105 protein-coding genes, 7 tRNA genes and 1 pseudogene (2 of these 113 only partly in view) are annotated in these 115343 nt (G+C 70.1%); 31 read left to right on the top strand and 82 right to left on the bottom strand.

The features are described from left to right. The 12 genes from efp to OG266_RS37200 form a co-directional block, all read right to left on the bottom strand. Positions 1-316: the 5' portion of an elongation factor P gene (gene efp, locus OG266_RS37255; protein ID WP_266467608.1), read on the bottom strand. Its footprint begins 251 nt before the window's first position; only the first 316 of its 567 coding nucleotides appear in the window; it begins with the start codon at positions 314-316; its stop codon lies off the left edge, out of view. Between the two features lie 59 nt (positions 317-375). Then, positions 376-1482, bottom strand: coding sequence for an aminopeptidase P family protein (locus OG266_RS37250; protein WP_266467605.1), 1107 nt, complete (start codon positions 1480-1482; stop codon positions 376-378). A 72-nt stretch (positions 1483-1554) separates the two neighbouring features. After that, the gene (locus tag OG266_RS37245; protein WP_266467603.1) at positions 1555-2421 is read right to left on the bottom strand and encodes a Pro-rich N-terminal domain-containing protein; all 867 of its coding nucleotides are present in this window, start codon (positions 2419-2421) and stop codon (positions 1555-1557) included. Between the two features lie 253 nt (positions 2422-2674). After that, complete coding sequence (aroB, locus tag OG266_RS37240; protein WP_266467600.1) at positions 2675-3766, bottom strand: 3-dehydroquinate synthase; 1092 nt, start codon at positions 3764-3766, stop codon at positions 2675-2677. Then, complete coding sequence (locus OG266_RS37235) at positions 3763-4245, bottom strand: shikimate kinase (protein ID WP_266470890.1); 483 nt, start codon at positions 4243-4245, stop codon at positions 3763-3765. The genes aroB and OG266_RS37235 overlap by 4 nt, the downstream gene beginning before the upstream one ends. 29 nt (positions 4246-4274) lie before the next feature. Then, positions 4275-5459 (bottom strand): chorismate synthase, encoded by a 1185-nt coding sequence (aroC, locus tag OG266_RS37230; RefSeq protein WP_266467596.1) that lies wholly within the window; start codon positions 5457-5459, stop codon positions 4275-4277. Between the two features lie 174 nt (positions 5460-5633). Then, positions 5634-6470 carry a shikimate dehydrogenase gene (locus tag OG266_RS37225; protein ID WP_371551106.1) on the bottom strand — a complete coding sequence of 279 codons (837 nt, stop codon included), beginning with the start codon at positions 6468-6470 and terminating at the stop codon, positions 5634-5636. Beyond that, the gene (mltG, locus tag OG266_RS37220; RefSeq protein ID WP_371551104.1) at positions 6467-8332 is read right to left on the bottom strand and encodes an endolytic transglycosylase MltG; all 1866 of its coding nucleotides are present in this window, start codon (positions 8330-8332) and stop codon (positions 6467-6469) included. Before mltG ends, OG266_RS37225 begins: the two co-directional genes overlap by 4 nt. A 125-nt stretch (positions 8333-8457) precedes the next feature. Beyond that, positions 8458-8922 carry a Holliday junction resolvase RuvX gene (gene ruvX, locus OG266_RS37215; protein ID WP_266467585.1) on the bottom strand — a complete coding sequence of 155 codons (465 nt, stop codon included), beginning with the start codon at positions 8920-8922 and terminating at the stop codon, positions 8458-8460. 11 nt (positions 8923-8933) lie between these two features. Beyond that, entirely contained in the window at positions 8934-11606 is a 2673-nt protein-coding gene (alaS, locus tag OG266_RS37210; protein ID WP_371551102.1) for an alanine--tRNA ligase, read from the bottom strand. Next, positions 11606-11944, bottom strand: coding sequence for a DUF6167 family protein (locus tag OG266_RS37205; RefSeq protein WP_371551100.1), 339 nt, complete (start codon positions 11942-11944; stop codon positions 11606-11608). Before OG266_RS37205 ends, alaS begins: the two co-directional genes overlap by 1 nt. A 7-nt stretch (positions 11945-11951) precedes the next feature. Next, positions 11952-12395 (bottom strand): DUF948 domain-containing protein, encoded by a 444-nt coding sequence (locus tag OG266_RS37200; RefSeq protein WP_266467576.1) that lies wholly within the window; start codon positions 12393-12395, stop codon positions 11952-11954. A gap of 161 nt (positions 12396-12556) precedes the next feature. On the opposite strand from OG266_RS37200, the gene OG266_RS37195 reads away from it, so the two are divergent. Continuing rightward, positions 12557-14716, top strand: coding sequence for an AAA family ATPase (locus tag OG266_RS37195; RefSeq protein ID WP_371551097.1), 2160 nt, complete (start codon positions 12557-12559; stop codon positions 14714-14716). Positions 14717-14749: 33 nt separating this feature from the next. Here the strand turns inward: OG266_RS37195 and rpsD are convergent, their stop codons facing one another. The 3 genes from rpsD to OG266_RS37180 form a co-directional block, all read right to left on the bottom strand. Continuing rightward, complete coding sequence (gene rpsD / locus OG266_RS37190; protein ID WP_043683972.1) at positions 14750-15364, bottom strand: 30S ribosomal protein S4; 615 nt, start codon at positions 15362-15364, stop codon at positions 14750-14752. Between the two features lie 313 nt (positions 15365-15677). Then, positions 15678-17033: a replication-associated recombination protein A gene (locus OG266_RS37185; RefSeq protein ID WP_266467561.1), complete on the bottom strand. Its 1356-nt coding sequence runs from the start codon at positions 17031-17033 to the stop codon at positions 15678-15680. Between the two features lie 44 nt (positions 17034-17077). Continuing rightward, positions 17078-17719 carry a vitamin K epoxide reductase family protein gene (locus tag OG266_RS37180; RefSeq protein ID WP_266467558.1) on the bottom strand — a complete coding sequence of 214 codons (642 nt, stop codon included), beginning with the start codon at positions 17717-17719 and terminating at the stop codon, positions 17078-17080. A 139-nt stretch (positions 17720-17858) separates the two neighbouring features. Here OG266_RS37180 and OG266_RS37175 point away from each other — a divergent pair, with 139 nt between their 5' ends. From OG266_RS37175 to OG266_RS37160, 4 genes are read left to right on the top strand one after another with little or no spacing between them, the layout of a single operon-like run. After that, positions 17859-18725, top strand: a complete 867-nt coding sequence (locus OG266_RS37175) for an ABC transporter ATP-binding protein (protein ID WP_371551094.1) — start codon at positions 17859-17861, stop codon at positions 18723-18725. Next, positions 18722-19567: an ABC transporter permease gene (locus OG266_RS37170; RefSeq protein ID WP_266467551.1), complete on the top strand. Its 846-nt coding sequence runs from the start codon at positions 18722-18724 to the stop codon at positions 19565-19567. Before OG266_RS37175 ends, OG266_RS37170 begins: the two co-directional genes overlap by 4 nt. Beyond that, positions 19564-20850, top strand: coding sequence for a sensor histidine kinase (locus OG266_RS37165; RefSeq protein ID WP_371551092.1), 1287 nt, complete (start codon positions 19564-19566; stop codon positions 20848-20850). Before OG266_RS37170 ends, OG266_RS37165 begins: the two co-directional genes overlap by 4 nt. Further along, positions 20847-21470 (top strand): response regulator transcription factor, encoded by a 624-nt coding sequence (locus OG266_RS37160; RefSeq protein ID WP_266467545.1) that lies wholly within the window; start codon positions 20847-20849, stop codon positions 21468-21470. Before OG266_RS37165 ends, OG266_RS37160 begins: the two co-directional genes overlap by 4 nt. A 148-nt stretch (positions 21471-21618) precedes the next feature. Here the strand turns inward: OG266_RS37160 and hisS are convergent, their stop codons facing one another. Both hisS and OG266_RS37150 read right to left on the bottom strand, forming a co-directional pair. Further along, on the bottom strand, positions 21619-22881 hold the full coding sequence (gene hisS / locus OG266_RS37155; RefSeq protein WP_266467543.1) for a histidine--tRNA ligase: 1263 nt from the start codon (positions 22879-22881) through the stop codon (positions 21619-21621). Positions 22882-22894: 13 nt separating this feature from the next. Next, positions 22895-23602: an MBL fold metallo-hydrolase gene (locus OG266_RS37150; RefSeq protein WP_266467540.1), complete on the bottom strand. Its 708-nt coding sequence runs from the start codon at positions 23600-23602 to the stop codon at positions 22895-22897. A 187-nt stretch (positions 23603-23789) separates the two neighbouring features. On the opposite strand from OG266_RS37150, the gene OG266_RS37145 reads away from it, so the two are divergent. Beyond that, entirely contained in the window at positions 23790-24629 is an 840-nt protein-coding gene (locus tag OG266_RS37145) for a peptidylprolyl isomerase (RefSeq protein WP_329548753.1), read from the top strand. Positions 24630-24764: 135 nt separating this feature from the next. After that, the gene (locus tag OG266_RS37140; protein WP_266467535.1) at positions 24765-25994 is read left to right on the top strand and encodes a DUF349 domain-containing protein; all 1230 of its coding nucleotides are present in this window, start codon (positions 24765-24767) and stop codon (positions 25992-25994) included. Positions 25995-26094: 100 nt separating this feature from the next. On the opposite strand, the gene OG266_RS37135 is transcribed toward OG266_RS37140, so the two are convergent. The 15 genes from OG266_RS37135 to pgsA form a co-directional block, all read right to left on the bottom strand. Beyond that, the gene (locus OG266_RS37135) at positions 26095-28626 is read right to left on the bottom strand and encodes a bifunctional (p)ppGpp synthetase/guanosine-3',5'-bis(diphosphate) 3'-pyrophosphohydrolase (RefSeq protein WP_266467532.1); all 2532 of its coding nucleotides are present in this window, start codon (positions 28624-28626) and stop codon (positions 26095-26097) included. Positions 28627-28846: 220 nt separating this feature from the next. Then, on the bottom strand, positions 28847-29386 hold the full coding sequence (locus tag OG266_RS37130; protein ID WP_266467529.1) for an adenine phosphoribosyltransferase: 540 nt from the start codon (positions 29384-29386) through the stop codon (positions 28847-28849). Continuing rightward, positions 29383-30498, bottom strand: coding sequence for a protein translocase subunit SecF (gene secF, locus OG266_RS37125; protein WP_266467525.1), 1116 nt, complete (start codon positions 30496-30498; stop codon positions 29383-29385). The genes OG266_RS37130 and secF overlap by 4 nt, the downstream gene beginning before the upstream one ends. Position 30499: 1 nt before the next feature. After that, positions 30500-32266, bottom strand: a complete 1767-nt coding sequence (gene secD, locus OG266_RS37120) for a protein translocase subunit SecD (RefSeq protein WP_266467522.1) — start codon at positions 32264-32266, stop codon at positions 30500-30502. 141 nt (positions 32267-32407) lie between these two features. Then, positions 32408-32932, bottom strand: a complete 525-nt coding sequence (yajC, locus tag OG266_RS37115) for a preprotein translocase subunit YajC (RefSeq protein WP_329548750.1) — start codon at positions 32930-32932, stop codon at positions 32408-32410. A gap of 163 nt (positions 32933-33095) precedes the next feature. Continuing rightward, positions 33096-34166: a Holliday junction branch migration DNA helicase RuvB gene (ruvB, locus tag OG266_RS37110; protein ID WP_266467513.1), complete on the bottom strand. Its 1071-nt coding sequence runs from the start codon at positions 34164-34166 to the stop codon at positions 33096-33098. Between the two features lie 40 nt (positions 34167-34206). Continuing rightward, positions 34207-34815, bottom strand: coding sequence for a Holliday junction branch migration protein RuvA (ruvA, locus tag OG266_RS37105; protein ID WP_266467510.1), 609 nt, complete (start codon positions 34813-34815; stop codon positions 34207-34209). Next, a complete protein-coding gene (gene ruvC / locus OG266_RS37100; RefSeq protein WP_371551085.1) occupies positions 34812-35429 on the bottom strand; it encodes a crossover junction endodeoxyribonuclease RuvC in 618 nt (205 codons plus the stop codon). Before ruvC ends, ruvA begins: the two co-directional genes overlap by 4 nt. 195 nt (positions 35430-35624) lie before the next feature. Continuing rightward, on the bottom strand, positions 35625-36377 hold the full coding sequence (locus OG266_RS37095) for a YebC/PmpR family DNA-binding transcriptional regulator (RefSeq protein ID WP_266467504.1): 753 nt from the start codon (positions 36375-36377) through the stop codon (positions 35625-35627). A 48-nt stretch (positions 36378-36425) separates the two neighbouring features. Then, positions 36426-37031 carry a pyridoxal 5'-phosphate synthase glutaminase subunit PdxT gene (pdxT, locus tag OG266_RS37090; RefSeq protein WP_266467502.1) on the bottom strand — a complete coding sequence of 202 codons (606 nt, stop codon included), beginning with the start codon at positions 37029-37031 and terminating at the stop codon, positions 36426-36428. Between the two features lie 6 nt (positions 37032-37037). Continuing rightward, positions 37038-37952 carry a pyridoxal 5'-phosphate synthase lyase subunit PdxS gene (gene pdxS, locus OG266_RS37085; protein ID WP_266467500.1) on the bottom strand — a complete coding sequence of 305 codons (915 nt, stop codon included), beginning with the start codon at positions 37950-37952 and terminating at the stop codon, positions 37038-37040. Between the two features lie 142 nt (positions 37953-38094). Then, positions 38095-38640, bottom strand: coding sequence for a hypothetical protein (locus OG266_RS37080; RefSeq protein WP_266467497.1), 546 nt, complete (start codon positions 38638-38640; stop codon positions 38095-38097). 148 nt (positions 38641-38788) lie between these two features. Continuing rightward, positions 38789-39949, bottom strand: coding sequence for a glycosyltransferase family 4 protein (locus tag OG266_RS37075; RefSeq protein ID WP_266467493.1), 1161 nt, complete (start codon positions 39947-39949; stop codon positions 38789-38791). Next, entirely contained in the window at positions 39946-40905 is a 960-nt protein-coding gene (locus OG266_RS37070) for a phosphatidylinositol mannoside acyltransferase (RefSeq protein ID WP_371551080.1), read from the bottom strand. The genes OG266_RS37075 and OG266_RS37070 overlap by 4 nt, the downstream gene beginning before the upstream one ends. Continuing rightward, positions 40902-41636, bottom strand: coding sequence for a phosphatidylinositol phosphate synthase (gene pgsA / locus OG266_RS37065; protein WP_329550302.1), 735 nt, complete (start codon positions 41634-41636; stop codon positions 40902-40904). Before pgsA ends, OG266_RS37070 begins: the two co-directional genes overlap by 4 nt. Positions 41637-41881: 245 nt before the next feature. On the opposite strand from pgsA, the gene OG266_RS37060 reads away from it, so the two are divergent. Both OG266_RS37060 and OG266_RS37055 read left to right on the top strand, forming a co-directional pair. After that, complete coding sequence (locus OG266_RS37060; protein WP_371553091.1) at positions 41882-44080, top strand: elongation factor G-like protein EF-G2; 2199 nt, start codon at positions 41882-41884, stop codon at positions 44078-44080. Between the two features lie 189 nt (positions 44081-44269). Next, positions 44270-45925, top strand: coding sequence for a hypothetical protein (locus OG266_RS37055; protein ID WP_266467487.1), 1656 nt, complete (start codon positions 44270-44272; stop codon positions 45923-45925). A 171-nt stretch (positions 45926-46096) separates the two neighbouring features. On the opposite strand, the gene OG266_RS37050 is transcribed toward OG266_RS37055, so the two are convergent. Next, entirely contained in the window at positions 46097-46660 is a 564-nt protein-coding gene (locus tag OG266_RS37050) for an HIT domain-containing protein (RefSeq protein WP_371551077.1), read from the bottom strand. A 67-nt stretch (positions 46661-46727) separates the two neighbouring features. Here OG266_RS37050 and OG266_RS37045 point away from each other — a divergent pair, with 67 nt between their 5' ends. Next, positions 46728-47390 (top strand): potassium channel family protein, encoded by a 663-nt coding sequence (locus OG266_RS37045; protein ID WP_371551076.1) that lies wholly within the window; start codon positions 46728-46730, stop codon positions 47388-47390. 27 nt (positions 47391-47417) lie between these two features. Here OG266_RS37045 and thrS read toward each other — a convergent pair whose 3' ends face one another. The 3 genes from thrS to OG266_RS37030 form a co-directional block, all read right to left on the bottom strand. Continuing rightward, entirely contained in the window at positions 47418-49397 is a 1980-nt protein-coding gene (gene thrS, locus OG266_RS37040) for a threonine--tRNA ligase (RefSeq protein WP_266467477.1), read from the bottom strand. A 101-nt stretch (positions 49398-49498) separates the two neighbouring features. Further along, a complete protein-coding gene (locus OG266_RS37035; RefSeq protein WP_371551074.1) occupies positions 49499-50716 on the bottom strand; it encodes a hypothetical protein in 1218 nt (405 codons plus the stop codon). Beyond that, entirely contained in the window at positions 50713-51279 is a 567-nt protein-coding gene (locus OG266_RS37030) for a DUF4365 domain-containing protein (protein ID WP_326724330.1), read from the bottom strand. Before OG266_RS37030 ends, OG266_RS37035 begins: the two co-directional genes overlap by 4 nt. Positions 51280-51449: 170 nt before the next feature. Here OG266_RS37030 and OG266_RS37025 point away from each other — a divergent pair, with 170 nt between their 5' ends. After that, positions 51450-52175, top strand: a complete 726-nt coding sequence (locus OG266_RS37025; protein ID WP_266467469.1) for a 3'-5' exonuclease — start codon at positions 51450-51452, stop codon at positions 52173-52175. Between the two features lie 63 nt (positions 52176-52238). Here OG266_RS37025 and OG266_RS37020 read toward each other — a convergent pair. Beyond that, positions 52239-52310: transfer RNA gene (locus OG266_RS37020), tRNA-Val, on the bottom strand. Positions 52311-52349: 39 nt separating this feature from the next. Then, entirely contained in the window at positions 52350-52796 is a 447-nt protein-coding gene (locus OG266_RS37015; RefSeq protein WP_371551072.1) for an SRPBCC family protein, read from the bottom strand. 51 nt (positions 52797-52847) lie between these two features. Between OG266_RS37015 and OG266_RS37010 the strand changes: the two genes are divergently transcribed. Beyond that, positions 52848-55292, top strand: a complete 2445-nt coding sequence (locus OG266_RS37010) for an SCO7613 C-terminal domain-containing membrane protein (protein WP_371551070.1) — start codon at positions 52848-52850, stop codon at positions 55290-55292. Positions 55293-55340: 48 nt separating this feature from the next. On the opposite strand, the gene OG266_RS37005 is transcribed toward OG266_RS37010, so the two are convergent. From OG266_RS37005 to OG266_RS36975, 7 genes are all read right to left on the bottom strand, one after another. Continuing rightward, on the bottom strand, positions 55341-58076 hold the full coding sequence (locus OG266_RS37005; protein WP_371551069.1) for a Tat pathway signal sequence domain protein: 2736 nt from the start codon (positions 58074-58076) through the stop codon (positions 55341-55343). A gap of 79 nt (positions 58077-58155) precedes the next feature. Further along, a complete protein-coding gene (locus tag OG266_RS37000) occupies positions 58156-58761 on the bottom strand; it encodes a hypothetical protein (RefSeq protein ID WP_371551067.1) in 606 nt (201 codons plus the stop codon). Next, the gene (locus OG266_RS36995; RefSeq protein ID WP_266467454.1) at positions 58761-59660 is read right to left on the bottom strand and encodes a carbohydrate ABC transporter permease; all 900 of its coding nucleotides are present in this window, start codon (positions 59658-59660) and stop codon (positions 58761-58763) included. Before OG266_RS36995 ends, OG266_RS37000 begins: the two co-directional genes overlap by 1 nt. Further along, positions 59657-60625, bottom strand: coding sequence for a carbohydrate ABC transporter permease (locus tag OG266_RS36990; protein WP_371551064.1), 969 nt, complete (start codon positions 60623-60625; stop codon positions 59657-59659). The genes OG266_RS36995 and OG266_RS36990 overlap by 4 nt, the downstream gene beginning before the upstream one ends. Continuing rightward, the gene (locus OG266_RS36985) at positions 60625-61950 is read right to left on the bottom strand and encodes an ABC transporter substrate-binding protein (protein ID WP_371551062.1); all 1326 of its coding nucleotides are present in this window, start codon (positions 61948-61950) and stop codon (positions 60625-60627) included. The genes OG266_RS36990 and OG266_RS36985 overlap by 1 nt, the downstream gene beginning before the upstream one ends. Positions 61951-62620: 670 nt before the next feature. Continuing rightward, positions 62621-62695 (bottom strand) — tRNA-Val (locus OG266_RS36980). An 81-nt stretch (positions 62696-62776) separates the two neighbouring features. Beyond that, the gene (locus tag OG266_RS36975) at positions 62777-63211 is read right to left on the bottom strand and encodes a TIGR02611 family protein (protein WP_329548734.1); all 435 of its coding nucleotides are present in this window, start codon (positions 63209-63211) and stop codon (positions 62777-62779) included. Positions 63212-63402: 191 nt separating this feature from the next. On the opposite strand from OG266_RS36975, the gene OG266_RS36970 reads away from it, so the two are divergent. Beyond that, positions 63403-63816 (top strand): SsgA family sporulation/cell division regulator, encoded by a 414-nt coding sequence (locus OG266_RS36970; RefSeq protein WP_003959770.1) that lies wholly within the window; start codon positions 63403-63405, stop codon positions 63814-63816. A gap of 272 nt (positions 63817-64088) precedes the next feature. Beyond that, complete coding sequence (locus tag OG266_RS36965; RefSeq protein ID WP_371551061.1) at positions 64089-64649, top strand: CGNR zinc finger domain-containing protein; 561 nt, start codon at positions 64089-64091, stop codon at positions 64647-64649. A 136-nt stretch (positions 64650-64785) separates the two neighbouring features. Here the strand turns inward: OG266_RS36965 and OG266_RS36960 are convergent, their stop codons facing one another. Together OG266_RS36960 and OG266_RS36955 are read right to left on the bottom strand one after the other, a co-directional pair. Then, complete coding sequence (locus OG266_RS36960; protein ID WP_266467439.1) at positions 64786-64938, bottom strand: hypothetical protein; 153 nt, start codon at positions 64936-64938, stop codon at positions 64786-64788. Between the two features lie 156 nt (positions 64939-65094). Next, positions 65095-65538, bottom strand: coding sequence for a hypothetical protein (locus OG266_RS36955; RefSeq protein WP_371551059.1), 444 nt, complete (start codon positions 65536-65538; stop codon positions 65095-65097). Between the two features lie 208 nt (positions 65539-65746). Between OG266_RS36955 and OG266_RS36950 the strand changes: the two genes are divergently transcribed. Then, positions 65747-66259 carry a DsbA family protein gene (locus OG266_RS36950; RefSeq protein WP_371551057.1) on the top strand — a complete coding sequence of 171 codons (513 nt, stop codon included), beginning with the start codon at positions 65747-65749 and terminating at the stop codon, positions 66257-66259. A 49-nt stretch (positions 66260-66308) separates the two neighbouring features. Here OG266_RS36950 and OG266_RS36945 read toward each other — a convergent pair whose 3' ends face one another. From OG266_RS36945 to OG266_RS36935, 3 genes are all read right to left on the bottom strand, one after another. Beyond that, positions 66309-67130, bottom strand: coding sequence for a GNAT family N-acetyltransferase (locus OG266_RS36945; protein ID WP_371551056.1), 822 nt, complete (start codon positions 67128-67130; stop codon positions 66309-66311). Between the two features lie 61 nt (positions 67131-67191). After that, entirely contained in the window at positions 67192-68013 is an 822-nt protein-coding gene (locus tag OG266_RS36940) for an aminotransferase class IV (protein ID WP_371551054.1), read from the bottom strand. 118 nt (positions 68014-68131) lie between these two features. Next, positions 68132-69169 carry a chorismate-binding protein gene (locus tag OG266_RS36935; RefSeq protein WP_371551052.1) on the bottom strand — a complete coding sequence of 346 codons (1038 nt, stop codon included), beginning with the start codon at positions 69167-69169 and terminating at the stop codon, positions 68132-68134. A 157-nt stretch (positions 69170-69326) separates the two neighbouring features. On the opposite strand from OG266_RS36935, the gene OG266_RS36930 reads away from it, so the two are divergent. The 5 genes from OG266_RS36930 (at position 69327) to OG266_RS36910 (ending at position 69806) form a co-directional block, all read left to right on the top strand. Next, positions 69327-69399 (top strand) — tRNA-Gly (locus OG266_RS36930). A 39-nt stretch (positions 69400-69438) separates the two neighbouring features. Next, positions 69439-69512: transfer RNA gene (locus OG266_RS36925), tRNA-Cys, on the top strand. 1 nt (position 69513) lies between these two features. Beyond that, positions 69514-69585 (top strand) — tRNA-Val (locus tag OG266_RS36920). A gap of 34 nt (positions 69586-69619) precedes the next feature. Further along, positions 69620-69691, top strand: a tRNA-Val gene (locus OG266_RS36915). 40 nt (positions 69692-69731) lie between these two features. Further along, positions 69732-69806, top strand: a tRNA-Val gene (locus OG266_RS36910). Positions 69807-69894: 88 nt separating this feature from the next. Here OG266_RS36910 and OG266_RS36905 read toward each other — a convergent pair. The 4 genes from OG266_RS36905 to OG266_RS36890 form a co-directional block, all read right to left on the bottom strand. Continuing rightward, positions 69895-70188 carry a zf-TFIIB domain-containing protein gene (locus OG266_RS36905; RefSeq protein ID WP_266467420.1) on the bottom strand — a complete coding sequence of 98 codons (294 nt, stop codon included), beginning with the start codon at positions 70186-70188 and terminating at the stop codon, positions 69895-69897. A 73-nt stretch (positions 70189-70261) separates the two neighbouring features. Beyond that, complete coding sequence (locus OG266_RS36900) at positions 70262-71197, bottom strand: phosphotransferase family protein (RefSeq protein ID WP_371551050.1); 936 nt, start codon at positions 71195-71197, stop codon at positions 70262-70264. Between the two features lie 271 nt (positions 71198-71468). After that, positions 71469-71678: a hypothetical protein gene (locus tag OG266_RS36895; RefSeq protein ID WP_266467415.1), complete on the bottom strand. Its 210-nt coding sequence runs from the start codon at positions 71676-71678 to the stop codon at positions 71469-71471. 244 nt (positions 71679-71922) lie between these two features. Next, the gene (locus OG266_RS36890) at positions 71923-72162 is read right to left on the bottom strand and encodes a hypothetical protein (RefSeq protein WP_266824867.1); all 240 of its coding nucleotides are present in this window, start codon (positions 72160-72162) and stop codon (positions 71923-71925) included. A 196-nt stretch (positions 72163-72358) separates the two neighbouring features. On the opposite strand from OG266_RS36890, the gene OG266_RS36885 reads away from it, so the two are divergent. Continuing rightward, entirely contained in the window at positions 72359-73669 is a 1311-nt protein-coding gene (locus OG266_RS36885; RefSeq protein WP_371553089.1) for a protein kinase, read from the top strand. A gap of 76 nt (positions 73670-73745) precedes the next feature. On the opposite strand, the gene OG266_RS36880 is transcribed toward OG266_RS36885, so the two are convergent. The 11 genes and pseudogenes from OG266_RS36880 to OG266_RS36830 all read right to left on the bottom strand — a co-directional run bounded on the left by OG266_RS36880 (position 73746) and on the right by OG266_RS36830 (position 88115). Continuing rightward, on the bottom strand, positions 73746-74516 hold the full coding sequence (locus tag OG266_RS36880) for a transposase (protein ID WP_371543176.1): 771 nt from the start codon (positions 74514-74516) through the stop codon (positions 73746-73748). A gap of 204 nt (positions 74517-74720) precedes the next feature. Beyond that, positions 74721-75551, bottom strand: a complete 831-nt coding sequence (locus OG266_RS36875; protein ID WP_371551048.1) for a TrmH family RNA methyltransferase — start codon at positions 75549-75551, stop codon at positions 74721-74723. Between the two features lie 64 nt (positions 75552-75615). Continuing rightward, complete coding sequence (gene cobA, locus OG266_RS36870) at positions 75616-76851, bottom strand: uroporphyrinogen-III C-methyltransferase (protein ID WP_371551047.1); 1236 nt, start codon at positions 76849-76851, stop codon at positions 75616-75618. A gap of 268 nt (positions 76852-77119) precedes the next feature. Next, complete coding sequence (gene cobT / locus OG266_RS36865; protein ID WP_371551046.1) at positions 77120-81043, bottom strand: nicotinate-nucleotide--dimethylbenzimidazole phosphoribosyltransferase; 3924 nt, start codon at positions 81041-81043, stop codon at positions 77120-77122. Positions 81044-81388: 345 nt separating this feature from the next. Next, complete coding sequence (gene cbiE, locus OG266_RS36860) at positions 81389-82600, bottom strand: precorrin-6y C5,15-methyltransferase (decarboxylating) subunit CbiE (RefSeq protein ID WP_266467400.1); 1212 nt, start codon at positions 82598-82600, stop codon at positions 81389-81391. 139 nt (positions 82601-82739) lie between these two features. Next, the gene (locus OG266_RS36855; RefSeq protein WP_266467397.1) at positions 82740-83375 is read right to left on the bottom strand and encodes a GNAT family N-acetyltransferase; all 636 of its coding nucleotides are present in this window, start codon (positions 83373-83375) and stop codon (positions 82740-82742) included. Positions 83376-83522: 147 nt separating this feature from the next. Then, positions 83523-84350 carry a MetQ/NlpA family ABC transporter substrate-binding protein gene (locus tag OG266_RS36850; RefSeq protein ID WP_371551043.1) on the bottom strand — a complete coding sequence of 276 codons (828 nt, stop codon included), beginning with the start codon at positions 84348-84350 and terminating at the stop codon, positions 83523-83525. A 31-nt stretch (positions 84351-84381) separates the two neighbouring features. Next, positions 84382-85209, bottom strand: coding sequence for a MetQ/NlpA family ABC transporter substrate-binding protein (locus OG266_RS36845; protein WP_329548725.1), 828 nt, complete (start codon positions 85207-85209; stop codon positions 84382-84384). A gap of 78 nt (positions 85210-85287) precedes the next feature. Then, complete coding sequence (locus OG266_RS36840) at positions 85288-86025, bottom strand: methionine ABC transporter permease (RefSeq protein ID WP_266467385.1); 738 nt, start codon at positions 86023-86025, stop codon at positions 85288-85290. Further along, positions 86022-87056, bottom strand: coding sequence for a methionine ABC transporter ATP-binding protein (locus OG266_RS36835; RefSeq protein ID WP_266467382.1), 1035 nt, complete (start codon positions 87054-87056; stop codon positions 86022-86024). The genes OG266_RS36840 and OG266_RS36835 overlap by 4 nt, the downstream gene beginning before the upstream one ends. A gap of 371 nt (positions 87057-87427) precedes the next feature. Further along, a pseudogene (locus OG266_RS36830) lies at positions 87428-88115 on the bottom strand (HAD family hydrolase). A gap of 69 nt (positions 88116-88184) precedes the next feature. On the opposite strand from OG266_RS36830, the gene OG266_RS36825 reads away from it, so the two are divergent. Both OG266_RS36825 and OG266_RS36820 read left to right on the top strand, forming a co-directional pair. Continuing rightward, complete coding sequence (locus OG266_RS36825; RefSeq protein WP_266467374.1) at positions 88185-88544, top strand: hypothetical protein; 360 nt, start codon at positions 88185-88187, stop codon at positions 88542-88544. A 1-nt stretch (position 88545) separates the two neighbouring features. Further along, positions 88546-88989, top strand: a complete 444-nt coding sequence (locus OG266_RS36820; protein ID WP_266467372.1) for a hypothetical protein — start codon at positions 88546-88548, stop codon at positions 88987-88989. A 127-nt stretch (positions 88990-89116) separates the two neighbouring features. Here the strand turns inward: OG266_RS36820 and OG266_RS36815 are convergent, their stop codons facing one another. The 3 genes from OG266_RS36815 to OG266_RS36805 form a co-directional block, all read right to left on the bottom strand. After that, positions 89117-89620, bottom strand: coding sequence for a GNAT family N-acetyltransferase (locus OG266_RS36815; protein ID WP_371551040.1), 504 nt, complete (start codon positions 89618-89620; stop codon positions 89117-89119). A 46-nt stretch (positions 89621-89666) separates the two neighbouring features. Next, positions 89667-90173, bottom strand: a complete 507-nt coding sequence (locus OG266_RS36810) for a sigma-70 family RNA polymerase sigma factor (RefSeq protein WP_266824896.1) — start codon at positions 90171-90173, stop codon at positions 89667-89669. Positions 90174-90247: 74 nt separating this feature from the next. Continuing rightward, the gene (locus OG266_RS36805; protein WP_371551038.1) at positions 90248-91411 is read right to left on the bottom strand and encodes a glycerophosphodiester phosphodiesterase; all 1164 of its coding nucleotides are present in this window, start codon (positions 91409-91411) and stop codon (positions 90248-90250) included. Positions 91412-91799: 388 nt separating this feature from the next. On the opposite strand from OG266_RS36805, the gene OG266_RS36800 reads away from it, so the two are divergent. Continuing rightward, positions 91800-92471, top strand: a complete 672-nt coding sequence (locus OG266_RS36800) for a 1-acyl-sn-glycerol-3-phosphate acyltransferase (protein ID WP_266467359.1) — start codon at positions 91800-91802, stop codon at positions 92469-92471. A 112-nt stretch (positions 92472-92583) separates the two neighbouring features. On the opposite strand, the gene OG266_RS36795 is transcribed toward OG266_RS36800, so the two are convergent. The 12 genes from OG266_RS36795 to OG266_RS36740 all read right to left on the bottom strand — a co-directional run bounded on the left by OG266_RS36795 (position 92584) and on the right by OG266_RS36740 (position 105042). After that, the gene (locus OG266_RS36795) at positions 92584-93792 is read right to left on the bottom strand and encodes a sensor histidine kinase (RefSeq protein WP_371551036.1); all 1209 of its coding nucleotides are present in this window, start codon (positions 93790-93792) and stop codon (positions 92584-92586) included. A 68-nt stretch (positions 93793-93860) separates the two neighbouring features. Then, the gene (locus OG266_RS36790) at positions 93861-94529 is read right to left on the bottom strand and encodes a response regulator transcription factor (protein ID WP_266467353.1); all 669 of its coding nucleotides are present in this window, start codon (positions 94527-94529) and stop codon (positions 93861-93863) included. Between the two features lie 44 nt (positions 94530-94573). Further along, positions 94574-95368, bottom strand: coding sequence for a S1C family serine protease (locus OG266_RS36785; RefSeq protein ID WP_371551034.1), 795 nt, complete (start codon positions 95366-95368; stop codon positions 94574-94576). A gap of 308 nt (positions 95369-95676) precedes the next feature. Continuing rightward, positions 95677-96627, bottom strand: a complete 951-nt coding sequence (locus OG266_RS36780; RefSeq protein ID WP_371551032.1) for a VWA domain-containing protein — start codon at positions 96625-96627, stop codon at positions 95677-95679. Positions 96628-96655: 28 nt separating this feature from the next. Then, positions 96656-97606, bottom strand: a complete 951-nt coding sequence (locus tag OG266_RS36775; protein ID WP_371551031.1) for a DUF58 domain-containing protein — start codon at positions 97604-97606, stop codon at positions 96656-96658. Next, positions 97603-98604: a MoxR family ATPase gene (locus OG266_RS36770; protein ID WP_326724297.1), complete on the bottom strand. Its 1002-nt coding sequence runs from the start codon at positions 98602-98604 to the stop codon at positions 97603-97605. The genes OG266_RS36775 and OG266_RS36770 overlap by 4 nt, the downstream gene beginning before the upstream one ends. After that, entirely contained in the window at positions 98601-98831 is a 231-nt protein-coding gene (locus tag OG266_RS36765; protein ID WP_371551029.1) for a hypothetical protein, read from the bottom strand. Before OG266_RS36765 ends, OG266_RS36770 begins: the two co-directional genes overlap by 4 nt. A gap of 166 nt (positions 98832-98997) precedes the next feature. Continuing rightward, positions 98998-100530: an MFS transporter gene (locus tag OG266_RS36760; protein ID WP_371551027.1), complete on the bottom strand. Its 1533-nt coding sequence runs from the start codon at positions 100528-100530 to the stop codon at positions 98998-99000. Continuing rightward, positions 100527-101078 carry a TetR/AcrR family transcriptional regulator gene (locus OG266_RS36755; protein ID WP_266467332.1) on the bottom strand — a complete coding sequence of 184 codons (552 nt, stop codon included), beginning with the start codon at positions 101076-101078 and terminating at the stop codon, positions 100527-100529. The genes OG266_RS36760 and OG266_RS36755 overlap by 4 nt, the downstream gene beginning before the upstream one ends. 80 nt (positions 101079-101158) lie before the next feature. Further along, positions 101159-102130, bottom strand: a complete 972-nt coding sequence (locus tag OG266_RS36750) for an aldo/keto reductase (protein ID WP_371551024.1) — start codon at positions 102128-102130, stop codon at positions 101159-101161. 173 nt (positions 102131-102303) lie between these two features. Further along, on the bottom strand, positions 102304-103737 hold the full coding sequence (argH, locus tag OG266_RS36745) for an argininosuccinate lyase (RefSeq protein WP_371551022.1): 1434 nt from the start codon (positions 103735-103737) through the stop codon (positions 102304-102306). Between the two features lie 111 nt (positions 103738-103848). Next, positions 103849-105042, bottom strand: a complete 1194-nt coding sequence (locus tag OG266_RS36740; RefSeq protein WP_326724291.1) for an argininosuccinate synthase — start codon at positions 105040-105042, stop codon at positions 103849-103851. Positions 105043-105319: 277 nt separating this feature from the next. Here OG266_RS36740 and OG266_RS36735 point away from each other — a divergent pair, with 277 nt between their 5' ends. From OG266_RS36735 to OG266_RS36720, 4 genes are all read left to right on the top strand, one after another. Next, entirely contained in the window at positions 105320-106159 is an 840-nt protein-coding gene (locus OG266_RS36735) for a hypothetical protein (RefSeq protein ID WP_371551020.1), read from the top strand. A gap of 101 nt (positions 106160-106260) precedes the next feature. Further along, a complete protein-coding gene (locus OG266_RS36730) occupies positions 106261-106848 on the top strand; it encodes a pyridoxamine 5'-phosphate oxidase family protein (RefSeq protein WP_266467317.1) in 588 nt (195 codons plus the stop codon). A gap of 189 nt (positions 106849-107037) precedes the next feature. Continuing rightward, positions 107038-108819, top strand: coding sequence for a heme peroxidase family protein (locus OG266_RS36725; protein WP_371551017.1), 1782 nt, complete (start codon positions 107038-107040; stop codon positions 108817-108819). 146 nt (positions 108820-108965) lie between these two features. Then, positions 108966-109667, top strand: a complete 702-nt coding sequence (locus OG266_RS36720) for a L,D-transpeptidase (protein ID WP_371551015.1) — start codon at positions 108966-108968, stop codon at positions 109665-109667. Positions 109668-109736: 69 nt separating this feature from the next. On the opposite strand, the gene OG266_RS36715 is transcribed toward OG266_RS36720, so the two are convergent. Together OG266_RS36715 and OG266_RS36710 are read right to left on the bottom strand one after the other, a co-directional pair. Further along, the gene (locus OG266_RS36715) at positions 109737-111200 is read right to left on the bottom strand and encodes an ATP-binding protein (protein ID WP_371551013.1); all 1464 of its coding nucleotides are present in this window, start codon (positions 111198-111200) and stop codon (positions 109737-109739) included. 92 nt (positions 111201-111292) lie between these two features. Then, positions 111293-112036: a response regulator transcription factor gene (locus OG266_RS36710; RefSeq protein WP_371551011.1), complete on the bottom strand. Its 744-nt coding sequence runs from the start codon at positions 112034-112036 to the stop codon at positions 111293-111295. A gap of 191 nt (positions 112037-112227) precedes the next feature. Here OG266_RS36710 and OG266_RS36705 point away from each other — a divergent pair, with 191 nt between their 5' ends. The 3 genes from OG266_RS36705 to OG266_RS36695 form a co-directional block, all read left to right on the top strand. After that, positions 112228-113580: a ferric reductase-like transmembrane domain-containing protein gene (locus OG266_RS36705; RefSeq protein WP_371551009.1), complete on the top strand. Its 1353-nt coding sequence runs from the start codon at positions 112228-112230 to the stop codon at positions 113578-113580. A 43-nt stretch (positions 113581-113623) separates the two neighbouring features. Beyond that, positions 113624-114079, top strand: coding sequence for an FMN-binding protein (locus OG266_RS36700; protein WP_371551007.1), 456 nt, complete (start codon positions 113624-113626; stop codon positions 114077-114079). Between the two features lie 113 nt (positions 114080-114192). After that, positions 114193-115343: the 5' portion of a ferredoxin reductase family protein gene (locus OG266_RS36695; protein WP_266470864.1), read on the top strand. 187 nt of this gene lie beyond the right edge of the window; the window shows 1151 of its 1338 coding nt (coding positions 1-1151); the start codon lies at positions 114193-114195; its stop codon lies beyond the right edge, outside the window.

The raw sequence follows: 115343 nt of genomic DNA, 5'->3' as shown, positions 1-115343 counted from the left end.
GGAAGTTGGCGGCATCGCCGACGGACTTGCGGTCGACCATCAGCTGGTCGTACGTGTCCATGTCCATGAAGACGAAGTACTCGCCGTCCATGTACGAGAACTGCATGTCACGCTTGTCGATCGTGGCCGTCTCGACCTTGACGCCGGCGTTGAACGTCTTGTCGACGACCTTGCCGGAGAGCACGTTCTTCAGCTTGGTGCGCACGAAGGCCGGGCCCTTGCCGGGCTTGACGTGCTGGAACTCGACGACGGACCAGAGCTGGCCTCCGTCGAGCTTGAGCACCAGGCCGTTCTTGAGGTCGTTCGTGGAAGCCACGGTTGCGGAATCTCCTGGACTGACGTGGACGACCCCGGGGCTCGCGCGCAGCTCACAGGCTAGAGCGCGAGCAGTTCCTTGGTCGTAATGGTGAGTAGCTCGGGTCCGCCGTCCGCCTCGGGGCGTACGACGAGCGTGTCATCGATCCGGACACCGCCCCGGCCCGGGAGGTGGACCCCCGGTTCGACGGTGACCGGCACGCAAGCGTCCAGTTTACCCATGGCCGCGGGGGCCAGCTGCGGGTCCTCGTCGATTTCGAGCCCCACGCCGTGCCCGGTCAGCGGAGGAAGGCCTTCCGTGTACCCCGCGGAGTCGAGTACCTGGCGGGCCGCGCGGTCCACGTCACGGTAGGCGGCGCCGGGTGCCAGCGCCTCCCGTCCGGCGCGCTGGGCGGCGAAGACGAGGTCGTACAGCTCGATCTGCCAGTCGGCCGGAGAGGTCCCGATGACGAACGTACGGCCGATCTCACAGCGGTAGCCACGGTAGGTCGCGCCGAGGCAGACGGAAAGGAAATCTCCTTCTTCGACCCGCCGGTCGGTGGGCCGGTGGCCACGGCGTCCCGAGTTCGGCCCGGTGCCGACCGAGGTCGCGAAGGCCGGGCCGTCCGCGCCGTGGTCGACGAGGCGCCGCTCCAGCTCGAGCGCGAGATGGCGCTCGGTACGGCCGACGAGGATCGATTCGAGGAGTTCGCCCAGCGCCTGGTCGGCGATCTCGGCGCCGATCCGCAGACAGGAGATCTCCTCCTCGTCCTTGATCACCCGCAGCTGCTCCACCGCACCGCCCAGGTCGGCGAGGCGCAGCCGCGGCGCCACCGAACGGATCGCACGGTGCCGGGTCACGGTCAGGTGGTGTTCCTCGACCGCGAGGGACTCGGCGCCCTGGGCGAAGGCCACATCGGCCGCGGCGACGGCCGGATCACCGCCGGGGCCGGGCAGGGCCTGCAACCGCAGCGCCTCGTCCGGACGCCCCTCATCGGCCTCGCCGCTCGGCGGGCCGCCGCAGAGCAGCAGATCCTCACCCCTGCCGAGCAGGAGGACGGCGCCGCGCGGGGCCGCGCCGGCGAGATACCTCACGTTGGCGGGGCGGGTGACGAGCGCTGTCGCGCTGCCGCCGGCCGTACAACGCTCCCGGAGCCGCTCTCGGCGGGCCGCGTACACCTCTGACATGAATCGAGCGTACGAGCGGTGGCCGGATGGCGCCGGTTCAGCGGGGCTGGACGGGCGTCGGGCCGGTCCGGACTACCACTGGGGCGGGCTGGCGATCGACCGCGCGAGTACGTCGTCCAGGACGCGGGCCGTGGTCGGTACGTCGAGCTGCGAGTTGTCGATGATGGGGAGCCCCGAGCCGTACCAGCCGGCCATCCGGCCGTGGATACGGGCGACTTCCTCGTCGGTGAGGCGGCGGTTTCCGGAGCGCTCGGCGTTGCGCTCCAGGACTATCTCCAGGCCGGGCAGCAGGACGACGGGCAGCAGCCCCGGCCCGACGTGCCGCTTCCAGCCGCCAAGGCCGACGACCGGCCGGTCGGGGAACACGGCGTCGTCGAGGATGCAGGAGATGCCGTTGGCCAGGAAGTTCCGCGCGGCGAATCCGCAGGTGCGGCGGGCCAGGCGGTACTGCGCCTCCGAATGGTCGTTCCACCCCGACTGCGGGTCGGCGAAGCCCGAGCGCACCCATTCGCGTACGTCGTCGAGGCTGATGTGAGCGGTGGGTACCCGGCGGTGGTCCGCCCAGTACTTGGCGACGCTGGTCTTCCCGGCGCCCGCGGGGCCGATGAGCAGCACGGCGAGCGTGGTGGACGTGGGGTCGGCCTGGCCCGCGGCGGGCGGCGCGCTCGGCCTGGCCACGGGTCCGCCCGGGGGCAGCTGCACATGGCCGGTGGTGTCCGGCGTGGGCGGCACGGGGGCGTGCTGCGGGTGCGCGTGCTGCGGTACGTGCGAGTGGGGCGTCGCGTGTCCCGGAGGGGGTCCCGCGAAACCGGGGGCGGGCGGGGGCGGTGGTAGGGGACCCGGGTGCCCGGGCTGCGGTCCGGCCGGCGACCAGCCGGCGCCCGGTCCCTGCCCCGGCTGGTGGGGCGGCGGCAGCGGAGCCCCCACTGCGTGCTGCATCCGGTGCCACTCCGTCTCGTGTCTCTTGGCTCGTCGGCCTCCGGGACGCGAACGGGGCCTCGGTCCCGCTCTCTCCCACAGCCTTAAGGGCGTGGGAGGTGCCCCCAACCGAACGGTACCTTCCCCGGCCGCCGTTGTGTGAACGGCCGGGGAGGGTGTGAAGTGCCCGTCGGCCGGGGGCAAATCGGGCCAAGTGCGGGCCCGTTGGACGTTACGTTCTTAAGTCACGTCGCCGTGGGCCGCAGATCCGCGTCTACTCCCCGACTTCGCCGTACGCGGCGAGGAGGACGGCCGGGTCGGGCCCCTCCAGGACGGTCGGCTTGGCGAGCCCGTCGAGGACGATGAAGCGCAGCAGGTTGCCGCGGGACTTCTTGTCGACCTTCATGTTCTCCAGGAGCTTGGGCCACTGGTCGTAGCGGTAGCTCAGCGGGAGGCCGACGGATTCCAGGATCGTGCGGTGACGGTCGGCGGTCTCGTCGTCCAGCCGGCCCGCGAGACGGCCGAGTTCGGCGGCGAAGTGCATGCCGACGGCGACGGCCGCGCCGTGCCGCCACTTGTAGCGCTCGTTCTTCTCGATCGCGTGCGCGAGGGTGTGCCCGTAGTTGAGGATCTCCCGCAGCCCGGACTCCTTGAGGTCGCCGGAGACGACCTCGGCCTTGACCTTGATGGACCGCTCGATCAGCTCGGCGGTGTGCGGTCCAGCGGGCGTACGGGCCGCCTCGGGGTCCTCCTCGATGAGTTCGAGGATCACCGGGTCGGCGATGAAACCGGCCTTGATGATCTCCGCGAGCCCGGACACGAAGTCGTTGACCGGCAGCGAGTCGAGGGCGGCCAGGTCGCAGAGCACACCGGCCGGCGGGTGGAAGGAGCCGACGAGGTTCTTGCCCTCCGCGGTGTTGATGCCGGTCTTGCCGCCGACCGCCGCGTCCACCATCGCAAGGACGGTGGTGGGGACGACGATCCAGCGCACCCCGCGCAGCCAGGTCGCCGCGACGAACCCGGCCAGGTCGGTGGTGGCGCCGCCGCCGACGCCCACGATGACGTCGCTGCGGGTGAAACCGGACTGGCCGAGCGCCTTCCAGCAGTACGCGGCGACCTCGGCCGTCTTGGCCTCCTCGGCGTTCGGCACCTGGATGGCGACGGCCTCGTAACCCTGCCCGCCGAGGTCGGCGCAGAGCGCCTCACCGGTGTCGGCGAGCGCCTCGGGGTGGATGACCGCGACGCGCTGCGCCTTGTCACCGATCAACCCGCCGAGCTCACCGAGGAGTTGACGGCCGACCAGCACCTCGTAGGGGTCGGTGCCCGCGGTGCCGCCGACCTGGATACGGGTCACTGCCTCGCTCATGCTTCCTTCAACTCCAGTGCGTCGAGGACCGCTTGGGCGACCTCTTCGGGGGTGCGGTCGTCGGTGGCCACGACCGCCCGGGCGACTTCGGTGTAGAGGTGGCGGCGCGCTTCCATCAGGTCGCGCCACTGCCGGCGCGGGTTGACGGCCAGCAGCGGCCTCGCCGCGTTCAGGCCGGTGCGCTTGACCGCCTCCTCGACGTCCATCGAGAGGTACACGACCTCGTGTCCGGCGAGCAGGGCGCGCGTCTCCTCGTCGAGGATCGCGCCACCGCCGAGCGCCAGGACACCGTCGTGCTCGGCCAGCGCCCGATGCACCGCCCGCTTCTCGATCGCGCGGAAGACCGGCTCACCCTCGTCGACGAAGATGTCGGCGATGGTGCGGCCCTCGGCGCCCACGATGTCCTCGTCGGTGTCCCGGTAGGCGCAGCCGAGCCGCTCGGCGACCAGCGCGCCCACCGTGGACTTGCCGACACCCATCGGGCCGACAAGAACGATCCGCGGAGGGGTCACCGCACGACCAGGTTCTCGAGGTAGCCCCGCACATTGCGGCGGGTCTCGGGGACGCTGTCGCCGGCGAACTTCTCCGCCACCGCGTCCGCCAGGACCAGCGCCACCATCGCCTCGGCGACGATCCCGGCCGCCGGGACCGCGCACACGTCGGAACGCTGGTGATGCGCCTTGGCGGCCTCGCCGGTCGCCACATCGATGGTCGCCAGCGCGCGGGGCACGGTCGCGATCGGCTTCATCGCGGCGCGTACGCGCAGCAGTTCACCGGTGGTCAGACCGCCCTCGGTACCGCCGGAGCGACCGGAGGTGCGCCGGATGCCGTCCTCGGTGTGGACGATCTCGTCGTGCGCCTGCGAGCCCGGCACCCGGGCCAGCTCGAAGCCGTCGCCGACCTCGACGCCCTTGATGGCCTGGATGCCCATGAGCGCGGCCGCCAGCCGGGCGTCGAGGCGCCGGTCCCAGTGCACGTGCGAGCCGAGCCCCACGGGCACGCCGTACGCCAGCACCTCGACCACGCCACCGAGCGTGTCGCCGTCCTTGTGGGCCTGGTCGATCTCCGCGACCATCGCCTTCGACGCGTCGGCGTCCAGGCAGCGCACCGGGTCGGCGTCGAGCTTCTCGACGTCCGAGGGCTTGGGGTAGAGGCCGTACGGAGCCTTCGCCGCGGCCAGCTCGACGACGTGCGAGACGATCTCGATCCCGGCCGTCTCCTTCAGGTAGGAGCGGGCCACCGCGCCCAGCGCCACACGCGCCGCGGTTTCGCGGGCGGAGGCACGCTCCAGGATCGGCCGGGCCTCGTCGAAGCCGTACTTCTGCATGCCCGCGAGGTCCGCGTGGCCGGGCCGGGGCCGGGTCAGCGGCGCGTTGCGGGCCACATCGGCGAGGATCGCCGGGTCGACCGGGTCGGCGGCCATGACCTGCTCCCACTTGGGCCACTCGGTGTTGCCGACCATGATCGCGATGGGTGAACCGAGGGTGAGCCCGTGGCGTACGCCGCCCAGGAATGTGACCTCGTCGCGCTCGAATTTCATCCGGGCACCGCGTCCATAGCCGAGCCGCCGCCGGGCCAGGTGGTCCGCCACCATGTCCGTGGTGATCGGCACGCCGGCGGGAAGTCCCTCCAGCGTCGCGACAAGTGCGGGTCCGTGGGACTCCCCCGCGGTCAGCCAGCGCAACCTGCTCAACGGTGCTCCTCATGCTCGCGCCCTGGTACTGCTGCTGCGTACGCGCGTCCTCGCGTACGGCGACGGCGCGACCGGGTGCGCGGCCCTGGCCCGCCACCTCCGATCCTCCCACGTCCACGTATGAGAACCGGCCACAGGTCCATCAGGCGGACGGACTCAGCCGGGTCAGACGCGTCAGTGGGCGGCGAGGGCGTGTTCGCCGGCCTTCCGCATGGCGTCGAGCGGCGCGGGTGTGCGGCCGGTCATCTGTTCGACCTGGAGCACCGCCTGGTGCACCAGCAGGTCGAGCCCGCTGACCACGGACCCGGCGTAGGCGGACCAGCGTGCCGCGAGCTCGGTCGGCCACGGGTCGTACAGCACGTCGAACAGGGTGGCGGGCCGCTCGGGAATGGCCGTGGCCAGCGCGTCCGTCGTGCCCGCCGGGGTCGTGGCGATCACGAGCGGCGCGCGCAGCGCCTGCGCGGCGTCCGCCCAGTCCTGAATCCGCACCTCCACGTCGAGCCGCTCGCCCCACTCCCGCATCTCGGCGGCACGCTCCGCGCTCCGGACGTACGCGACGACCTCGCCGGTGCAGATCCGTGCGAGCGCGGCCAGCGCGGACGACGCCGTGGCGCCGGCCCCGAGGATCGCGGCGGAGTCGACCTGCTCGATGCCCCGTTCGCGCAGGGCGGCGACCATCCCGGGGATGTCGGTGTTGTCGCCGACGCGCCGCCCGTCCGCGGTGAACACGACCGTGTTGACCGCCTCGACGGAGGCCGCCGTCTCGCTGACCTCGTCGAGCAGCGGAATGACAGCCCGCTTGAGCGGCATGGTCAGCGACAGCCCCGCCCACTCCGGTCCCAGTTGCCCGAAGAACCCGGGCAACGCCTCTTCGTCCACGTCGAAACGGTCGTACGACCAGTCGCCGAGGCCGAGTTCCTCATACGCGGCGCGGTGCAGCACCGGGGAGAGGGAGTGGGCGATCGGGGAACCGAGAACGGCGGCTCGGCGCTGGCTGTCGGTACCGCTCATTGATCCTTCAGTTCCTCGAGATACTTCTCACGGTTCGCGTTCTGCTCTTCGTTCGTCTCGGCGAAGAGCGTCTTGTCCGCACTGACCGACACGAAGTAGTACCAGTTTCCCTTGGCGGGCTTGAGCGCGGCCTCGATCGCCTCTGCACCGGGATTACTGATGGGCCCGGGAGGCAGGCCCTTGATCTTGTACGTGTTGTACGGGTCGTCGATCGTCCGCAGTTCGTCGACCGAACCGGTGGCCAGCTTGGATTCGCCCTTGAGGTAATTGACCGTCGAGTCGAAGTCGAGCAGGCCGTAGGTCTCGGTGTTGTTCGGCTTCAGTCGGTTGTAGACGACCGTCGCGACCTTTTCGAAGTCGTGCTTGTACTTGCCTTCCTTCTGGACGAGGCTCGCCACCGTGAGGAGCTGCAGCGGGTTTTCCAGGTCCAGCGCCTTGGCCTTCGACTGGAGGCCGAAGTCGGTGTACTTCTCGTTGGCGAGGTCGACCATCTGCTTCAGGACGTCCTTGGGCTTCATGCCCTTGGAGACCGCGTAGCTGGAGGGGTAGAGGAATCCTTCCAGCGGGTCCTTGATGTCCTTGTCCGTGTTCGCCCAGTCCGGAAGACCGAGGGTCTCCCATTCCTTGTCGGCGACTCCCTCGGTCGTGCCCGACTTGATTTCGAGGCGTTTGTCGATCATCGCGTAGATCTCGGCGTTGCGCTTGCCTTCGGCAATGATCAGGTTGTCGCGGCTGCTGGGGCTGAGCATCATCGCGACAGCGCTTTCCCCGGACATTTCCTTCTTGAGCGTGTAGACACCCGCCTGGATGGAATTCCCCTTGGGATTCTGCGACTGCGCGGCGACAAAAGCGTCGACGCTCTTGACGACACCGGCATTCTTCAATGCCTGCCCGATCGCATACCCGCCGGAGCCCTTGGGAATGGTGACGTTCACGGTCGTGCTGGTGCCGTCCCCGGCATAGTCGGGCGCCGCGCCGAAACGATTCTGATAGAACTGGTACCCGAAATAGCCGACTCCGCCGAGTCCGCCTCCGAAGACCAGCACGACCACCAGACAGGCACACCCGCTGCGGCGTTTCTTGCCGCCCTTGCCGCCGCGCCCCTTCTTGTCACCGCGTCCGCCGCGGCCCTTCGGATCGTCGTCGTCCGAGTCGTCGTCATCGTCGCCGCCCCCGGCGAAGAAGGCGTGCTCGCCCTGGTCGGGTCCGGGATCCCAGTCGGTCTTCGGCTCGGGCTCGGCACGACGGCGGGCCGGCGGCTCGGGGGGCGGATAGGCGTCGGGGGTCCCGTACTGGTCGGGCTGCTCGCCGCCGTACGCCACGGGCTGGCCCCCATAGGGGTCGGCCGGGTCGGCGGCATAGGGGACCTGCTGGTTCGCCCCGTTGCCCCAGCCGCTGTTGTCGTACTGCTGCTGGCCCTGCCCGCCGTACTGCTGCTGCCCCTGGTCGACATAGGGCTGCTGCCCTTGACCCGTGTAGTGCTGCTGACCCTGGCCGCCATACTGCTGCTGGCCTTGAGCGTTGTACTGCTGCTGGCCCTGACCGCCGTACTGCTGCTGACCTTGGCCGTTGTACTGCTGCTGCGCCTGGTCGCCGTAGGGCTGCTGGCTCTGGCCAGGGAACTGCTGGTGACCCTGGCCTTGATACTGCTGCTGCTCCTGACCGTACGCACCCTGCTGACCGGTGGCCCAGTCGCCGTACTGCTGGTGCTGCTGTTGTTGCGGCTGCTGCGGATAGTGCTGCGGCTGGCCGCCGTAGGGGGACTGGCCGTCGTCGGCCTGTCCTCCCCATCCGTCGTCCCCGAACAACGGGTCCTCCGGATGCCACGGTTCGGAGCCTGGGCCCCGGCCATACTCAGTCATTGATCCCCTAGAGCCGCGAGGCGGCGGCCACACGGCGCTTGTGGCACCGCCTCCGTTCCGCCTCTTCTGCTGTGCGGCGGCTGTTCGAACACCGCCGCATCGCGCGGAACGTTACCGTATCGCGATCAGATGACCACTTCGACGCCCTCGCCCGGAGATTTACCCGACACCCGTTCGGACTCCAGGGCCTGCTGAAGGATAATCACAGCGGCCGCCTGATCGATGACGGACCGGCCCTTCTTGGACTTCACACCCGAGGCGCGCAGGCCCTGACTGGCCGTCACCGTGGTCATCCGCTCGTCCACCAGCCGCACCTCGATGGGAGCGATCCCCTGGGCGAGGTCCTGGGCGAAGGCGCGGACCTTGACCGCGGCCGGGCCCTCGCCCCCCTTGAGGGAGCGAGGGAGCCCGACGATCACCTCGATGGGTTCGTACTCCTCGACGAGTTGCTTCAACCGGCGCTGTGCGGCGGGGACATCGCGCCCCGGGACCGTCTCGACCGGAGTCGCGAGGATCCCGTCGGGGTCGCACGAGGCGACCCCGATACGGGCGTCCCCGACGTCGATCGCGAGACGACGTCCTCTGCGCATGTCCACAGGCCCTACTTGGCCGTCTCGGCGACGAGCCGCTCGACCGCGTCTACGGCCTCACCGATGGCGGCCGGGTTCTGGCCGCCGCCCTGGGCGACGTCCGGCTTGCCGCCACCGCCGCCGCCGAGGGTCTTGGCGGCCGTACGGACCAGATCGCCGGCCTTGAGTCCGCGCTCGCGAGCGGCCTCGTTGGTGGCGATGACCGTGAGCGGCTTGCCGTTGGCGGTTGTGAAGAGGGCGACCACGGCGGCCCGTCCGCCCTGGATGCGGCCGCGCACGTCGAGGACCAGCTTGCGCAGGTCGTCGGCGCTGGTGCCGTCCGGGACCTGGCCGGTGACGAGGGCGACACCATGCACGTCCTTGGCGGAGTCGACGAGACCGCCGGCGGCCTGGAGGACCTTCTCCGCGCGGAACTTCTCGATCTCCTTCTCGGCGTCCTTCAGCTTGCCGAGCATGGCGGAGATCTTCTCCGGAAGCTCCTCGGGACGGCCCTTGACCAGCTCCTGGAGCTGGGCGACGACCGTGTGCTCGCGGGCGAGGAAGTTGTACGCGTCCACGCCGACCAGGGCTTCGATGCGGCGTACGCCGGAGCCGATGGACGACTCACCGAGCAGCTTGACCAGGCCGAGCTGGGCGGTGTTGTGGACGTGCGTGCCGCCGCACAGCTCCTTGGAGAAGTCGCCGATGGTGACGACGCGGACGCGCTCGCCGTACTTCTCGCCGAACTCGGCGATGGCGCCCTGCTTCTTGGCTTCGTCGAGGCTCAGGATCTCGGCGTGCACGTCCAGGTCGCGGGCGAGCACCTCGTTGATCTGCTGCTCGACGTCGGTCATCACCGTGTGCGGTACGGCGGCCGGGGAGCCGAAGTCGAAGCGGAAGCGGCCGGGCTGGTTCTCGGAACCGGCCTGGGCGGCCGTCGGGCCGAGGGCGTCGCGCAGGGCCTGGTGCGTGAGGTGCGTGGCCGAGTGGGCGCGGGCGATGGACTTGCGGCGGTGGGCGTCGATGGAGGCCTGGGCCTTGGCTCCGACGGTGACCTCGCCGACCTGGACGACGCCCTTGTGGACGTAGACCCCCGGGACCGGCTTCTGGCAGTCGCGGATCTCGATGACGGCACCGGTGTCGAGCCTGATGCGCCCGGTGTCGCCGATCTGGCCGCCGCCCTCGGCGTAGAACGGGGTGCGGTCGAGGACGATCTCGACCTCGTCGCCCTCGGTGGCGGCGGGCGAGGAGGCACCGTCGACCAGGATGCCGACGATCGTCGACTCGCCCTCGGTCCGGTCGTACCCGATGAAGTCGGTCTCACCGGCGGCGTCGGCGATCTGACGGTAGGCGCCGAGGTCGGCGTGGCCGGTCTTCTTGGCGCGGGCGTCGGCCTTGGCCTTGTCCCGCTGCTCCTTCATCAAACGGCGGAACCCGTCCTCGTCCACGGAAAGGCCCTGTTCGGCGGCCATTTCGAGGGTTAGGTCGATCGGGAAGCCCCAGGTGTCGTGGAGCAGGAAGGCCTTGTCGCCGGGCAGCACCTGGCCACCGGCGGCCTTGGTCTCCGTGACGGCGGTGTCGAGGATGTTCGTGCCGGCCTTCAGCGTCTTGACGAAGGCGGCCTCCTCGGCGAGGGCCACGGTCTCGATGCGCTGCCGGTCGGAGACGAGCTCCGGGTACTGCTGGCCCATCATCGCGATCACGACGTCGATGAGGTCCTGCACGACCGGGCCGGTGGCTCCCAGCAGCCGCATGTTGCGGATGGCGCGGCGCATGATGCGGCGCAGCACATAGCCGCGGCCCTCGTTGCCGGGCGAGACACCGTCGCCGATGAGCATCACCGACGTACGCATGTGGTCGGTGACCACGCGCAGCGAGACGTCCGAGTCGTGGGCGGCGCCGTACTCGACGCCGGTCAGCTCGGTGGCCTTGTTGATGACGGCCATGGAGGTGTCGATCTCGTACATGTTCTGCACGCCCTGCAGAATCATGGCGAGGCGTTCCATGCCGAGGCCGGTGTCGATGTTCTTGCTGGGCAGGTCGCCGAGGATCTCGAAGTCGTCCTTCGAAGTGCCCTCGCCGCGCTCGTACTGCATGAAGACCAGGTTCCAGATCTCCACGTACCGCTCGTCGTTGACGGCCGGGCCGCCCTCGACACCGAACTCGGGGCCGCGGTCGTAGTTGATCTCGGAACACGGGCCGCAGGGGCCGGGAACACCCATGGACCAGTAGTTGTCCTTCTTGCCGAGGCGCTGGATGCGCTCGGCCGGGACGCCGATCTTGTCGCGCCAGATGGACTCGGCCTCGTCGTCGTCGAGGTAGACCGTGATCCAGAGGCGCTCGGGGTCGAGCCCGTAACCACCCTTGTCCTGGGGCGAGGTGAGCAGCTCCCAGGCGTAGGTGATGGCACCTTCCTTGAAGTAGTCGCCGAAGGAGAAGTTGCCGCACATCTGGAAGAACGTGCCGTGCCGGGTGGTCTTGCCGACCTCTTCGATGTCGGGCGTGCGCACGCACTTCTGCACGCTGGTGGCGCGCGACCACGGCGGCTTGACCTCACCGAGGAAGTACGGCTTGAAGGGGACCATGCCCGCGGGGACCAGGAGCAGAGTCGGGTCGTCCGCGATGAGCGACGCCGAGGGGACGACGGTGTGACCGCGCTCCTCGTAGAAGCTCAACCAGCGGCGGCGAATCTCGGCCGACTCCATCAGTGGTCCTCATTCCGGTTGTACGAGTACGTCGACCTCTCGACGTACTTCGGGTTGTTGCGGTTCTCGATCGCGGCGTGGCGTCGCTGGCCCGGGAGTTCGTGGTCGACGGGTGCGTTCAGGCCGAGCACCTCGTCGAGTTCGGCCTCCCGCTGGACCATTCCGTCGCGGACGTCGAGCGCGAAGTCCTTGAGCCGGCGGCCCGCGTCGATCGCCTTGTTCGCGGCCTGCGCCGCGAGGCTTTCGGGGGTCAGCTGCTTGAGCTTGCGATTGACTTTGGTGGTGGCCCACACACCGGCGGCTGCGCCCGCGGTGAACCAGAACGTACGGCGGAACATCGCTGCGTCAGTCCTTCTTCCGCTTTCCCCGTCGTGCGGACGGGACGGTGCGGCCCACGATCACGGTACGTCGGGACGCCTTGGGGGGCTCGTTCTCACGGCGGCCTCCGATGGCCCGGCGCACGCCGTAGCCGAACGCCGCGACCTTGACCAGGGGGCCGCCGAAGGTCGAGGCGACCGTGGTGGACAGCGCCGACGCGTTCGACGTGACCTCCTGGACGTCCGAGGCGATGGCGTCGACACGGTCGATCTGGGTCTGTGCGGAGCGCACCGCCGAGGAGGCGTCGGCCAGCAGCGGGACGGCCTGATCGGTCACGTCCGCCACGAGCTTGGTGGTCGCCCTGAGCGTCTGGGCCAGCCTCGCCAGCGCGACGGCGAGAAAGGAGACCAGGATCGCCCAGAAGACGGCCACCAGGATCCCGGCCACCTCTCCACCGGACACTGTGTGCACCCGCTCCCTGATACGTGCATTGAACATCGGAAACCAAAAATTCAGTTTCCCGAGCCTATCGCGCCGGGGCCGCCGGTCCGTACCGCATTACCGCCGCCCGGCGCCAGAGTTGTGCGAAGCGATTGTACGGACCGCTTACGGGTCAGTACGCTCCGTGTTCCATGCGAGGCTCTCAGCGCTCCGACCGTTCACCGCTCGGCAATCTGCCCCTGGAACTCAACGCGTTCGTGGGCCGCTCGACCGAACTGGCGCAGCTCGCAGAGGCCCTGGAGACGGCCCGCCTGGTGACCGTGACGGGCATGGGAGGCGTCGGCAAGTCACGGTTCGCGGCGCGTGCCGCGGCGCGCACCGACGTACGCGACGGGGCTTGGCGCGTGGAACTCTCCGCGGTGCGTGAGCCGGAACTCGTCGAGCACGCGGTGGTCGAGGCCCTCAGCCTGACGGATCACACGTCGAAACCGCCACGCCAGGTCCTTGCCGACCATCTCGCCGAGCGCCAACTCCTGCTGGTCCTCGACGGGTTCGAGCACCTGGTGGACGTGTGCGCCTCGCTGGTGGCCGAGCTGCTGAGGTGTGCGCCGGGGCTGCGGGTGCTGGCCGTGGGGCGCAGGCCGCTGGACGTCGAGGGCGAGTTGCTGTTCCCACTGGCGCCGCTGGCCGAGCCGGAGGCGGCGGAGCTGTTCGAGAACCGGGCGGCGGCGCGGGTGCCCGGGTTCGCGCTGGACGACGGCAACCGGTCCGACGTACGGGAGCTGTGCCGGCGCCTCGACGGGATCCCGCTCGCCGTCGAGCTGGCGGCGGGGCGGCTGAGCGCCCTCTCCCCCGCGCAGTTGCTGTCCCGCCTGGAGGACCGCTTCCGGTTGCTGACGGGCGGCGGGCGCGACGCGCTGCCGCGGCATCAGACCCTGCGTACGGCGATCGGCTGGAGCCATGAACTGTGCACGCGCGAGGAACGGCTGCTGTGGTCGCGCCTGTCGGTCTTCGCGGGGCAGTTCGACCTGGAGGCCGTCGAGTACGTGTGCAGCGGCGAAGGGCTGCACACCGACGACGTACTCGACGTGCTGGGCGAGCTGCTCGCCCAGTCCGTGCTGTCCCGCGAGGAGACGGCGGCGGGCGTGCGCTACCGGATGCTGGACACGGTCCGGGCGTACGGCGCCGACTGGCTGGAGGCCACGGGCGACGCGCCACGACTGCGGCGTCGCCACCGCGACTGGTACATGGGCCTGGCCACCTGGTGCGAGCTGGACTGGTTCTCGCCGCGGCAGGGCGAGGTCGCCGCACGCGTCGAGACGGAGCTGCCGAATCTGCGGGGCGCGCTCGAGCACTGCCTGACCGAGCCGGGTGAGGCTCATCTGGGCCAGTACCTCGCGGGCACCCTCTGGTTCTACTGGGTGGGCTGCGGCCGGCTCTCGGAGGGGCGGCACTGGCTGGAGCGCGGCGTCGAACTCGACAGCGACCGTGATCAGTCGCGGCTCAAGGCGTTGTGGGTGCTGGGCTATGTGGCGGTTCTGCAGGGCGACATGGTGCCCGCCCTGACCGCGCTCCAGGAGTGCCGCGAGGAGGCGGACCGTACCGGCAACCCCACGGCTGTGGCGTACGCCGAGCACCGCACCGGCTGCCTTGCCCTGGTCACGGACGACATGCCGCGCGCCGAAACCCTGCTGCGCTCGGCGCTCGACCGCTACCACCGGATCGGCGAGCTCAACAGCAATGTGCTGATGGGCCAGGTCGAGCTGGCGATGGCCCTGGCGTTCCAGGGGGATCTGCCGGGTGCGGTGAAGCTGTGCGAGGACGTCCGCCGGGTGTGTGAGGACCATGGGGAGCGCTGGGCGCTGGCGTACGCCTTGTACGTCCTGGCGTACGGGGCCCAGGCCGGCGGCGACCAGGTGCGGGCCCGGCATCTCCTGGAGGAGGGCATCGGCATCGGCCATGCCTTCAACGATCTGCTCGGCACGGTCCTCGCGATCGAGCTGCTCGCGCTCATCACCGCGAAGGAGGGCGATCCGGCGGAGGCCGCGCTGCTGCAGGGGGCGGCGTCCCGGATGTGGCCGTCGGTGGGTCTGCCGCTGTTCGGCTCGGCGTACTACAACGCCCCGCACGAGCGGTGCGAGGCGAGTGCCCGGGAGCAGCTGGGTGACGAGCGGTACGAGGAGTGCGTACGGGAAGGGGCGGGCCTCGGGCAGGAGGCGACGGTGGCGCGGGCACTGGGGCGGGCCGGGGCCCGGCCGCTCGGTGCGGTGCCGGCGCCGCGCGGGCTGCCCCCGAACATGCGGAAGCCCGCCGTCTCGCCCACCTCGAAGGGCGGGGAGACGACGGGCTGACGCGCAGGTGGTGCTACGTCCGCTGGAGAAAGATCAGCGGGCGTAGTACTCGACGACGAGCTGCTCGTCGCAGATCACCGGGATCTCCTTGCGGTTCGGCTCGCGGTCCAGGCGGAACGCCAGGGCGCCGAGGTTCACCTGGAGGTAGCGCGGGGTCTCGCCGTCGGGGGCGAACCCACCGGCGCGGGAGACCTCGAACAGCGTCTTGCTGCGGCTGCGCTCGCGGACCATGACGACGTCGTCGGGCTTGACGCGGAACGACGGCTTGTCGACCTTGCCACCGTTGACCTCGATGTGGCCGTGGACGACCATCTGGCGGGCCTGGTAGATCGTGCGGGCGATGCCCGAACGCAGGACCAGCGCGTCGAGACGGCGCTCGAGCTCGATGATCAGGGCCTCACCGGTCTTGCCCTGGACCTTGGAGGCACGCTCGTAGGCGCGGACGAGCTGGCGCTCGGACACGTCGTACTGCGCGCGCAGACGCTGCTTCTCGAGCAGACGGACCTTGTAGTCCGAGTTCTGCTTACGGCCACGGCCGTGCTCGCCCGGCGGGTAGGGGCGGGCCTCGAAGTACTTGACGGCCTTCGGGGTCAGCGCGATGCCGAGGGCACGCGACTTCTTGACCTTGGGGCGGGACTGATTCGCCACTTCTTCTCTTTCCTGGGTTTCGGCTCACCAGAGTTAAGGGAGGTCGCATCCGCAGCCTGGGAAACCCTGCGGGCCCTTTTGGACCTGCTGGGCAGCCGCTCCCTGGACTGGGCACATACGTGCAGCACGCGAGTGGCCCACCGACCGTTTCCCGATAACGGGAGGGTGGTGGGCTGCCCGCGACACCTTCGACGGTGCGCGACGCTCCTGGAATCCCCCCGTGGAGGCGGGGGCTCCGGCTGGATGTCCCGTTCTGGTGGTGCCGACCGGAGCCGGACACGGGACGCAGCGCTTCGAGGATTCTACAGGGTGGTCAGGCCCGCCCTCGACCCAGGTGCTTCCTGGTCCATTCCACCGCGTCCGCGTAGCGCGCCTCGGCGCCGTGGCGGGTCGGCGTGTAGTACTCCCGGTCCTTGAGCTCCTCCGGGGCGTACTGCTGGGAGGCGATGCCCTCGGGCAGGTCGTGCGGATACACGTACCCCTGCGCGTGCCCGAGCTTGGCGGCGCCCTTGTAGTGCCCGTCGCGCAGATGCATCGGTACGGGGCCGGCGTGGCCCTTGCGTACGTCCTCCATGGCGGCGCCGATGGCCATGGTCGCGGCGTTGGACTTCGGGGCCAGGGCGAGGGCGATGGTGGCGTGGCTGAGGGTGAGGGCGGCCTCGGGGAAGCCGATCATGGCGACGGCCTGGGCGGCCGCGACGGCTATGGGCAGTGCGTTCGGATCGGCCAGGCCGATGTCCTCGCTGGCGGAGATCATCAGGCGGCGGGCGATGAAGCGGGGGTCCTCACCGGCCTCGATCATCCGGGCCAGGTAGTGCAGGGCGGCGTCCACGTCCGAGCCGCGGATGGACTTGATGAGCGCGCTCGCCACGTCGTAGTGCTGGTCGCCGTCGCGGTCGTACTTCACGGCGGCCCGGTCGACCGTCTCCTCCAGGGTCTGGAGGGTGATCTCCGGCTCGCCCTTGTCGAGCGCGGCCCCGGCGGCGGCTTCCAGGGCGGTGAGCGCGCGGCGGGCGTCACCGCCGGCGATCCGCAGCAGGTGTTCCGCGGCGTCCTCGGGGAGGGTGACGGCGTCCTTGAGACCGCGTTCGTCGGAGAGCGCGCGCTTGAGGAGGCCGCGCAGGTCGTCGTCGCTGAGCGGTTCGAGGGTGAGGAGGAGGGAGCGGGAGAGCAAGGGCGAGATGATCGAGAAGTACGGGTTCTCGGTCGTCGCGGCGATCAGCGTCACCCAGCGGTTCTCGACGGCCGGGAGGAGGGAGTCCTGCTGGGCCTTGCTGAAACGGTGGATCTCGTCGAGGAAGAGGACGGTCTCCTTGCCGAAGCCACCGGTGGCACGGCGCGCGCTTTCGATGACGGCGCGCACTTCCTTGACGCCCGCGGTGATCGCGGAGAGTTCGACGAAGCGCTTGTTCGTGGCCTTGGAGACCACATAGGCCAAGGTCGTCTTGCCGGTGCCAGGAGGACCCCAGAGGATCACCGACGAGGGTCCGGCCGGGCCTTTGCCGCTCTCTTCGACCAGTCTGCGCAGGGGTGAGCCCGGCTTCAGCAGATGCTGCTGGCCCACGACCTCGTCGAGGACGCGCGGGCGCATCCGGACCGCCAGCGGACTGCTGGACGGGTCCCTCTCCTGGCGCTCTTCCGCCGCGGCGGTGAATAGGTCGGGCTCCACGTGCAAAACCCTATGTCACGCCACTGACATTCCCCTCGGCGATGTCAGCTCATCCAGAAGTCCCACCAGCGCGTCAGGATCAGCATCCCGATGATCCCGATGTGCAGCACCGGCAGGACCCAGGTGAACTCGCCGAAGAAGCTCTTCAGCCAGCTGGGCGCGGGCAGGAAGCCGTTGCGGATGTTGGACGAGGTCACGTACCAGAACATGATGATCGTCGCGACCCATGCCAGGCAGCACCACAGGCAGAGCGAGTTGATGCGGTACAGCGACTGGAACTGCAGCCAGGTGCAGAATCCGACGCCGAAGAGCGTGCCGAAGTTGAAGGTCAGCCAGTACCAGCGCGGGAAGGTCGCGCGGGCGAGCAGGCTCATACCGACGCCGATCACGATGGCGTACGTCGCGAGACCGAGCATCGGGTTGGGGAACCCGAAGGCCGAGGCCTGGTCGCTCTTCATGATGTTGCCGCAGGAGACGACCGGGTTCAGGCTGCACCCGGGCACGAAGTTCGGGTTCTCGAGCAGCTTGAACTTGTCGATCGTGATGACCCACGCGGCAAGAAGGCCGGCCGCACCGGTGATCACCAGCAGCAGGGCGAGCGCACGACTGCCGCCGACCGTCCGCGGAGCGGCGGCGGTGCGGTCTTCCCGGTCGGAGGAGACGTCCTTGACTGTCGTCTTGCTCATCACGCCGTTTCCGTAGCTTCGAAGGGGCCTGCGGGCACGGACATTGTGCCGCACGCGCCCGCGTGTCCACCGTTCGATGGACATAAGGAAGTACGCACGGTCGTCCCGGAGGGCCCGGTTCGGCGGGAGGCTCGTCGGCATGACGACTCACACGGACCAACTCGCGGTGGACGTACGGGGCCTGCGCAAGCGGTACGGCGACGTGACCGCCGTCGACGGCATCGATCTCGGCATCCGGCAGGGCGAGGTGTTCGGCCTGCTCGGACCCAACGGGGCCGGCAAGAGCACGACCGTGGAGATCCTCCAGGGCAACCGCGGCCGGGACGCGGGCGAGGTCTCCGTACTCGGCACGGACCCGGCGAAGCCCACGCGCGCGTGGCGCTCGCGCGTCGGCATCGTGTGGCAGGACGAATCCGCGCCCGCCGAGTTGACGGTGCGCGAGACCGTGCGGCATTTCGCCCGCTATTACCCCAAGCCCCGCGATCCCGGGGAAGTCATCGGTCTGGTCGGTCTGGAGGAGAAGGCCGGCAGCCGCATCAAGGCGCTCTCGGGCGGCCAGCGCAGGCGGCTCGACGTGGCGCTCGGCGTGATCGGGGGCCCCGACCTGCTGCTCCTGGACGAGCCGACCACCGGCTTCGACCCGGCGGCCCGGCGGCAGTTCTGGGAGCTGATCCGGAAGCTGGCCGCCGAGGGCACGACGATCCTGTTGACCACGCACTACCTGGAGGAGGCGGAGGCGCTCGCGCACCGGCTCGCGGTGATAGCCAAGGGTCAGGTCGTCGCCGAGGGCGAGCCCGCCGCGCTGCGGGAGCGCTACGGCACCGGGGCCACCGTGGAGTGGACGGAGTCCGACGGCACGCCGCGCACCGAGCACACGGACACACCGACCCGTACGGTCGCGGAGCTGACCCGCCGCTTCGACGGTGAGATTCCGGGGCTGCGCGTGCTCCGTCCCACCTTGGAGGACGTCTATCTGCGACTGACCGGACAGGAGGACGGACGATGACCACGACCGCCGTACGCACACGTGGTGAGGCCGTTGCCGGGCGGCTTCCCGGGGCCTGGGGGCTCGGGCTCCACCAAGGCGCCCTGGAACTCAAGCAGTTCTTCCGCCAGCGCGAGCAGGTGGTGTTCACCTTCGCCTTCCCGGTCGTCTTCCTCTTCCTCTTCGCGTCGATCTTCAGCGACGACGTGGCGGGCGCCGGCATCACGGCCTCGCAGCTGTACGTCCCCGCGATGATGGCCGCGGGGATCATGTCCACCAGCTTCCAGTCCCTCGGCATCTCGATCGCGATCGAACGGGACGAGAAAGTGCTGCGGCGGCTGCGCGGCACGCCGATGCCACCGGCCGCGTACTTCCTCGGCAAGATCTGGCTGGTTCTCGTGACCGGCGTGCTGGAGACGGCGGTGCTGCTCCTGGTCGGCACCACGCTGTACGACGTCGATCTGCCCTCCGACATCGGCAAGTGGTTCGACTTCGCCTGGGTCTTCGTCCTGGGGCTCACGGCGTGCGCCCTGCTCGGCATCGCGATCAGCTCGGTCCCGAAGTCCGGCAGGAGCGCCACCTCCGTGGTCGTACTGCCTTTCCTGGTACTGCAGTTCATCTCCGGGGTGTACATCGCGATCGACACGATCCCGGACTGGATGCTGAACATCGGCGCGCTGTTCCCGCTGAAGTGGATGTGCCAGGGGCTGCGCGGTGTGTTCCTGCCGGAGTCGGCGAGCGTCCTTGAACAGGCGGGCAGTTGGGAGTTCGGGCGGATCGCCCTGGTGCTCGGGGCATGGTGCGTCGGAGGATTGCTGCTGTGTCTGCTGACCTTCCGGTGGAAGAACCGGCGCGACGGATGAGTACCGGTGTCCCGGGCGGGCCTCTCGACGCTCCGGGGTCGACGCCGGACGAGCCGCTGGAACCGGCGGTGCCGCGGGAAACGAACGGGCAGCGGGAGTCGAGCGGGCCGCGGGAGTCGGACACCTGGGACCGCTCGTTCCTGCTGTGGGACTCGTACTTCGCGATCGTGTGGGTGGCCACCCTGGTGTTCGTGCTCGGCACGAACTATCCGGGGTGGCACGTCCGCGTCGCCGCCGCGGGACTGCTTCTGCTACTGATTCCCTGGTACGTGGCGGTCGGGCGCCCCATCCTCACCTCCGAGCTCCCGGACGAGAGGCACGCCCTCGGCTACATCGCGGGCGCGATCGTGCTCCTCCTCCCGCCCGGCGTACTGGTCGGCGAGACCCGCCTGATGACATTCGCGCTGGTGCCCCAGTGCTTCATGGCGCTGCGCCTGCGCTGGGCCCTCACCGCCGTGACGGTCATCAACATCGCGCCGGTAGTGGGCTGGGCACTGCTGTGGTGGCCCAGCGACCATGCCGTCTTCTTCAACTCCGTCTTCGCCGTGGTCACCCTCGTCTTCTCGGCGACCCTGGGCAGCTGGATCATCCGCATCATCGACCAGAGCCGCGAACGGGCCTCGCTGATCGCCGAGTTGGACGCCGGCCGTCATGAGATCTCCCGGCTCTCCGCCGCGCACGGCGCGCTCGCGGAGCGCGAGCGGTTCTCCCGGGAGATCCACGACACCCTCGCGCAGGGCTTCACCAGCCTGCTGATGCTCGTCCAGGCCGTCGAGGCAGAGCTCGACCGCGATCTGCCGCAGGCCCGCCGCCACTTGGCCCTGATGGCCGAGACCGCCCGGCAGAACCTCGCCGAGGCGCGGGCCCTGGTTGCCGGAGGCACACCGGCCGACCTCGACGGCGCCTCGCTGCCCGACGCGCTGCGCCGCCTCGCCGCCCGCCAGGACGCGACCGTCGAGGTGACCGGTCCCGTGCGCGCGGTCCCCGCCGCGGCCGAGGTGGTCGTCCTGCGCTCCTGCCAGGAGGCGCTGACCAACGCCCGTAAGCACGCGGGCGGTTCGGCTGCCGTCAGTATCGCCCTGGCGTACGCCGCCGGGGCCCTCACTGTGTCCGTGCGCGACGACGGCCCCGGTTTCGACCCCGCCGCGCCGGTCGGCGGCTACGGTCTGGCGGGCCTGCGCTCCCGGGCCGCCGAGGTGGGCGGCACCGCGCAGGTGCGCAGTTCGCCCGGCGCCGGTACCACCGTCACCGTCCGCCTGCCCGTCCCAAGGAGTGGCTCGTGATCCGGATCGTCCTCGCCGACGACCATCCCGTCGTACGCGAAGGGCTGCGCGCGATGCTCAGCGCCGAGCCCGACCTCGAGGTGATCGCCGACGCGTCCAGCGGGCCTCAGGCGGAGGCGCTGGCCGCCGAACTCCGGCCCGACATCGTGCTCATGGACCTGCGTATGCCGGGTGGCGGGGGTGTCGACTCGATCGTCCGGATGACCGCGGCCGGATTGCCGTGCCGGGTCGTCGTGCTGACGACGTACGAGACGGACCGGGACATCCTGCGGGCCGTGGAGGCCGGGGCGGCGGGGTATCTGCTCAAGGATCTGCCGCGCGGTGAGCTCGCGGACGCGGTTCGGGCGGCGGCTCGTGGGGAGACGGTGCTCGCGCCGTCCGTGGCCGCGCGGCTCGTCGACCAGCTCCGTACGAAGCCGGAGCGGCCTCGGCTGTCCGAGCGCGAGGCGGCTGTCCTTCGGCTGGTCGCCGAAGGGTGCACCAACGCGGAGATCGGGCGGCGGCTGTTCATCGGGGAGTCCACGGTGAAGACCCATCTGCTGCGGGTCTTCGGGAAGTTGGGGGTGGATGACCGGACGGCGGCGGTGACGAGTGCGATGCGGTTCGGGTTGCTGGAGTGAGGTTTTCGCCCCCTCCGCCCCTACCCGTCCCTTACTTCTGGGGGCTGCCGCCCCCAGACCCCCTCTTCGGCCTGAACGGCCTCGTCCTCAAACGCCGGACGGGCTAAAAGATCTTTAGCTCCTCCGGCGTTTGAGGGCGAGAAACCCCTCAGCCCAGCCTCGACCCCAGCTCCGCCACGAGCTCGCCGACCGCCACCGCGACCTGCTCCCCCGACTCCATGTCCTTCAACTGCACAACGCCTTCGGCGAGATCCCGTTCACCGGCGACGATCGTGTACCGCGCCCCCGACCGGTTCGCGTTCTTCATCGCGCCCTTGAGCCCCTTCGCCCCGTAGGAGAAGTCCGCCGCGACCCCCGCCCTGCGCAGCTCGGTGACCACGCCGAAGAGCACCCGCCGGGCCTCCTCCCCCAGCGGCACCGCGAACACACTGGTGGAAGCGGGGAGTTCGAGGGACACACCCTCGGCCTCCAGGGCGAGGACCGTACGGTCGACGCCGAGGGCCCACCCCACGGACGGCAGCGCGGGCCCGCCGATCATCTCGGAGAGGCCGTCGTACCGGCCGCCGCCGCCGACCGCGGACTGGGAACCGAGACCGTCGTGGACGAACTCGAAGGTGGTCCGGGTGTAGTAGTCCAGCCCGCGCACGAGCCTCGGGTCGTCCTCGAAGGAGACGCCCGCGGCCGTGATCAGCTCGCGCACCTCCTCGTGGTACGCCTTGCACGCGTCACACAGGTAGTCACGCAGCAGCGGCGCACCCACCAGCTGCTTCTGGACGTCGTCGCGCTTGTCGTCGAGGACCCGCAGCGGGTTGATCTCGGCACGGCGGAGCGTCTCCTCGTCCAGGTTGAGCCCGCGCAGGAAGTCCTGAAGGGCGGCCCGGTAGACGGGACGGCACTCCTTGTCCCCGAGGGAGTTCAGCAGGATTCGGAAGTCGCGCAGCCCGAGCGAGCGGTACGCCTGGTCGGCCAGGATGATCAGCTCGGCGTCGAGCGCCGGGTCCTCCGCGCCGATCGCCTCGGCGCCCACCTGCGAGAAGTGCCTGTAGCGGCCCTTCTGGGGGCGCTCGTAGCGGTAGTAGGAGCCCGAGTACCAGAGCTTGACGGGAAGGTTGCCCGCCTTGTGCAGGTTGGCCTCGAGCGCGGCGCGCAGCACGGACGCGGTGCCCTCCGGGCGCAGCGCCAGCTGGTCACCGCCCTTGGTCTCGAAGGCGTACATCTCTTTGGTCACGATGTCGGTGGACTCGCCGACCCCGCGCGCAAACAGCTCGACGTTCTCGAAGCCGGGCGTCTCGATGTAGCCGTAGCCGGAGTTCCGGAGGGGCGCCGCGATCGCCTCGCGGACCGCGAGGTACTTCGCGCTCTCCGGCGGGATCAGGTCGTACGTGCCCTTGGGGGCCTTGAAGGTGCTCACGGGAAGTCTCTCGTCACAATCCTCGTCGGGGAGCGTCCGTGCTCCCGAGGCCGGCGGCCACTTCCCGCAGATACGGGTTGGTGGCGCGCTCCTGGCCGATGGTCGTCTGGGGGCCATGGCCGGACAGCACTACGGTCGAGTCGTCGAGCGGCAGGCACACGCGGGCCAGCGAGTCGAGCATCTCGGCGTGCGAGCCGCCGGGCATGTCGGTACGTCCGATGGAGCCGGCGAAGAGCAGATCCCCGGAGAAGAAAACGGAAGGAATCTCCGTGTTCTCGGGCATCTGGAAGGCCACCGACCCCTTGGTATGGCCGGGCGCGTGCGCGACGGACAGCTCCAGGCCGGCCAGTTCCAGCCGCGCGCCGTCGGTCAGCTCACGGACGTCGTCCGGCTCCCCCACGGTCAGCTCGCCCATCAGCGGCATTCCGATGGAACGGCCGAGCGCCTTCTCCGGGTCGCTCATCATGTACCGGTCCTCGGGGTGGATCCAGGCCGGTACGTCATGCGCTCCGCACACCGGGACGACCGAGGCGACATGGTCGATGTGGCCGTGGGTGAGGATGACCGCGACGGGCTTGAGCCGATGCTTCCTGATCGCGTCCTCGACTCCCTGGGTGGCCTGATGGCCGGGGTCGATGATCACGCACTCCTCACCCGCGCCGGGGGCGACCAGATAACAGTTGGTCCCCCAGGCCCCTGCGGGGAACCCGGCAATGAGCACGATCGTCCTTCGTTTGTGGCGTACGAGGTCATACGGCGTCGTACGGGGCGGGCGGCTGTGGATCAGAGCCTACCGGCGCTGCCGATTCCTCAGCGAACCCATATACGGTACGGGGCACACGCAGGCGGTCGGCTCACAAGACGCACGCGTCCCACTTGACGTACGAGACGCATGAGGAGAAAACCCGGTGGTCACCCAGGAGCAGCGGCGGCGTCAGCTCGCCCGGGAGAAGTTCTTGCGACAGCAGCAGCGGCGAACGGCCGCACGGCGTAAGACACGTGCACGGAACGCCATCATCGCCTCGGTTCTCGGGGTCATCGTGGTGGGCAGCGTCGTGTCGTACGCGACCGGGGTGTTCAAGAACGACGACAGCAAGGCCAACGCGAGCGCTGACGTGACCCCGAGCGCCTCGCCGACGAGCGCGGCGCCTGACCCGTGCGAGAAGGCGGCCGCGGGCGAGGTGAAGACGCTGACCTGGAAGAAGGAGCCGGCGATCACCATCGACAAGTCCGCGGACTACACGATGAAGATGGCGACGACCTGCGGCGAGATAGACATCGCGCTGAAGACGGCCGCGGCGCCGCACACCGTGAACTCGTTCAACTTCCTCGCGGCCAAGGGCTTCTTCGACCACACGAAGTGCCACCGGCTCACCACGAACGGCATCTACGTGCTGCAGTGCGGTGACCCGACGGGCACCGGCTCCGGCACCCCCGGCTACACGATCCCGGACGAGAACCTGAAGGACAAAACCCTGACGGGAGGCGTGTACCCGGCGGGCACGGTGGCGATGGCCAACACGTACGACGCCACGACGGACAAGGGCCGTGACACCGGCGGCAGCCAGTTCTTCCTCGTGTATCAGGACAGTCAGCTGCCGGCCAACTACACACCGTTCGGAACTATTTCCAAGTCCGGAATGACGGTCCTGGAGAAGATCGCCAAAGCCGGCGAGAACACCGGCGCGGGCGACGGAGCACCCAACGCGACCGTCGTGATCAACAAGATGACCGTGACGAAATCCTGACCGCCAGCTGCGAAATTTCGGTCGCGCGGGATGCGGACAGCCGCCCCGCCGGTCGCCTATGTTGGCCGTGACGAAACTGTGGACGATGCCCGGGGGCGCTGACGCCTCTCGCAGGCATCATGTGGAGGAGGCGCTGTGAGCAGCGACCCGTGGGGCCGCGTCGACGAGACGGGGACCGTGTACGTGCGTACGGCCGACGGCGAGCAGGTTGTCGGTTCCTGGCAGGCCGGCTCTCCTGATGAGGCGCTGGCCTACTTCGAGCGCAAGTACGAAGGCCTGGTTGTCGAGATCGGCCTCCTCGAGAAGCGCGTGAAGACCACCGACCTGTCGGCGAAGGACGCGCAGACCGCCGTCGATCACCTGCGCGAGCAGGTGGACGCACACCACGCGGTCGGTGACCTGCACGCGCTGCGGCAGCGGCTGGACAAGCTCGTCGAGACGGTCGACGCGCGCCGTGAGGAGCGCAAGGCCCAGCGGGCGAAGCAGTCCGACGAGTCGCGGCATGCCAAGGAGGCGCTGGTCGTCGAGGCCGAGGAGCTGGCGCAGAGCGACCAGTGGCGAGCCGCCGGTGAACGGCTGCGCGCCCTTGTGGACACCTGGAAGGGGCTGCCGCGGCTCGACCGCAAGTCGGACGACGAGCTGTGGCACCGCTTCTCCCACGCGCGCTCGGCGTTCTCCAAGCGTCGCAAGGCGCACTTCGCCTCCTTGGACGCGCAGCGCGAGGACGCCCGCAAGGCCAAGGAAAAGCTGGTCACGGAGGCCGAGGCGCTGTCGGCCTCGACGGACTGGGGTCCGACGGCGGCGCGCTACCGCGAGCTGATGGCGGACTGGAAGGCCGCGGGCCGTGCCCAGCGCGAGCACGAGGACGATCTGTGGAACCGCTTCCGCGGCGCCCAGGACGTCTTCTTCGCCGCCCGCAGCTCGGTCTTCGCCGAGCGGGACGCCGAGCAGACGGAGAACCTGAAGCTCAAGGAGGAGCTGGCCGAGGAGGCCGAGAAGCTCGTCCCGGTGCAGGACCTGAAGGCGGCCCGCGCCGCCTTCCGCTCCATCAACGAGCGCTGGGAGGCCATCGGCCACGTGCCGCGCGACGCCCGCCCCAAGGTCGAGGGCCGGATGCACGCGGTGGAGCGGGCACTCCAGGAGTCCGAGGAGACCGAGTGGCGCCGGACGAACCCGGAGGCACGGGCTCGTGCCGAGGGTCTGACCGGTCAGCTTCAGGCAGCCGTGGACAAGTTGCAGGCCCAGATCGAGGCAGCTCGCTCGACCGGCAACACGTCCAAGGCGGACAAGCTCCAGAAGGAGCTGGACGGCCGTCAGGCGCTGCTCGACCAGGCTCTGAAGGGTCTGCAGGAGTTCGGCGGCTGAGGCAGGTCCGGGGCGGCTGGTTTTCCGCTTCTACGTAGAGGGGCTCCCGTACGTTGCGTACGGGAGCCCCTCTACGTAGTGCCCGATGTGTGGTGCCCGGTTACGGCCTGCGGGCCGAGGTGACGCGGTACACGTCGTACACGCCCTCCACGCCCCTGACCGCCTTCAGGACGTGGCCCAGGTGCTTGGGGTCGCCCATCTCGAAGGTGAAGCGGGACGTGGCGACCCGGTCGCGGGACGTCTGGACGGCCGCCGACAGGATGTTGACGTGCTGGTCCGACAGGACGCGCGTGACGTCCGAGAGGAGCCGGGAGCGGTCCAGGGCCTCGACCTGGATGGCGACCAGGAAGACCGAGGACTGGGTGGGCGCCCACTCGACCTCGAGGATGCGCTCGGGTTCGCGGGACAGCGACTCGATGTTGACGCAGTCGTTGCGGTGCACCGATACGCCGCTGCCGCGGGTGACGAAGCCGATGATGGGGTCACCCGGTACCGGAGTACAACAGCGGGCGAGCTTGACCCACACGTCCTCGACGCCCTTGACGACCACACCGGGGTCGGCGTTGGAGCGGCGTTTGCGGCCGCGACCGTGCGGGGACGGAACGCTCTCGTCGATCTCCTCGGTGGCCGCCTCCTCGCCGCCGAGAGCCTGCACCAGCTTCTGGACGACGCTCTGGGCGGCGACATGGCCCTCGCCGATCGCCGCGTACAGGGACGAGATGTCGGGGTAGCGCATCTCGTGCGCGAGCGTGACCAGAGAGTCGCCGGTGAGGATGCGCTGGATGGGCAGGTTCTGCTTGCGCATCGCGCGGGCGATGGCGTCCTTGCCCTGCTCGATCGCCTCGTCGCGGCGCTCCTTGGAGAACCAGGCGCGGATCTTGTTGCGGGCGCGCGGCGACTTCACGAAACCCAGCCAGTCGCGGGACGGGCCCGCACCGGCCGCCTTCGAGGTGAAGACCTCCACCAAGTCGCCGTTGTCCAGGGTGGATTCGAGCGGGACCAGGCGTCCGTTGACCCGTGCGCCTATGGTCCGGTGGCCGACCTCCGTGTGGACCGCGTACGCGAAGTCCACCGGGGTCGCACCCGCCGGAAGCGCTATCACGTCGCCCTTCGGCGTGAAGACGAAGACCTCGTTGCGGGACAGGTCGAAGCGCAGGGACTCGAGGAACTCGCTGGGGTCCTCGGTCTCCTTCTGCCAGTCGAGCAACTGGCGCAGCCACGCCATGTCGTTGACGCCGTCCTTGTCCTTGGCGTTGGACCTGGGCGCGTCCGTGCGCACCTTGGAGGCGCCGGCGGAGGGCTCCTGCTTGTACTTCCAGTGCGCGGCGATGCCGTACTCGGCACGACGGTGCATGTCGAACGTACGGATCTGCAGCTCAACTGGCTTGCCGTTGGGGCCGATCACCGTCGTGTGCAGCGACTGGTACATGTTGAACTTGGGCATCGCGATGTAGTCCTTGAACCGGCCGGGGACCGGGTTCCATCGCGCGTGCACCGTGCCGAGGGCGGCATAGCAGTCGCGAACCGTGTCGACCAGTACGCGGATACCCACCAGGTCGTAGATCTCCGCGAAGTCACGGCCGCGGACGATCATCTTCTGGTAGACGCTGTAGTAGTGCTTCGGGCGGCCGGTGACCGTCGCCTTGATGCGGGCCGCGCGCAGGTCGGACTGGACCTCGTCGGTCACTATGGCGAGGTACTCGTCGCGCTTGGGGGCGCGCTCGGCGACCAGGCGCACGATCTCGTCGTACATCTTGGGGTAGAGGATCGCGAAGGCGAGGTCCTCCAGTTCCCACTTGATGGTGTTCATGCCCAGCCGGTGGGCGAGCGGCGCGTAGATCTCGAGGGTCTCGCGCGCCTTCTTCTCCTGCTTCTCGCGCTTGAGATAGCGCATGGTGCGCATGTTGTGCAGGCGGTCGGCGAGCTTGATGACCAGGACGCGGGGGTCCTTGGCCATGGCGACGACCATCTTGCGCACGGTCTCGGCCTGCGCGGCCTCGCCGAACTTGACCTTGTCGAGCTTGGTGACGCCGTCGACGAGGAGGGCGACCTGGTCGCCGAAGTCCCGCTTGAGGGTGTCCAGGCCGTACTCGGTGTCCTCGACGGTGTCGTGCAGCAGGCCCGCCATCAACGTGGCCGGGTCCATGCCGAGTTCGGCGAGGATCGTGGTCACGGCGAGCGGGTGCGTGATGTACGGGTCGCCGCTCTTGCGCTTCTGGCCGCGGTGCCAGCGCTCCGCGACCTGGTACGCCTTCTCGACCTGGCGGAGGGTAGCCGTCTCGATCTTCGGGTCGTTGCTGCGCACTATCCGCAGCAGCGGCTCCAGGACCGGGTTGTACGGGTTGGACCGCTGCACGCCGAGCCGCGCGAGGCGGGCGCGTACGCGGTTGGAGGAGCCGCCGCCGGTGCGGGCGGGCTGGCCCGCGGCCGCCGCACGGACCACCGGGGTGCTCACGGGGCGCTCGGGCTCGGGAGGAGCCGGCTTGGGGCGTGGCTGCTCTGCCGCCTTGTCGTCCGGCGCGGACTGGGCGTGCTCGACCGGCCCGCCGGGGGCGTCCTTGGCGGGCGTGGCCACGGGGCCCGAGTTCGATTCGGGCTTGGCGGCGATGAGTGGCTGGGCCTCGTCTGGCAAGAGGGCTCCTCGTGCGCGTTCCGGGTCCCCCGGTCAGGCTCCGGAGACCCCATGGTAGCGATCCTGGGCTTCGGACTCTCTTTCGGCCGGTGAGACCGCTTCGTACAGAAGAAACACAAGAGGCGGGCGCCGGATTCCTCCGGGCCCGCCTCCGCGGTGTCCTACGGGTGTCTCAGGCCTTTCCTGAGGCCATCCTGAGCCTTTCCCCGTGGGGTGGGGCTCAGACCTGGAGAAGCGCCTCCAGGGGAGCGCCCGCCAGGGACGGCTCCAGACGGCTACGGCCGCCCAGGAAGCCCAGCTCCATCAGGACGGCGACGCCCGCGACCTCGGCGCCCGCCCTGCGGATGAGCTGGAGCGAGGCCTCGGCGGTGCCGCCGGTGGCGAGGACGTCGTCGACGACCAGGACGCGGTCGCCCGCGGACAGGTCCTCGGCGTGCACCTCGATCTCGGCGGAGCCGTACTCCAGGTCGTACGTCTGGCTCAGGGTCGCTCCGGGGAGCTTGCCCGCCTTGCGTACGGGGATGAAGCCGAGCCCGGCGCGGACGGCGACGGGAGCGCCGAGGATGAAGCCGCGGGCCTCAAGGCCGACGATCTTCGTGGCCCCGGTGCGGACCGCGATGTCGGCCAGCGCGTCGGTGAGCGCCGTGAACGCCGCCGGGTCCGCCAGGAGCGGGGTGATGTCCTTGAACATCACGCCCGGCTCCGGGTAGTCGGGAACGTCCCGGATACGGCTGAGCAGCAGCTCCTCGATGCCCGTCATCGGCGCTTCCCCGAAGGACGGCCACGGCCCCGGTTGCGGGACGCGGGCTGGTTGCGCGGGCCGACGACCGCCGGGGTGGCGTCCTCGTCGTCGTCCTCGAACTGCTCCTCGACGACCGGCTCCTCCACGGACTCGCCCTTCGCCGCGGCCTGGGCCCGCTTGGCGAGTACGCGCTTCCTGAGGGCCTTCATCTGCGGCTCGCGCTCCTTGAGGTCGGCGACGAGCGGCGTGGCGATGAAGATCGAGGAGTACGCACCGGCCGCGAGGCCGACGAACAGCGACAGCGAGATGTCGTTGAGCATGCCCGCGCCGAGAACGCCGCCGCCGATGAACAGCAGGGCCGCGACCGGCAGAAGGGCGACCACCGTGGTGTTGATGGAGCGGACCAGCGTGCCGTTGATCGAGCGGTCGGCGACATCGCTGTAGGTCCAGCGGGTCTGCTTGGTGATGTCCTTCGTCTGCTCCTTGAGGCTGTCGAAGACGACGACCGTGTCGTAGAGCGAGTAACCGAGGATCGTGAGTAGACCGATCACGGTGCCCGAGGTGACCTCGAAGCCGACCAGCGCGTAGATGCCGACCGTGATGGTGATGTCGTGGATCAGGGCGACGAGCGCGGCCACGGCCATACGCCACTCGAAGGCGATCGCCAGATAGATCACGACGAGGATCATGAAGATCACCAGGCCCTGCCAGGCCTTATTGGCGATGTCCTCACCCCAGCTGGGGCCGACCAGATCGGCGGCGATCTTCTCCGAGTCGACGTTCAGGTCCTTGGCGAGAACGGTCTTGATCTCGTCGGACTTGCCGGTGTCGATGCCGGCGATCTGGATGCGCAGACCGCCGTTGCCGAGCTTCTGGACGACCGCGTCGTGACCGGAGGCCTCTTCCGCGTACGTCTCGGCCTGGCTGACCGAGACGCTGGTCTTCTCGGTGGTGAAGACGGCTCCGCCCCGGAACTCGATACCCATGTTCAGGCCGCCGACCGTCAGGCCGAGGATGGCCGTGATGGTGATCAGGATCGAGATGCTGTACCAGATGAAGCGCTTGCCGACGAAGTCGTAGCCGATCTCGCCGCGGTGGAGCCGGGCGCCAAGGGTGCCGAGCTTCGACATCTCACGCCTCCTTCGTGTCGACGGGGGCGGAGGGACGACGGGTGCGGCGCAGTGGCGGCTTGGCGCCCAGTCGCTTCGGGTCGAGGCCGGACCAGGTGTGGCCGCTCGCGAAGAACTGCTTGCGGGCGAGGATCGTCATCAGCGGCTTGGTGAAGAAGAAGACGACGACCACGTCGAGCAGCGTGGTCAGGCCGAGCGTGAACGCGAAGCCCTGGACCTTGCCGACCGTGACGATGAAGAGCACCGCGGCGGCGAGGAACGACACGAAGTCGGAGACCAGGATGGTGCGCCGGGCACGTGGCCAGGCACGCTCGACGGCCGGACGCAGCGAGCGCCCTTCGCGGATCTCGTCCCGGATGCGTTCGAAGAACACGATGAACGAGTCCGCCGTGATGCCGATCGCGACGATCGCACCACAGACCGCCGGCAGGTTCAGGGCGAACCCGATGGCGGGACCGAGCAGCGACATGATCACGTACGTGAGGACGGCGGAGACCAGCAGCGAGGCGATGGCGATGAGCGACAGGCCCCGGTAGTAGACCACCAGGTAGATGACGACCAGGGCCAGGCCGATCGCGCCCGCGATCAGACCGGCGTGCAGCTGCTCGCCACCGAGTGCGGCGGTCACCGTGGTGACGCTCGACTCGGTGAAGGTGAGCGGCAGGGCGCCGTACTTCAGCATGTTGGCCAGGTCCTGCGCCTCGGTCTGGTCGAAGCTGCCGGAGATCTCCGCGCTGCCGCCGGTGAGCGCCTGGCTGACGTACGGGTCGGAGACGACCTCGCCGTCCAGGACGATGGCGAACTGGTTCTGCGGGGTGGTGTTCTGCGCGAGCGTGCCCGTGATCTCGGCGAACTTCTTGGAGCCACCGGACGTGAAGTCCATGGTGACCTTCCAGCCCGAGGCATCCTGCGTGCTGAAGACCGCCGCGGCCGACTTGATGTCCGTGCCGGACACCGCGGCCGGGCCGAGCACGTACTTCTGCCACTGGCCGGAGGCGTTCTGACCGCAGGCCACGGTGGAGTCGGTGGGCTTGGCACCGTCGCCTGCCGTGGCACGGGCCGCCTTGTCGGTGCAGTCGAGCGCGGTGTACTCGGCCTGGAGCTTGGCGGTCGCGGCGTCGACGCTGGCGCTCGCGGACGGCGAGGCGCTGGCTTCGGCCGAGGCGCTGGCCGAGCTGGTCGCCGACGGCGTGGTGTCCGCCTTCAGGGCGTCGGTGACAGCACGGCCCTGGGAGGTGGCGGTGGCCGACGGAGTGGCGGAGGTCGCCTTGTCGGTGGCTTCCTCGGAGGCGCTGCTGGAAGGACTGCTCGAAGCGCTGCTGGAGGTGCTCGGCGACGGGCTGGCCGACGCGTCGGTGCCGGAGACCTCGGTGGCCAGGACCGGACGGAAGTAGAGCTTGGCGGTGGTGCCGACCTGCTCCCGGGCCTGCTCGGAGTTCGTACCCTTGGGGATGTTGACGATGATGTTCTTGTCGCCCTGGGTCTGGACCTCTGCCTCGGAGACGCCAAGACCGTTGACACGACGGTTCATGATGTCGACCGCGGTGTCCATGTTGGTCTTGTTGATCGCGTTGGGCTGGCCCGGTTCGTTCTTCGCCGTGAGCGTGATGCTCGTGCCGCCGGCGAGGTCGATACCGAGACGCGGAGTGGTGTGCCCGGAGAGGAACATCCCCCCGGTGAGCGCCACGATGGCGATCAGGATGAGGGCCAGCGAGCGCCCCGGCCTGCTCTGGGCGCTCGCGCTCCGGCCCTTCTTCGGTGCTGCCACCTTCTCGTACTCCCTCTCGGGCCGCCTCACGCCGGGTGAGCGCGCGTGCGGCCATGACATGGTGTCGCGATTCCGTGCGAGAACCACACATCCCCTCGGCCGCGAGGCGCGAGCGGGTCGCGCCGCGGCCTGGGGGTGTGCCTACTTCGCGTCGGACTCGCCGTCGGTCTTCTTCGGCTCTGCTTCGTCGGCTTCGTCGGCCTTGGCCTCGGCGGGCTCGTCGGCCTTCGCGTCGGCGGGCTCGTCCGCGGCGTCCTTCTTGCCGAGGTCGATGGGCTTGTCGTCGGAAGCGTCGGAAGAGGCGTCGGCGGCGGGCTCGTCGGTCTCGGTGAGGGAGGAAGCGTCGTCCGGGACGACGGTGCCGTCGGACTTCAGGTCGTGCTCGATGCCGTGGACGATGCGGTTGTACTCGTCGTCGGACAGGACGGCGCCGATCGAGTTCTTGGCGAAGACGAGGTCGACGCCCGGGGCCGCGTCAAGGAGGACCGTCTCCTCGTTGACCTCCTTCACCGTTGCGTACAAGCCCCCGATCGTGCGGACGCCGGTGCCGGGCTGCATGTCATTGCGCATCTGCGCGGCCGCGTTCTGCTTGCGCTTGGCCGAGCGGGTCATCAGGAACATCGCCCCGATGAGCACGATGAACGGGAGGAGGGTCACGAGACTCACGGGTCGGAACTTCCTTCAGTCGACCGCGATGGTGAGCGGCCTGTTGGATGGGGGTATGTGCACCGCCGACAAGGGCGGCATCGGCGGAGTCTAAGCGAGTCCGCACTCAAGGAACAACGCTCAGCATGGCACCGGGGTTCCTGCCGGGGCAGTACCGGCGCCGTCACGCCCCGAACAGGTCCCCTTGTCCCTTTCCGCCGGTTGACTGGCGGGGCGGGGTGAGGCCGAGATGCGCCCATGCGGCCGGTGTCGCCACCCGGCCACGGGGAGTACGGGCGAGCAGGCCCTCCCGTACGAGGAAGGGCTCGGCGACCTCCTCCACGGTCTCACGCTCCTCCCCCACCGCGACCGCGAGCGTGGAGAGGCCGACGGGACCGCCGCCGAAGAGCTTGAGCAGGGCTTCGAGCACACCGCGGTCCAGGCGGTCGAGGCCGCGCGCGTCCACCTCGTACACGGCGAGGGCCGCCGAGGCGATGTCCTTCGTGATGAAGCCGTCGGCCTTGACCTGCGCGTAGTCGCGTACGCGACGCAGCAGGCGGTTGGCGATACGGGGGGTGCCCCTGGAGCGGCCCGCGATCTCGGCGGCCCCTACGGTGTCGATCTCGACGTCGAGCAGGTTCGCCGAACGGTGGATGACCCGCTCCAGCTCGGCGGGCTCGTAGAACTCCATGTGCGCGGTGAAGCCGAAGCGGTCGCGCAGCGGGGGCGGCAGCAGGCCCGCGCGCGTGGTGGCGCCGACCAGGGTGAACGGCGGCAGTTCGAGCGGGATGGCGGTGGCACCGGGGCCCTTGCCGACGATGACGTCGACGCGGAAGTCCTCCATCGCCATGTAGAGCATCTCTTCGGCGGGCCGGGACATGCGGTGGATCTCGTCGAGGAACAGCACCTCGCCCTCCTGGAGCGAGGAGAGGATCGCGGCGAGGTCTCCGGCGTGCTGGATGGCGGGGCCGCTGGTGATGCGGATGGGCGCTTCCATCTCGGCCGCGATGATCATCGAGAGGGTGGTCTTGCCGAGTCCTGGGGCGCCCGAGAGGAGCACATGGTCGGCGGTGGCGCCACGCGCGCGCGCGGCACGGAGGACGAGGTCGAGCTGCTCGCGGACCTTCTCCTGACCGATGAACTCGTCCAGGTCCTTGGGGCGCAGCGCGGCCTCGACGGCCTGGTCCTCGCGGTCGGCGACAGAGCCCACCAGCCGCTCGGCGGCGGTCTCGTCGGTCGTGTCGTCCCAGTTCATTGCGTGTGCCTCGCGGTGTGGTGGTGGGGCCGCCGGTGGTTCAGCGGGCGCGGTTCAGGGTCTGCAGGGCGGCCTTCAGCAGCGGGCCCACCTGGGGTGTGCCCTCGGCGGCCTCGGCCTGCGGAGCGACCGCGGAGACCGCCTCTTCGGCCTCGCGCGTCGCGTACCCGAGGCCGATCAGCGCGGCGTGCAGCTGGTCGCGCCAGCCGGTGCTGACCGGGGCGCCGATTCCGGTGCCGGTGCCGAGGGGCGCGCCGAGCCGGTCCTTGAACTCCAGAAGAAGCTTCTGGGCGCCCTTCTTGCCGATGCCTGGGACGGCCATCAGCGCCTTCTCGTCACCGGAGGCCACCGCGCGGCGCAGGGCGTCCGGCGTATGCACGGCGAGCATCGCCTGGGCGAGCCGGGGGCCGACGCCGCTCGCGGTCTGGAGGAGCTCGAAGGTCCCCCGCTCGTCGTCGTCGACGAAGCCGTACAGGGTCAGTGAGTCCTCGCGTACGACGAGGGAGGTGGCGAGCTTGGCCCGCTGCCCCATGCGGAGCCCGGAGAGCGTGTTGGGCGTGCACTGGACGGCGATGCCGATGCCGCCGACCTCGACCACCGCGGAGTCGGGGGCGAGGGCGGCGACCGGGCCGCTGACGAAGGCGATCATGCGGTACGGCCTTTCGATGCGGGGTGCGATGCGGAGCGTGGCGCCGGTTTCGACGCCTGCGTCGACGCTTGTTTCGACGCGTGCAGGGCGGCGGCCTGCTGGAGCCGGTTCTGCTCAACGGCCTGTTGGAGCCGGTTCTGGGCGGGCGCGCGCCAGATGTGGCAGATGGCGAGGGCCAGGGCGTCCGCCGCGTCGGCGGGTTTGGGGGGCGCGTCGAGGCGGAGCAGGCGGGTGACCATCGCCCCGACCTGGGCCTTGTCCGCGCGGCCCTGGCCGGTGACGGCGGCCTTGACCTCGCTCGGGGTGTGCAGGGCGACGGGGATGCCGCGCCGGGCCGCACAGAGCATGGCGACCGCGCTGGCCTGAGCCGTGCCCATCACCGTGCTGACGTTGTGCTGGCTGAACACCCGCTCCACGGCGACGAATTCGGGCTTGTACTCGTCGAGCCACTGCTCGATGCCCTGCTCGATGGCGACGAGACGCAGGCCCAACTCGGCGTCCGCCGGGGTGCGTACGACTCCGACGCCGCGCATGGTGAGGGGCCGGCCCGCGACGCCTTCGACCACACCGACACCGCACCGGGTCAACCCGGGGTCAACGCCCAGTACCCGCACCCAGCCCCCCTTTTGCGGCTAAACCGCCGCCGCTCTCGCGGAGGTGGCTGATCACCGTCGTGGTTGCTCAATTGATGGTTGCGGTCCGTGGACGGCGATCATCATCTGTCGTCGCCAGGCTATCCGCTGCCACCGACAACGACAGCGGGCCGGTAGGACGTGTCCCACCAGCCCGCCAAAAGGAAACCTCGCGGCTCAGACGTCGACCTTCGCCATGACGTCATCGCTCACGTCGAAGTTGGCGAAGACGTTCTGCACGTCGTCGCTGTCCTCAAGGGCGTCGATCAGCTTGAAGATCTTCCGGGCGCCCTCTTCGTCGAGCTCGACCTGCATGGTCGGGACGAAGTTGGCCTCGGCCGAGTCGTAGTCGATGCCGGCCTCCTGGAGCGCGGTGCGCACCGCGACCATGTCGGTGGCCTCGGAGATGACCTCGAAGGAGTCACCGAGGTCGTTGACCTCCTCGGCGCCCGCGTCGAGCACGGCGCCCAGGACGTCGTCCTCGGCCAGCTCGCCCTTGGGGACGATCACGACGCCCTTGCGGTTGAAGAGGTACGAGACGGAGCCCGGGTCGGCCATGTTGCCACCGTTGCGCGTCATGGCGACGCGGACGTCCGAGGCGGCACGGTTGCGGTTGTCGGTGAGGCACTCGATGAGCACCGCGACACCGCTCGGGCCGTAACCCTCGTACATGATCGTCTCGTAGTCGGCGCCACCGGCTTCGAGACCGGCACCGCGCTTGACCGCGGAGTCGATGTTCTTGTTCGGGACCGAGCTCTTCTTGGCCTTCTGGATGGCGTCGAACAGCGTCGGGTTACCGGACACATCGGCGCCGCCCGTGCGGGCCGCGACCTCGATGTTCTTGATCATCTTCGCGAAGAGCTTGCCGCGTTTGGCGTCGATCACGGCCTTCTTGTGCTTCGTCGTAGCCCATTTAGAGTGGCCGGACATCTGCCTGTCTCCTTCGCGTAACCCAACTCTTTAGGAACGCCAGAGATCCTACAAGGACTCCGGTGTCCGGTTCGCGCGCACCATGTCGACGAACAGGCCGTGCACCCGGTGGTCGCCGGTCAGTTCCGGGTGGAACGACGTGGCGAGCGCGTTGCCCTGACGTACGGCGACGATGTGGCCCTCGTGCTCGGCCAGCACCTCGGTCTCGGCGCCCACGGACTCGACCCAGGGGGCACGGATGAAGACGCCCTCTACAGGATCGCCCTCTACGCCCTGGACGTCGACCGCCGCCTCGAAGGACTCGTTCTGACGTCCGAACGCGTTGCGGCGCACGATCATGTCGATGCCGCCGACGGTCTCCTGGCCCGAGCGCGGGTCGAGGATCTTGTCGGCGAGCATGATCATGCCGGCGCAGGTGCCGTAGACGGGCATGCCGTCCCGCACGCGCGCGCGCAGGGGTTCCATCAGGCCGAACAGGACGGCCAGCTTGGAGATGGTGGTGGACTCACCGCCGGGGATGACAAGACCCTCGACCTCGGCGAGCTCCTCGGGACGCCTCACCGGCCTGGCCACGGCGTCGGCCGCGGCCAGGGCGATCAGGTGCTCCCGTACGTCGCCCTGGAGAGCCAGGACGCCTATGACAGGAGTGCTCATGGGTGACTACCAGCCACGGTTCGCGTAGCGCTCGGCCTCGGGGAGGGTGTCGCAGTTGATGCCGACCATGGCCTCGCCCAGGTTGCGGGAAGCGTCCGCGATGATCTTCGGGTCGTCGTAGAAGGTGGTGGCCTTCACGATGGCGGCGGCGCGCTTGGCCGGGTCGCCGGACTTGAAGATGCCGGAGCCGACGAAGACGCCCTCGGCGCCGAGCTGGCGCATCAGCGCGGCGTCGGCGGGGGTCGCGACACCACCGGCGGAGAACAGCACGACCGGCAGCTTGCCGAGCTCGGCGACCTCGCGCACGATCTCGTACGGGGCGCGCAGCTCCTTGGCGGCGGCGTACAGCTCGTTGTTGTCGAAGCCGCGCAGCTTGGCGATCTCGTTCTTGATCTGGCGCAGGTGGCGGACGGCCTCGACGACGTTGCCGGTGCCGGCCTCGCCCTTGGAGCGGATCATGGCCGCGCCCTCGGCTATGCGGCGCAGCGCCTCGCCCAGGTTGGTGGCGCCACAGACGAAGGGGGTCGTGAACGCCCACTTGTCGGAGTGGTTGACCTCGTCGGCCGGGGTGAGGACCTCGGACTCGTCGATGTAGTCGACGCCGAGGGACTGGAGCACCTGGGCCTCGACGAAGTGGCCGATACGGGACTTGGCCATGACCGGGATCGAGACCGCCTCGATGATCTCCTCGATCATCGTCGGGTCCGACATGCGCGCCACACCGCCGTCCTTGCGGATGTCGGCGGGGACGCGCTCCAGGGCCATGACGGCCACGGCGCCCGCGTCCTCGGCGATCTTCGCCTGCTCGGCGTTGACCACATCCATGATCACGCCCCCCTTGAGCTGCTCGGCCATACCGCGCTTCACGCGCGCGGTGCCGGTCTCGGGGTTCTGTGCGGAGTTGGAGAGCGTGCTGGACACGGGTTGACCTCACTCGGTGAAAGAGGGCTTCTGCATCACCGAGGAAACGCGAGTGGACCAGGCCACAGCAAGGGCCAATGGGGAGGCGGTGGCTCATTTTCCTTCGCCCGCGCTGGGCAAAAGCCGGTGCGAAGCAGGGAAATCAGCTGGTCGGACGGTCCGCCAGCGCCACCGGCGGCTCGTCGTCCATCTCGAAGGCCAGCGGGAACGGCGCGTGCCCGGCCAGCCGGAACCAGCGGACCGCACGGTGCTCACGGAGCGCCCGGGCGGCCCGTACGGCGTCGTTGTGGAAGCGCCGGGCCATCGGCACCCGCCGCACCGCCTGAGCCAGCTCCCCGGCGGCCTCCTCGCCCCCGGGTGCGGCCCGCACCGCCTCGACCTGCTGCACCTCTCCGAACACGGCCCGCAGCGCCTGGCTCAGGTCGCTCTCGGCCACCTCACGCTGCTCCTCCTCGGCCTGCCGGGCCGCGTGCGCCGCCTCGTACAGCACGATCGACGCGGCCGGATCGAGCACCCCGGACGTGGCCAGCTCCTGGGCGACCGAGGCACGGCGCAGCAGTTGGGCGTCGAGGGCGGCCCGGGCGGCGTCGATCCGGGCGTGCAGCCGGTCGAGCCGCCCCGCGGTCCAGCTCAGGTAGAGGCCGATCGCGGCAAGGCCGACGAGGATCCAGATGAGGGTTGGGGTCACGGGCGGCAAGGCTACCCGTGCGAGACCACCGCTCTTCGAGGTCCCGTGCCCGGCGGAGTGCGCCGCGTCCGGTCGAGCGGTGGCCCTCCCCGCCTGGAACCGACCTCACCGTCAGGGCCGCCGGTTGCAGAGGTGGACTGACTTGTCCTCAGTCCCGCGCCATCCCGAACCGCGCCCGCAGTCCCGTCCGTTCATCGGTGGCCACCGCCGCCGCCCCGTCCGTCACCGTCTCGTACACGGACAGGATGTCCGCCCCGACGGTCGACCAGTCGAACCGCCGTACATGCGCGCTCCCCCGCTCGCGCAGCTCCGCGCGACGCCCGGGGTCACCGAGGAGCCGTACGGCGGAGGCGGCCAGCGCGTCGGCGTCCTCGTTGGCGAACAGCTCACCGGCCGCGCCGTGGTCCAGCACCTGCGCGAACGCGTCGAGATCGGAGGCGAGCACCGGCGCGCCCGCCGACAGGGCCTCCACCAGGATGATCCCGAAGCTCTCGCCGCCGGTGTTGGGTGCCACGTACACGTCGACACTGCGCAGGAAGCGTGCCTTGTCCTCGTCGCTGACCATGCCGAGGAACTCGACGCGCGAGCGCATCTCCTCCGGCAGGTCCTCGACGGCCTCCTTCTCGTCGCCGCGCCCCGCCACCAGGAGCCGGGTCCGCGGGCGCTCCGCCAGGATCTTCGGCAGGGCCTTCATGAGGACCGGCAGGCCCTTGCGGGGCTCGTCGATACGGCCGATGAAGCCGAGGGTCTCGCCCTGCCACTCGGACTTGGGCTTGGCGCGGGCGAAGAAGTCGACATCGACGCCGTTGGGGATGACGACGGCGTCGCCGCCCAGGTGCTCGACGAGGGTGCGGCGCGCGTACTCGCTCACCGCGATCCGCGCGCGGATCTTCTCCAGGGCGGGCTGGAGGATCGGGTACGCGGCGATCATCGCCCGGGAGCGCGGGTTCGAGGTGTGGAAGGTGGCGACGATCGGGCCCTGCGCGGCCCAGCACGCCAGCAGACCCAGCGACGGCGAGGCCGGTTCGTGGATGTGGATCACGTCGAAGGTGCCGTCGTGCAGCCAGCGCCGCACCCGGGCCGCCGACAGGAAGCCGAAGTTCAGGCGGGCCACCGAGCCGTTGTACGGCACCGGAACCGCGCGGCCGGCCGAGACGACGTACGGCGGCAGGGGTGTCTCGTCGTCCGCGGGAGCGAGGACGGACACCTCGTGTCCGAGGCGGATGAGGTGTTCGGCCAGGTCACGGATGTGGAACTGGACGCCGCCTGGCACGTCCCAGGAGTACGGGCAGACGATGCCGATCCTCACGGGGTCCTCTTCTCGGGATCCTTCGGGGGACCCTGGTCGGGACCCTGCTGGGGATCCCTCTCAGGATCGAGGTCCTTGAGCCACAAGCGCTGAAGCATGTGCCAGTCCTCCGGGTGTTCGGCGATCCCCGTGGCGAAGGCGTCGGCCAGCGCCTGTGTCATGGCAGACGTCTTTTCGGCCCGGGTGCCTGTCCCGGGTACCTCGACGGGAGGATGGATGCGGCCCTGCATCACGGGCGAATCGTCGTACCAGAGTGTCACCGGAAGGAGCAGGGCGCCGGTCTGCTGGGCCAGCAGCGCCGGTCCGGCCGGCATCCGGGTCGCCTCGCCGAAGAACTCGACCTCGACGCCGGACGCGGACAGATCCCGCTCGGCGACCAGGCAGACCAGGCCGCCGTCCCGCAGCCGCCGGGCCAGCATGCCGAACGCGGTGCCGCCGCTGTGCGGCAGGACCTCCATGCCGAGGCCCTCGCGGTAGGCGACGAAACGGTCGTACAGCGACTCGGGCTTGAGCCGCTCGGCGACCGTCGTGAAGGGGGTCTCGAGCTTGGTGGTGACCCAGGCGCCCGCGAGATCCCAGTTGCCCATGTGCGGCAGCGCGAGGATCACGCCCTTGTCGGAGGCGATCCCGTCGGTGAGGTAGTGCTCGTCCTTCACCTCGAAGCCGGTCTTCACGCGCTCCTTGCTCCACGCCGGAAGCCGGAAGGACTCCATCCAGTAGCGCAGATACGAGCGCATGCCCGCCCTGGAGAGCTCGGCGAGCCGCTCCGGGGTCGCGTCGGGCACCACGCGCGCGTAGTTGCTCTCGAGACGCCGTACGCCCTTGCCGCGCTTCTTCCAGGCGATGTCGGCGATGGTCCGGCCCAGCCGGACGGCGACCGGCTCGGGGAGCTTCTTGACGGTGCTCCAGCCGAGCGCGTACGCCCCGTCCGTCAGCCGGTCCTTGAGACTGCTCACTTCGTGGTCCCGCTGCTCTGGGCCGACGCCTCGGCCTCCGCCGCGGCGTCCGCCTCCGCGGACTCCCTGCGCACCGTCACGACCCGCTGGATCAGCGTGACGAGGCTGCCGACGGCGACGATCCACAGCGCGATGGGCAGCAGTACGTCGATGCCGGGAATCCCGAACTTGTGCATGCCGGCGAGGCCCGCCGCCACCAGGGAGATCACCAGACGCTCGGCACGCTCGATCAGTCCGTTGACCGCGACCGGCAGACCGATCGACTCGCCGCGGGCCTTCGTGTACGAGACCACCTGGCCGCTGGCCAGGCAGAAGATCGAGACGGCGCACAGGACGTTGTTGTCGCCGCTGCCCGCGTACCAGAGCGCGAAGCCGCCGAAGACCGCGCTGTCGGCGACCCGGTCGAGCGTCGAGTCCAGGAAGGCGCCCCAGCGGCTGGTGCGGCCGAGCTGGCGCGCCATGTTGCCGTCGACGAGATCCGAGAACACGAAGAGCGTGATGACGATCGTGCCCCAGAAGAACTCTCCCCGGGGGTAGAAGACCAGCGCGCCCGCCACCACTCCGGCCGTACCCAGGAGGGTGACGGTGTCGGGGCTTACCCCCCGGCGGATGAGAAACGCGGCGAACGGCGTGAGGACACGCGTGAAGAATGCACGCGCGTACTTGTTCAGCATGGCCTTCCCGATGGTCGGTGTGGCCGCGCGGCCCCTGTTGGCCACCGGCTGGCCCATCGTAGCCACGCGCGCGCTTGTGCGACGGTCGGGCACCCGCGCCCCCGTGTCCCGGCGCGATCACACCGGTGTCATGGCGCGATCGCGTCCGCTGTATGGACGCACCGTGACGCGAGTGGAAAGCTCGAAGGCACCGCGGGCGTCACCGGAGCCGCCACCGCTGGGGGTGCCCCCGGACGGAGTCTGGGGGAGGCTTCCGCATGTCCGCGCCCACAGTGACCTCACCGTGTACGGGAGGCAAGGCCATGGGCGACAAGGCGAACGCACACCCCGGAGCCGCCGGCAGGGCTACGGCGGCCGACCACCCCGCGTCCGTACGGAATGTGGTGCTGGTCGGCCACAGCGGATCGGGCAAGACGACTCTGGTGGAGGCTCTCGCGCTGACGGCGGGAGCGGTGAACCGGGCGGGCCGCGTGGAGGACGGCGGCACCGTCTCCGACTACGACGAGATCGAGCACCGGCAGCAGCGCTCGGTGCAGCTCTCCCTGGTACCCGTCGACTGGGACGGATACAAGATCAATATTCTGGACACTCCCGGATACGCCGACTTCGTCGGGGAACTGAGGGCCGGTCTGCGAGCGGCGGACGCGGCCCTTTTCGTCGTCTCGGCCTCGGACGGAGTGGACGGCTCGACCCGGATGGTGTGGGAGGAGTGCGCGGCCGTCGGCATGCCGAGGGCCATCGTGATCACCCATCTCGAATCCGCGCGGGCCGACTTCGACGAGATGACACGCATCTGCGCGGAGGCCTTCGGCGCCGACGACCCCGACGCCGTACTGCCCCTGTACCTGCCGCTCCACGGCGAGCAGGGACCGGACGGGCACGCGCCCGTCACCGGGCTGATCGGGCTGCTCTCGCAGCGCCTGTTCGACTACTCCTCCGGGGAGCGCAAGGAGGCCGAGCCGGGACCCGAGCAACTGCCGCTCATCGAGGAGGCGCGCAACCGGCTGATCGAGGGGATCATCGCCGAGAGCGAGGACGAGACCCTCATGGACCGCTATCTCGGCGGCGAGGAGATCGACCTCAAGACGCTTGTGCAGGACCTGGAGCGGGCCGTGGCACGCGGGACCTTCTTCCCGGTGCTCGCCGCCGCTCCCGCCGCCGACGGCGCCCGTCAGGGCCTCGGCACGGTCGAACTCCTCGAACTCGTCACGGGCGGTTTTCCCACCCCGCTGGAGCGCGAGGCACCCACGGTCACCACTCCGGACGGCAGAGCGCGCCAGGTGAGCGCCTGCGACCCGGACGGGCCGCTGGTCGCGGAGGTCGTGAAGACCGCGTCCGACCCCTACGTGGGCCGTGTCTCGCTCGTCCGGGTCTTCTCGGGCACCCTGCGACCCGACGAGACGGTGCACGTCTCCGGGCACGGGCTCACCGACCGGGGTCACGAGGACCATGACGTCGACGAACGCGTCGGCGCCCTGTCCGCGCCGTTCGGCAAGCAGCAGCGGGCCCTCACGCACTGCATCGCGGGCGACCTGGCGTGCGTGGCGAAGCTGAGCCGGGCCGAGACCGGCGACACCCTCTCCGCCAAGGACGATCCGCTGCTGATGGAGCCCTGGCAGATGCCCGACCCGCTGCTGCCGCTCGCCATCCAGGCACACAGCAAGGCCGACGAGGACAAACTCTCCCAAGGCCTGGGACGGCTGGTGGCCGAGGACCCCACCATGCGCCTGGAGCAGAACCCGAACACCCACCAGGTCGTCCTGTGGTGCCTGGGCGAGGCCCACGCGGACGTCGCCCTTGAGCGGCTGCGCAGCCGCTACGGCGTCCAGGTCGACGTGATCCCGTACAAGGTCTCCCTGCGCGAGACGTTCGCCGACAAGGCCGCGGGCCGCGGCCGCCATGTGAAGCAGTCCGGCGGGCACGGCCAGTACGCGATCTGCGAGATCGAGGTCGAACCGCTGCCGAACGGCTCGGGCATCGAGTTCGTGGACAAGGTCGTCGGCGGTGCCGTGCCACGGCAGTTCATCCCCTCCGTCGAGAAGGGCGTACGCGCACAGGCCGCCAGGGGTGTGGCCGCCGGCCATCCCCTCAACGACATCCGGATCACCCTGCTCGACGGCAAGGCGCACTCCGTGGACTCCTCCGATGCCGCGTTCCAGACCGCGGGCGCGCTCGCCCTGCGCGAGGCCGCCGCCGACGCCAGGATCCATCTCCTGGAACCGGTGGCCGAGGTGACCGTGATGGTCGGCGACGACTATGTGGGCGCCGTGATGAGCGACCTGTCGGGGCGGCGCGGGCGGGTCGTCGGGACCGAGCAGGCGAGGGGCGGGCGGACGCTCGTACGGGCCGAGGTGCCGGAGATCGAGATCGGGCGGTACGCCGTCGATCTGCGTTCCCTTTCGCACGGCACCGCGCGCTTCAGCCGCAGTTACGCGCGGCACGAGCCGATGCCGCCTCAGATCGCCGAGAGGATCCGTGAACAGGCACGGGACGCCTCGTAGTTGGGGCTCTCCCAGGAGTGGTCCCGTTTCCCTTCGCGTCGGCGGACGGCTTCGGTCGTCCGCCGACGAATGTCGGTCCCGGCCGATACTCTGAGAACCTGATCAAGACGATGACCTGATCAACAGGTGTGCGGAGCACGGAAGTCGGGAAAGGCCGCAGCAGCGGAACAGCGGCAATGGGGGGCGGAAGTGGCGTTCGACGGATTCGATTTCACTCCTGGGGCGCAGGTGCCGCTCTCGGGGTCCGAGGGACAGACGGCCGCGACGTACGCTCTCGCCTCGGCGTCGTACCGGGACAGCCCGGTCGAGGAGATCCTCAAGGCCGACAACGAATGGCACAAGTCCACCGTCAAGCCCCCACGGATCAAGCTGTTCTCGCCGAACCTGGGCGAGGCCTTCGCGCGCGCGGTGCAGGACCGCATGCTGGGCGTCGGCCGCAAGCCGCTCATCCAGTCCTTCGGCACCGAACCGCAGGTCGTCGTGGAGCACTGCCTCGCGGCGAACCGCATCCGCAGGGAGCGCGACAACTGGCTGTCGGCCGTGATGGTGCTGTGCGGTGTGCTCTTCCTGCCCGGGCTGCTGATATGGCTGCTGGTCTTCCAGATCCGGTCCACCATCGCCAAGCGTGATGACAAGCGGGCCTCCGCCCTCGCCACCACGCTCCTGGTCGCGGTCGGGGCCCTCGCCGTGCTCTTCCTGCTCAAGATGCCGTTCACCGGCTTCTGGGCCTGGTACGCGCGTGCGTCGATCGTCCTCCCGGTCGTCGGCTGGCTCTGGGCCAAGCAGATCTGCGAGCGCACCGCCAAGGACCTGCGTGAGCGCTGGGGCAGCCTGCTGTCCGGCGGCGCCATCGGTGCCAAGATCCCCGAGGCGGTGCCCGGCAGCCCCGGTGAGTCCGCGGCCGAGCGGCTGCGTCAGGAGCTGGCCCGGCTCAGCGCCGAGCAGCAGTCCAACTCCGTGTTCTACGCCGGGCCCAAGGGCATTCTCGGTATGGGCACCCGCTGGGGCAGCTGGCAGCTCGCCGAGGAACTGGTGGCGCGCGACGCGACCAAGGAGATCCACCCGTTCCGCAGCTGGGACGTCATCCGGTCCATCCACGACCAGCTCCGCATGCTGGAGCGCGGGCCGCTCAACACCGGTGGCTTCACCAAGCCGACGATCAAGCACTGGATCGTCACGCCGATCGGCGAGAACGCCAAGGCGGTGTCCCGGCCGGGCGGTACGGATGTGGACGCGTACACGATCAAGACCCACGCCATACAGGACATCTGCAACAAGCAGCAGTTCGGCAGCGGTGACCGGCACTATCTCGGGGTCCAATGGACGCTCTGGGACGGCCAGTTGGTCATCACCATGCTGATCACCGTGACCGTGCTGCACGAGACGCTGCGTATCGAGGTCACCGGGCACGCGTTGGGGCCGGTGAACCCGCTGTTCACCAGCAAGCCGGAGGCGCCGACGAAAGAGGTCGCGAAGGCCGTCAAGTTCTGGGAGACCCGCAAGGTGAAGCTGCCACTGGTCACCACCGACGAGGTCGTGCGGCTTGCCGCCCGTGCCCCCTTCACCTGGTATCCGCCGCTGCTCAACTGGCTCGGCGGCACGCTGGAGCTTCCGGAGCCGTTCGGGCTGCGGCACTCCTGGGCCGATCAGCCGTGGCGGCATCGCTTCATGGCCGACGATGCGTTGCGGGCGGCGGCGCCTGTGCTTCGGGTGGTGCACTCCGCTGCGATGAAGGTGCTTGAGGAGAACGGTGTCGACACGGAGCAGTTCGGGAACCGGTCGTCGTTCCTGAGTACTGCGGTGCAGGATCCGATGCCTCGGAAAGCTGACGTGTACGACGCGTAGGGCGCCTGCGGTTCGTCGGGGGTCGGGGCCGTGCCGGAGCATCCGTCCTCGGTCTGGCGCGGAATCGGTTGCTCACCAACGTGCCGGTGTTGACGCGCCAGCCGCTGCGGGCGGACGTTCCGGCACGTCCCCTTGCGCCGTCTTGCGGGCTCCCAGGCTCCTCGTCGTACGTCAGGCAGGGGTCGGCCAGGCGTCCGCCAGCATCGTGCGGGTGTCTGCCAAGAGCTGGGGGAGGACCTTGGTGTGGGCCACCACCGGCATGAAGTTCGTGTCGCCGCCCCAGCGGGGGACGATGTGCTGGTGGAGGTGGGCGGCGATGCCTGCGCCTGCCACTGTGCCCTGGTTCATGCCGATGTTGAAGCCGTGTGCGCCTGAGGCCGTACGGAGGGCGGTCATCGCCTGCTTGGTCAGCTCGCCCAGTTCGGCGGTCTCCGGGTCGGTCAGGTCGGTGTAGTCCGCTACATGGCGGTAGGGCACGACCATGAGGTGGCCGCCGTTGTACGGGTAGAGGTTGAGCACCGCGTACACCTGCTCGCCGCGCCTGACGATGAGCCCGTCCTCGTCGGACTTGGCGGGGATGGAGCAGAAGGGACAGCCGTCGTCGGCCCCCGGGCCGGTGGGCTTGTTCTCACCCTGGATGTAAGCCATCCGATGGGGCGTCCACAGGCGCTGGAACGCGTCCTGGGTTCCCACTCCGATCTGCTGCTCCGGCTCACTCGTCATGAGGTGCAGCATATTGCTTCGCCCGTTCGCGGCGTGTCGGCGGGTGCCGAACAAAAGGGTCCGCGGCCAAGCTGGGGCGATGGACGACGACAGCCGAAAGGCCCACTGGGACCGGCGCACCGAGATCCCACTCGCGCTGGCCTCGCTGCTGTTCCTGGCCGCGTACGCGGTCCGTGTCCTGGGTCACGGGCTGCCCACGGCATGGCTGGACACCTGCCTCGCGGTGCTGTTCGCCGCCTGGGCGGTGTTCGCCGTCGACTATGCCGTGCGCTGGCGGCTGAGCCGACAGGGACCCCGCTTCGTACGCACGCACTGGCTGGACACGCTGGTGCTGATCCTGCCCCTGCTGCGCCCGCTGCGTGTGGTCAGGGTGTACGAGGCTGTGCAGCGGAGGCGCGGGCAACCTCGTCTCGCCCTTTACGCGCGCGTGATCGTGTACGCGGGTCTGTCCGCGCTGCTGCTCGGTTTCGCGGGCTCCCTTGCCATCTATCAGCAGGAGCACGCGGCACCGGACGCGACGATCCGTACCTTCGGGGACGCCGTGTGGTGGACCTGCGCCACGCTCGCGACGGTCGGGTACGGGGACGTGGTACCGGTGACGCCGATGGGGCGGACGATCGCGGCCGGGATCATGGCGGGCGGTCTCGCGCTTCTCGGGGCGGTGACGGGGTCGTTCTCGTCCTGGCTGCTGCAGGTGTTCTCGCGGGAGGGCGAGGACAGCGAAAAGCCCCCGGGAAGCTGAGCTCCTCGGGGGCCTTTCATGCGCGCATCAGACCTGTGCGCGCTCCTCCACGACCTTCACGATCTTGGCGATCGCTTCGTCGACCGGGATGCCGTTCTCCTGCGAGCCGTCGCGGTAGCGGAAGGAGACGGCGCCGGCCGTCATGTCCTCGTCGCCCGCGATGACCATGAAGGGCACCTTCTGCTTCTGCGCGTTGCGGATCTTCTTCTGCATGCGGTCCGAGGAGCCGTCGACCTCGACGCGGAGTCCGGCCGCCTTGGCCTTCTTGGCGAAGTCCGCAAGGTACGGCACGTGCGCGTCGCCGATCGGGATGCCGATCGCCTGGACGGGCGCCAGCCAGGCCGGGAACGCGCCCGCGTAGTGCTCCAGGAGCACCGCGAAGAAGCGCTCGATCGAGCCGAACAGCGCGCGGTGGATCATGACCGGCTGCTGCTTGGAGCCGTCCGCCGCCGTGTACTCCAGGTTGAACCGCTTGGGCTGCTGGAAGTCGACCTGGATGGTGGACATCTGCCAGGAGCGGCCGATGGCGTCCTTGGCCTGTACGGAGATCTTCGGGCCGTAGTACGCGGCGCCGCCCGGGTCGGGAACCAGCGGGAGGCCCTGCTTCTCGGCCGCCTCGCGCAGCGCGTTGGTGGCCTCCTCCCACTCCGCTTCCTCACCGATGAACTTCGGGGAGTCGTCGCGGGTGGAGAGCTCCAGCTCGAAGTCGTTCAGGCCGTAGTCGCGCAGCAGGTCGAGGACGAAGGTGAGCAGGGAGTCCAGCTCGCTCGCCATCTGCTCCTTGGTGCAGTAGATGTGCGAGTCGTCCTGGGTGAAGCCGCGGGCGCGGGTCAGGCCGTGCACGACGCCCGACTTCTCGTAGCGGTACACCGTGCCGAACTCGAAGAGCCGCAGCGGCAGTTCGCGGTAGGAGCGGCCGCGCGCCTTGAAGATCAGGTTGTGCATGGGGCAGTTCATCGCCTTGAGGCGGTAGTTCTGCCCGTCGAACTCCAGCGGCGGGAACATCGCGTCCGCGTAGTTCGGCAGGTGCCCCGAGGTCACGAAGAGCTGTTCCTTCGAGATGTGCGGGGTGTTGACGAACTCGTACTCCGCGTCCTCGTGGCGCTTGCGCGAGTAGGTCTCCATCTCCCGGCGGACGATGCCGCCCTTGGGGTGGAAGACCGCAAGGCCGGAGCCCAGCTCCTCCGGGATGGAGAAGAGGTCCAGCTCGGCGCCGAGCTTGCGGTGGTCGCGCTTCTCGGCCTCGACGAGGAAGTCGAGGTACGCCTTCAGCTCTTCCTTCGACGGCCAGGCGGTGCCGTAGATGCGCTGGAGCTGCGGGTTCTTCTCGCTGCCCCGCCAGTACGCGGCGGCCGAGCGCATCAGCTTGAACGCCGGGATGTTCCGGGTGGTGGGCAGGTGGGGACCGCGGCAGAGGTCCTTCCAGCACAGCTCGCCGGTCTTGGCGTCGAGGTTGTCGTAGATCGTCAGCTCGCCGCCGCCGACCTCCGCGTCGGCGCCCTCGGCGGCCTGCGCGGCGTTGCCCTTGAGGCCGATGAGCTCCAGCTTGTACGGCTCGTCGGCCAGCTCCTCGCGGGCGGCGTCGTCGGTGGTGATCCGGCGCGAGAACTTCTGCCCGCGCTTCTGGATCTCCTGCATCTTCTTCTCGACGCGCTTGACGTCCTCCGGCGTGAACGGCTCGGCGACATCGAAGTCGTAGTAGAAGCCGTCCTTGACCGGCGGGCCGATGCCCAGCTTGGCCTCGGGGAAGAGCTCCTGCACGGCCTGCGCCATGACGTGCGCGGTGGAGTGGCGCAGGATGTTGAGACCGTCCTCGGAGGAGATCTCTACGGGCTCGACCTCCTCGCCGTCCTGCACCGCGTACGCGAGGTCCTTGAGCTCGCCGCCGACGCGGGCCGCGACGATGGTGCGCTGGCCGTCGAAGAGGTCGGCGGCCGTAGTGCCCGTCGTCACCACTCGCTCTTCCCGCTCGGAATCGCGTTGGATGATCACACGGACGTCTGACACCGGTCTCTCCTACCTGAAGGGCACGCGCGCATCTTCTATTGCGTACGTAATACGAGAGCGATCGTACCGAGACGTGGGGCCCCTACGCGAAACGGTTCCGGTCAGTCCCCGCTGCACGCTTCCTCGAAGAAGTCCAGGTTCTCCTGGAGCGACTTCATCAGGCGGTCCCGCTCGGCCTCGTCGACCTGTACGGGTGCGACCCCGGAGGCGTCCGTGAGCCGGCGGAAACCGCCCCGGCTCTCCAGCCGCCCGTGCACCCGCACCGGCAGCCCGACCAGATGGGCGTGGCCCGCGATCCGGTACGACTCCTCGTCGAGCGTCATCCGGACGTGCGGGACCTCCGCTCCGGCGATGACCCGTAGTCGTACGGTGCCCTCGCCGCGCGGCCCCGACCTGCGCATGCGCACGACGGCGCCGGTGAGGCGCACCGGCACGGACGGCTCCTCTCGCAGGAAGCGGGCGCCGGCCTCGCGCAGGACGGGCAGGTCTCCGGGCGAGAACTCGACGGGCTCGGGGGGCGCCGCGCAGCCCTCGGGTACACCGGCGGCGGGCGCCCACTCCACGGCGATCCGTGCGCCCTCGGTGCCGCGGACGAGGGCCACCAGGGCTTCCAGGAGTTCGTGGCTGACGCCGGCCTCGACGGCGGCGTCGAAGGCTTCCATGCCGCCGGTGGCCCGCTGGTAGTCGATGGCCTCGCGGGCGGCGTACAGCGCCTGGTGCAGGCGTACGGCGAGGGGGCGCCCGGTGGCGACGGGCACGAAGGCGGTGAGCTGGCGTCCGCCGGGCTCGGCGCCGACGAGCACGCTCTCCAGGGAGGCGACGGCGGGCCTGCGGTGGCGGGCTCCGTAGTAGCCCGCACGCGCGCGCGTGGCCAGTGCCCCGGCCAGCAGCATCTGGCGGGCGGCGGCGCGCAGTTGTTCCTCGACGGTCCAGGGCGCGGCGCCCACGGGTCCGGTCGGGACGTCGCGCCACCAGCGGATCTCGTCGCTGGGCACGGCGAGCGCGACCAGAACGTCGCGCGCGGAAGGCGAGGCGCTGCGGGAGAGCGCGACGAGTGCCTCGCCGAGCAGGTCGTCGCTGTCGGGGAAGGCCCGGCTTTCCGGTACGAGCAGGCTCGTACCGCCGCCGCCGGGCCCGGGTGGGGTCCACCGGCCGTACCGTCCCGGTGCTCCGCCGCGTCGCTGCCAGCCGTGCCGGTGGAGCAGCGCGCTGAGCACGACGGGGTCGACCTGGCCGGGCTCGGGCGGCTCGTTCCAGAGGGCCTCGACCGGGTGCGGCCTGACCGGCCGCAGTACTTCGTCGATGGGGCGGTGCGTCACGGTTTTCCTCCCGTCCCGACCCGCGTCATGATCTCGCAGAGCGCACGGTCGTCGAAGATGCGCGCGGTCGGTATCCGGACGGTTGTCCTGCGCCGGCCGGTGACGGCCTGGCCGGCGAGGTTGATCCAGTAGCAGCAGTGCCGCAGGTCGAGGCGGTCGTGGCTGGCGCGCAGCCACTCGTCCTGCGATCTGGGCACGAGCATCACGACCAGTATTTTGTGCACCGAGACCGGGGTGCGGGCCAGCTTCTCCAGGTGGGGGTTGTCGAGCGTGAAGGAGAAGGCGGGGCCCGGCGGGTTCGGCGGGATCTGGTACGTGCACTTGAGCTGCACCTTGATGGTGACTTCGTCGTCGACCGTGTGCCCGGGGGCGCTGTGGCTGACGTGCCAGTCGATGCCGTTGTCGGGAAAGGGCTGGGACAGCGAGCAGCCCGCCGCCGCCGCGACGGCGTGCAAGTAGCCCACCTGCAGTGTCTCCATGCAGGCGGTGGTAGCGAGTGAGCCTCTATGGGGTGCTGTGCGCTGGGGCAGCAGCCCGCCCCGTTCGGGCTGCGCGAGTGCCATGAGTCCAACAGCCTTCCAAACCAGGTGTATCCCCGCGACGGGCCGCTGAACTGCGAAGACCCGTACCTCTGTTGTCTCCTTCCGGCGTACGGCGCAAACAGCCCGGGTATCACCAAACTGGCAGAAGACGGCGCGTCAGCTGCCGTGGGTGAACGAGGAGTTGTGTACGTATGACGTGCTGGTACGAGGGCCCCTTGGCCGCGTTCGACACGGAGACCACGGGCGTGGACGTCGAGACCGACCGGATAGTGTCGGCCGCTGTCGTCGTCCAGGACGCCCCGGGCAGCCGCCCGCGGGTGACCCGGTGGCTGGTGAACCCGGGAGTGCCGGTGCCCGAGGGGGCGACGGCGATTCACGGACTGACGGATGAGCATCTGCAGCGCAACGGCCGCTGGCCGTCGCCTGTGATGGACGAGATAGCCAGGGAACTGGCCGAACAGGCCACGGCGGGCCGCCCGCTCGTGGTGATGAACGCTCCCTTCGATCTGACCCTTCTGGACCGGGAGTTGCGCCGCCATCGCGCTTCGACGCTCGACCACTGGTTCGAGACGAAGCCGCTGCGCGTGCTCGATCCCCGGGTCCTCGACAAGCACCTGGACCGCTATCGCAAGGGCCGCCGCACGCTCACCGACCTCTGCGCGCACTACGGCGTGGTGCTGGAGGGCGCGCACGACGCGGCGGCCGACGCGCTGGCCTCGATGGATGTCGTACGGGCGGTAGGGCGCCGTTTCCCGGCCCGCCTGGAGCGGCTCTCCCCGGCCGAACTGCACACGCTGCAGGCCGTGTGGCACGCGGCACAGGCGCGTGGACTGCAGGCGTGGTTCGCGCGCAGCGGCTCGGAGGAGGCGGTGGATCCGGCGTGGCCGCTGCGTCCGGACCTTCAGGCGGCCGCCTGAGCACGCACAGGGAGAAGAACACAGAAAAACCGGTCCGTCTGCGACGGACCGGCCTTCTCCGGGTGGGCGATACTGGGTTCGAACCAGTGACCTCTTCGGTGTGAACGAAGCGCTCTCCCACTGAGCTAATCGCCCGGGAACGCACCGAACAATACAGGTCTCGGCGGGTGTCGTTCAAACCGCTTCCAGGTACGCCCTGAGTCCGCGCCGCCCCGCCCGCATCATCAGCGCGTGATTGGCGCGGAAGACGGGCCGCCCCGGCACCGCGAACCGCCGCAGCAGGCGCTTGTTCAGCACGGCCTCCTGGTCGTACTGGGCCCGGGTGCCCCGCCCGTCGGCGGTCAGCGTCCAGCGGGCCCAGCCGTCGATGTCGCCGGACATCGAGATCTCCAGGACGCCGCCCGCCGGGTCGCGGAGCACCTCACGCCCGGTGAAGGTCATGTCGTACGGCAGGGCCGAGCGGATCCGGATGACGCCGCTGCGCTCGTCGACGCGGGTCACCTCGCGCACCTGTGGCCACCAGCGCGGGTACTCCTCGGCCTGCTCGAGGACGACGTACACGTCGGTGGGCGGCGCGGGGAGGTCCCACACGCTGCGGAAACGGTAATGGCTCCAGTCCATGCACGGAGTGTGCCCGCAAGGGAGTTGAGTACCGCCTGAGTACGCGCACTCATGCCGGAGAACGTGACCGGGACCACACTCCTCAGCATGACCCACATCCCGCCACCGGCCGAGGAGTTGCGGTTCCTCGACACCGAGCTGCGGCAACTCGACGCACGCCGGGCCCAGTTGCTGGCCCGCCGCGCGTGGCTGCTCCACGCGCTGTACCCGGTACCCGCACCCCGGCCCGCCGTTCGCCGACCCGAGACCACGGCTCCCAGCGTCCAGAACGTCCTCCTGATCCTCGGCGGCATCCTGCTGACCGTCGCCGCGATCGCGTTCACGCTGGTCAGCTGGGGTCACCTGGGGATCGCCGGACGGGCCCTTGTACTGGGTGCGGTGACAGTGGCCGCGCTCGGCGCGCCCATGCCGCTGCTCGGGCGGAGCCTGCGCTCGACCGCCGAGTCGGTGGCGGGGCTGGGTCTCGCGCTGACGGTCCTTGACGCCTACGCGCTGTACGAGGTCGCGTTCCCGGACGCGGACGGCCTCGGGTACGCGGCCGTGGCGTCGGCGGTACTGGCAGTGGTGTGGGCGGCGTACGGGCTCACGCTCGGCGCACTGCGCACGTCGCCCGGTGACCGGGCGCCCTTGAGCAGCCCGCTGCGGCTGCCCCTGCCGGTCGCGACCGCGACGGCTCAGCTGCCGCTGCTCCTCTGGGCGGGTGCGGCCGACGCGGACGCCCACACCGTGACGGCCGCGCTGCTGCTGACGGCCGCGTTCGACACGGCCCTCGCGCTCCGGACGCCCGTGAAGTCCGTACGAATCGTCTCCACCGTGGGCGCGTACGTCATGGGCGGCTGGGGCACCTTTGCCGCCGGCTGGCTGTCTCTGACGGCCTCCGGCACGAGCGCCGCCGCCCGTGCGGCGGCGCTCCTCCTCTTCGCCGCGGCGATCGCGCTGACGGCGGCATGGCTGGCCCCGAGGCCGCGCGTCGGCACCGGCATCGCGCTGACCGGCGGCCTGATCGCGGTGGCTGCGGTCGGTGGCGTCCTGCGCCCGTCGCTGCCCGATGTCTGGACGGTTCCGGGCTATCTGGTGTGCGGTGTCGCCCTGTTGGCGGCGGTGCGCACGCGCCTCCCCGAGCCGGTGCGGCACGGTCTCGCCGGGGCGTCCGGCTCCGTACAGGCCCTCGCGGTGGTGTGGGCGCTGCCCGCGGTCACCGTCGCCCTGCTGGGCCCGGTCGACTGGACCCGGAGCGCGTGGTCCGGTTCCCCGGCGAATGCCCGCGACGCGGTGACGACCGGCAATCCCTGGCCCCCGAACGCGGCCACGGCACCTCTCGTACTCGCCCTCGTCGCCGCCGTTCTCGTGGTGGCCGTCCGCGGCACGACCTGGCGCCCGCGTGCCCTGACCGGCGCGCTGACGCTGACCTGGGCAACGGCGATCGTCCTCCCCGCGACCCTCGAACTCCCCTATGCGGCAGGCCTGTTCGCACAGACTCTGGTGACTGCGGCTCTCGTGGCGTACGCACTTCGGGCTTCGAGGGTCCCGACGCCGGCGCTTCCCGCGCCCGCCTTGGCATCGTTTGTCCTCTCCCTCCTCACCGCCCTCAGCCTCGCCTTCCTCGCCCTGGCTTCCGAGCCGGCGACTCTGAGCGTGCTGGCCACGCTGACCGTCCTGTTCGCGGCCGCCGCGTGGCGACCGCACCTCGGCCCGATCGCGGCACCGGCCGCCCTCGTCCACGCGACTGCCCTGACCTGCGCCGCCGGAGCGTCCCTCGGCTGGCAGCCGCAGCACACCGCGCTGCTCGTCCTCGTGGTGCCCATCGCCGCCGCACTGCTCGCGGCCCGCCTCGACGCCTCCCCGACGGCCTTGTCCGTCGAGGTGACGGGAGCCGCCGCCGCGCTGCTCGCCGTCGGGCTCGCGGTCACCGATCCGCCGATGCTGGCCCTGGTCCTGGCCCTCTGCGGAGTGATCGCCGCGGGCACGGCCGTACGGGAGGACCGGCGCCCCGTCGGCTACGCGGCCGCCGTGCTGTTCGTGCTGGCCACCTGGGTCCGCCTGGCGTCCTGGGACATCGGTTCCCCGGAGGCGTACACCCTTCCGGTGACCGTCCCGGCGCTCCTCGTCGGGGTACTCAGGCGCCGCAAGGACACGCAGGTCTCGTCGTGGACGGCGTACGGGCCCGGCCTCTCCGTCACGCTCGTGCCGAGCCTCTTCGCGGCATGGGGCGACGCGCACTGGCTGCGCCCGCTGCTGCTCGGCGCCGCAGCACTCGCCGTCACCCTCGTGGGCGCCCGGCACCGCCTCCAGGCGCCGCTGGTGTTGGGCGGCACGGTGCTCACCCTTGACGCGCTGCACGAACTCGCCCCGTACATCGCGCAGGTGGCCGGCGCGCTCCCCCGCTGGGCGCCTCCCGCACTCGCCGGTCTGCTGCTGCTCGCGCTGGGTGCGACGTACGAGCAGCGGATCCGGGATGCGCGGCGGGTGCGGGAGGTGCTGGGGAGGATGGACTGAGCGGTCGCGGGGAAGTGAGGCACGTCCCCGCGACCGCTCAGGCGGCCGTCACGAAGGCATCCTGTCGCCGAGAAGTGCCAGGTTCTCGATGGCGGCGAGGCCGTACAGCGCAGTGTCGTTGGTGTAGACCCAGTTGGCCTCGCTGCCCGGCACCAGCGTGACCGGGCCGCTCAGCTTCTCCGTGATCCAGGGCGCGGACTCCTTGTAGCCGTCGGAGTTGTAGAACTTGTCCCACGCGCGCGTGGCGAGTTTCGCGTCGCCGGTCTGGACGGCCGCGTAGGCGTCGAGACGTGAGTGGCCCTGGAACAGCAGCAGGGTGCCGAAGTTGGAGCCGTACCGGGCCGCCTGTTCGGCCTTCGTCGCGTTGAAGTAGCGGCAGTAGTCGAGGTACGCGTCCTTGAACTTGGGTACCTCGACGAGGTCGATGAGTTCGGCGCACAGCTCGTTGAGGCCGAACACCGCGGACAGGTGCGAGACGCCCACCACGGGCGCGGCGGCGATCGCGAACTTCCCCGTATCGAGGTCGTACAGTCCGCTGCCCTGCACAAATCCGTTGGGCTGGGCGGCGATTGTCTCCATCGTGGACAGCACCCGCGCCTTGGCCTTCTCCCACTTCGGGCCCTTGCGCTCCCACTCCGTCAGCCACGCCGACACGAGCCCGCTCCAGTCCGTGCCGAAGCCGATCGAAAGGGCGTGCCGGTCGGGCGTGTACGGCTCGGTGCGGATCTTGCGGATCGGGTCGAGGACGAGGAAGGTCTCGTCGGAGTCGACGTTGGCGTGCATGAGGTCGCCGACGCGTTCATCGGCGGTGAGGAAGTAGTAGTAGCGCCGGTACGTGGTGTTGGCGATGCGCTGCTGCTTCGCACTGTCGGCGTAGTGCTGGATGCCGTGCCGGGTGCCCAGGCCCGCCCATTGACCCAGGTGGTAGACGTCGACCTCGCCGGTGTGCCGGGTCATCGCCTCGGCGAAGCGGAAGATGTCCGCGCGGCCGGAGCGCAGGTAGGCGAACCAGAGCCAGAGGTCGGGCGAGAGCTCGGAGTTGTCCCAGGCGTAGCCGCCGACGTCGTACCGCCACTGATGCCTGACCGGGTCGTACGAGTGCATGATGTCGCCGTAGTCCCAGAAGCCGTACCAACGGCGCATCTCCACCTGGTCCTTGTAATAGGTGAAGAGGAAGTCGAGGTGGTCCTCGATCTTCGCCTTGGCGGTGGTGGAGCGGTCGGGCTCGGAGAAGAGGCCGCCGAACACCTTGGCCTTGACGAGGTGCGCGGGCGGGGCGGCGAGTTGCGGCAACACCCGTACTGCTTCTACCTGTTCGGCGAGCGCCTCAGGGGTGGGCGTCGACTCGTTGGCCCAGAAGAGGAGTTCGGAGGTGCGGGCGATGCCGTACGGGGTGCCGAAGCCCGGCTCGTAGTCCTCGTAGGTGATGTTGAGGCCTTCGAGCTGCTCGGCGAAGGTGTCCTGGCCCATGCCGTCGTGGTAGAAGCGCAGGTCCATGGGTTGCGCCTCGGGCGACCAGAGCCAGAGGGTGACTTCGGCCTCGTCGGTGTGGGCGTCGCGGATGTCGAGCTGCGCCGGGTGCTTCTCCCAGAAGTCCCGCAGGCCGAAGGAGAATCCGCCGCTGGGCCCGCCGACGTATCCGAAACCGGACGCCCGCTTGCCACCGCCCGCGGGGATCCAGCCGTACCCCTTCTTCGTGCGCTTGCGCAGGCCGAAGCCGTCGGCGGAGAGCTGCGAGAGCGTGTAATCGCCCCACTCGGGGATGTACTGGAGCCGCGTGGTGACCCGCTGGTCCCAGGTCGACGGATCGGGCAGCTTCTCCCCCGCGAACTGGGCGGCCTGGACCGCCGCGCCCGGATCGCGCCGCAGCCCGGTGATGCCCTTCACCGCTTCCCGCAGCAGACCGGTGCCGTCACCGCCGATGCGGATGTGCCGGTCGTACGAGGCGTCGCGCATCGGCACGGTGAAGCGGACACCGAGGCCGCGGATGAAGTCGCCGCTCGCCTTGCCGGGCTCCTGCGTCCCGTCGAACGTGATGGTGTGCACCATGCGGAACGACTCGGCGCCCGCGTAGAAGTACAGCCGGACCGAGAAGGGGAGCCAACTCCGGCTGCCCTTGCGGTGCTTGCCGTCGATGCGGACGACGGCACGGACCAGGCCCTCCTGTTCGACCTCGACCTCGGAGATGGCGCTCTCGAAGCGTTCGAACTTCTCCGCGCCCTGGTCCTCGTCCTCGATCTCGGGCTGACGGATGAGTACGAGTCGGCCGTTCTTGGCGATCTCGGTGGACCCGCGGGTGACGGACTTGACGAGCGTGGAGCCGCTCTTGCCGATCTTCGCCGTGATGACCCCGGTCGATATGTCGATGGTGCCGCCGCTCTTGTCGACGGTGACCGACTTGTCGGGGGCGGCCGGCTCGCCCGCGGCGAGGCTGAGCTTCCCCGATCCTGAACTGACCGCGTGGGCGGTCCACTTGAGGGAGCCGTCCGGCCAGTACGCGATCGGCCAGGACTGCACGGGCACGGCCTTGCCCTCGGCGTCCGTGAGCGCGAAGGTCTGGTCCTCCGTGTACGCGCCCTTCGGCCAGGGCACGCCGACGGTGGAGCCGGGGGCGGCGCCGAGGCCGCCGTCCTCCAGCCAGTCCAGGGTGACGGGGTCCGCGTCGGCGGCCTCCGCTCTCGGCGCGGCCTGGGCATTCGCGCTTCCCAGCGCCCAGCTGAACTGCGCGGCGGCTCCGGCGACGGCGGCCGCCTTGAGCAGAGACCTGCGGGGAATGGGAGACATGGCCTTTCCTTTCCGTGCGGGGAAGTCAGGGGCATGACAGACAGAGGTACGACGCCCAGGGCGCCGACCTGCGAGGGGCTCACCGGAGGCGGTGGCGCTCCTCGACGGCGACGGCCGCCGCCGCGACGGCCCCCAGGACGGGGACCGCCAGTGGTGCGATGAGCCAGGCGGAACAGGCCACCACGGCCAGTCCGCCGACGAGCAGGAACGACCCGGCCGGGTCGAGGACCGTACGACGCCCGGCGCCCGCGAGCAGCACACGCCAGGACGCCCCGGGCTCCCAGACCGCCGCCGCGCGCAGCCCGGCGACGGCGAGTCCGATCAGCGCGAAGAGTCCGACGGCCCCGACCAGCGGGCCACCGGGGATCCCGGCGCGCACGGCCTGGACGTCCACCCAGACCGCGGCGGCCGCGGCCCAGCCGGCGACCCCGGCGATCCAGCCGCCCCGGACGGCCGCCCGGAAGTCGGCCGTGAACTCCCGCCAGCCACCGGCCTCATGGGCCGTACGCCGCCGCAGATGCCGCGCACCCGCGGCGAACGCGGCGGGGTAGGTGACCAGCGGCAGCGAGGCCACCGCGATCCACACCCCGGTGAGCAGACACTCGGCGAAGACGGCGAACCGCTCGGCGAACGCGGACTCCCGAGGTTTCCTGCGTTCCTTGGCGCGTGCCTGACTGCCGGCCATCAGCCCTTCAACCCCGACGTCGCCATACCGTCGATCAGATACCGCTGGAAGGCGAGGAAGAACAGCAGCACGGGCAGCAGCGCGACCAACGACATCGCGATCATGCCGCCGTAGTTGGCGACACCCTCCTGGTCGCGGAACATCATCATCCCCAGCGAGACGGTGTACTTGCTGGGTTCGTTGAGGTAGATGAGCGGGCCCATGAAGTCGTTCCAGGCGTTGATGAACGTGAAGATCGCGCTGGTGATGAGCGCGGGCCGGCACAGCGGCAGCACGATCGACCAGTAGATCCGCAGATGCCCGCACCCGTCGAGCCGGGCCGCCTCGTCCAGCTCGCGCGGCAGATTCCGCATGAACTGCACCATCAGGAAGACGAAGAACGCCTCGGTGGCCAGGTACTTGCCGATCAGCAGCGGCACATAGGTGTTGATCAGCTCCATCTTCTGGAACATCACGTACTGCGGAATGAGCAGCACGTGGTACGGCAGCAGAAGCGTGCCGATCATGATCGAGAACATCAGGTTCCGCCCGGCGAACCTGATCTTGGCGAAGGCGTACGCCGTCAACGAGCAGGAGATGACGATGCCGACGACGGAACCGAGCGCGTAGAAGAGGGAGTTCTGGAAGAAGGTGGCGATCGAGATGTCCGCGATGCCGTCGGCGAGCCCCTTGAAGTTGCCGAGGATGGGGCTGGTCGGGAACAGGTCGAGGCTGCCGATGATCTCGCGGCTGGGCTTGAACGAGGCGCCGATGACCCAGATGACGGGGTAGAGGACGACGGCGAGGACGGCCAGGGCGCCGAGGTGCCAGGCGAGGGAACCGGAGCGCTTGCGGCCGCTGGGGGGCCGTCCGGCCACCGCCGGGCCGAGTTCCACGGGCTTGCGCAGGGTGGTGCTCATCGGGCGTCCTCCTCGTAGTGCACCCACCGCTTCTGCGACCAGAAGAGGACGGCCGTCACCAGCGCCACGGCGAGCAGCAGCATCCAGGCCATCGCGGAGGCGAAGCCCATCTGGGACTCCCTGAAACCCTTTTGGTACAGGTAGCAGGTGTAGACGAGCGTGGCGTCGGCCGGTCCGCAGGTGGCGTTGGAGACGACGTAGGCCGAGCCGAAGATCTGGAAGGAGTGGATGGTCTCCAGGAGCACGTTGAAGAAGAGCACCGGCGAGATCATCGGCAGCGTGATGTTCCAGAACCGCCGCAGCGGCCCGGCGCCGTCCACCTCGGCAGCCTCGTACAGCTCCTTCGGCACCTGCTTGAGCCCTGCCAGGAAGATCACCATGGGCGCCCCGAACTGCCACACGGTGAGCGCGACCAGGCTGTAGAGCACCCAGTCCGGATCGCCGACCCAGCCGCCGGTGTGGAAGCCGAAGAACGACTGCGTACGGTCGACGATGGCTTCGTCCGAGAAGAGCGCGCGCCACACGAAGCCGACGGAGACGCTCGCTCCGATCAGCGAAGGGGCGTAGAAGGCGGCCCGGTAGAAGGCCTGGCCGCGCCTGCTCTGCGCGAGCAGCAGGGCGACTCCCAGCGCGAGGAGCAGCTTCAGCGGCGTGCCGATGACGACGTACTTGGCCGTCACCTCGACCGACTTCTGCCACCGGGGGTCCTCGAACATCTTGGTGAAGTTGTCGAAGCCGATCCACCGCGGTGAATTGAAGAGGTTGTAATCGGTGAACGCGAAGTAGAACGAGGCGGCCATCGGCCCCGCGGTCAGCAGCAGGAAGCCCGCGATCCAGGGGGACATGAAGAGATAGCCGGCGAGATTCTCCCGGCGCCCCCGCCGCTTTCGGTCGGCGGGGGCCGCGGGGTGTATCTCCGGGGCGTCGGGCGGAGAGTCCTTGACGAGCGTCACTGCGGTTCCCATCAGGCGGCGAGGGCGGTCTTCGCCTCGGAGAAGAACTGCTTCACCGCGTCGGCGACCTTGGTCGTGCCCTGCGACATGTCACCGGCGATACGCAGGAAGGCCGCCTCTGCGGTGTCCGCGCCGGCCGGGTGCGGGGTGATGGTGCCGAGGACTCCGGCCGCGGCGACATCCTCCTCGTACTGCGCGATCGCCTTGCTGGGGGCGTCGGCCGGCGTGAACGCCTCGAACTGCTCGGTGGTGGCGAGGATGCCGCGGTCGTAACCCATGATCTTGCCGACCTCGGGGTCGTGGACCATGAAGTTGATGAACTGGGCGACTTCCTTGGGGTGCTGGGTGCGCGCGGAGGCGCTCAGCATGAGCGAGGCGAGGTACTGACCGGTCTGCTTGCCGTCGGTCGTGGGGATCGGCGCGAGGCCGTACGTGCTGTCGCCCTCCGCGGTGTAACGCACCGTGAAGTTGTCCCAGGTGAACTCGGAGGCGCCGTGGGCGGCCGAGAGCGAGGACTTCGGCTTGTCCTGCTCGACCCGCTTCGGGTCGGTGATGATCCCGGCCTTGACGCGGTTGTACGCGTCCGTCCACCACTCCGTCAGATCGGCCTCGTCGAAGCCGAGTCCGTCCGCGGTGAAGAAGGCCTTCCCGTTCTGCCGGAGGTAGAGGTCGTAGAGATACATGATGCCGAAGTAGCCGGTGTCACCCGCCACCTTCTGCGAGTCATGGATCTTCTTGAGGGCGGCGAAATACTCGTCCCACGTCCAGCCCTGCTCGGCCTTGATGCCGGCCTTCTCAAATACCTTCTCGTCGATGACAAGTGACATGGTGTTGGATCCGACGGGTACTCCGAGAATCTTTCCGTCGACCTCGCCGACCTTTTCGACTCCGGCGCGGAAGTTCTCCAGGCTCAAATTGCCCGCTTCCACTTGGGGCTTGAGGTCGAGCAGCACACTTCTCTTGTCGTACTTCCGAAGAAATCCCACCGCGTTCTGGAATACGTCCGGCGGATTTCCGCCCGCGGCCTGGGTCTGGAACTTCTCCCAAAAGGCCACGTAGTCCTGGAAGTCCGTCTTCACCTTGATCTTCGGGTACTTCTTCTCGAAGAGCGCGATGGACTGGTTGATCCGCTTCGCCCGCTCGTCGGCACCCCACCAGGCGTACCGGATCGTGACGGTCCCGTCCCCGGAACCGCTCCCCCCACCGCACCCCGTCGCCGCCGCCAGTCCCAGCGTGGCCAGCGAAGCTCCGGCCGCCTTGAGGACCGTACGCCTCTCAACACTCCCGTTGTTTCCCACAGTCGGGCCTCCCCGCGACGTCACCGCCGCCTGCCGCATGAATCGTTTCAAGTAAGCGCTTGCTGGCATAAGGTACGGAGGGCTTTCGGGCGCGTCAATGATTCGGACAGGAATTGATGTGCGGCGGTCCGCCTGCACGGCGGCGCGAACTGGGAGTTGGCCCCGGGTCGCGTCCGCGAGTGTGCAGGTCGGGTGGGTGCGACCGACCTGCCGAACGGGATTCGGGGGGTCGGGCGAGATACGAGTGGGGCTGAAAACAGACGGGGGTTGGGGGGTTGGGCGGGGTGGGGGAACCGAGCGTGAGGGGTGACGGGGGGTGACTCTCGGGGGCATGGCGGGGCGGGGCCGGGCTGGGCCTGAGGGTGGCTCGGCCGCCGTGGATCGACCGGGAGGGCTGCGCGATCAGAGGGTGGCCCGAACTCGGTATGGGCTGATCAGAGGTCGGTCCGACCGTGGAGTGGCACGCGGTGTCGGGCCGCTGCCGGCGGGCGTGCGGCACGGTCGGCCACAGCTCACGACAGCCCAGCGACCGCCGAGATCAAGGGCGGCAAGGCGCGCCCTGCGCGTATCGCGGCCACCGTCGATTCCAGCGCCCCTTCTCGGCCGCCGCCCCTCGTACCGGCAGGCAACACCACGGCCGCTCAGCCGGGCGGAAACGACGAAGGCGACCCGGTCCACGTCTTCCGTGGAGCTGGGCCGCCTAACGCGGTGGTGGGCGATACTGGGATCGAACCAGTGACCTCTTCGGTGTGAACGAAGCGCTCTCCCGCTGAGCTAATCGCCCGGGCGCAGGGAGAACATTACCCCATGTCAGGGGGTGGCTCCGACCTGCCGAGGGGCCATCACAGGCCCCGGGAGTACACCGTCACTCCTTGATGTTCCAGGGCATCTCGAAGCCGAACTTCCAGACGTAGACGGCACCGAGGCCCACGATGATCACGAGCCCGATCGACGTGAGGATGATGTTGCGTCGACGCACCTCGGGGTCGAGAGCACGCTGCGTCGCCTCGGTGACCTTGCGCTTCGTCCAGCGGAGCACGAGCTGCGCCCAGACGAACTCGGTCGCCCAGATCGCCATGCCACCGAAGATCACCAGCCAGCCGGGCCCCGGCAGCGGAAGCATGACCACGCCCGCGCCGACCACCGCGAGACCCACGATGAAAACGCCCACCTGCCAGGGCAGGTGCAGCGCGCGACGCGCCTTGATGAAATGCGGTGCCCGCGAACCAAGCGCTCGCTCGGCCTTCGTTCCGTCATCAGCCGTGGCGATCTCGCCCGGCTCGTCACTCCCCGTATTCATACGGCCAAACCCTACCCGAGAGAAACCAGTCACCGGAATGGTCCTATCCGGCGAACGAGCTCTCGGCCGGATGAGTTACGTAAAGGCACGCAAAACACTCAGAGGGGTTTACAACGGCACCGTAGGTGGCATGTCGATTTCGCCGACGTGCGAATCCCCGAGCGCACACTGAGCGAAAGGCCCTGGCGCTTATGAACACCACGGTCAGCTGCGAGCTGCACCTGCGCCTCGTTGTGTCGAGCGAGTCCTCACTGCCTGTTCCCGCAGGACTGCGGTATGACACGGCCGATCCCTACGCCGTGCACGCCACCTTCCACACCGGAGCCGAGGAAACCGTCGAGTGGGTGTTCGCCCGCGACCTCCTGGCCGAGGGCCTGCACCGGCCCACCGGTACCGGCGACGTCCGAGTCTGGCCGTCCCGGAGCCACGGTCAGGGCGTCGTATGCATCGCCCTGAGCTCCCCGGAGGGCGAAGCCCTGCTCGAGGCCCCGGCGCGGGCCCTCGAGTCGTTCCTGAAGCGAACGGACGCCGCCGTGCCCCCAGGCACGGAACACCGGCACTTCGATCTCGACACGGAGCTCTCACACATCCTGGCCGAGAGCTGACGAGTCACCTCAGAGCCGCCCGGCGCCGTCCACTCGGGGAGACGGCTCGGGCCTAGACAACCGAATAGGGCGTACACCGGCGCCGTCACCGCGGAAGTTCCGCGGGGGCGGCGCCGGTGCGCGCGCCCGGCAAGACAGCTCCCAGGTACCGCGCACCGGCGCCCGTGGCCATGCCCCGGCGAGACAGGCCCCGCTCCCCCGCGCCGCGAAGCCACTACCATCGGCCAGCATCGGGCGGGCGCCAGCCCGACCCCCAGGCCAGGGAGCTAATCGTGCTGATCACCCACGACACGCGGTGTGCCCTCGACGCCATGGTGGATCTGGTGAACACCGCGCCGGAGGACCACACGACGGACGACGGGCTCGCGGATATCGCCTCCCTCGCCGATTTCGTACGAAAGCACGAGATCAGCGATGTCGGCGAGCTGTCCGAGTACGATCTCGCGGCCGTGCACAAGGTTCGCGCCAAGTTCGCCGGGGTCTTCGCCACCGGTGATCCGCGGATCGCCGCCGCTCTGATCAACGAGCTGGTCGCCACCGCGGGCACCACGCCCCGGCTCACCGATCACGACGGCTACGACTGGCACGTGCACTACTTCGCGCCGGGCGCCTCGGTCGCCGACCATCTCGCCGCCGACTGCGGGATGGCGCTGGCCTTCTTCGTGGTGGCCGGGGAGCAGGAGAGGCTCCGCCGCTGCGAGGCCCCCGACTGCCGGCGCGCCTTCGTCGACCTGTCCCGCAACCGGTCCCGCCGCTACTGCGACAGCCGCACCTGCGGAAACCGCCTCCACGTGGCCGCGTACCGCGCACGCCGCAAGGAAGCGGCGGGCTGACGGGCATATCGGCTCCCGAGGCGTCGCGGGAGTCGTCGGCGGGGACGCGGGCGTGCCCGTTCGACTTCGGCCCGGCGCAAGGAATGGCGGGTTGACGGAGCCCTCAGCGGGTGACGCCAGGGGCTCCGTGTACGGCTCAGAGCAGCAGCAGGTCGTGCAGCGAAGCCATGAGCAGGAGACAGCCGATCACCGCTAGGAAGATCATCAGCGGTGGCTGGGAGAGCGCGAAGAGACAACCACGCCGCTCCTGTGACGGGGCGGCGGTGTCGCTCTGTGTTGTGTCCAGCATCTCGCGGGCGATGATGGCGCAGCGGACACCTCTTGGGCGATCAACACGCCCAGAAAATACGGGAGTTCGCCGGATCCCGTGACGAGGGCGCTCGAACGTGATCGGTTAGGCGCGCTCCGTGAGGTCTCTGTGTCGTTTCAGTCGGTCATATCCCGGTCATATGCCGTGCTTCTTCAGGATGGCCTCGATGTCGCTGAAGTCTTCCCCGGAGCCGGTGGCACGAGGTGCCGCCGCCGGCCGGGCGGCGGGGCGGACGGCCGGGCCCAGTGAGGGCGCCGACGCCGCGGGGGCCACCGCCTCGCGCTGTGCGGTCCGTGCCGCCTTGCGTTCCTTGCGGGTCCCGCCGCCGCGCCGCTCCACGGCCCTCGTGGTCATGAACAGCAGCCAGGCACCGCCGAGCACGACGAAGCCCGCCCACGCGGTCGGACTGAACGCGGTGTCGGCCAGCCAGCCGACGACCCCGGTCATCACCAGGCCCACCGGCACGAGCGAATAGGCGGCGATGCGCGCGGCCGCGAGGAACCGCTTGCGGTAGGCCGTGACCGCGGCGATGCCCAGGCCGGCCGCGGAGACGGCGGAACAGACGGTCTCGGCAATCATCCGGTCCTCCAGGCAGGGCTTGGGTCGGGCAGGGTCGGTTCGTCCCTTCCATCCTGCACCGCCCGACGCCCGGTATGCCATGCCCTGGGCGGACCTCAGGGACAAATCGGGGTCGGCGTCCTCCCCAGGTCCCGGTCGGCCCACGGAGACGGCGCACGCCGTCGGTCCCGGTTGGGTCGCCCGCGCCGGGGCTGGGAGACTGGTGTCCATGAACGACTCCTCATCCGCACGTCCGGCCGCCGTCCTGGACGTCTGGTGCGAACTCGAGTGCGCCGACTGCCGCACCGCCCTCGACGACCTGCGTGCGCTGCGTGCCCGCTACGGCGACCGTCTGGAGCTGCGGCTGCGGCACTTCCCGCTGGAGAAGCACAAGCACGCCTTCGCCGCCGCGCAGGCCGCGGAGGAGGCGGCGGAGCAGGGGCAGGCATGGCCGTACATCGAAGCGGTGCTCGGCCGCGTCGAGGACCTGAACCGCAAGGGAGAGCCCTTCCTGATCGAGGCCGCCCGTGAACTCGGCCTGGACGCCGAGGAGTTCGACACGGCCCTGATCGACGGCCGGCACATCCTGATCGTCGACGCCGACCAGGCCGAGGGCAAGGCCATCGGCGTGACCGGCACCCCGACGTACGTCATCGACGGTGAACTCCTCGACGGCAGCAAGAGCCAGGAAGGCCTGCGCGAACGCATCGAGGAGATCGCGGACCGGCTGCTGGCCGAGTAGGAGGCGTAACTCCCGCAACGGGCCTCGTACCGCCGCTCACCACCCCGTACTACAGGTTCTTGTAGAGGTGGTACATCGTCGTCTCGTAGCCGAGCGACTCGTAGAGGCGCTCGGCCGGGGTATTACCCGCGAAGACATTGAGAGCGATGCGGCTTCTCCCGGCGGCCGCCGCCTGGGCCTCGGCCAGGAGCATGAGCGTACGGCCGTGCCCTTTGCCACGATGCGCCGCGTGAGCCTCGACGTTGTAGACGAAGGCGCTTCCGTCGCGCTCTCCCAGCCAAAGATCCCCGACCCGGCTGCCTTCGTGTTCCAGGACGCTGAGGAGCACGTTCTCGGTGGCGAGCCCTTGTGGCAGCAAATGATCGTGGTCCCGCTGCGACTTGGCGTACGCCTCCGCCTCCGGCACTCCACGGCTGATCCACGACTGCGCGTAATGCTCCCTGCCCTGCCGGTCCCAGGCCTGGTACTCGGCCTGCATCATGGGGCGGCCACGGCTCCCTGCGGGCAGTTCGGGCGGGGTCTCACCGAGTGCCTTCTCCATGCTGCGGTTGCGCGTGACGAAACCGAGCGCGTTGGTGAGCCGGAGCCCGGCCGCGGAGTCCGCGGGAACCGCCGTCTCGATCCGCTCACAACCCCAGCCGCGCGCCACCTCCTCCGCGGCGAGCGCGGCCACTGTGCCCCGCCCCCGCCGCCGGTCCAGCTCCTCGATGCGCAGCCGGCGGATCTGGGCGACGGACGGCCCGAACACGGAATGCGTCGCAAGGTGTATCTCGCCCACCGGACGGCTGTTCACGCACACTTGGTAGCGGCGCGAACGCGTCCCGTCGGCGGCGTGCTGAAGCGGCTCGGTCGGCCGCAGAGTGGTGGTCATCAAAGGTGTTCTACCCGCTGCGCAGTCCCAGGTCAGCCGAATTAATTCGGCTTTATCGGCTTTATGGGTCGAGGTCGTTCCCGGCCCGCTCGTCGAAGACCCGCATCGCCTTGGCGGTCACGGGGCCCGGCGCGCCCGGGAGTTCGCGGGAGTCGACCCTGTGCACGGCCTGCACATCCCGCAGCGTGGAGGTCAGGAAGACCTCCTCGGCGGATTCCAGGACGTCCAGCGGCAGATCGGTCTCCTTGGCGCCGGTCCACTCGACGGCGAGCGCGCGGGTGATGCCGGCGAGGCAGCCGGAGGCGACCGGCGGGGTGTGGATCTCACCGTCGAGGACGACGAAGACGTTGGACCCCGTGCCCTCGCACAGCTGCCCCACCGTGTTGGCGAACAACGCCTCGGACGCGCCGTGTTCGCGCGCGCGGGCCAGGGCGACGACGTTCTCGGCGTACGAGGTGGTCTTGAGGCCCGTCAGGGCGCCGCGCTCGTTGCGGGTCCAGGGGACGGTGATCACGGAGGTGGAGTCGGGGCGCCGGCCGGACGCGCCGAGGGCGACGACCAGGGTCGGGCCGTGCTCACCGCGGTCGGAGCCGAGCGGGCCGTGGCCGCCGGTGTACGTGATCCGCAGCCGGCCGAGCGGCATCGGGTTGGCGTCCAGGACGGCGGCGCAGGCGCGGCGCACCTCGTCGAGGTCGGGCTCGGGCAGCCCGAGACCGCGCGCCGAGCGGGCCAGCCGGTCAAGGTGACGGGTCAGCGCGAACGGCCGCCCGTCGACCGCCTTCACGGTCTCGAAGATGCCGTCGCCCACGGTCAGTCCGTGGTCGAATACGGAGACGCGGGCGGCCTCGATGTCCTGCAGCCCGCCGTCGAGCCAGAGCTTCACTGAATTTCACCTCGCGCGTAAGTGCCGGGTCCGTCGTTCGACGTGATGGTCCGGCCGGGGATACGGCCCGCGGCGGAGCCGCTGTCGGATGCGGCGTCCCCCGGGTGGACACAGCACGTCAGGGTCCCCCACCTGCCTCGTACACCCCCGACGCTACCGCGAGCAGCCTGGCGGCCTTGAGTTCGGTCTCGCGCCATTCTCCGTCGGGGTCGGAGCCCCAGGTGATGCCGGCGCCGGTGCCGAATCGCAGCATTCCTGCCTGTCGGTCGGTCCAGAAGGTGCGGATGCCGACGGCGAGTTCCGCGGTGTGGTGGTCGGCGTCGACCCAGCCGATGGCTCCGCAGTAGGGGCCGCGGGGTGCGGTCTCCAGGGTATTGATGATGTGCAGGGCGCTGGTCTTGGGGGCGCCGGTGACGGAGCCGGGCGGGAAGGCGGCGGCGAGGAGTTCGGGCCAGCCGGCGTCCTCGCGGAGTTGGCCGTGGACGGTGGAGACGAGGTGGACGAGGCCGGGGTGTTTCTCGACGGCGCACAGGTCGGGGACGGTGACGGTGCCGGTGGCGCAGACCTTGCCGAGGTCGTTGCGGACCAGGTCCACGATCATGACGTTCTCGGCGTAGTCCTTGTCCAGGAGGTCGGCCTCAGTGCGTCCGGTGCCCTTGATGGGGCCGGATTCGACGGTCCGGCCGTCGCGGCGCAGGAAGAGTTCGGGGGAGGCGGTGGCTGTTTCGACGCCGTGGTCGGGCAGGCGGATCGTTCCGGCGTACGGTGCCGGGTTGCCGCGGGCGAGGAGGGCGGTGAGGGCGTCGACATCGGCGTCGGGGGCGAGGGGTGCGGACAGGATGCGGCAGAGGTTGGCCTGGTAGACCTCGCCGGCTGCTATGTGCGCGCGGATGCGGCGTACGCCTGCGGTGTACGCGGCGTGGTCGAGTGATGACGTCCAGTCGCCGGTCGCGGGTCCCTGCCACTGCCCGGGCACCGGCGCGGGCACGGGTTCCTCGCGTACGTCGCGGAAGCGGGCGCAGACGAGGCGTCCCTCGAAGTCGGCGGACACCGCCCAGAAGCCGGTGGAGTCCAGGGCGGAGGGGTCGCAGGTCACATCGAGGAGACCGGTCGCGACGAGTCCACCGAAGCGGGCGAGAGGAGGGAGGTCGAGCACGCAGTCGAGTCTAGGGCGGGTGACCTGCGGGTGCCCCGACCGTGTCCTTGGAGTGGACGTACCGCAGCACGCTGCACAAACGCGTTTTTGTGCTGGCCCCGGAATCCGCTAGAGTTCAACACGTCGCCGGGACGCGTGAGCCGATCGGAAACGACAAGCGGACGTAGCTCAGTTGGTAGAGCGCAACCTTGCCAAGGTTGAGGTCGCCAGTTCGAACCTGGTCGTCCGCTCGCAGGAAGTGGGGGATCTTCCCGAACCCCCGCACTCCTGGTGGAGTGGCCGAGAGGCGAGGCAACGGCCTGCAAAGCCGTCTACACGGGTTCAAATCCCGTCTCCACCTCCAAGGACGATTAGCTCAGCGGGAGAGCGCTTCCCTGACACGGAAGAGGTCACTGGTTCAATCCCAGTATCGTCCACTGGTCCGCAAGGACTCGGTCCGTAAGGATCCCCGCGCGATTAGCTCAGCGGGAGAGCGCTTCCCTGACACGGAAGAGGTCACTGGTTCAATCCCAGTATCGCGCACGCAGCACCAGCAGTAGGCGTGGCTCAGGCCGCGTGACCTGCGCGATTAGCTCAGCGGGAGAGCGCTTCCCTGACACGGAAGAGGTCACTGGTTCAATCCCAGTATCGCGCACCAACCGAAGCCCCCGGCCGTCTCGTACGGTCGGGGGCTTCGTCGTATCCGGGGGTCCCGGGACCCATGGAGTCCCGGGACTCCGGGAGTGTCAGGACGAGAAGAGCATGCGGCCGAAGCTCTTCTGACGGTGGTGGCCGCCGTAGTGTCCGCCGTGGCCTCCGTGACCGCCGTGCTGCGGGGCGCCCCAGGCGGGTGCGGGTGCGCCCTGGTACGGGGCGGCCGGGGGCGGCGGCGCGGGCTGCGACCACTGCGACTCCATGCGGGTCAGCGACTCCAGCTCGCCGTAGTCGAGAAATATCCCGCGGCAACCGCTGCACTGCTCGATCTGGACGCCGTTGCGGTTGTACGTGTGCATCGGCGCATGGCACTTCGGACACTGCATGCTCGGCTCAACTCCTCGCCGTCGGTACTGCTTCCGCCAGGACAGACTCTGCCCGGCTTCGGTCGGTTGCACCCTACTTGGCGAAATCGTGCGCCAACTCGGGCGGGGCGCCGCTCATTCGGTCGCAGGCGTCGATCACGGCCTGCTCCACCTCGTCCAACGGGCGGCCCTCCGCGGCGGACTTGGCGATCGCCAGGGCGGCCGTCTGCACGGTGAGGGCGCGGGCCGCGACGTCCAGGGCGGGCCAGGGGTCGCCGTGGGCGGGGACGGCCGGACCGCCCGCGTGCCGGTAGGCGGTCAGGAAGCGGGTCCAGTCGTCGGGCGGGAGCAGGCCGCAGGCGTACCAGGCGGCCGGGCGGGCCAGGTCCCAGGCCGGGACGCCCACGCCCAGGTCGTCGACGTCGATAAGGAGCCAGCGGCCGCTCGTCGCGGGGTGGCGTACGAGCTGGCCGAGATGGAGGTCGCCGTGGCAGAGGGCCGCCGTGGCCGGCATGGGGACTTCCGCGCGGGCCCAGGCCGGGAGGGCTGCCCAGGCACGCAGGACCGGGGCTGCGGCCGGGTGCGGGCCCGCCGCCCGGAGCCGGTCGATCGCGCGGGCCGCCTTGGCGGGGCCTCGCATGGGCGGCAGCCCGCCCGGCACGGGCGCCCGGTGCAGCCGGGCCAGCAGGATGGCGGCGGCCTCCCAGGGGGCCGCCTCGGGATTCTCCGGGTCGACGGGGCTGCCGTACGGCCAGAAGGTCACCAGGCGTCCGTGCAGGTCGACGGGGACCGGGCGCAGCGGGGCGAGGAGGGTGCCGGTGAGGGCTGGGTGCGCGGCGACCGCCAGGCGACGGGAGAGCTCCGCCGGGTCCGTGCCGGGTCCGTGCGCCTTCGCGACGGTGTCGCCGTGCCGGACTACGGTGCCGTCCTGCCGGTCGGCGAGGACTGTGTCGGGGTGCGCGCACACCCCCTCCGAGTGAGCCGCGCCCCGCACCTTGGCGGTCAGCGCGGTCAGCACATCTGCGGTCACGCGTGGTTCCCCCCTGGGATGCGATCAGTTCCTCACGAGCGTACGCACGCGGCAAAAGGCCTTGAACCGCAACCATCAATTGAGCAACCACAACGGCGAGCAATTTGGTCCGCGAAAGCGGCGCCGGTTTAGGCGCAAGGACGGCATGGCAATGCCCGCGCAGCTCCCCAGCTGCGCGGGCATTTTTTGCCGTCCGCCGCACCCCCGTCCCCACGGGGTTTCATGGCCGGATGTCCCCGCCCGGACCGCTCTTCCGGGCCTGGGGCGCCGCTCAGCGCCCCAGCATCACGCCCACGGACGACGCTTGTGTGACCACTGCTTCCCAGCCGCCGAAGACGACTACGAGCAGGGCCGCCAGGGGGAGGACCATTGCTGTCGCCACCAATGGGTGGCGCTGACCCTGGCGGCGGGTGCCGAACGCCGCGGCGTATGCCTTGCGTCCCTGCGTGCGGATCGCCGTCCGCGGTGCCGTGTGGGCCATGGTCCCTCTCCTGACCTAGCTTCTGTTGTGGTTGGCAGCGGCGGGTGTCTGACCTCGGGGGACGAGTGCTGCACCCGCCGCTTGACCTCAAATCTAGGTGCGCGGCGCCGGTGGGTCGTCATGCCCTCGTACCGATTGGCGGGCCTCCCGGAGGATGACCGATGACCTGCGGAGTACTCCCCTGGGTGGAGACGAGGTCCTAGGTCTCAGGGTCTTCCCGGAGGGGGTGCCCGGTCTGTGCCTGCTATCCCGACTGTTCCGAGCTGTCCTCCCTGGGTACCGGCTGCTCCACCAGCGCCAGGACCCGGGTCGCCATGAAGCGGGCGGTGCGGACCACTGATCCGCTTCGGGTGACTTCGCTCACTTCTACGACACCTCGGCGTACCGCCGTCTCCACCCTGCGGCCTGCCCTGCTGGCCACCACCTCGTATGTACGTGTCGTGTCCCCGGCGTCCACGACTATCTCCACTCGGTCACCCTTCACGGGTTCAATCCCCCTTCTGCGACGGGTGGTTGGGATCACAGCCGGTCCAAAGCCGCACTGTTCACACGCTCCCTGACCACCTTTCAAGTTTCCCACCCGGCACTGACAATCGATCGGGCCGAGAGGGCGCGGCCTCTGCGCGCCACCGGCCGCGTAAACGTAAGCTGTGGCTCGTCAAACGGACCGGGCAGCGGGGATGGACATGGCGATGATGCGCCTGAGGCGCGAGGACCCGCGTGTCGTCGGCTCGTTCAGGCTTCACAGACGGCTCGGCGCGGGTGGTATGGGCGTGGTCTACCTGGGCTCCGACCGGCGTGGGCAGCGGGTCGCGCTGAAGGTGATCCGGCCGGATCTGGCGGAGGATCAGGAGTTCCGGTCGCGGTTCGCGCGCGAGGTCTCTGCGGCGCGGCGGATTCGCGGCGGGTGCACGGCGCGGCTTGTCGCGGCGGATCTGGAGGCGGACCGGCCGTGGTTCGCCACGCAGTACGTTCCCGGGCCCTCCCTGCACGACAAGGTCGCCGAGGAAGGGCCGCTGGCCGCCGCCGATGTGGCCTCCGTCGGTGCCGCCCTCTCCGAGGGGCTCGTCGCGGTGCACGAGGCCGGTGTCGTACACCGGGATCTCAAGCCCTCCAACATCCTGCTGTCCCCGAAGGGGCCGCGGATCATCGACTTCGGGATCGCCTGGGCGACAGGGGCGAGCACGCTCACGCATGTCGGTACGGCTGTCGGGTCGCCGGGCTTCCTCGCGCCCGAGCAGGTGCGCGGGGCCACCGTCACTCCGGCCACGGACGTGTTCGCGCTGGGCGCCACCCTCGCGTACGCGGCGACCCAGGACTCCCCCTTCGGGCACGGCAGTTCCGAAGTGATGCTCTACCGGGTGGTGCACGAGGAGCCCCAACTGCACGGCGTTCCGGACGCGCTGGCACCCCTCGTGCGGGCTTGCCTCGCGAAGGACCCGGAGGAGCGGCCCAGCACGCTCCAACTGTCGCTGCGGCTCAAGGAGATCGCCGCGCGTGAGGCACAGGGGCTGGCCGAGGTCCGCCCGCCCGCGCCGCGCACCGATCCCGACCGGCCGACGGGGCGGCTCGCCGAGCAGTACACCGAGAGGTACACCGAGCAGCGCACCCAGCGGCGTCCGCAGGGCACTCCCCCGCCGCGTACGGGCGGGACGAACGGCGGCGGCGCACGGTCGGGGGCGCGCCCCGCTCCCCCGCGGAACACCGGCCGCACCGGCAGCAGGCCCGCGCCCCGCAGCGGCACCGGGCGGCCCGGGCCCCGGACCACCGGAACCGGTCGGCGGCCCGCCAACCCGCGGCTGCTGCGTCAGCGGCTCTTCGTGTTCGTCGTGGTGACGCTGCTGGTGGCGCTGGGGATCGCGGCGGCGCAGGGGTGTCAGGGGCCGGCGCGGAGCCTCGGTCACGACGGTGGCGTACGCGAGGTCGTACAGCAGTCGCAGTCCTACGAGCCCCTTCACGGGGATCCGATGGCCGAGCGGTACTGGGGCTGACTCCAGCAGGAGTACTAAAGCCTGTTCCAGAAGTCCGTGAGCGGGCAGTGCGGTTGCGTCGTTGCGGGTTCGTCGATCATGTAGCGAGGGCGAGGTTGTGCATGCGGGCGACGGCCTGGACGGCGTGGTGGAGGCCGTCGCCGCGCTGTCGGCAGTCGCGGAGGATCTTGTAGTTCTTCATTCGGGCGAAGGTGTGCTCGACGCGGGCGCGGACCTTGCGGTGCTCGGTGTTGTCGGCTTCCTGGATGGGCAGTAGCGGCCGTTTGCCGCGGCGGCGATGCGGGATGACGAGACCGGTGCCCCAGTAGGCGCCGTCGGCGAGCACCGTGGTTCCGGCGCAGACCTCGGCCAGGCCGGTGTCCCGAAAGGCATGGGCGTCGGCGATGTTGCCCGCCACCGGGGTTGCGGTGGCGACTACGAGGCGGGTGTCGGCATCGATGACAACCTGCACGTTCGCGGAGAAGCGGTAGTTGCGGCTGGAGGCGGCAACAGTTCGGTCCCGCACCGGGATGAGCGTGCCGTCCACGATCCACAGCCGTTCCACCGCACCATCGGAGCGCGGCGCCGGCTCCAGCGCGAGGAGCGGGCCCACCTGCTGGATGGTCCGGCACACGGTCGCCGGACAGACGCCGAACAACACCGCCAGCTGCCGCATGGTCAGGTTGGTCCGGTAATACACCGCCACCAGCAGCACCCGCTCGGCCAGCGGCAGCCGCCACGGCCGCCCCATCCGCGGATGCTCGCCACCTCGCTCCCGCACCGCCCGCAGCAGCCGGGCGAACCGATCCGCCCGGAGCCCGGTGAACACCTCGATCCACACCGGCTCGGCCCTCAACACCCCACTCATACAAGGGAAATGCCCCGCTCACGGACTTCTGGAACAGGCTTTAGGGCCTGTCTGACAATTCCCGTCGTCGCCCGGAGGGCGGCCTCGCGGCGTCAGGTGCGTGCTCTCGGCGTGCCGGGCGTAGAGCCTCGTACTGGACGTACTTGGGTCTGCGCCCGGTGCGGCGAGAGTGCGTGCATGGCGTCGCGGGGCAGACGGGAATTGTCAGACAGGCCCTAGGGGCTGCGGGCGGCCCGTGGCCACCGCGTAGAAGGCGACCGAGGCCGCCGCGCCCACGTTGAGTGAGTCGACGCCGTGGGCCATCGGGATGCGGACCCACTCGTCGGCCGCCATCAGGGCCTTGGTGGACAGGCCGTCGCCCTCCGCGCCGAGCATCAGCGCGACGCGGTCCATGCGGTGCGGGGCCGCCTCGTCGAGGGACTTCGCCTTCTCGTCGGGGGTGAGGGCGAGCAGGTTGAAGCCGGCCTCGCGGACCGACTCCAGACCCTTGGGCCAGGAGTCGAGCCGGGCGTACGGGACGGCGAAGACGGCGCCCATGGAGACCTTCACGCTGCGGCGGTAGAGCGGGTCGGCGCAGTCCGGGGAGAGCAGCACGGCGTCCATGCCGAGCGCCGCGGCGGAGCGGAAGATCGCGCCGATGTTGGTGTGGTCGTTGACCGACTCCATGACGACCACGCGGCGGGTGGACTGCAGGAGTTCGTCCGCCGTCGGCAACGGCTTGCGCTGCATGGAGGCGAGCGCGCCGCGGTGCACGTGGTAGCCGGTGACCTGTTCGGCGAGCTCGGGGCTGACCGCGTACACCGGGGCCGGGAGTTCGTCGATGACGTCGCGCATGACGTCGACCCACTTGGCCGAGAGCAGCATCGAGCGCATCTCGTACCCGGCGTCCTTGGCCCGTCTGATGACCTTCTCGCCCTCGGCGATGAACAGGCCCTCGGCGGGTTCGCGCTTGCGGCGCAGCTCCACGTCGGTCAGGCCCGTGTAGTCGCGCAGACGCGGGTCGGCGGGGTCCTCAACGGTGATGAGATCGGCCACAGGGTGATACTGCCTTGTCCTGGGTGCGGTGCCAACGGCTGGGAAGAGGTTGCGTTACCGGGGGTTACTGCTTGGGGTTCCCGGGGCCCACGTTCACGACCTCGCCGATGACGATGACCGCCGGGGGCTTCACGTCCTCGGTGCGTACGGTCTCGGCGACCGTGGCCAGGGTCGCGTCGACGCGGCGCTGGGCCGCCGTCGTGCCCTCCTGGACCAGGGCGACCGGGGTGTCGGCCGACTTTCCGTGCGCCATCAGGGTTTCGGCGATCCGGCCGATCTTGTCGACGCCCATGAGCACGACCAGGGTGCCGCGCAGCTTTGCGAGGGACTGCCAGTCGACGAGTGAGCGCTCGTCGTCGGGGGCCACATGGCCGCTGACCACAGTGAACTCGTGGGCTACCCCGCGGTGCGTGACCGGGATGCCCGCGGCGCCCGGGACCGAGATCGAGCTGGAGATGCCGGGAACGACGGTGCACGGGATGCCGGCCTCGGCGAGCGCCTGGACCTCCTCCATGCCACGGCCGTAGACGAACGGGTCGCCGCCCTTCAGCCGTACGACCGACTTGCCCAGCTTGGCGTGCTCGATCAGCGCGTTGTTGATGGCCTCCTGGGCCATGAAACGGCCGTACGGGATCTTCGCCGCGTCGATCACCTCGACGTGCGGGGGCAGTTCGGCGAGCAGGTCACGCGGGCCGAGGCGGTCGGCGATGACCACGTCGGCCTCGGCGAGGAGGCGGCGCCCGCGGACCGTGATCAGGTCCGGGTCGCCGGGGCCGCCGCCGACCAGGGCGACGCCGGGGGTGCGGGTGCGGTGGTGGGGGGCCACCAGGGTGCCGTCGCGCAGGCCCTCGACCACCGCGTCGCGGATCGCGGCGGTGTGGCGGGGGTCGCGGCCGCGGGCATCCGTCGTGAGGACCGCCACGGTGACGCCCTCGCTGTGGCCCGTGGCCGGGGTCCACGCCGTGGCCGCGTCGGCGTCGTCCGAGCGGACGCACCAGACGCGGTGGCGCTCCGCCTCTGCGGAGGCTTCGGCGTTCGCCTCGTGGTCGCTGGTGGCGATCAGGGCGTACCAAGTGTCCGCCAGGTCACCGTTCTCGTACGGGCGTCTCGTCCAGGTGATCTCGCCGGCGTCGGCCATCGCTTCCACGGAGGGGGTGGCCTGCGGTGACACGAGGTGGATGTCGGCGCCTGCCGCGATTAGTGCCGGTAGGCGACGCTGGGCTACCTGGCCGCCGCCGAGGACCACTACGCGGCGGCCGGTGAGGCGGAGGCCTACGGGGTAGGCGGGGTGTTCGGCCATGGCGGTGCGGCTCCTCGGACGGGGTGGGGCTTTGTGCCTTGGACTGGCCCCTGACGTGCGGATTTTATGGTGCGGGGGTGTGGGTGGCTGGGGTGGGGTGGGGGTTCTTTCCCCAAGCCCGCCCCTTCCCGAAACCGGGGGCTTCGCCCCCGGACCCCCCACAGTGCGGCCCGGTGGGCAGGCTGTGCCCACCCTCCCCCACTCTCGACTTCGCTCGAGCGGGGGGACCCCCATCGCCCTGCGGAACGCCTGCCCACAGCCGTGCAGGCTACTTCTCAGTTACCCCTGCCGAGTCGAACGTCGCCACCTCGTGCATCGCCCGTGCCGCGCTCTGTACCACCGGCAGTGCCAGCAGTGCGCCCGTGCCCTCGCCCAGGCGGAGGTCCAGGTCGACCAGGGGGCGCAGGCCCAGCTTGTTCAGGGCGGCCACGTGGCCCGGCTCCGCGCTGCGGTGGCCTGCGATGCAGGCGGCGAGGACCTCGGGGGCGATGGCGCGGGCCACGAGGGCGGCGGCGCCGGCGCTGACGCCGTCCAGGATGACCGGCGTACGGAGGGACGCGCCGCCGAGCAGGAGGCCGACCATGGCCGCGTGTTCGAGGCCACCGATGGCCGCCATGACGCCGATGGGGTCGGCGGGGTCCGGCTGGTGGAGGTCGATGGCCCGGCGTACGACCTCGGTCTTGCGGGCGAGTGTCTCGTCGTTGATTCCTGTGCCGCGGCCCGTCACCTCGGACGGGTCGGTGTCCGTGAAGACCGAGATGAGGGCCGCCGACGCGGTGGTGTTGGCGATTCCCATCTCGCCGGTCAGCAGGGCCTTGTTGCCTGCCGCCACGAGGTCGCGGGCCGTCTCGATGCCCACCTCGATGGCCGCGATGACCTCCTCGCGGGTCATCGCGGGACCGGTCGTCATGTCGGCGGTGCCCAGGCGGATCTTGCGCGGCAGCAGGCCCGGGGTGGCCGGGAGGTCGGAGGCGACGCCCACATCGATGACGCAGACCTCGGCGCCGACCTGGTTGGCGAAGGCGTTGCAGACCGCGCCGCCGCCGAGGAAGTTGGCCACCATCTGGGCGGTGACCTCCTGCGGCCAGTGGGTGACGCCCTGGGCGTGCACACCGTGGTCGCCGGCGAAGATCGCGACTGCGGCGGGCTCCGGGATCGGCGGCGGGCACATCCGGGACAGGCCCGAGAGCTGCGCGGAGATGATCTCCAGCATGCCGAGCGCGCCGGCGGGCTTGGTCATCCGCTTCTGGCGTTCCCAGGCCTCGCCGAGCGCTTTGGCGTCCAGCGGACGGATGTTGGAGATCGTCTCGGCGAGCAGGTCGTGCGGCTCCTCACCGGGCAGCGCGCGACGGCCGTACGTCTCCTCGTGGACGACCCACGACAGCGGGCGGCGCTTGGACCAGCCCGCCTGCATCAGCTCGGGCTCGTCCGGGAACTCGTCGACATAGCCGACGCAGAGGTACGCCACGACCTCGAGGTGCTCGGGAAGGCCCAGCGCGCGGACCATCTCGCGCTCGTCGAAGAAGCTGACCCAGCCGACGCCGAGGCCCTCGGCACGGGCGGCGAGCCAGAGGTTCTCGACCGCGAGCGCGGAGGAGTACGGGGCCATCTGCGGCTGCGTGTGACGGCCCAGGGTGTGGCGGCCGCCGCGGGTCGGGTCGGCGGTGACGACGATGTTCACCGGGGTGTCGAGGATGGCCTCGATCTTCAGTTCCTTGAACTGCTTCGCGCGGCCCTTGGGCAGCGACTTCGCGTACGCCTCACGCTGGCGGGCCGCGAGTTCGTGCATCGAACGCCGGGTGTCGGCGGAGCGGATGACGACGAAGTCCCAAGGCTGGGAGTGGCCTACGGACGGTGCCGTGTGGGCCGCCTCCAGGACGCGGAGCAGTACGTCGTGCGGGATCGGGTCGCTGCGGAAGCCGTTGCGGATGTCGCGGCGCTCGCGCATCACGCGCAGGACGGCCTCGCGTTCCGCGTCGTTGTAGCCGGGTGCCGCCGGGCCGGTGGACTCTCGTACGTCTTCCACTGCGGCCGTGCTCTCTTCCTGGTCGGCGCCCTGGGTGTCCAGGTCGTCCGCTTGCTGTGCGACTACGGTCTCCGGGGCCGCCGGGAGGGGCTCCGGTACGGGGGGTGCCTCGACCTCGGGCGCTGCCTCGGCCGCCGCCTCCACCACCTCTGCCTCGCGGGGCGCTGGTACGGGGGCGACCAGCTCCGTTTCGGCGGCGGGAGTCTGCGAGGTTTCCCCGGCGGGCGCCTCGGCCGTCTCCTGGACGGGGGCGGGCGCCACCTGGATCGGCTGCTCCGCGGGCTCGTCGGCCGTGGGCTGCTCCTCCGTGGGGAAGGGCGGCACGGTCATGGCGTGCGGCGGGGTCGGGGCGAGGTGCGGGGTCGTCGGCACCGTGCCCTCCACGGGCACGAACTGGCCGAGGGACCGGTCCGCATGGGGCTCATGAGGGGCGTCCGGGAGTTCGGACCGGCCTGCTCCCGATCCGTCGCCGGAGGCTGGGAAGTGTTCGCCATGGGCCTGGCCCACGGCTGCGTGCGAGGCCTGCGCGTGGGCGCCGACGCCTGCCGGGACGCCTTGCAGCGGTTCGGCACCTACCTGGACACCCTGCAGCGGTTCGCTGGCGTCCATGCCGGCGAACGCGGTGTGTGCGTCCACAGGGAACCCGGGGGCCGCCTGCACGTGCGCCTGGGGCTGGAGCTGCGTCAGCGCGTGGTGGGGACCGTGCGGGGTGTCCGCGAACTGGGCGGCGGGGTCCGCGATGTGGACAGCGGGGGCCCCGAACTGGGCTGCCTGGGCCGGGAACTGAGGCGCCGGGTCGGTGATCTGCGGCGGGGTCGCGAGCGCTCTGCGCGGGTTCGGCTCGGGTGCGGGGCTCTGCTCTACAGCGGCGTTCTGCTCGGGTGCGAGGCTCTGCTCGACAACGGCGTGCGGCTCGGGTGCGAAGTGCTCACCCTCCGACGGGGCCGGCGCCTGCACGGCGAGGTGCACGGGTGCGTACGTCTCAGCGGCGGGCTCGGCGTCTTCCGGCTGTTCCGGGGCGTGCGGTGCGTCCGGGGCCGTCAAGGCCGCCAGGAACGGGGTCTCATCCACGGTCTGCGGGAGATGCGGGTTCAGCGGTCCGTCCGAAGAGGACGCGGCCTCGGGAGCCTGCGCGGCTTCCTCCGCCGGGAGGGCGAAGGCGTCCGGGGACTCGGGAGCGTGCACGAGCGCCTGGGCCCCGGGGGCGTCCTGGTCCTGGGAAGCCAGAGCGAGGCCCGGGAGCTGGGCGGCCTGCGGTTCCTGGGCGGCCTCCGCGAGCACCGGGGTCTCAGCCACGTCCTGAGGCTGTGCCTGCGCCTGTGCCTGCGCCTGGTCATGAGCAGCATGCTCGGTTCCCAGGACCGGAGCGGGCTCCAGGCCCTGCGACTCCTCCGCACTCTGCTGCGGCTCCTGCACCGGCTCCGGGACGACCGTTTCTGCAGCCACCTGCTCCGGTCCCGACGGTGGAACCCCCCACGGCACCGCGCCCTGCGGCGGGATCTCGGAGAGCTGCGGGACATCGAGGTACTCGGGCCCGGCCGTCGGCGGACCCGGGTGCCGTACGGGAGTTGCGGGGGCGGTGAACGGAGCGCCGGCAGCGGGGCTCACCGGCGCACCCGCGGGGCCGCGGTCGGCGAGTGAGCGCACCGGGCTCGCGGAGCCGTCCGGGGTCGGCGGGCCGAGGTGCAGCGGGCGGCGGGGCGGCGTCGGCTGCAGGACGGGCGCGGGGTCCGGCACACGGACGGCACCGAGGTCGACCGAGCCGCTGTCCCGCCCGGCCGTCTCGTGCGGACCGGGTTCGTCCGATCCCGTCTCGTGCGGAGCCGACTCGTGCAGAGCCGACTCGTGCAGAGCCGACTCGTGAGCACCGGGTTCATGCGCACCCGGCTCGTACGCCACGGGTTCATGTGGACCCGTCTCGTGCGGCCCCTGCTCATGCGGACCCGGCTCGTGGACGAACGGCATCGGGGCCGGCGGCGGCACCTCGTTGCCCCACGCGCCCTGTGCTCCTGGCGCGCCCGGCATCAGGAGCAGGTCGTCGTCATCGGCGGGGTTCTCGGAGGGGTCGAGGAAGGTGTAGGCACCCGGCGCGAGGACGCCCGGCTGATCCACCATGCCTGCGTTCTCCGGCAGTCCCTCGCCCGGGACCTGGCCGGTGTCAGTCATGCGTACCCCTCGCCCATCGGTTAGTGCTTCCAAGTCCAGCTCGCCCGGAACGGCGCACCGACCGCCCCATGGTGAAGAACGAGCGCGCGTGCCCAGCGGCACGAACGACCGGCCAAGAAAGACGACAAAGCCATTAACTGGCATTGTCCCGGTCGTCCCGCCCTCACGTCACGTCGATCCGCGAGGGCCCGCTGTGGACTGCGCCACGTTGCGCGTCCTCCGGTTCTGCCGTACCACACACACCTCAAAACGGGCGCGTTTTCCGGACATTGGCCTACGAAAGGCTGATCCCCCGAGAGCGGTACAACGATCGGCCAGCCTACCGCGCGCAGTACGACAACAGGATCACGGGGCGCGATCGGGTAGACGGCCTGTGAGCAGGAACGCGACGCTCCGTTCCGTCTCCGTCCATGCCCTTGTGTCGAGTTCGACGGACTGGATGAGCGCGCACTCGACCTGGTAGCCGTGCTCCGTCAGGCCTCTGCCGATGAGTTCGGCCGCGTCGCGGGTCGAGGCGTGCGTGACGATGACTCGTGGACGACGGTCGGCGACCGCCGAGACCACCGCGGCTCCGCCGCCCCCGACACGTACGACATCGGGTTCGGGAAGGTCCTCCAGGATGTGCGGCGCGGCCCCGGGCACGATCTGCATCTGGACGCCGAAGCGGCGGGCGGAGTCCTCGGTGCGGGCGCAGGAGCCGGGGTTCCGGTCGACGGCGATGACGGCGGCGCCGGTGCGTGCCGCCTCGGTGGCGAAGGCGCCGCTTCCGGAGCCGATGTCCCAGACGAGGTCTCCGACGCGCGGGCCCAGGCGGGCGAGTTGGGCGGCGCGCAGCAGATCCGTTTCGCCTTCGCCGAGTGCGCCGCCGTACGCCTTCGCGGGCAGCGCCCAGCCGCGCGGTCCGGCGCCCGGCTCGCGTCCGGCGATCCAGCCGCCGCCCTCGACCGCGGCCACGAAGCCGCCGATGACGATGACGACGTTGGGGTCCCGCCAGGTGTGGTCGGCGGCCTTGTCGGAGGTGAGGATCGTGACCTGTTCGCGTGCGGTGCCGAGTTCCTCGCAGATGACGAAGGTGCGGTGCACTCCGTCCATGAGGAGGCCGAGTTCGGCGGGGCCTGCACCGGGCGAGGTGAGGACAGCGACCTTTGTGTGGGCGCGGCATACGTTCACCGCGCGTCGCAGGGTGCGGGGATGTGCGACGACCACCTCTGCGTCGTCCCAGGCCATTCCGGCGCGGGCGAACGCGGTGGCCACCGAGGAGACGGCGGGGACGACTTCGACCTCCAGGCCGAACTCGGGTCCCCGCAGGGTGCGTACGACGCCGAAGAAGCCCGGGTCCCCGTCGGCGAGGACGACGGCGCTGCCCCGGTGGTTGGCGATCCGGCGGGCGGCGAGGGCGACGCTGCCGAGGCGGATGCGTTCGGCGGCCTTGGGCACCTCGGGGAGTGCGAGGTGATGGGCCGTGCCTGCCACTAGCGTGGCGGCGCCGAGAGCTGCGCGCGCCGCGGCGGTCAGCGGCGAGCCGTCCCAGCCGATCACCGTGACCCGGTCGGCCATCGTCGTCAGTCTCCAGAAAGGTTTTCGCAGGTCGTCAGGGGCAGGCCCGCAGGCAGGCTCCGTGAGGGTACCTGGTGCCGCCCGGCAGCGCCCCGAAGGGCTCCGACGGGCTCCGGAGAGTGGGAGCGGTCCCGGGGATTCAGTTCCAGTCGGAGAACGACGTGAAACCACTGTCGGCGAACTGGTCGCCCACGCCCTCGATGTCCTCCGGCAGCAGGCTCCACACGATGTAGTCGGTGCGCACGTCCGTCCAGCCGCCGTCCTCGGTACGGGTGCGCGCTATGCAGGCGCCCCGCAGGACACCCTCGCTGATGCAGCCGATCTTCTGGGCGACCTGCTGCGAGGCGGTGTTGTCGGCCGCCGTGCGCAGTTCGATGCGCTCGAACTTCTGGTCGCGGAACAGCCACTGGGCGGTCGCGAGCGAGGCCTCGGAGGCGTAGCCCTCGCCGCGGGCCCAGGGGGCGATGATGTACGAGAGTTCGGTGGACCGCACATGCCAGTTCGTCTTGGCGAGCTGGATGATGCCGACCAGGCGCTGGGTGAGGAACTCGGTGACGGCGAGGTCGAGTCCGCGGCCCGCCTCTCGTTCGGCGGGCGCGTAGTCGGTGATCCAGGAGCGGGCGCCGTCCTCGGAGAAGGGCTGGGGCACCGCCGTCCAGGCCGCCACCATCTCGTCGTTCATCATCTCGGCCAGGGCGGAGACGTCCTCGTCCTCGAGCGCACGCAGTACCAACCGCTCCGTGCTGATGGAGATGTCGGGGAAGGTGCTTGTCATGCGCCGCTCCGTAACCTTCGGGAACCTCAGGCCCTGGGGAAGCCACCGGGCCTGCTGAACTGCCCAGCATGCAGCATGAAACCACCGTGACGCACCACGGGGTCCACTCCAGGTGATGAAGTGGACCCCGTGCGGTGACGAGAACCGTCAGCCGGAAGTGACGGGCAGGACCGAGCCCTTGTACTTGTCCTCGATGAACTTCTTGACCTCGGGCGAGGTGAGGAGCTTCGCGAGCTTCTGCACGCGCGGGTCGTCCTCGTTGCCCTTCTTCACCGCCAGGAGGTTCGCGTAGGGGTTGTCCTTCGCGGACTCCAGGAGGATCGCGTCGGTCGCGGGGCTGAGCCCCGCGTCCTGGGCGTAGTTGTTGTTGATGACCGCCGCGGCCACGTCGTCGAGAGAGCGCGGCAGTTGGGCGGGCTCCAGCTCCTTGAACTTCAGGTGCTTGGGGTTGGCCGTGATGTCCTCGGGGGACGCGGTCGTGCCGGCACCCTCCTTGAGCGTGATGACGCCCTTGGAGGCCAGGAGCTTGAGGGCGCGTCCCTCGTTGGTGACGTCGTTGGGTACGGCGACGGTGGCTCCGTCGGCGAGCTCGGTGACGTCCTTGACCTTCTTCGAGTACACGCCCATGGGAGGCAGGTACGGCTTGACGACCGACACCAGGTCCGTGCCCTTGGACTTGTTGAAGTCGTCCAGGAAGGGCTGGTTCTGGTAGAGGTTCGCGTCGAGCGAGCCCTCCTGGAGCGCGGTGTTCGGCAGGACGTAGTCGGTGAACTCCCTGATCTCCAGGTCGAGGCCCGCCTTCTCGGCGAGATCCTGCTTGATGTACGACAGGACCTCGCCGGCGGGTACGGCGGTGGCCCCGACGACCAGGGCGTCATTGTCACCGCTGCCGGAGTCCGAGCCCGAACCGCAGGCGGTCAGTCCGAGGCCGAGGGCAATCGCGGCGGACACCGCGGATATGACGTGCTTGCGCATGGTGTTGACCCCTCTGAAACCGATCGCGACGTCAGAACGACGCGATGACGGAACCCTCGTACTTGTCCTCGATGAACTTCTTGACCTCGGGCGAGGTGAGGAGCTTCGCGAGCTTCTTGACGCGCGGGTCGTCCTCGTTGCCCTCCTTGACGGCGAGGAAGTTGCCGTACGGGTTGTCCGTCGCGGACTCCAGGACGAGGGCGTCCTTGGCGGGCGAGAGGTCGGCCTCGATGGCGTAGTTGCCGTTGATGACCGCGGCGTCGACGTCCTCCAGGGAGCGAGGGGTCTGGGCCGCCTCCAGCTCCTTGAACTTGAGGTCCTTCGGGTTCTTGGTGATGTCCGAGGGGGTCGCTTCGTTGCCCACGCCGTCCTTGAGCGTGATGATCCCGTTGGCGGCGAGCAGCTTCAGCGCGCGCGCCTCGTTGACGCTGTCGTTCGGGACGGCGATCGTCGCGCCGCTCTTCAGGTCGTCGGCGCTCTTGACCTTGCTGGAGTACAGGCCGAGCGGCTCCAGGTGCACCGTGACGACGGGCACGATGTGGGTGCCGTTCTTCTTGTTGAAGTCGTCGAGGTACGGCTGGTTCTGGAAGTAGTTGGCGCCCACGGACCCGTCCTCGGTCGCCGTGTTCGGCGTGACGTAGTCGGTGAACTCCTTGACCTCCAGGTCGAGGCCCGCGTCCTTCGCCAGGTTGTCCTTGACGTAGTTGAGGATCTCGGCGTGCGGGACGGGGCTGGCGGCGACGATCAGCGGTCCGCTGGTGTCGGAGGCGGAGTCCTTGTCCGAGCCGCAGGCGGTGAGGCCGAGGGTGAGGGCTCCGGCTGCGAGGACGGCGGTGGTGAGCTTTGTGGCGTTACGCACGAAAAGTGCCTTTCCATGTGGGTGTAGCTGTCCCCGTGATGGGTGTACGGGGAAATCTGCGGGTGGGTGAAGAAGTACTCAGGCGACCTTGCCGACGTCCGCGGTCGCGGGTTCCTTGGCCTTCAGCAGCCTCAGCCGCGGCGCGGCCCCGGACTGGCCGCCGCGCCGGTGCAGCCCACGCGCGGCGTAGTCGCCGGCGAACTGGATGACCGAGATGACCACGGCGAGGATCCCTACGGTGATCCACATCAGCTCGGTCTCGAAGCGCTGGTAGCCGTACCGGATCGCGATGTCGCCGAGGCCGCCGGCGCCGACGGTGCCGGCCATCGCCGAGTAGCCGATCAGCGCGACGATCGTGGTGGTCGCGGAGGAGATCAGCGACGGCAGGGACTCCGGTACGAGGACCTTGCGGACGACGGTCCAGGTGTTGCCGCCCATCGACTGCACGGCCTCGACGAGCCCGCCGTCCACTTCGCGGACAGCCGTCTCGACAAGGCGCGCGAAGAAGGGGATCGCCCCGATCGCGAGCGGCACGATGGCGGCCTCGCGGCCGATCGTCGACCCGGTGAGCCAGCGCGTGAAGCTCATCAGCGCGACCATCAGGATGATGAACGGCATCGAGCGGGCGATGTTCACGATCTGCCCGATGATCCTGTTGGCCAGGACGTTCTGGAGGAGTCCGCCGCGGTCGGTGAGGACGAGCAGGATGCCGAGCGGAAGACCGCCGACGACGGCGATGAGCGTGGACCAGCCCACCATGTAGAACGTGTCCCAACACGCCTGGGACAGCAGCGGCTGCATCTCCGACCAGGTCACTTGGCACCATCCTTCAGCAGTACGGGCGCCTGGCCCTGGATGTCGATCTGCAGCCCCTGTTCGCGCAGGAACCCGATCGGCACGACGTTCTCCTCGTAGCGGCCGGGCAGTTCGATGCGCATCCGGCCGACCTGCTTGCCCGCGACGGTGTCCATCGCAGCGCCGAGGATCGAGATGTCGATGTTGTAGGTGCGGGAGAGCTGCGAGATGACGGGCTGGGTCGCGGCCTCGCCGTGGAAGGTGACGTCGATGACCGTGCGGTCGTCGCCGGACGGGTCACCGCTGACCGGGAAGAGCGCGGCGGCCAGCTCGGAGCCGGGCGTCGCGAGCAGCTCGCCGACCGTGCCGGACTCGACGATCCTGCCGTTCTCCATGAGGGCGGCCGAGTCGCAGATGGTCTTGACGACGTCCATCTCGTGAGTGATGAGCAGGACGGTGAGGCCCAGCTGCCGGTTCAGGTCGCGCAGCAGCTGGAGGATGGAGCGGGTGGTCTCGGGGTCGAGAGCGCTGGTCGCCTCGTCGGAGAGCAGCACCTGCGGGTCGCCGGCGAGGGCGCGGGCGATCCCGACGCGCTGCTTCTGGCCGCCGGAGAGCTGTGCCGGGTAGGCCTTCGCCTTGTCCGAGAGGCCGACCAGGTCGAGCAGTTCGAGCGCCTTGCGGGAGCGCTGCTGCCCCGAGACCCCGAGGATTTCGAGCGGCAGCTCGACGTTGTCCTGGACCGTGCGCGAGGACAGCAGGTTGAAGTGCTGGAAGACCATTCCGATGTGGCTGCGCGCCTTGCGGAGTTCCCGGCCGGCCCGCGAGCCCTGCCCGGCGAGCGCGGTGAGGTCCTGTCCGGCGACGGTGACCGTGCCGGAGGTGGGACGCTCCAGGAGGTTGATGCAGCGGATGAGCGAGGACTTGCCGGCGCCGGACTGGCCGATGACGCCGTACACCTCGCCTTCGCGGACGTGCAGATCGACGCCGTCGAGGGCGGTGACCTCACGGCCGCGCGAGCGGTAGACCTTGGTGAGGTCCGTGGTCGTGATCACTGGGGTTTCCGTCACTGTCGAGTGCAGGGCGTGGGTGTGCGCCGGGCACGGGTGCATTCGGTCGGGAACGCGGCACGGTTCTGGCGGTGGCGATGGCAGCCGGGGTGTGAAGAAGAATCGTGTGCGCGGGGCTGCGCCCGTCACGTCCGGGGACGGACAGGGCGCGCCGGCTCGCTTCGGGGCGCGAGGCTCGGGGTGGTGCGGGGGCCCTCTAGAAGGCGCACATTCGACACATACAACGAGCACCGGGCGTCATGCTCGCCTCGGTCGCAAGGATGCGGCTGCTCGTCGTGGTCATGGGATCAAGTAAAGCAGACACACAGGAGGGACCCACCACCGCTGTCCGTATACCGGACAGCGGTGGACGGTCTTCAGCCCCGGACGGAGATCTCCACTCCGTGCGCCGTGACCAGCGCGGACAGGGCGGAGAGGTTGTCGACCACGAGGTCGGCGTCCAGCTCGTGGGACTGGTGGGTTGTGGCCAACGCCACGGTGGTCATTCCGGCGGCGCGGCCCGCCTGCAGGCCTGCGGGGGCGTCCTCGAAGACCACGCAGCGGGCCGGGTCGACGCCCAGTTCACGGGCGGCGAGGAGGTAGGGCTCGGGGTCGGGCTTGCCGCGGGTGACGTCGTCGGCGGTGATCAGCGTCTTGGGGCGGATGCCGGCCTCGGCGAGCCGTGCCTCACCGAGGCGCCGGGTGGCGGAGGTGACGACGGCCCAGCGCTCGGCGGGGAGCGAGTCGAGGAACTCGGCCGTCCCGGGAAGCAGCAGAACCCCGCCCGGTACATCGTCGACCTCGAGTTGTTCGATGCGCGCGAGGGCCTCGGGGACGATGTCGGCGGGCAGCAGGTCGGCGGCTATCTCGGCGGCTGGGCGGCCGTGCAGTTCGATCCGGGCGAAGTCCTCGGCGGTGATGCCGTACTCCTCGTACCTGGGGGTCCCCCCAGGACGGAGCTTGTCGGAGTCACTGGGGGAGGGTCCAGCAGCGGTTCACGGACTCGAGGGAGGAGACGAGCGTTCCGTCGTTGTCGAAGAGGAGGGCTTCAGCGTGGATCTTCATGCCTTCGACCCTACGGGGCACCCCGGGGGCGAACGCATCGGGTCTTTCGGCCCGTAATAGGGTCGCGGCATGCTTGATGCCCTGACGGTCGCGACCGCCGTCGCCGCGCTCGCGCTCGCCGCCTGGTGCGGCTGGGCCGCCTACCGGGACCAGCCAACCAAGGACTGGCACTTCATCGGCATGGCCGTGGTGTCGCTGCTGGCCGTGATCCAGTTGGTGGTCGGCATCGTGCAGCTGGCGCGCGGCGAGAAGCCGGAGCAGGGCACGACGATCTTCGTGGCGTATCTGGTCGGCGCCTTCGCGTGCATCCCGGCCGCGGGCCTCATGTCGCTGACCGAGCGCACCCGCTGGGGATCGATCACCGTGGCCGCCGGCGGCATCGTCCTCGCCGTGCTCGAGGTGCGGCTCTATGACATCTGGGGAGGCTGAGATGACGGCCGCGGAGGAGAACGGGACCGTACCTCAGGAGAAGAAGCGGACACGGCTCATCAGCGGTCCCGGCATGCTGCTGGTCTGGCTGTACGGCGTGATGGTCGTCGGCGCCGTCTCGCGCAGCGCCGTGCAGATCTCCACGGAGTTCGACAAGGCCCCGCTCGCCTACTCGCTCTCCGCGGTCGCGGGGCTCGTCTACGGCTTCATCACGTACTCGCTCGTACGCGGCGGCGAGAGGGCCCGCAGGGCGGCGCTGGTGTGCTGCGCCGCCGAGCTCGCGGGTGTACTGATCGTCGGGACCTGGACGCTGGTGGAGCCGTCCGCCTTCCCCGACGCCACGGTGTGGTCGGACTACGGGATGGGCTATCTGTTCATCCCGGTGCTGCTGCCACTGTCGGCGATGTACTGGCTGCGCAAGGCTGCCCGTACGGCCGGTCAGTAGCTGCTGGGCTCCGGCCACGCGGTGACGGCCGGCCGGCGCGATTCGGCTGCGCCCCGAAGGGGCGCGGGGAACTGCGCGACCAGCCACGACGGCCCCGCAGACAACGCACGGCCTACCAGCGGAGCGCCTACGCGCTGGCCGCGAACGCGCCCGCGTGGGCGCCCTTAGCCAGGGTCACCAGCGTGAGCCGCTCATCCACACGCTCCGTGGAGACCTGGGCGTAACCGTGCTTGCGGTAGAGCCCCAGGTTGCGGTCGCTGCGGTGGCCGGTGAAGAGCTCGAAGGACTTGGTCGCACCGTCCGCGCCGAGCCTGGCCTCGATCGCGGCGAGCAGGCGTCCGCCCAGCCCATGGCGCTGCATACGCGGGTGGACGATGAGCTTGTTGATACGGGCGGTGCCCTCCGCGTCCACGGCGCCTCGGACCGAGGCCACCACCTCGTCCCCGAGCCTGGCCACCAGGACCGTGCCGTCGGCCAGCTCCGCCCTGAGGGAGTCGAGCGGCTGGGTCAGCGGCTCGATGCCGTAGTCGCCGTACAGCTCCGCCTCGCCCTGGTAGCAGAGGTACTGCAGCTTGAGGATCTGCTCGGCATCCTGTGCGGTCGCCGCCGAGATGGTCACGCTCATGCCCATGTGTGCACGCCTCCCGCTCACCTGTTCCACCGGTCGTCCCTCACTCCTATCCCCGCGGTTCCCCGGCCGCAACCTCCGGCGTCAGCAATCGACGGAGACATCCCAGACATCGGGAACGTTCCGGGCCCAGACTGCCCTGTGAGATACCCAACTCCCCCGCGATCTCCCGGTAGGTGAGGTCCTTCGGGGACAGCAGGGCCGCCAGCAGGCTGGGACAGCGGCCGGGCAGGCGTCGTACCGCGTCGTGCAGCGCGCGATGGCGGGCCGCGGTCATCGCCTGCTGCTCGGGGCCGGTCCCGCGGTCGTCGGCGGGATCGGCGGCGTACGGCTGTTCGACGCGGGCCCGGCGGCGGCTGCGGCGGGCCTCGGAGCGGACGGCGCGGCGCAGCCAGCCCTGCGGGTCGACCGGTGGGCCATCCGTGTCGAGTCGCTCCAGGAGGCGCAGCCAGACGGCCTGTTCCAGGTCGCCCTGTTCGGCGCCGGACGCATATGCCTCGGCCGAGGCCTCGGCGGCGAGCAGTGGGCGCAGCGTGGCAACCATGTCGTGTGTCATATGCGGCACGACGCGGCCGCCCCGGCGGATGGTTGCCGGGGCGGCCGTCTGTCACCCCAACCGGGGTGGCGGGGTCATCCGTTGACGAAGTCCGCGCGGGCGAGCACCCCGGTGTCGGCGTTGTCGGTGAAGACACCGTCGATGCCCGTGGCGAAGTAGACCTTGAAGACGCCGAAGACGTCTCCGTAGGCGTCCGCGTCGGTGCCCTTGCGGTAGGCCGGCGGCAGGAAGGGGTTCTCGTTGCGCATGGTGTACGGGTGCAGGATCAGGCCCTGCGCGTGCGCGTCCTTGACCAGCGTGGTCGGCGTCGTGAAGTTGCCGCTCGCGTCCTTCGGGATGATCAGGTCGAGCGTGGGGCCGATGCCCTGGGCGTAGGAGGCGATCTCCTTGAGGCCCTTGGGTGTGACCAGGTCGGCGACGGTGCGCGGGTCGCCGGTCGCGACGAAGTCCCAGGGGCGGGTGTTCGCGGCGGAGAGCAGGACCGCGAGCGGGTTGCCGACGAGCTTGTTCATGCGCTGGATGCTGGTCGGCTCGAAGGACTGGATGATGACGGGCGAGTTCTTCTTGTCCTTGCCCGCCTTGCGCAGGGCCTTGGCGAGCTTCTCCTCGGTGCCGAGGCCGAGCGCCCGGAAGTAGGTGGGGTGCTTGAGCTCCGGGTAGATCCAGACCTGCTTGCCGCGCTTGCGGGTCTGCTCGTCCTGCCACTTGAGCACCTCTTCGAACGTGGGGATCTCCCAGCGTCCGTTGTAGAGGGTGTTGTGCGGGCGGTTGGCGGGGATGCGCTCGATCGCCCGCAGGGTCTTCAGCTCGGCGAGCGTGAAGTCCTCCGTGAACCAGCCGGTGGTGGCGACCCCGTCGAGGCTCTTCGTGGTCTTGCGGCTGGCGAACTCGGGGTGGTCCGCGACATCCGTGGTGCCGCCGATCTCCGGCTCGTGGCGGCAGACGAGGTGACCGTCCTTGGTGGGCACCAGGTCGCCCGCCTCGACGACGTCCGCGCCGAGGTCGAGGGCCAGCTGGTACGAGCCGAAGGTGTGCTCCGGCCGGTAGCCGCTCGCCCCGCGGTGTCCGATGATCGTCGGCTTCGGCAGGCTCTGGTAGCCGCCGCCCGACTTCTGCGTGTCCGCGCGGGCCACGCCGGGCGCTCCGAGGACCGCTCCGCCCGCCCCGAGCACCGCGGCTCCGAGCAGCGTCCGCCGCGCGGTGCCCCGTTCCTGTCCGTTCGACTCCTGCGCTCCCATGACTACTCCCGCTGTAGTGCCCCCGCGCCAGTTCAAATCGGGTCGATCGTAAGTTCCCTTGCGTGACGGGAGGGAGACCTGTGGCGGAACACGTGGGTGCCCCTGCGTGTCGTACGGAATAAGCAAAGTGACGGTCCGTCGGCATCGGAGCCGCCATGCGGGGTACGCGCACAGCAGCGGCGCGCCGAACGGTCCTCGGGTGCGGCACGCGAGATCCGTCACATCGTCTCGCCCGTGTGACAGCCGCTCACCGGCACGCCACCGCAGGTAAACGTGCGTCAACAGTGCGTATCCACTCGGTGAACCCGATGTGCAATCACCCGGGAGCCGCGAGTATCGTCCTCACCTGCACAGACTCATACCGAATCCCTTGACACCGGAGGGCCCGTTGTCCCGCTTCGCGCTCATCAAGGCAGTGCTCGGACCGATCATGCGCCTGATGTTCCGCCCACGGGTGGAGGGTGCGGAGAACATCCCGGGCGAAGGTCCGGTGATCCTGGCCGGCAACCATCTCACGTTCATCGACTCGATGATCATGCCGCTGTTCTGCGACCGTCAGGTCTTCTTCATCGGCAAGGACGAGTACGTCACCGGCAAGGGCATCAAGGGCCGTCTGATGGCCTGGTTCTTCACCGGCTGCGGCATGATCCCGGTCGACCGGGACGGCGGGCGCGGCGGTGTCGCGGCGCTGATGACGGGCCGCCGGGTGCTGGAGGAGGGCAAGGTCTTCAGCATCTACCCGGAGGGCACCCGCTCCCCCGACGGCCGGCTCTACCGGGGCCGTACGGGCATCGCCCGGCTGGCGATGATGACCGGCGCGCCCATCGTCCCGTTCGCCATCATCGGCACGGACAAGATCCAGCCCGGCGGGGCGGGGTTTCCGCGGCCCGGCCGGGTCACTGTCCGCTTCGGCGAAGCCATGGAGTTCTCGCGGTACGAGGGGATGGACCGCGATCGTTACGTTCTGCGGGCTGTGACCGACTCCGTGATGACCGAGGTCATGCGGTTGTCGGGGCAGGAGTACGTGGACATGTACGCCACGAAGGCGAAAGCCGCCTAGGCGCTCCGCTGGTTTCGCCGGGGGCTGCGGGTCCGTCGTGACCTGCGGGTTCGTTGTGGCTGGTCGCGCAGTTCCCCGCGCCCCTGACGGGGCGCTCTGGTTGGGCGGAGTGTCACAGGGGCTGTTCCTCGGGTGGACCGCCGTTGGCTTGGTCGGCTCCTGGTGCCGGGAACCACAGGACGAACGTGGAGCCCTCTCCCACTCGGGAGAACAGTCGGATCTGGCCCGCGTGCGACTCCACTATCTGGCGCACTATCGCAAGGCCGAGGCCGGCGTGGCGGTCGCGGCCGCCGATGTTGCCCTTCGCTCGCCAGAAGCGGTCGAAGACGCGGGCCTGGTCGTCGTCGAGGATGCCCGGGCCCTCGTCCCGTACGGATATCCACAGCCAGCTCTCCGCCCGGCCGGCCGACACGGTGATACGGGTGCCGGGCGGAGCCAGCCGTACGGCGTTGGAGAGCAGGTTGCCGACGGCCCGGCGCAGCGCGTCGTGGTCGCCGATGACGGTCAGGCCCGTGGTCAGCCGGCGGCGCAGGACGAGCCCGCGTTCGGCCGCGAGCGACGCGAACTCCTCGCACGCCTCGGTGGCCGCGGCGGCCAGGTCGACGTCGGCGTCGGCGAGCGCGGGAGCGCTGCGGCGGGCGGTGGCGAGGAGGTCCTCCACGAGGCGGGTCATCCGGGTGGTGGCCCGGTCCACGCTTCGGGCCGCGGCCCGGCGCTCCTGCTCGTCGGACTCCTCGGCGGTGAGTACGGCGTCCAGGTTGGCTCGGATGATCGCGAGCGGGCTGCGCAGCTCGTGCGAGGCGTCGTCGATGAGCTGGCGCTGGGCGCGGAAGGCCTCGTCGAGCCGGTCGAGCATCGAGTCCACCGTGTCGGCGAGGTCGCGGAGTTCGTCCTTCGGGCCGTCCAGGCGGATGCGCTGCGACAGGTCCGTGGCCTGGATCTCGGCCGCCGTACGGGAGATGGAGCGGACGGGGCGCAGGGCACGCCCGGAGAGCACCCAGCCGATCGCGAGGCTGGTGACGGCGAGGCCGCCGAGCACGGCGAGGGAGAATCGGCGGAGGTTGGCGAGTGTCTCGTAGTTGACGGCCGCCTCGACCTCCTGGACCTTCACCGCCTCGATCTCCCCGACGTATACGTTGTCGACGTACTTCGAGGCCGTGAACTGTTTGGTGACGGGGTGCGCCTCGCCGCTGCGCTCGACCGCGAGATACGTCCCGCCGAGGACGAGCGCGGTGAGCACGAACAGCAGGCCGGAGTAGAGGACCGTGAGACGGAAGCGGATGGTGTGGGTGAAGGCGGGCAGTCGGAACGGGAGTTTCACAGTCGGCGGGCGAAGCCTGCGAAAGGAGGGTTTCACAGCCGACGGGCGAAGCCTGCGGAACGGGGCTCTCACGGCGTCTCCTTGAGCCGGTAGCCCTGCCGGATCACCGTCTCGATCAGCGGCTCCTCGCCCCCGGTGATCTTCCGGCGCAGTGAACCGACCGTGACCCGCACGGTGTTGGTGAACGGGTCGGCGTGCTCGTCCCACACGTGTTCAAGCAGTTCCTCGGTGGGCACGACGCGTCCGGGGCGGGTCATCAGATAGTGCAGGACGCCGAACTCCTTCGGCGTGAGCTGGAGCGGGCGTTCGCCCCTGAACGCCTCGAAACGCGCGGTGTCCAGGCGGAGTTCGCCCACCTCGACGACCGAGGTACCGCCGTCCTCGCGGCGCAGCAACGCCCTTATGCGGGCGAGGAGTTCGGGCAGCGCGAAGGGTTTCACCAGGTAGTCGTCGGCGCCCTCGTCGAGGCCGCGCACACGGTCGGCGAGGCGGTCCCGGGCGGTGAGCATCAGAATGCGGGGTCCTCCAGGGGTGGCCCGGACGGCCCGGCAGACCGAGAAACCGTCCCCGTCGGGCAGATTGAGGTCCAGGAGGACCAAGTCATAGTCGTTGACGGCCAGTTTCTCGGTGGCCGTGTCGACGTCCGGGGCCACGTCGACCGCGTAGCCCGCCCTGACCAGGCCGAGCCTGAGCGCGACGACCAGGTCCTCCTCGTCCTCGACCACGAGCAGTCTCATGGGCCCAGCACCCGCCCTCCGTCGTCGGCCGTTCCCGGCCGCGGTCAGCCGCCGTCGATGATCGCCCGCGCGGCGTCCATCGCGTCCGTCACGGGAATGGCGAAACCGATGCCGATGGAGCCGCCGCCCCCCTGCTGGTCCAACGTCGCGATGGCCGTATTGATGCCGATGACCCGGCCGTCGGCATCGACCAAGGGGCCGCCGGAGTTGCCCGGGTTGATCGACGCGTCGGTCTGCAGGGCGCGCCGCTGCTCGCCCTGCTCCCCCAGTGTCACCGTGCGGTCCAGGGCGCTCACGATGCCGGAGGTGACGGTGCCGCTGAGGCCGAGCGGGGAACCGATGGCCAGGACGGTGTCGCCGACTCCGGGCCGGGCGCCGGTGGCCAGTTCGGCGGCCTCCAGTCCGCGTGCCGTCTCGGGTTCGAGGACGGCGACGTCGTGGGCGGGATCGTCCCCGAGTACGTCGGCGCGCAGCCTGCGGCCGTCCTGGAGTTCTATGGTGACCTGCGAACTGCCGGACACCACATGGGCGTTGGTGAGGATTCGGCCACGCTCGTCGAAGACGAAGCCGGAACCCTGGCCTGCGTCCGTCTCGATGGACACGACACTGGGCAGAACGCGAGCGGCGACGGCTTCGAGCCCGTTCGTGCCCTGCGCGGCGGTGCTGGAGGAGGAGTCGTCGGAGTCTCCCAGCGCCCCGGCCGCGTAGCCCGCCGCGCCGCCCGCGAGGACGGCGGCGACGATCGCGGCCAGGACGGGGCGGGGTTTGCGCGGGGCGCGTTGCTCCGGGGGCGGGGGTGTGGCGTACGCAGGCGACGCGTACGTCTGCGGCGACGGCATGGGCGTCGCGAAGGGCGGTGGGGGCCGCCCGGGCAGGAACGACGGGCCGCGGGGCTCGCCGAGTCCGGGGTAGGGGCCGGAATCGGAGCCGTCGGATGCCGGGCCGGGCTGCCGGGCGGACGCCCCGGGTCCCGTGGGCTCTGTCGGCCCCGCAGGGCCGGATGGCCGGGGCGGGCCCGGCGGGCGGGACGGGTCGGGACGGTCCGAGTGGGCTGTGTGGTCTACGTGGTCTACGTGGGCGGGATATCGGTCGTCGGACACGGTCGTTCCTCCCTGGTCGGGAAACCGGAGGTGGCCGGAGCTGCCGGTCACGGAAGCCTGGAGAACCAGAGCAGTGAGGTCGCGGCGGCGGCGAGCGCGGTGACGAGCCCCGCCGCGACGAACCACTGCCAGACCTCGCGCTCCTCGGTGCGGTAACCGACGGAGCTGCCGATGTCCTCGTACACCGCCTGGAGTTCCTCCCCCGTGGCGGCTTCGTGGAAGTCGCCACCGGTGCGGGACGCCAGGTTCTCCAGGGCCGGCCCGTCGACGGGGACGCGCATGCTGTCGCCCGACGGCAGGTCGACCGTCCCGTCCTCGGTGCCGTACGCGATGGTCGAGACCGGGATCTCGTCGGCGGCCACCTCCTCGGCGGCCGATTCGACCGAGCGGCCCTGGGTGTTGGAGCCGTCCGACAGAAGCACGATGTGGGCGGGCGGTGGCTCGGTCTCGGCCTGCCGGTCGAGGGCGCGCACGGCGTCGCGGGCGGCCACGACGGCGTCGCCGATCGCCGTGCCCTGCCGCGTGGTGAGCCCTTCGATGGCCGAGCGCAGCAGATCGCGGTCGGTGGTGGGCGGGACCGCGACCGTCGCGGAGCCGCTGAACTGGACGAGCCCCGCGTTGAAGCGCTCGGGAAGCCGGTCGACGAAGGCGAGCGCGGCCTGCTGGGCGGCCTCGAACCGGGTCGGCTCGACGTCGGTCGCCTGCATGGAGGCGGACACGTCGAACGCCACGACGACGGTGGCCCGTTCACGCGGCACCCGCACCTCGGTGGTGGGCCGGGCGAACCCGAGCACCAGCAGCGCCATCGTCGCGCAGAAGGCGGCCGCGGGAATGTGCCGCCGCCGGCCGGGCCGCCTCGGCGCCACCTTGTCCAGCAGGTCGAGGTTGGTGAACCTGACGGCGTACCGCCCGCGCCTGCGCTGCACCAGCAGGTAGGCGCCGATCAGTCCGGCGAGCGGCACCAGGAGCAGCAGCCAGCCGGGCGAGTTCAGGCCCATGACGCCTCCAGTCGTACGGATATACGGTTCACGCGGCGCCGCCTCCCGCACGGCGCCGGCGGCTCTCGACATGGCGTACGACGTCACGCACCCAGTCCCGGTCGGTCCGCAGCCGGAGGTGGGCCGCGCCCGCACGACGGATCGTCGCCTTGATCAACGCCCGTTGCTCCAGCGCGGCTTCGGCGTACCGCTCGCGCAACTTCCGTGAGTGGGTGGGGATTTCACGTCTGCGGCCGGTCTCCGGGTCGACGACGGTGAGCAGTCCGACGTCGGGCAGCTCCAGTTCGCGCGGGTCGACCGTTTCGACGGCGAGTACTTGCTGGCGATGTGCGACGGTCCGCAGCGGCTGCTCCCAGCCGACCTCCAGGAAGTCGGAGACCACGGCGACCATGCCGCCGGCGGGCAGGGCGCGCAGCGAGTGCAGGGCATCGGCGAGGGTGGTCTCGGCGGTCCCCGGCGCCACCCGGGGGCGGTCGAGTGCGGCGCGCAGGATGGTGAGCAGGTGGTGGCGGCCGGTGCGGGGCGGGATCCGGACGATGCCCTGCGGCCCCGTGATCTGTGCGCCGAGCCGGTTGCCCGCCCGCTCGGTGAGGAAGGCGACGGACGCGGCGGCACCGACGGCCAGGTCGCGCTTCTCCATCCGGGCGGTGCCGAAGTCCATGCTCGCGGAGGCGTCGAGGACGATCCAGGTGGTGAGTTCGCGGTCGGCGAGGGTGAGCCGGACATGCGGGACGGTGGTGCGCGCGGTGGCGTTCCAGTCCATCCGGCGTACGTCGTCGCCGATGACGTACGGGCGGGTCTCGGACGGCTCGCTGCCGGGGCCGGGGAACAGCCCTGGGTGGTCGCCCTGGAGGATGCCGTCGGGGCGGCGAGTGAACAGCACCTCCAGGTGTTTCAGGGCCTGTTCGGGGGTGAGTTCGCGGAGGGTCGGGGAACCGGCGTTCGCGGGGGTGCCGCCTCTTTCCGGACTGCCGCTCATGCCGCTTCCCCCTCCGGGCGCGAGGCGGCCTGGCGCGGGCTGATCCGCGGCTGCTCCACCGCCGCCAGTACCTCGTCGACGATCTCGGCCCCGGTGACACCGTCGGCCATCGCGTCGAAGGACAGTACGAGGCGGTGGGCGACGACCTCGTGAGCCAGGTCGTGCACGTCCTCGGGGAGGACGTAGGCACGTCCTCGCAGCAGGGCGAGCGCGCGGGCCGCCGCCACCAGGCCGAGCGTGGCCCGGGGACCCGCGCCGTGCGCCAACCGGCGGTCGGGCCCCGCGAGTTCACGGGTCGCGCAGACCAGGCGTACGGCGTACTCGGCGACCGCGTGGTGCACGAACACCTCGTCGGCGGAGCGCTGGAGCGCGATCAGCCGGTCGGGGGTGAGGACGGGGCGCGCCCGGGGCGGGTCGACGCTCATCCGGTAGAGGATCGCGAGCTCCTCGGACTCGCTGGGTGTGGTGATGTCGACCTTGAGCAGGAAGCGGTCGCGCTGTGCTTCGGGGAGTTGGTAGACGCCCTCGGACTCGATGGGGTTCTGGGTGGCGAGTACGAGGAACGGCTGGGGGACGGGGATGGTGGTGCCGCCGATGGTCACCTGCTGCTCGCCCATCACCTCGAGCAGCGCGGACTGCACCTTGGCGGGGGCGCGGTTGATCTCGTCGGCGAGCACGAAGTTGGCGACGACCGGGCCCGGTTCGACGCTGAACGTCTCCTGGGACGGGCGGTAGACGCGGGTGCCGGTAATGTCGGAGGGGACGAGGTCGGGGGTGAACTGCAGCCGGGCGAACCGTCCGCCCGCGACCTGCGCGAGCGTCTTCGCGGCGAGCGTCTTGGCGACGCCGGGCACGCCTTGCAGCAGGCAGTGGCCGCGGGCCAGGACCGCGGTGAACATCCGCTCCACCATGCGGTCCTGACCGACGATCACTCGCTTGACCTCGAAGAGGGCTTCTTCGAGAAGCTTGTCCTCGCTTCCCCGTTCCGGGGCGGTCACAGCGCCTCGGCGGCGTCCGACGGAGTGGTGCCGCCGGTTCCGTTCTTCTCGGGGCAGTCCTCGCGGCCGGCGGCCCCGCTGCCCGGGGTGTCCTCCTCGACGACGAAGCGAGTCTGTCCGCCGGAGGCCTCACCACCGTCGGAGGCGATCGCGACGCCGCCTCCGGCCAGGCCCAAAGCGGCCAGAACGGCGGCGGCGACAACGGTGTTACGGGTACGACGTGTCATGGTCAGTGGCTCCTTCGGCCGTGTGGGACGACGTCCGGTACGGAGCCAAGACCATCAGGTGAATGCGAAAGCGGGCTTAAAGCCCGCGTCCGCTTACGGGTGTTCGGTGCCTTGCAGGTGTTCGGCGCCTTACAGGTTGCTCGGTGCCTTACAGGTGCTCGGTGCCTTACGGGTGCTCGATGCCCTCCTCCAGCTTCTGCCCCCGCAGCAGGAACCAGGCCGCCGCGGCCGTGACCAGCAGCACCACCGCTCCGATGCCCGCGGCGAGCGTGAGCCCGTCGACGAACGCGGTGCGGGCCGAGTCCATCAGGGCCGCCGCGGTGTCCGCGGGCAGCCCGGCCGCCGACTCGGCGGCGCCGCCGAGCGACTCGTGGGCCTCGGCCGGTGTGCCGGCGGGGCCGGTGAAGCCCGCGTACACACCGGTCACGATCGAGCCGAGGAGCGCGATGCCCAGGGCGGCACCGAGTTCGTACGCCGTCTCGGAGACCGCGGACGCGGCGCCCGCCTGCTCCTTGGGCACGCTGGAGAGGATCACGTCGGCGGTGACGGTGAAGGAGAACCCCGCGCCGATGCCGACGACCAGCAGCGCGGTGCCGAGCAGCGGGTAGCCGGTGGACTGGTCCAGCAGGGTGAGCGCGGCGAGCGCCAGGCCGACCGCGCCGAGACCGGCGGAGACCACGGCACGCACCGAGAACCGCCGCGCGACCGTCCCCGCGATGAGGCCCGCCGCCACCGCGCCGATGGCGGCGGGCAGTTCGGCGAGTCCGGCCTCGAACGGGCCCCTGCCCTGCACGAGTTGCAGGTACTGCGAGAGGAAGAAGACCAGCCCGGACAGTCCGAGGATGGTGAAGAGGTCGGCCAGTACGGCTCCGGAGAAGCCGCGGTGGCGGAACAGCCGCATGTCCAACAGCGGCGAGGGAAGCGTGAGTTGGCGTCGTACGAACCAGTAGAGGGCGCCCGATCCGAGCAGGCCCACGGTGACCGCCTGCCACTCGATGCCGTGCGTGGCGGCCTCCTTCACCGCGTACACGATGCCGATCATGCCGACGAGTGAGAGGCCGACGCTGGTCAGGTCCCACGGGCCGGGGTTCGGGTTGCGCGACTCCGGCAGCAGCTTGATGCCGACGAGGACGAGGACGGCCATCACGGGCAGGTTGATCAGGAAGACCGAGCCCCACCAGAAGTGTTCGAGCAGGAAGCCGCCGACCACGGGGCCCAGGGCCGCACCGGCGGAGGCGGTCGCGCCCCAGATGCCGATGGCGAGGCTGCGCTCGCGCGGGTCGTGGAAGAGGTTGCGGATCAGGGCGAGCGTGGCGGGCATCAGGGTCGCGCCCGCGACACCGAGCAACGCCCGCGCCACGATCATCAGTTCGGGCGTCGTCGCGTAGGCGTTGAGCACGGATATCGCGCCGAACGCCGTGGCGCCGATCAGCAGCAGCTTCTTGCGGCCGATGCGGTCGCCCAGGCTGCCCATGGAGACGAGCAGGCCCGCGATCACGAAGGAGTAGACGTCACCGATCCACAGGAGCTGCGTCCCGGACGGCTTCAGGTCCTCGCTGATGTACGGGGTGGCGAGGCCGAGGACGGTCGCGTCGACGGCCACCAGCAGCACGGCCAGGACGAGGACGGAGAGCGCCAGCCAACGGCCCGGGCGCTTCTCCACCTCCGCCACGGATACCGGCTGCAGCGTGCTGGTCATGATTCCTCTCTCCTTAGGGCACCACCGAGCAACAGCTCGACGGTCATGAAATGGAAGTCCTTGGCGGCCACGCGGCCGTCCATCACGGCCCAGGCGCCCGAGGCCATCAGGCCGTAGAGCGCCTCGGTGAGCCAGGCCGGGCTGAGGTCGATACGGAACTCGCCGCTCTCCTGGCCGCGCCGGAACAGATCGCCGATGCGCTGGTCGAGGTGGGCCCAGCCCACGTGCTGTGCGTCGCCCTCGAAGAGCTGGTTCTCGGTGTAGAGGAAGGCGAGCAGTGCGGCGACGGGTTCGATCTCCGCCACCAGCCGTCGCACGGCTTCGCTCGCACTGCCCTCGTCGAGCCGGGCCCCGTCGAGGGCCGCGTCGCACTCCCGGATGCCGAGTTCTTCGAGCGCCCGGACGAGCGCGTCCCGCCCCGCGAACTGGCGGTGCAGCGTGGCCCGGCTGATCCCGGCCGCCTTGGCAACCTCGTCCATGGTGGCGGTGGATTTCCGGGTGAGCAGGGCGGCTGCGCTGCGCAGCACATGTTCACGGTCGACAGCCATGAGACAACCATAACCCATATGAGACATGATTGTCTCACCAGAAGCGCGCGGGTCTCACCTTTCAGGGCCGATCAAGGTGCTCAGTGCCAGGGCAGCTGCCCGCGCCGCTCCCAGTAGGCGACCGGCTCCTCCGCCAGCGCGTCGAGCTTGGCCAGCTGATCGTCGTCGAGGTCCACGACCGCCGCGTGCAGGTTCGAGGCGAGCTGGTTGACGGTGGCCGCGCCGGAGAGGACGACTCCGGCCCAGGGCTGCCTCAGCACGAGAGCGAGGGCAACCGCGTCGGCGCCGAGTCCGGCCTCCCCGGCGATGTCCCGCAGAACGCCCGGGGCGTGCTCGGCCGCGAGGCGTCCGTTGGCCATGCCCTCCTTGACGATCACGGTGAGTCCGGCGTCGTGGGCTTCGGCGAGGGCGGGTGCGGCCGAAGTCTCCAGCGCGTTGTAGGTGGCCTGGACGGTACGGAAGAGCGGCTCGCCGTCCGCTGTCACGGCGAGCGCGGCACGGATCGCGTCGGCCTGGGCGGGCCCGCTGGTGGAGAAGCCGATCGAGAGCCCCTGGGCGGCCGCGTCGGCCAGCTTGGCGTGGAGCTCCTTGTCGGTGAGGGCCGGGCTGTCCGGGGTTACCGAGTGGATCTGGTAGAGGTCGAGGCGGTCGCCGAGCAGCTCGGCGGTTTCGCTGCGCTGGCGGTCGTAGGCCTGGACGCTGTGGTCCTTGACCTCGTGTTTCTCGGCGTCGGTGGACCAGCCGGCGGTGTAGGTGTAGCCCCACTTGCTGCCGATCACGACGTCGTCGATGTCGGGCCGGGCGTTCAGCCAGTCGGCGAGGAACTCCTCGGAGCGGCCGTAGGAGCGGGCCGCGTCGAAGTAGCGGACGCCCTGGAAGTAGGCGGCGTCGAGGAGTTCGTGGGTACGGGCGCGCAGGGTCTCGACGCTGCGGTTCTCTCCGAGGTCGCCCTCACGGCCGAGGTTGATGTAGCCGGGGCGGCCGACCGCTGCGAGGCCCAGGCCGATGTGGCACGTGGGCGTTGTGGCGGTCGCGAGACGGGCGAAGGGCATCGCGGGCTCCGTTCGGTCGGCTCCGACCAACGTAACCCGCGATGACCTTCAGCTCCCGCCTCAGAGCTCGGTTTGCACGGTGCTTTGGCGGCTGCGGCTTCGTCGTGGCTTGTCGCGCCCACGCGGCGGAGCCGCAAATCGATACAGCCCCGCGCCCCTAAGGGGGCGCTCCTCTACCGCTTCTCTTTCGCCGTGGCCCACTCGTGCTGGGCCGCCACGTCCGTCTTCACCTCTGCCAGCTGGATCGCGACCGCGCTCGGCGCCGTACCTCCCCGGCCGTCGCGGGACGCGAGCGCCCCGTGGACGTTGAGGACGGAGCGCACCTCGGGGGTCAGGTGCGCGGAGATCTTCGCGAACTGCTCGTCGGTCAGGCCGTCCAGTTCGATGCCGTCGGCCTCGGCGACCTTCACGCACTCGCCCGCGACCTCGTGCGCGACGCGGAACGGCACACCCTGCTTGACCAGCCACTCGGCGATGTCGGTAGCGAGCGAGAAGCCGGCTGGGGCCAGCTCCTCCATGCGCTCGCGGTTGACGGTCAGGGTCGCCATCATGCCGGTGAAGGCGGGGAGCAGGACCTCGAGCTGGTCGCAGGAGTCGAAGACCGGCTCCTTGTCCTCCTGGAGATCGCGGTTGTACGCGAGCGGGAGGGCCTTGAGGGTCGCCATCAGGCCGGTCAGATTGCCGATGAGGCGGCCGCTCTTGCCGCGCGCCAACTCGGCGATGTCCGGGTTCTTCTTCTGCGGCATGATCGAGGAGCCGGTGGAGAACGCGTCGTGGAGGGTGACGAAGGAGAACTCCTTCGTGTTCCAGATGATGATCTCTTCGGCGATCCGGGACAGGTTCACGCCGATCATCGCGGTGATGAAGGCGAACTCGGCGACGAAGTCGCGGGAGGCCGTGCCGTCGATGGAGTTGCCCACGCTGCCGTGCTCGAAGCCCAGGTCCTTCGCCACCGCCTCCGGGTCGAGGCCCAGCGAGGAACCGGCCAGGGCGCCCGAGCCGTACGGGGAGACCGCCGTGCGCTCGTCCCACTGGCGCAGCCGTTCGGCGTCCCGGGAAAGCGACTGGGCGTGCGCGAGGACGTGGTGCGCGAAGAGCACCGGCTGGGCGTGCTGGAGGTGCGTGCGGCCGGGCATCGCGACGTCCGGGTGGGCCTCGGCCAGGCCGACCAGGGCGTCCTGGAGGTCGGCGATCAGACCGCCGATGACGCGGGCGTGGTCGCGCAGGTACATCCGGAAGAGGGTCGCGACCTGGTCGTTGCGGGAGCGGCCCGCGCGGAGCTTGCCGCCGAGGTCGGCGCCGATGCGCTCCAACAGGCCGCGCTCCAGGGCCGTATGAACGTCCTCGTCGGCGATGGTGCCGACCAGGACACCTGATGCCACATCCGCTTCGAGCCGGTCGAGGCCCGCGAGCATGCGCGTCAGCTCGTCCTCGGTGAGCAGGCCCGCCTTGTGCAGCACGCGCGCGTGGGCACGCGATCCGGCGATGTCGTACGGCGCGAGGCGCCAGTCGAAATGGACGGACGCGGACAGCTTGGCCAGGGCCTCGGCGGGACCGTCGGCGAAACGGCCGCCCCAGAGCCGTACGTCACCGCTGTTGCTGCTCACTTGCGTTGCTCCTCAAAGCTGTTGATGTGCCACCGCCTCCGCACCAAGGGGTGAGGAGGCGGTCGTCAGGCTAGTACGGACGAGACCTACACCTGCAGATACAGGCGAGACCTACGCCTGGTCCCGCTTCGCCGCGATCTTCGACGACAGGCTGTAGATATCGATGAAGCCCTTGGCCGCGGCCTGGTCGAACGAGTCGCCCGTGTCGTACGTGGCGAGGTTGAAGTCGTACAGCGAGGTGTCCGAGCGCCGGCCGGTGACGACGGCGCGGCCGCCGTGCAGGGTCATCCGGATGTCGCCGTTGACGTGCTGGTTGGCCTCGGTGATGAAGCCGTCGAGGGCGCGCTTGAGCGGGGAGAACCACTGGCCGTCGTAGACCAGTTCGCCCCAGCGCTGCTCGACCTGCCGCTTGTAGCGGGCGAGTTCGCGCTCGACGGTGACGTTCTCCAGCTCCTGGTGGGCGGTGATCAGGGCGATCGCGCCCGGAGCCTCGTACACCTCACGGGACTTGATGCCGACAAGCCGGTCCTCGACCATGTCGATCCGGCCGATGCCCTGGGCGCCCGCGCGCTCATTGAGCTGCTGAATGGCCTGGAGGACGGTGACGGGCTTGCCGTCGATGGCGACCGGGACGCCCTCCTTGAAGGAGATGACGACCTCGTCGGCCTCACGGGTCTCGGCCGGGTTCGAGGTGTACTCGTAGATGTCCTCGATCGGCGCGTTCCAGATGTCCTCCAGGAAGCCCGTCTCGACGGCGCGCCCGAAGACGTTCTGGTCGATGGAGTACGGGGACTTCTTGGAGGTGGCGATGGGGAGGTTCTTCGCCTCGCAGAAGGCGATCGCCTTGTCGCGGGTCATCGCGTAGTCGCGGACCGGGGCGATGCACTGGAGGTCGGGGGCGAGGGCGACGATGCCCGCCTCGAAGCGGACCTGGTCGTTGCCCTTGCCGGTGCAGCCGTGCGCGACCGTGGTGGCGCCGTGCTTCTGGGCGGCGGCGACGAGGTGCTTGACGATCGTCGGCCGGGAGAGGGCGGAGACCAGCGGGTAGCGGTCCATGTAAAGGGCGTTGGCCTTGATCGCCGGGAGGCAGTACTCCTCGGCGAACTCGTCCTTGGCGTCCGCGACCTCGGCCTCGACGGCACCGCAGGCGAGCGCGCGCTTGCGGATGACGTCCAGGTCCTCGCCGCCCTGGCCGACGTCCACTGCGACGGCGATGACCTCGGCGCCCGTCTCCTCGGCGATCCAGCCGATGGCGACGGAGGTGTCCAGACCGCCTGAGTAGGCGAGTACGACGCGCTCGGCCACGGGTTTCTCCTTACAGTGCATTCGCTGACATGCATGAGTATGCAGAACTCTGCATGATTCGTCAATCTCGGCGAGACTCGACGCCCTCATGGTCGAGATACCGAACACGGGACGCGATCTCAGACGAATCCGAGGTTTCTTTGAATGCACTTTGAACAAGGGAAACCGCTTACCCGTATCCCTCCCCGACGCAGGCGCCGCGTTCGTACACCGAGAGGCACTCCGCCCGGCCGACCGCCGGGCGGCTCCCCACCCCTGACCCGAGTGAGGCTTCCGCATGTCCAGGGCTCTTCCGAAGTACAACAAGCGCCGCGTCGTCGTGATCGGTGGCGCCTCCGCGATGGTGTTGTCCGCTGCGGTGATCGCCGGCTCGGCCTTGGCCGGGGAGACGTCCAAGAGCAGCGGCCAGAACGCCACCACGAAGGCCGCGTCCCCGGGCACGGTGAACTGCCCGGCCGTCGCGCCGAGCCTGCCCGCGATCCCCGCCTCCGCGAAGGCCGAGGTCGACCGCAACCTCGCACTGCTCAACACCCAGATCGCGGAGGCCAACAAGAGACTGGTCGACACGGTCGGCCAGGGCGGCGCCAACTTCGTCCAGAACGCGATCCTCGGCCCCCTCAAGGACAAGCGCGTCGCCACCATCAACCGCATCGCGACGGCGATCGGGCGCACCGCGGCCAAGCCGGTGGGCCTGGACTCGCTCGCGCCGTGCAAGCTGAACGCGGCCGGGGGCGGCGCCGCCGCGACGCCGAGCGCGCCGCAGGCCAGCACCCCCGCGAGCGCGCCGGCGAACACCGCCGCACCCGCGGCCGGCTCCGGTGCCGCCGGCACGATCAGCTGCCCGGACGTCGCGTCGCGCCTGCCCGCGATCCCCGCCTCCGCCAAGGCCGAGGTCGACCGCAACCTGGCGCTGCTGAACACGCAGATCAACGAGGCCAACACGCGGCTGGTGAACACGGTCGGCCAGGGCGGACCCAACTTCGTCCAGAACGCGATCCTCGGCCCGCTGGCCGACAAGCGCGTCGCCACCATCGACCGCATCGCCATCTCCATCGGCCGCACCGCGGCCAAGCCCCAGGGCCTGGGCACGCTGGCCACCTGCACCCTCAACAAGTAAAAGACTCCGTGGCCGCCCCGTCCCGCAGCGCCGACCGGGGCGGCCACGGAACCCCGCAGTTCCTTAGACAAAGTAAGGAACTTGGTCAATAATCGTTAGACATGGGAAAGACTTATGAGCGCATAGACGGCCGACTGCGTACGTTCATCGAGGCGCAGCCCCTCTTCTTCACCGCGACCGCGCCCCTGTCGGGGGACGGCACGGTCAACCTCTCACCCAAGGGGCTCACCGGCTCCTTCGTGGTGATCGACGAACTGACCGTGGCATACCTGGACTTCGCCGGGAGCAATGCCGAGACGATCGCCCATCTGCGGGAGAACGGCCGGATCACCCTCATGTGGTGCGCCTTCCAGGGGCCGCCGAACATCGTCCGTGTGCACGGCCACGGCGAGCCCGTCTTCCGGGACGACCCGCGCTTCAGCGAACTGCTCGCCCACTTCCCGGACATCGACCCGACCCCGCACGGCCTGCGCGCGATCATCGTCGTGACGGCCGAACTCGTCCGGGACACCTGCGGGTACGCGGTGCCCTTCATGTCGTACGACGAGGACCGCGATCTGCACGCCAAGCGCTTCGCGCGCGAGGACGACGCCTCACTCGACGCGTACTTCGGGAAGAAGGAGCACATCGCGACAAGCATGGACGGCCTGCCCGGGCTGCCCCTGCCGCTGCCTCCCACCCCGGCCTGAGCCCGCACCACTTGAGGACCTTGCGCCGCTCCGGTGCGCGATGTCGCAGTACGAACGTTTTGCCGATCTTCTTGCTACAAGGGGCTGTTGGGATCATTTGACGGAATTCTCCCTTCCATCGTTCGCAGCCCCTACGCTCGGCAAAAACCGCCCACCGGGCGTGAATACCAGGAACAGATGGGGGATCCAGTGTTCCGACCCGCACGCGAACCGCAGAGCAAACGGCATATCCGCAACTCCTACTACGTCCTCGGCGAAGGCATCTTCAACGACCCGGGCACGAGCGACGGCGCCCCGGTCGAACCCTTGACGCCGTCGACCATCGCCTCGCTGCGCAAGTTCCGCTTCTCCCGGCTGAGCCCCGCGCCCGGGACCACGGTGACGAGCCGGGAACTGCGCGAGGCGCTCGCCAAGGCGATGACACCCGCCACAGAATCGCCGGACTCCTCCCACCCCGCCATTCCGGCGGGATTCACCTACCTGGGGCAGTTCGTCGACCACGATCTGACGCTCGACGCCACCGGCCGGGACCTGGAGCAGGACGTCACCGTCGACGAACTCATCCAGGGCCGCTCACCCGCCCTGGACCTCGACAGCCTGTACGGCCGGGGGCCGCAGAAGCCGCAGGACCGCAAGTTCTACGGGCCCGACGGAATCCGGTTACGCACCGGCAAGACCCAGCCCGTGGGGGGACAGTCTGACGGCGTCAACGACATCCCGCAGAAGGAACTGGACGGGTTCGACCTGCCCCGGGTCGGCATCGGCTCGTCGATCGGGGAGCGGCGAGCAGCCCTGATCCCCGACGCCCGCAACGACGAGAACCTCGCCGTCGCCCAGATCCACTGCGCCTTCATCCGCTTCCACAACAAGGTCGTCACCGACCTGGCCGCGAAGGGGACGGACAGCGCGGTGCTCTTCGACACCGCGCGCGAACTGGTCGTCAAGCACTACCAGTGGATGCTGCGCACGGACTACCTGATCCAGATCGTCGACGACGAGATCGTGGACGACGTCTTCAAACACGGTCGCAGGTACTTCGATGTGGCACCCGAGATCAAGTACGACGACGGCGGAGTCGAAGACGACACGTACCGAAAGCTTCAGCCCGGCGACGCGCCCACCATGCCCATCGAGTTCTCGGTGGCGGCCTTCCGTCTTGGCCACAGCATGGTCCGCGAGGAGTACGAGTGGAACCGGGTGTTCAACAGCGGGCAGGGCCCCGGCGTCCTCGCGCCCGCGACGCTGCGGCTGATCTTCGTCTTCTCCGCGACCAGCGGCAATTTCCAGCCCTTCCCGCCGGACGACGACAACCCGGACGCGGGCAGGTCCGAGCGTCTGCCGACCAACTGGGTCGCCGATCTCCCCCGGCTCTTCGACTTCAGCGAGACCGGCCGCAAGGAGCTCACGAGGACCGCGGACCAGTTCAACCTGGCGAAGCGGATCGACACCCTGCTGGTCGACGTGCTCAAGCAGCTCCCGCTGGGGTCGTTCGGCGCCCGAGGGTCCACGGTCCCGGAGATCGAGCGCAATCTCGCCTTCCGGAATCTCACCCGGGCCAACATGCTCAAGCTCGCGACCGGCCAGGAGATGGCGGAGTTCTTCAAGCTCGACGAGGACGAGCGGCTCACTCCGACGGAGATCGAGCAGGGCAGTGGCAACGGTGCCTCGCTGGCGGAACTGAGCACCGAGGACCTGGAGTTGGTCAAGACCAAGACCCCCCTGTGGTTCTACATCCTCAGGGAGGCCGAGGTGAAGGGCAACGGCCGACTGACCGGCGTCGGCGGCCGCATCGTCGCCGAGGTCTTCCACCGGGCCATGGAGGGGAGCCGACACTCCATCGTCCGTGATCCCGAGTGGCGTCCCAGCCTCGCTGTGGACCAGAGCACCTTCCGGATGAACGATCTGCTGCTCTACGCGTTCGACGGCAACCCCGAGCTTCTCAACCCGCTGGGTTCCCCGCCGAGTCCGTGAGCCCCGACCCCGTGGACACCGTGGTTTCCGGGCGCCCTGGCAGGCCGCCCGGAATCCGCGGGAACACCGGCGCGAACACCGACGGACGACGCCTGTACAGCCCACCCGAACTGCCCCGACCGCTGCCTCCCCGTAGCGTCCTCTCCATGCGTCGTCCCGCTGCCGCCGTCCTCCTCGCGTCCGTGTCCCTCCTCACCCTGGGCCTGGCCCCGAGCGGCCCGCCTCCGCTGCCCGAGCGGATGGCGGACACCGGCGGAGGCACGCAGCTCATCACGGCGCAGGCCGCGCGTACGTCCTCGACCACGGGGACCATCGCTTGGTGGGACCGGCGCGACGGGCGCTGGGTGAAGGCCGGTTCCTCGGCCGCGCGCTTCGGCGCCAAGGGGCTGGTCGAGGGCGGCTCCCGGAGACAGGGGACGAACACGACACCCACCGGGCTGTACGGCCTTCCGTACGCGTTCGGCATCAAGGCCACGCCCGGCGGGACCAAGGCCCCGTACCGGCGGGTCCACCAGAACTCCTGGTGGTGCCAGGACAACAACTCCCGCGCCTACAACCGCTGGACCGAACCCCGTGCCGCCGACTGCCGCGCCGCCGAGTCCGAGCACCTGATCTCGTACGCCACGCAGTACGCGTACGCCCTCGTCATCGGGTTCAACTACGAGCGGCCGGTGCGGGGTCGCGGCGCCGGCATCTTCTTGCATGTCAACGGGCGTGGGGCGACTGCTGGTTGTGTGTCGGTGCCCAGGGATGCGATGCGGCGGATCGTGAAGTGGGCCGATCCGGCACGGGGGCCGCACATCGCGATCGGCACGGTGGGCGGAGTTGCCGCGATCACTCGGTACTGAGCGCCGTTGGGGTCAGGGCCGTTGGTACCTGCGGGTCGTTTTGGGTTGCTCGCGCAGTTCCCTGCGCCCCTACGGGGCACTCCTGCCCTCGGCCGACAGCCGGACCGTGAACGTCGTCGCCCCCGGGCGGCTCTCCAGCGCCACTGTGCCGCCGTGGGCCTCGACCACCGCCGCCACGATCGACAGGCCAAGTCCCGCTCCGCCGCCCTCGCCCTCGGTGCGGCGGCGGTCCGCTCGGGTGAAGCGTTCGAAGACACCGGGCTGGACGTCCTCCGGTACACCCGGGCCGTCATCACGAACCGTCAGGACGGCCGTCGTGGCATCAGCCGCCAGTGACACCGTCACCCTCGTGCCAACGGGTGTGTGCAAACGGGCGTTGGCCAACAGGTTGGCCAACACCTGTTGGAGCCGGTGCGCGTCGCCGGTCACCGTCACCGGCTCCTCCGCCAGCTCCAGGGTCCAGCGATGGTCAGGGCCGGCAGCCCGCGCGTCCGTGACCGAGTCGAGGACAAGGTGGGTGAGGTCGACGGGGAACCGTTCCAGCGGGCGGCCCGCGTCGAGGCGGGCGAGGAGCAGCAGATCGTCGACCATCTCGCCCATCCGCGCCGACTCGGCCGCGATCCGCTCCAGGGCGCGGGTCACCTTCGGGGGCACCGGGCCTGGGTGCAGCAGGGCCAGTTCGGCGTGGCCCCGGACCGAGGCGACCGGGGTGCGCAGCTCATGGCTGGCGTCGGCGGCGAAGCTGCGCAGCCGTTCCTCGCTCGCGTGCCGCTTGGTCAGCGCGTCCTCGACATGGCCGAGCATGCGGTTGAAGGCGCCGGCGACCTGGCCCACCTCGCTGCGCGGGTCGGACTCGGGCGCTCGCGGCGGCAGCGCCACCTCACCGCTGGCGAGGGGCAGTTCGCTGACCCGTGTCGCGGTCGCGGCGACCCGGCTCAGCGGCCGCAGCGACCAGCGCACCCACAGGGCTCCGGCGACTCCCGTGACCGCGAGGGCGGCGCCGAAGACGCAGGCGGCGACCAGTTCGAGGCGGTGCACGGCGGCCTCCACCGGTTCCAGGGGGAGCCCGGTGATCAGTACGTCGCCGTCCTGGCCGTTCCACGCCGTCAGCCGGTAGGAGCCGAGCGCGGAGAGGCGCACGCTGTGTCCGTCGCTGTCGACCGGCACCGCGGCGAGGACCTTCCGGTCGGTGGCGGTCAGCACCACGTTCAGGTCGGCGGGGTCGGTGCCGGCGCGGACGACGGCTTCGTTGGTGACGGTCCCGTCGAGCAGGCGGGCGCCGAAGGTGCCGGTGGCCTGGCGGCGGGTGTCGCCGTACTCGTCGCCGTCGTGGTCGGAGGGCTTGACGCTGCTGCCGTGCTCCAGGCTCGCGGGGAAGCTGGCGCCCGCGTCCCGCAACTGCTGGTCCAGACGACCCGTGAGGAACCCGTTCAGTTCGAGCACGGCGGCCACGCCGACGGCGGCGCAGCTGACGGCGAGCAGCACCACGAGCCCCCCGGTGAGCCGGGACCGGAGCGTGTGCGGGCGCGGCAACCACAGCCGGAGCCCTCGCGACCCATTCCTTCGGAACCGGGCCGCTCGCAGCAGCCGAGGCGCCCGCCACCGCACCCCCGCCCACCGCGCGCTCACCGGCCCACCACCGGTTTGAGCACGTACCCCGCGCCCCGCACCGTATGGATCATGGGCTCGCGGCCCGAGTCCACCTTCTTGCGCAGATAGGAGACATAGAGCTCCACGATGTGGGCCTGGCCGCCGAAGTCGTACGACCAGACGCGGTCGAGGATCTGCGCCTTGCTCAGCACCCTGCGCGGGTTGCGCATCAGATAGCGCAGCAGTTCGAACTCGGTCGGCGACAGTTCGATCAGCTCGCCGCCGCGGGTCACCTCGCGGGCCTCCTCGTCCATCACGAGGTCCCCGACGGTGAGCCGTGGTCCCTCGTCCAGCTGGCGGGCCATGCCCGCGCGGCGCAGCAGACCGCGCAGCCGGGCGACGACCTCCTCCAGGCTGAACGGCTTCGTCACATAGTCGTCACCGCCCGCGGTGATGCCCGTGATGCGGTCCTCGACGGCGTCCCGCGCGGTGAGGAAGAGGACGCAGACGTCGGGCTTCACGGCGTGCAGATCGCGCAGTACGGCGAAGCCGTCGGTGTCCGGGAGCATGACATCCAGGACGACGGCGTCGGGCAGCAGGCCGCGCGCCTCGGTGACGGCCGCGGCCCCGTCGCCCGCCGTCCGGACCTCCCAGCCCTCGTAGCGCAGGGCGCCGGAGAGGACCTCGGCCAGGTCCGGGTCGTCGTCGACGACGAGGACGCGGACGGGGGTGCCGTCGGGGCGGGTGAGTGCGGGGCGGCCGGAGCGGAGTGTGTTCATGGCTCTTCACAGCATCGCCCCTCGTCGACCGGGAGGCCCGCCCGGCCAGGCTCTGAGTTTCCTATGACTGCACCGGGGCGGCCCGCAGCCGGTCACCCCAGGTGTACGCGGCCCCGTGCACCGCCCGCTCAGAGCCGGCTCAGAAGTTCGGACCGCACAGTTGCCTCCCGGACAGCCGAAAGGACGAGCACATGACCACCGTGTACGAACAGCGTGCGGCGCCTGCCGTGCCTCTCGAGACACGCCGCTCCCCGGCCGGCCCGCTGCTGGCCCTGCTGTGGGCAGGCGCGGTCGCCGTGGTCGCGCTGTGGTGGGCGGACACCCGCTCGGTGGTCGGAGCGGCCGGCTGGCTGACCGACGCCGGGCGGATCGCCGGGCTGCTGTGCGGCTACGGCTGTGCGGTGCTCGTCGGTCTGATGGCCCGGGTCCCGCTCCTGGAGCGGCGGATCGGCTCGGACCGGGTGGCCCGCTGGCACGCCATGGCGGGCCGGTACACGATCTGTCTGCTGGTCGCGCACGTCACGCTGATCCTGATCGGGTACGCATCCCAGGACGGCAGCGGGATCGTGCACGAGACGACGACCGTCGTCCTCACCTACCCGGAGATGCTCAAGGCCACGGCGGGCACGCTGATCCTGATCGCCGTCGGGATCCTGTCCGCGCGTGCGGTGCGGCGCCGGGTGAGCCACGAGTTCTGGTACTACGTGCACCTGCTCACGTATGCCGCTCTCTTCCTCGCCTTCGGCCATCAGCTCGCGCTGGGCGCCGACTTCACGGGCAACTCCCTCGCGCAGGCCGCCTGGTACGCGCTGTACCTGGGTGTCGCGGCGCTGGTCGTCTGGTTCAGGATCCTCACCCCGGTCCGGCTCAATCTGCGCCACCGGCTGCGAGTGGAGTCGGTGCACCAAGAGACGCCGGACGTGTTCTCCGTCGTCGTACGCGGGCAGCACATCGATGAACTCCAGGCGCAGCCGGGGCAGTTCTTCCGCTGGCGGTTCCTCGCGGAGGGGATGCGCTGGACCTCCTCGCCCTACTCGCTGTCGGCCCCGCCACGACCCGACCTGCTGCGCATCACGGTGAAGGCGCTCGGCGGCCACAGCGCGTCCGTCTCGCTCCTGCGTCCGGGAACCCGAGTATGGGCGGAGGGCCCCTACGGCTCTCTGACCGCGGACCGGCGCAGCTCGCACAAGGTGCTCCTGATCGCGGCCGGGGTCGGCATCACACCACTGCGGGCCCTGTTCGAGACGCTGCCCGGCCAGGTCACCCTGCTCTACCGGGCCCGTACGGCCGAAGACCTCGCGCTGGGCGCCGAGTTGGAGGCCATCGCGCAGTGGCGCGGGGCACGCGTGGTGTACGCGCTCAACGACGCGGACGGCTCCCGCCCGCGCTTCACGGCCCAGACCCTGCGCGCGGCCGTCTCCGATGTCGGCGGACACGACGTGTACGTGTGCGGGCCTGACGCCTTCGCACGGGACGTATACCGGGCGCTGCGCGCGGCCGGGGTCCCCGACCGCCGCATCCACCACGAGTCGTTCGAGCTGTGAACGCCGTAAATCCCGTGAAACGCATGAGAGTTGCGAGGACCCCGTGCACGCCCTGAACCGGAACCGCCCGCTGCGCCGCGTCGTGCTGGCGACCGCCGCCACCGTCTCCGGCGTCGTACTGCTGCTGTCGCTGAAGCCGCACAGCACGCCGGCCGTCGCCCTGCCGTCCAGCAGCGGTTCGGGCTCCACCGGAAGCTCCAGCAGCTCCGGCAGCGGCACCACCACCGGGACGCTCACCGGCACCGCCGTGCGGACCCGCTACGGCCCCGTACAGGTCCGCGTCACCCTGAAGAGCGGCAAGATCACCGACGTCACGGCCGTCACCTATCCCCAGGACAACCCGAGGGATCAGCAGATCAACAGCTACGCGATCCCTCAGCTCAAAAGGGAGGCGATCACCGCGCAGAGCGCCAACGTCGACACGGTGTCCGGTGCCACTTACACGAGTGACGGTTACCGCCAGTCCCTCCAGTCCGCACTGGACTCAGCGGGCGGTTGAACACACAGCGCTCGCGCCGCGTACCTCTGGGCCAGGGGGACTCTCCCCCCCAGGACGACCACGGAGGAACCGTGTCCACGATCGCCGGTGGCCGCGCCGCGCGGCGCCAGACCATGCGCCGTATCCGCCCGCGCCGCTCCCCTGCCGTCCCGCTGCTGCTCGCCGTCTGGGCAGGCGCGGCCGGGGTCATCTGGCTGTGGTGGAGCAACACCCCGTCCATCGCGGACCACACCAGCCGGATGATCAACGCGGGCCGGATCACAGGCCTGTTGGCCGGGTACCTGATGGCGCTCGTGGTGCTTCAGATGGCCCGGGTGCCCGCACTGGAGCGCCGGGTGGGCTCCGACCGGGTGGCCCGCTGGCATGCGATGAGCGGTCGCTACACCCTCTGTCTGGTCCTCGCCCATCTCGTCCTGACGATGTACGGCTACGCACTCCAGTCCGGCCGGACCTTCGCCGACATAGTCCAGCAGACCATCGACTCGATCAACCAGCTGCCCGACATGGGCAAAGCCGCGATCGGCGCGGGGCTGTTGCTCGTCATCGGCCTGCTCTCCATGGGCCCGGTGCGCCGCAGGATTCCGTACGACACCTGGTACCACATCCATCTGCTCACCTACGCCGCCGTGTATCTGTCGTTCTGGCACCAGCTGACCACCGGCAACGACTTCGCCGTCCAGCCCGCCGCGACGACAGCCTGGTACGGGCTGTACGGAACGGTGACCGCGCTGGTGCTCTGGTACCGGGTGATCGCGCCGATCCGGCTGAACATGCGGCACCGGATGCGGGTCGAGGCGGTCATCGAGGAGGCGCCGGGGATCGTGTCGGTGCTGATCAGCGGCCGGAAGCTGCACCGGATGGGTGCCGAGGCCGGACAGTTCTTCCGCTGGCGCTTCCTGGCGCCGGGGATGCGGCTCAGCTCCCACCCGTACTCGCTGTCCGCGGCGCCCCGCCCCAACATGCTGCGCATCACCGTGAAGGCGATCGGCGACCACAGCGCCGCGCTGCGCGAGCTGGAGCCGGGCACCCGGGTCTGGGCCGAGGGGCCGTACGGCGCACTGACGGCCTCCAAGCGCAGCCGCGGAAAGGTTTTGCTGGTGGCCGGCGGCGTCGGCATCACGCCGATGCGGGCGCTGTTCGAGACGCTGCCCGGCGCCTCCGGCGACCTCACGCTGCTCTACCGGGCGAACAGCACCCAGGACCTGGCCCTCTGGGACGAGCTGGCGGTCATCTCCAAGGAGCGCGGGGCCCGGCTCATGTACGC

The sequence above is a fragment of the Streptomyces sp. NBC_00554 genome, assembly GCF_041431135.1.
Lineage (GTDB): Bacteria > Actinomycetota > Actinomycetes > Streptomycetales > Streptomycetaceae > Streptomyces.
This window is presented reverse-complemented; position numbering and strand designations above follow the sequence as displayed.

Coding starts and splice junctions, on each gene's coding strand:
- OG266_RS36810 (WP_266824896.1), bottom strand. CDS start 90,173: ATGACACACGACATGGTTGCCACGCTGCGCCCACTGCTCGCCGCCGAG.
- cobT (WP_371551046.1), bottom strand. CDS start 81,043: ATGACTGACACCGGCCAGGTCCCGGGCGAGGGACTGCCGGAGAACGCA.
- OG266_RS36760 (WP_371551027.1), bottom strand. CDS start 100,530: ATGACCAGCACGCTGCAGCCGGTATCCGTGGCGGAGGTGGAGAAGCGC.
- OG266_RS37180 (WP_266467558.1), bottom strand. CDS start 17,719: ATGAGCAAGACGACAGTCAAGGACGTCTCCTCCGACCGGGAAGACCGC.
- OG266_RS36885 (WP_371553089.1), top strand. CDS start 72,359: ATGGACATGGCGATGATGCGCCTGAGGCGCGAGGACCCGCGTGTCGTC.
- OG266_RS36735 (WP_371551020.1), top strand. CDS start 105,320: ATGTCCAGGGCTCTTCCGAAGTACAACAAGCGCCGCGTCGTCGTGATC.
- OG266_RS36805 (WP_371551038.1), bottom strand. CDS start 91,411: ATGGGAGCGCAGGAGTCGAACGGACAGGAACGGGGCACCGCGCGGCGG.
- OG266_RS37235 (WP_266470890.1), bottom strand. CDS start 4,245: ATGGGTGTCGGCAAGTCCACGGTGGGCGCGCTGGTCGCCGAGCGGCTC.
- OG266_RS36970 (WP_003959770.1), top strand. CDS start 63,403: ATGAACACCACGGTCAGCTGCGAGCTGCACCTGCGCCTCGTTGTGTCG.
- OG266_RS36825 (WP_266467374.1), top strand. CDS start 88,185: ATGCTTGATGCCCTGACGGTCGCGACCGCCGTCGCCGCGCTCGCGCTC.
- OG266_RS36820 (WP_266467372.1), top strand. CDS start 88,546: ATGACGGCCGCGGAGGAGAACGGGACCGTACCTCAGGAGAAGAAGCGG.
- OG266_RS37060 (WP_371553091.1), top strand. CDS start 41,882: ATGGGCGACAAGGCGAACGCACACCCCGGAGCCGCCGGCAGGGCTACG.
- OG266_RS36790 (WP_266467353.1), bottom strand. CDS start 94,529: ATGAGACTGCTCGTGGTCGAGGACGAGGAGGACCTGGTCGTCGCGCTC.
- OG266_RS37050 (WP_371551077.1), bottom strand. CDS start 46,660: ATGCTGCACCTCATGACGAGTGAGCCGGAGCAGCAGATCGGAGTGGGA.
- OG266_RS36960 (WP_266467439.1), bottom strand. CDS start 64,938: ATGCTGGACACAACACAGAGCGACACCGCCGCCCCGTCACAGGAGCGG.
- OG266_RS37195 (WP_371551097.1), top strand. CDS start 12,557: ATGCGAGGCTCTCAGCGCTCCGACCGTTCACCGCTCGGCAATCTGCCC.
- cobA (WP_371551047.1), bottom strand. CDS start 76,851: ATGGCCGAACACCCCGCCTACCCCGTAGGCCTCCGCCTCACCGGCCGC.
- OG266_RS36855 (WP_266467397.1), bottom strand. CDS start 83,375: ATGACAAGCACCTTCCCCGACATCTCCATCAGCACGGAGCGGTTGGTA.
- OG266_RS37175 (WP_371551094.1), top strand. CDS start 17,859: ATGACGACTCACACGGACCAACTCGCGGTGGACGTACGGGGCCTGCGC.
- cbiE (WP_266467400.1), bottom strand. CDS start 82,600: ATGGCCGACCGGGTCACGGTGATCGGCTGGGACGGCTCGCCGCTGACC.
- OG266_RS36815 (WP_371551040.1), bottom strand. CDS start 89,620: ATGGGCATGAGCGTGACCATCTCGGCGGCGACCGCACAGGATGCCGAG.
- OG266_RS36780 (WP_371551032.1), bottom strand. CDS start 96,627: ATGGGCCTGAACTCGCCCGGCTGGCTGCTGCTCCTGGTGCCGCTCGCC.
- OG266_RS36720 (WP_371551015.1), top strand. CDS start 108,966: ATGCGTCGTCCCGCTGCCGCCGTCCTCCTCGCGTCCGTGTCCCTCCTC.
- OG266_RS37245 (WP_266467603.1), bottom strand. CDS start 2,421: ATGCAGCACGCAGTGGGGGCTCCGCTGCCGCCGCCCCACCAGCCGGGG.
- OG266_RS37165 (WP_371551092.1), top strand. CDS start 19,564: ATGAGTACCGGTGTCCCGGGCGGGCCTCTCGACGCTCCGGGGTCGACG.
- OG266_RS36990 (WP_371551064.1), bottom strand. CDS start 60,625: ATGGGAACCGCAGTGACGCTCGTCAAGGACTCTCCGCCCGACGCCCCG.
- OG266_RS37045 (WP_371551076.1), top strand. CDS start 46,728: ATGGACGACGACAGCCGAAAGGCCCACTGGGACCGGCGCACCGAGATC.
- OG266_RS36710 (WP_371551011.1), bottom strand. CDS start 112,036: ATGAACACACTCCGCTCCGGCCGCCCCGCACTCACCCGCCCCGACGGC.
- OG266_RS37030 (WP_326724330.1), bottom strand. CDS start 51,279: ATGGCACTCGCGCAGCCCGAACGGGGCGGGCTGCTGCCCCAGCGCACA.
- OG266_RS36995 (WP_266467454.1), bottom strand. CDS start 59,660: ATGAGCACCACCCTGCGCAAGCCCGTGGAACTCGGCCCGGCGGTGGCC.
- secF (WP_266467525.1), bottom strand. CDS start 30,498: ATGTCGAAGCTCGGCACCCTTGGCGCCCGGCTCCACCGCGGCGAGATC.
- alaS (WP_371551102.1), bottom strand. CDS start 11,606: ATGGAGTCGGCCGAGATTCGCCGCCGCTGGTTGAGCTTCTACGAGGAG.
- OG266_RS37015 (WP_371551072.1), bottom strand. CDS start 52,796: ATGGACTGGAGCCATTACCGTTTCCGCAGCGTGTGGGACCTCCCCGCG.
- OG266_RS37225 (WP_371551106.1), bottom strand. CDS start 6,470: ATGAGCGGTACCGACAGCCAGCGCCGAGCCGCCGTTCTCGGTTCCCCG.
- OG266_RS37250 (WP_266467605.1), bottom strand. CDS start 1,482: ATGTCAGAGGTGTACGCGGCCCGCCGAGAGCGGCTCCGGGAGCGTTGT.
- OG266_RS36985 (WP_371551062.1), bottom strand. CDS start 61,950: ATGCGGCAGGCGGCGGTGACGTCGCGGGGAGGCCCGACTGTGGGAAAC.
- OG266_RS36750 (WP_371551024.1), bottom strand. CDS start 102,130: ATGCCCTTCGCCCGTCTCGCGACCGCCACAACGCCCACGTGCCACATC.
- OG266_RS36755 (WP_266467332.1), bottom strand. CDS start 101,078: ATGGCTGTCGACCGTGAACATGTGCTGCGCAGCGCAGCCGCCCTGCTC.
- OG266_RS37010 (WP_371551070.1), top strand. CDS start 52,848: ATGCCGGAGAACGTGACCGGGACCACACTCCTCAGCATGACCCACATC.
- OG266_RS37170 (WP_266467551.1), top strand. CDS start 18,722: ATGACCACGACCGCCGTACGCACACGTGGTGAGGCCGTTGCCGGGCGG.
- OG266_RS36775 (WP_371551031.1), bottom strand. CDS start 97,606: ATGAGCGGCAGTCCGGAAAGAGGCGGCACCCCCGCGAACGCCGGTTCC.
- ruvA (WP_266467510.1), bottom strand. CDS start 34,815: ATGATCGCCTTCGTCAGCGGCCCGGTCGCCGCCCTCGCCCCCGACTCC.
- OG266_RS36905 (WP_266467420.1), bottom strand. CDS start 70,188: ATGCAGTGTCCGAAGTGCCATGCGCCGATGCACACGTACAACCGCAAC.
- OG266_RS37130 (WP_266467529.1), bottom strand. CDS start 29,386: ATGACGGGCATCGAGGAGCTGCTGCTCAGCCGTATCCGGGACGTTCCC.
- OG266_RS36850 (WP_371551043.1), bottom strand. CDS start 84,350: ATGCGCAAGCACGTCATATCCGCGGTGTCCGCCGCGATTGCCCTCGGC.
- OG266_RS36950 (WP_371551057.1), top strand. CDS start 65,747: ATGAACGACTCCTCATCCGCACGTCCGGCCGCCGTCCTGGACGTCTGG.
- mltG (WP_371551104.1), bottom strand. CDS start 8,332: ATGACTGAGTATGGCCGGGGCCCAGGCTCCGAACCGTGGCATCCGGAG.
- OG266_RS37000 (WP_371551067.1), bottom strand. CDS start 58,761: ATGGCCGGCAGTCAGGCACGCGCCAAGGAACGCAGGAAACCTCGGGAG.
- aroB (WP_266467600.1), bottom strand. CDS start 3,766: ATGAGCGAGGCAGTGACCCGTATCCAGGTCGGCGGCACCGCGGGCACC.
- OG266_RS36705 (WP_371551009.1), top strand. CDS start 112,228: ATGACCACCGTGTACGAACAGCGTGCGGCGCCTGCCGTGCCTCTCGAG.
- OG266_RS37095 (WP_266467504.1), bottom strand. CDS start 36,377: ATGTCCGGCCACTCTAAATGGGCTACGACGAAGCACAAGAAGGCCGTG.
- pgsA (WP_329550302.1), bottom strand. CDS start 41,636: ATGGGCCAGCCGGTGGCCAACAGGGGCCGCGCGGCCACACCGACCATC.
- OG266_RS36765 (WP_371551029.1), bottom strand. CDS start 98,831: ATGACACGTCGTACCCGTAACACCGTTGTCGCCGCCGCCGTTCTGGCC.
- OG266_RS36880 (WP_371543176.1), bottom strand. CDS start 74,516: ATGAGTGGGGTGTTGAGGGCCGAGCCGGTGTGGATCGAGGTGTTCACC.
- OG266_RS36730 (WP_266467317.1), top strand. CDS start 106,261: ATGGGAAAGACTTATGAGCGCATAGACGGCCGACTGCGTACGTTCATC.
- ruvX (WP_266467585.1), bottom strand. CDS start 8,922: ATGCGCAGAGGACGTCGTCTCGCGATCGACGTCGGGGACGCCCGTATC.
- OG266_RS36955 (WP_371551059.1), bottom strand. CDS start 65,538: ATGATTGCCGAGACCGTCTGTTCCGCCGTCTCCGCGGCCGGCCTGGGC.
- ruvB (WP_266467513.1), bottom strand. CDS start 34,166: ATGAACTGGGACGACACGACCGACGAGACCGCCGCCGAGCGGCTGGTG.
- OG266_RS36895 (WP_266467415.1), bottom strand. CDS start 71,678: ATGGCCCACACGGCACCGCGGACGGCGATCCGCACGCAGGGACGCAAG.
- OG266_RS36945 (WP_371551056.1), bottom strand. CDS start 67,130: ATGACCACCACTCTGCGGCCGACCGAGCCGCTTCAGCACGCCGCCGAC.
- OG266_RS36785 (WP_371551034.1), bottom strand. CDS start 95,368: ATGCCGTCGCCGCAGACGTACGCGTCGCCTGCGTACGCCACACCCCCG.
- OG266_RS37005 (WP_371551069.1), bottom strand. CDS start 58,076: ATGTCTCCCATTCCCCGCAGGTCTCTGCTCAAGGCGGCCGCCGTCGCC.
- OG266_RS36975 (WP_329548734.1), bottom strand. CDS start 63,211: ATGAATACGGGGAGTGACGAGCCGGGCGAGATCGCCACGGCTGATGAC.
- pdxT (WP_266467502.1), bottom strand. CDS start 37,031: ATGAGCACTCCTGTCATAGGCGTCCTGGCTCTCCAGGGCGACGTACGG.
- OG266_RS37025 (WP_266467469.1), top strand. CDS start 51,450: ATGACGTGCTGGTACGAGGGCCCCTTGGCCGCGTTCGACACGGAGACC.
- OG266_RS37205 (WP_371551100.1), bottom strand. CDS start 11,944: ATGTTCCGCCGTACGTTCTGGTTCACCGCGGGCGCAGCCGCCGGTGTG.